Source organism: Sulfurimonas sp. HSL-1656 (genome assembly GCF_039645585.1).
GTDB classification, from domain to species: domain Bacteria; phylum Campylobacterota; class Campylobacteria; order Campylobacterales; family Sulfurimonadaceae; genus Thiomicrolovo; species Thiomicrolovo subterrani.
In genome coordinates this window covers 1,368,518-1,480,895 of the sequence record NZ_CP147915.1, presented here as the reverse complement: position 1 = coordinate 1,480,895, position 112,378 = coordinate 1,368,518, and the positions used below count along the sequence as shown (strand labels likewise).

The window sequence follows — 112,378 nt, the reverse complement described above, 5'->3', positions numbered from 1 at the left end:
CCTCTTCACACATGGCGAAATTTCCGATATGCTGCGACAGCAGATCGTTTACGCCTTTATCGCTCTGAGCATCTTTGAGTTTGCTGCAAAATGCAGAATCGACACTGTCAATGAACTGTACTTTTCCGTCGGAAAAGATAATCTTTGTGGTCAAGGAACACCTCGTTAGTAAAATAAACACGCAAAATATTACCACATAAAAAAGTAAATTGATCAAATAATATACAAACTAATTTCTGCAGATAAAAAAAAATATGTTATGGGGGATGCCGGCCCGAAAAACAGGGCAGGCCGGTCGGGTCAGTGGCGGATGGAGAGGTTGTTCTGCTTGATCGTTCCGATGAGGCGGTTGATCTGCTCCATGCGTTCTTCCTCTTTTTTGATGCAGTTGATCGCGTCGAGGTTGAACTTGTCGAGTTTCTCGTCGAGGTAAGAAGTCGTGAAACGCCCCTCGATGAAGTCCCGGTCGCGGACGATCGCCTTGTGCAGCGGGATGTTCGTCGGCAGCCCGTCGATGTAAAACTCGTCCAGGGCGCGGCGCGCTTTTCTTACGGCCCCCTCCCAGTCCAGCGACCAGATGATGAGCTTGCCGATCATGGAGTCGTAATCGGGCGGGATGACGTAGCCCGCGTAGAGGCTCGTGTCGAGGCGGACGCCGGGGCCGCCGGGCGCCATGTAGTTCGTGATCTTCCCGCAGGAGGGGAAGAACTGCTTCTGGGGGTCTTCGGCGTTGATCCGGAACTCGATGGCGTACCCGCGGAAGATGATCTCTTCTTGCAGGAAGCGGAGCTTGTCCCCCGCGGCGATCTCGATCATGCGCTGGATGATGTCGATGCCGGAGATGAGCTCCGTGACGGGGTGCTCCACCTGGACGCGGGTGTTCATCTCGATAAAGTAGACGGTATCCGCTTCGTCGACGAGAAACTCGATGGTCCCCACGCTCTCGTACCCCAGGCGGAACATCGCCTTGGTGGAGATGCGGAAGATCTCTTTGCGCACCGCGTCGTTGAGACGGGGGGAGGGGGCGATCTCGATCACTTTCTGGTGGCGGCGCTGGATGGAGCAGTCGCGCTCGCCGAGGTGCACGACGTTGCCGTACTTGTCGGCGATGATCTGCACCTCGATATGGCGCGGATTCTCGACGTATTTTTCAATGAAGACATCCCCCTTGCCGAAGAACTTCTTCGCTTCGTTCGTCGCGGAGTCGAAGAGTTCGTCGAACTCCTTCTCCTTGCGCACAATGCGCATCCCGCGACCGCCGCCGCCGAAGGCCGCCTTGATGATGACGGGGAAGCCGATTTCCGCCGCGACCTTCGCCCCCTCTTTTTTGTCGGTAATGGCCGTCTGGGTCCCCTCGATGACGGGGACGCCGATCGCTTTCATCGCCGCCTTGGAGGCCGTTTTGTCGCCGAAGAGCATGATGTGTTCCGCTTTCGGGCCGATAAAGATGATGCCGGCACGGCTGCAGGCGTCGGCGAACTCGGCGTTTTCACTGAGAAAACCGTAACCGGGATGGATGGCGTCGCAGCCCGCTTTTTTTGCCAGCGAGATGATGCGGTCATAATCCAGGTAGGCCTGCAGGGCGTTGCCGAGGATGGGGTAGGCCTCGTCGGCTTTGCGGACCCAGATCCCCTCGGCGTCGACTTCGGAAAACATGGCGACGCTGGTGATGCCGAGCTCTTTGCAGGCGCGGATGATGCGCAGGGCGATTTCGCCGCGGTTGGCGACCAGGATCTTGGTAATCGTTTGCATTCAGACTCCGTTTCGGATGCCTCCGGACATCCAGATTCAAAAGGATGGAGACATTTTAGAGGGTTCTCAAAAATATTTCTTTTGCTTTATTGCTTTTTACATGGGTTATATATGTGAGTTTTTTTTCTATATAGTGTGAGTAAAATTGTCTATTATTGCTATAATGAGGGCATGAGAAAAGAGACGCTTCAGAAACATACGAAGATCGCCAACGACATCCTCTACTATATCTATACCCATATCGAAACGCATATCGACCTCGAAGAGCTCAGCCGCGACCTCAAAATCAGCAAGTTCCATATGCACCGGATCTTCAAGGAGATGTTCGGCCAGAACATCTATGAAAGCATCAAGTCGATCCGCCTGCAGAAAGCCTCGAGCCTGCTCATCACCAACCGCTATTCGACGATCTCGGAAGTGGCCGCACAGTGCGGCTACAGCTCGCATTCATCGTTTATCAAAGCGTTCAGGATGCGGTTCGGAAAAAGCCCGAAACGGTGGCGGGAAGGGGGGTATAAAACCTATTCGGACCGGCTGCTACGCCGTGCGGGAATAGAAACGGCGAAGCTCTCCGAATTTGACGGTATGGAGCCCGTCATCGAGAAGCGGCCGGAGCTGGAGAGTTACTATATCCGTCACAAAGGGTATGACAGCATGATCAAGCCGACGTGGCAGAAACTGCAGACCTGGGTCCTGGACAACGGCCTGTCGGACTACCGGCAGATCGCGCTCTTTCACGACAACCCGACGGTGACGCCGCTGGAGGAGTGCCGCTATATCGCCTGTATCGAGACGGACGAGAAGGTGCGCAGCGACCGCCTTCCGAAGTTCAAGATCGCGTCGGGGATCTACGCCCGTTTCGATCTGCAGGGGCGCCATGAGGATTTCCTGCGTTTCATTCACTGGGTCTACCATGTCTGGCTGCCGCGCAGCGAATACGAAACGACGACGAAACCCTCCTACGCCGTCTACCGCAAGAACAACTTCCTCTGTGAAGACGGGACGTTCGATCTCAGCTTCTATATCTCGATTCGTTACTGATCACAGCCCGTAGACGAGGGCGGCGGGGGCGCTGTAAAACACCATGGTCGCGCCGCATCCGTTACAGGCGAGACCGGTGCGCAGCGCCTGAAGCTTCTGATGATAGTAGTGCATTGCCATTTATAACTCCTTGTTATAAGGAGATTGCAAACGGCGTTCCAGGGTTTTTAAGCGGTGAGGAACTACTGCTTGCGCCCGAGGAACCAGCTCTGCTTGTCATCGCGGCAGACCGGTGTGACGCCTTTGGCGCTTTTGCTGCAGCTCTCTTTTTTACGTCCGAGGAACCAGGTGTCGTACGTCGCACCTATTGCCGGTGAGACCTGTGTGTTTTCTGATGTTGCGTGTGCCATGATAAATCTCCTTGGTTGGGGTTAAGACACCTAGATGTCGATGTCGTACTTTTTGATCTTGTAACCGATCTGGCGCGGGGTCATGCCCAGCTGGGCCGCAGCCTTCGTCTGGATCCCGCGGTTCTCGATCAGCGCCTGGATGATGGACTCTTTCTCCAGCTCCTGCAGGGTCGCCTTGGTGACCGGGTGGGATTCCGCAGGGGCGGCATGCGCCTCTTCGACATGCGGCGGGGCGACCGGCGGCACGGACTGCACCGTAGGCTGCGCTGCCGGCTCGGGGGCGGCCGTGTTGTAGAGTTTCTGGTAATTGAACGGCAGGACATGGTTGAGCATCTCCGGCTGGACTTCGCCCTCGGGGCAGATGAGTACCAGGCGCTCCATCGTGTTCTGCAGTTCCCGGATATTGCCCGGCCACGGGTAATCGAGCAGCAGCTCCATCGCCGATTTGGAGAGGCTCATGTTCTTGTTGTGCTCTTTCATGAACTTTTTCATGTAGTGCTCGATCAGCAGTTTGACGTCCTCGTAGCGCTCGCGCAGCGGCGGGAGGTTCAGCGGGATGACGTTGAGGCGGTAGTAGAGGTCCTCGCGGAACTCCCCTTTTTTGACCATCTCTTCGAGGTTTCGGTTCGTCGCGGCGACGAGGCGGACATCGGTCTTGACCGTTTTGGTCCCGCCGACGCGTTCGAACTCCTGTTCCTGGAGGATACGCAGCAGTTTGACCTGGAGCGACGAGGTGATGTCACCGATCTCGTCGAGGAAGAGGGTACCGCCGTCGGCCAGTTCGAAACGCCCTTTGCGCATCTCTTTGGCATCGGTAAAGGCGCCCTTCTCGTGACCGAAAAGTTCGGATTCGAGCAGGGTTTCGCTGATGGCGGCACAGTTGAGCTTGATAAAGGGACCGTTTTTGCGGCGGCTGAGGTTGTGCACCGCCGTCGCGATGAGCTCTTTACCCGTACCCGTCTCCCCGCGAACGAGGATTGTCGCGTCGGTCGGGGCGACGGTTTCGAGCATGCTGAAGATCTGGCGCATTTTCGTGCTCCGCCCGATGATGTTCTCAAAGCGGTGCTCGCTGAGCATCTCCTCTTTATAGTACATTTTGAGCTGGTTGAGCTGCTCTTTTTCCTTGATGAAACGCTGCTGGATGGCAAGCGTTCCGCTGAAGAGCGATCCGACGATCGTGAGCATACGGACGATCTCGTCGAAGTTCAGCGGGGTGTCCGGCCCGAGGTTGGCGGAGATGACCCCGGTGACGGCGTCGTCCTGGATGACGGGAACGGCGACGTAGGAGACCGATTTGCTGTTGACGACGCCCATCTTGTTAAGGTAGTCGATACTGTTGTGGATATTTTCGATGACGACGGGTTCGCCGCCGGCAGCGGCAAGGCCCGTCGCGCCTTCCCCGAGCTTGTAGGTCGCCATCAGGCGCTGCTGTTCGGTGAGGTCGATCGAGGCGTAGAGCTCCAGAACATCCTCTTCGTTGAGCAGGAAGAGGGCGCAGCGTTCGAGATAGTTGTGACGTTTGAGCAGGCGCATGCCCTGTTCGATCGTCTCTTTGATATCTGTCGTGCTGGCCAGGACAACGGCAATCTCGTAAAGCAGTTCGATCTCTTTGTAGGCAAAGGTCAACGAACAGGTTTTACATTCCGGCCTGTCGGGGATCGCTGGGGTGTCATACATCATTACTGTTTTTCTTTCTTTTACGGGTTAGTAGCTTTTACACACTTGCGTGAATCAATATTCAGGTGTTATTATAGACCAACCTAGTACCACAATCCGACAAATATGTAGTATAAAAAATAGGCATACGTACATATTTAACAAGAACGTTTTTTGCATTTGATTGGCAAATCTCACAGAGGATATGTTATGGAAATCACGGTACACGGCACCCCGACACCCCTTATCGGAAAGCAGCCCAATGTGGGCGGAGAAGCCCCTGCAGCACGCATCACGAAGCTTGACGGATCACAGAACGTCATCGGCATGATCGCCCCCAATACCCAGTTGCTCATTGCCATTCCTTCGCTGAAAACGGAAGTCTGTTCCCTCGGCGCCAAAAAATTCAATGATCTGCTCAAAACCTACAAGAAACTCAATGCCATCATGATCACGACGGATGACCTGGATTTCGTCAAAGATTTTGCTGAAAAAGAGTCTATTGACGCTGCGGACCTCGTCGTCGACCCGGACCGCAACTTCGCCAAGAAGTACGGCCTGCTGATTAGCGAGGGCAAGCTCAAAGACCGTATGGCCCGCGCCGTCTACGTCATTGACCGCGACGGCGTCGTCGCCTACCGCGAGATCGTTCCCGAGATCGTCGACGAAGTCAATTACGATGCCTGTATCGAGGTCGTTGACAAACTGGTCAACGAGAAGAAGACGGGGCACGGCCATTCGCACGAAGAGTGGATGAGCGTCTGATCCGCTTTTGATAAAGGAGCCCGTCATGGCAGAGAACTATATTGCGTGGTTGCTGGCACGCGGATTTGACCCCAGTGACCTGGAATCCCGGGCCTTCAACGGCAACACGCCGCTGCTGCAGGCGGCGCTGGAAGGCAACGATATGATGGTCGAGCGCCTGCTGGAAGCGGGGGTGGACCTTTATGCCGTCAACAACGACTTTAACGGTGTTTTTTTCAACGCCTGTTATGCTGACAGTGCCGCGATCATCGCACGCCTTTTCGCTGCCGGCGCGGACATCGACGACATCAACGAGAACGGCGAAACCCCGCTGATGTATGCCGTTTCCGCTTCCCGTCTGAACAGCGTCAAAGCCCTTCTCTCTCTGGGCGCCGACAAGTCTATACAGAACATGGACGGCTACTGCGCCATCGATTTCGCCGTCAACCGGGACGTCCTCAATCAGCTGCGCTATGCGTGAGCTCTATGACGCGACGGCGCTGACGCCGCTGCGTGTCGCCCGTTCCGGCGGCTACATCGACTGGTCTTCACAGCCCTCCCTTTTCAAGCAGTACCCGGAGTTCCTCTACCGCGTCGGTTTCGATACGCACGAGGAGCTCGCGCCGCTGGGCCTGGCACGCTGTGTCACGTTTGAAGGGAGCGTCGGCGGTAAACCCTACCTGCGCCTCAATACCCCCTCTGCCGGCAATCTCCACCCCGTGGAGCTCTATGTGCAGGTGCGCGGGATCAAGGGGATCCTGAGCGGGATCTACCACCTCGATGCCCTGAAGGGGGAGCTGGTGCTGATCCGCGAATGCGGCGCGGAGGGACTGGAACACTTCGTCGGGATGGAAACACGCTTCGAGGGTTTCATTTTTGTCGTCAGCGTCGTCCCGTTCCGTTCCGAATGGAAGTACGGCCACCGCGCCTGGCGCTACTGCTACATGGATGCCGGCCACCAGATCGGCGCGCTTTGCGCGGCGATGGATGTACACGGGCTTGATACCGTGCTGCTGGACGATGTGGATTTTCCCGGCCTGAACCATATTATGGGCTTCAAGCAGCAGGAGTTCGTCTGTTCGGTCATGGCCGTCGGGAAGGCGGGCGAAAAACCCGCAAAGCTCCCGAAAGCGCCGCTGATGCAGGTGGCGCCGACCGATTACGACGAGAGCGACGGGGTCGTACCGGGCTGGATCGTGCAGCACCACCCCGTCGGCAGGACCCTGCCGCCCCGGATGCGCAGCACCGACGCGACCCTGCAGCGCGCCCGGCGCTCCGCCCGGGTCTTTGCCGGAAAGACGATGCGCGCGGAGGCGTTTGAACGCATTATGCATACGCTCACGCGAACGCCGGAGTGGATGAACGCCTACGCGATCGTGCTCCGGAATGACCGCGCCCCGGCCGGTCTCTACCGCGGCGGCGAACGGATCAAGGCTGGCGACTTCGCCGAGGTGGCGGCCTCGATGCTGGTCGACCAGCGTTTCGTCGCGAACGCCGAGATCGTGATGGTGCTCAGCAGCGCGCAGTACGATGCGGACCTGCAGATGGCCTCGGCCGCCTTTGCACACGGCCTCTCCTTGGACGCCGCCGCCCTGGGCGTCGGCTATACGGCCATAGGGGCTTTTTACGATAAGAAGCTGCAGACCTTTTTGGAGACGCCGGAACACATACTCTACGTCGGCGTCTTCGGTCTGGAACGGTAGGGTGGATGGAGGTACCCTTAATATGAATGTCAAAAAGATGAACAAAGCACACAATTCCGAAGCACAGAAGATACTGAACATCTACCGCTTTTACCAGAAAGACGGGAATCTGTACCTCACCGCGGACGACGAAACACTCGATGCCATTTTCGAGGCGGTCGTCGACGCCATCAACGACTGCGGCCCGCTCAAGGCGACGCTCCCCTACAACGAGTTCGTGCATCCCAGCAAGATGACGGCGGAGGGGGACCCAGGCTGGGTCGGCCATTTCGAGGAGCGGGACAACCGCCGCTTCTTCCTCAGCGACATTCATGATTATCTCTATCTGCTCTACGGCAGACAGTAGAACGGTATTTGCATGCTGATGAGTTATATACAAGGAGATTCCATGACTGCGATCATGCCGCCTGAACATGTCAAAATGTATGAAGACGTCAAGACACTCCTCTCCGCGTATGCGGTCAACTACTATGCCAAAACCGTCCTCGCCCCGCTGGTCGCGCAGAAGTCGCTGCTGATGGACCACCTGTACGAGGACATGGGCTTCCACAGTCGCACGGAGATGGGGGCGTTCATGAAAAAGAACTTCCCGGAACTGGCGGCGGAGAAACCCAAGGACAAGCTCTGGAAAAAATACATCTACGACCGGGTCAATGCCATCGCGCCGGCCTGCGCCACCTGCGACGATCAGCTCACCTGCTTCAAATGCATGGTCAAAGAGCTGACTGCCTGAACCCCCGGGCATCCGCACGCTAAATACTGAAAGGAACGCTAACCCTCAATGACGACACCATCCATTTCAACCACGGAACTTTACGACCATATCGATACGCTGATCAAAACGGATACGCCGCTTTTTATCCACGGCAGCCCCGGAATTGGGAAATCCTACATCGTCGCCGACGTGGCCGAGAAGAACAAACTTGAACTGGTGGATGTGCGCCTGTCGCAGATGGACCCGGTCGACCTGCGGGGCGTCCCGGCGATCCGCGACGAGCAGACGGTCTGGATGCCGCCGGTCTTTTTCCCGAAAGACCCCGACTCCGAGGGGATTCTCTTTCTCGACGAACTCAACTCCGCGCCGCCGTCGGTCCAGGCGGCCATCTACCAGCTGGTGCTCAACCGCCGCATGGGAGAGTACGACCTTCCCAAAGGGTGGCGGATCATCTGCGCGGGTAACCGCGTCAGCGACCGCGGGGTCGTCTTCCGCCTGCCCACCCCGCTGGCCAACCGGATGGTGCACCTGCATGTCCAGGCCCGCTTTGAGGACTTCAAGCTCTTCGCGCTGAAATCGAAACTGCACCACTTCGTCATCGGGTTCCTGGGCTTCCGCCCGGACCTACTCTCGACCGAACCGGTCGTCGAGGACGACGCCAACCCGGCCTTCGCGACGCCGCGCAGCTACCACATGCTCTCGGACATTCTGAAATCCAGCATGGAAATCGGCAAGATCGCCCCGGTCATCTACGGCACCATCGGCTACGCCGCCGGGATCGAGTTCGTCTCCTACGTCAAGGTCTACGAGGAGCTGCCGGACGTCGCGGCGATCTACGAGGGGCATTACCCGCAGATCGAGAACCAGCCGGCACTGCTCTACGCGCTCGTCTCGGCGCTCGTCGAGTACTACAACGGTTCCGACACCCACAAAGACCACCTCTTCGCCTACAGCGAAACCCTCCCGACGGAGTTCGGCGTCATGCTCGTCAAGGACGTCATTGTCAAGGACGAATCCATCGCGACCCACGGCGCCTTTGACGCCTGGCTTGCGAAGTACGGGGAGTACATCCTCTAAGACGCTTCCCCGCGTCACGATCTCCCCACGATTTTTTTCTATGCTTTTCCTATCAAACGAAAAAAGGATAGAAGATGCGATACTTACTGCTTGCACTCATCCCACTGCTTTTTACCGGCTGCGTCGTTCGTGCGCCGTACGCCCGTCATGTCGAACCCGTCATCTACTACGAGCCAAGTTACCCGGTTGTATACGGAGAGAGCCGAACCGTCTATAAAAAACAGAGTAACGGCCACGGCCACGCCTACGGACACCATAAAGAGTACCGCCACTAAAACCTCCCCCGGGACGTTCACCGGCGTCCCATCCTCCATTTTCTGTATTTAATAGTTTTGTTTTGTGTTAAGTTGACAGGTGGTATATTGATCCGCATCTATATACAAAATGTATGATTAACACGATTTTTCAATAGATAATTGAACATTTTGTACGTTGAATAAAGAGTTAAATGAAGCAGTAAATGAGCAGAAGAAAAAAAATCTTTTTATTCATGATTATTTCTCTAGCATCCATACTTTTCATCAATAGGTATGGTTCTACTATTGTTGGCAGAGCTTATCTCCTTTATGAAATATTCACTGGTGGTGGCACCCAGGAACATATATCCGATTATCCAAAAGTCGGCCAAAGAATCAGATTCAAACAACCTATTGGCTACACAGTAAGAAAATTCCGTTCAAATGTCCCAATAGTGAATGAAATAAAGAATGAATTGTTCATAGTTCATCCAAAAAGAGGAAGTGATGCCCTCAATGAATACATACTAAGTGATACTGATTTCACGATAACCGATGTATACACATATAAAGATATCGCCAATCCACAGACATATTTTTATGTGCTGACTGATCAAAATAATGTCCGCTATATCATTCAAGAAAAACACTTTGAATGGTTGCTTAAGCCAGTTTATGCCGATGCAAAAGCTCCAGTAAGTTTATTTGACGATCTCTATCGCAACAAAACCTCCGTCCATATGAAATTCACTGCCATGAAAGAAAAGAACCCACGATTGATCCCGGAATATTTTTCAAAATGTGAAGTGCAGGACTTTTCTATATTAAAATGGGAGCAAGAGGCGTTAGCAACTGTAGACTTTAATCAACTGGTTTGTTTATATCAATATTTCTGGAATGATTTTAATAGTAAGGCTTTTCCCATTTCATTTGAGGTTCTAGAAGAAAATGACACTTAACAAATCAGAGGAGACCAATCAAAAACCCACAAGCGGCTTTTTGATTGCTCATTTTAAACGTTAGAGTACATAAACATGAACAATAGGATTTTTAATGGATGAATTTGTAGACGCAGTAACTTCTCGATTTAAATCACCATATTTTGGTTATGCTTTACTGGCTTTTTTTGCATTGAATTGGCGCGGAATATTCTTATTGACCGTTACTGATGCAAGTCCACAGGATAGATTAGCAGCATTTGATAGTGTAACTGATATCTACACATTACTAATATTACCGCTACTTACTGGGGCAGCAGTCGCCGCTTCTTCTCACTGGGTGAGATTTGTTTTTGGATTGATTGCCAGAAAACCACTCGAACTTATTGATAATATGCATCTCGAAACTGAACATAAAAAGACTATACGTCAGACAGAACTAGAGCAGTCAAGAACAGAATTATTTGCTTTAAAAGAAAAAGAACTTATTGATAGAGCTAAGCGGGATGTAGAAGTTGCGGAAATCAGTGATAAATCCCTCAAACAAAAACTCAGTGCAGAAATTGAAAGTCTTAGACGTGAGCGCGATGAATTATCTAAGAAAACTCATGAAATCCAACTCTCAAAAGAAGCTCATGAACTTTTGAAGGCAGCAGCTTCAAATAAGAATGGCACAATAATGAAACCTCAAACTATTAACAAACGAAGTATTCAAGCTGGAGGCCTTATCTTTGGCAGCGAGAGTCAGCGTGATTTTGTTAAATATGAAGCTGCCCTAGATGAGCTAGTAAATCATGACTTAGTAAAAGATAGGGGTTATAAAGGTGAGATTTATGAACTGACCCACAGTGGTTGGCAATTTGCAAGTGCACTCTAACAAATCAGAGGAGCCAATCAAAAACCCTCAGGCGGCTTTTTGATTGCTCATTTTAAACGTTAACTTTTACAGGAGTTCCATTGGAATCGTTTAGCATCCTTTTATCATCTAGTGTACTTGCTGCCCTTATTGCAGCCATCGTATCTTTGCGAACTAATGAAAGAAACATACAAATTAAAAACGTTACACAAGAACGCGCAAAATGGCGTAACGACATGCGTAATCTTGCTGACTCGCTAATCAAGGCAACCCGGGCTGGAAATTTTCAGGATGTTGGATTTCATTGCTCCCAACTTGCGTTGAATGTAAACCCCTTTGACCCTGAAGATATAGCGATAATCCAAGTTGTTGAGCTGCTAGCTACAGCTGAAGACAAAGACATGCAAGTGAAAGAATTTACTGAACGTATGGCGCTGCTTCTTAAACACGACTGGGAACGCGCAAAGCGTGAGGCACGCCCTTGGTTCTTTCGAGGCAGCGAACCTCGACGTATCCCGTACGCCGAATTCAAAGGAGAATGTGTCACCGCGCATCCCTCCAAATCATCACGCAGAACGTCACTCGCACTATTTTTACCTTTTGTTACGTTGTCGTTTTCAGCTGGAATCATATTTTTTCTTGCTGTTGGCCTAACTGAACCGTTTCAGACTCTTGTCAAGATTTTTAATGATTCAAATACTAATAAGTCCATTGGTGCTTGGGTACAATTCATTTTTTGGTCTGTTGTTTGTGGCTCTCTGTGGTCAGCCGCTTATCTTTGGTTCAAAGGGAGCGAAAAAAGGTTTCTCGAAATTTGGTTTGAAATTAAGAGTTAACAAATTACAGGAGCCAATCAAAAACCCGCGGACGGCTTTTTGATTGATCATTTTAAACGTTAACAAGTACGCGGAATGAATGCAAAAAATATCAGCTCAACTCTCAGAAGCCTCGGTGACCCCGACATCGCCGAGCATTCGCAGCGTTTTTTCAAAACGGGTGAGGGGGAGTATGGAGCAGGGGACTTTTTCCTCGGCATCCGTGTTCCCGTACTTCGGAAGCACGTTGCACGGTTCCGGGCGACGCCGTTGGATGAGGTCGCGGAGCTGCTGCATTCCGCCTATCATGAAGAGCGCCTCTTCGCTCTGCTGCTGATGGTCGCGAAGTACGAGCGCGGCGACGCGGCGGAGAAAGAGGCGGTTTACAACTGCTACATGGCTAATACCGACTATATCAACAATTGGGACCTCGTCGACAGCTCCGCGCCTTACATTGTCGGTAAGTACCTGATAGCAAGGGACAAAGCGGTCCTCTATACGTTCGCACAATCCGAAAGCCTGTGGGAACGCCGCATTGCGATCATGGCGACCTTCTACCTTATCCGCAAAGGACAATTCGACACGGCGCTGGAGATTGCGGAACTGCTGTTTGCCGATACCCATGACCTTATCCACAAGGCCGTCGGCTGGATGCTGCGGGAAGTCGGCAACAGAGACCCTGCAAGAGAGCGGGCGTTTCTTGCCTCCCGTTACAAGACAATGCCTCGGACGATGCTGCGCTACGCCATCGAAAAGTTCCCGGAGGCAGAGCGCAAGGCTTACCTGAAGGGGGAGGTGTAGCCTCATATCCATAGAACGGCGATTGCATATTTTCCGGCATAAACCCAGGGTAGAGAGAGGGCCATGCCAGAAGAACAGAGCGATTTGCAGCGCCGGCTGGAGAAGATCCGCGTCCAGTTTCTATTTGACCACCCGTTCTTGAGCGTCCTGGCACTCTCCCTGCCCATGCGCTACCGCAAGAACCCCCACGAAGCCTTCGAGACCGATGGGACGGCCATCTATGTCGATACGACCATGGCCGAAACCATTCCCGAACAGCAGCTCAAGTACATCTATGCCCATACGCTGCTGCACATCATGCTCAAGCACCCCTTCCGTATGGGCGGGCGCGACCACAAGACGTGGAACCGCAGCAGCGACGTCGTCATCAACTTGCTGCTCGATGATTTCGAGCGGGTCGGCGAGCGGCCCGAACACGAAGTGATGATGGAGAAGTACCGCGACCAGAGCGTCGAGGAGGTCTACAACGCGCTTTACCAGGAGAACCCGGAGGGGGAGGGCACGCCCGACGACGAGAACCCGCAGGAACAGAAGCAGGACCTCATAGAGAGCGAGGGCGACAGCGAGGCGGCGATGGAAGAGATCGACGCGCTGATCGTGCAGGCCATGGGCGCGGCGCAGAAGCAGGGGAACATCCCGGCCTCCTTCCTGGAAGTGATCCGCGAAGTCACCCGCCCCAAGATCGACCTCGCGACGCTCCTGCACACCTATATGACGGAGAGCTTCTTCGACAAGCAGAGCGACTTCTCCCGGCCCAACCGCCGTTTCATCTACCAGGGGCTCTACCTGCCCGGGTACCGCCAGGAGCACAACCGCCTCAACCTCTACATCGCGCTGGACCGTTCCATGAGTATCAGCCGCGACACTTTCTCGAAGTTCCTCGGCATCATCGATTCGGTGCTGCGTCTCAGTACCGACTTCAAGGTAACGGTCATTCCCTTCGACGATGAGGTCGACAAGGAGAAGATCGTCACCTACGATGCCCAGGCGCTCAAACCGGAGGTCGCTTTCGAGAAGGGCAACGGCGGGACGCAGTTCGCACCGGTGCTGGAGTACCTCAATACGGCGGACGAGGCGGCGGCGACGCTGATGGTGCTCAGCGACGGCTTCTTCAAGATAGAAAAGGCCTCGCACCTGCCGACGCTCTTCCTGGTGAGCGAGAAACGCAATATGAAGCGTTTCGAGCCCTATGGCGACGTCTTCTACTTTGATCTGTAAGGAGGTTTGCGTTGTATAAAAGCATCAAGGATGCGCGGGCATCCCGCCGAGGGAGACACAGCGTCAGCGTAGGCAGCCGGACTTTGTTCGGATGCCGTGAGGAGTAGATATGTACGACCTGAGTTACAAGGAAGAGATCGAAGCCCTCAAGGATGAACCGGACTTCGAGACAAGGGGCGACGAGCTCTACCTCTACCACGAGGATGACGAAGCGCGGCTGGAGTGGGCCTTCTACCGCCCCTCCGGTTCGCACCCCGAGCAGGTGAGCGACAAAAACGTCATGGTCTCCATCATGGCCTTCAACCACTCGCGCCTGGGGGCGTATGAACGCTTTACGCGGCTGCATCCCGACGTCATCGCCAACGACCGCCTGCGGGTCAAGGTACGCAACCGGAGCCGGATGCTTTTCCGCGCCATGGTCGACAACGACTTTACCGAGCTGGTGCAGGTGCTGGAGTACGCGCCGGTCTTCATTGACATGGCCTGCGACCAGGTCATCAACGGCCGGATCTGGAACGAACACTATGCCGACCTGGGGGCCGCGACGAGCTTTTTGAGCATGGCCGAAGGTTTCCTGGACGACAAGTTGGTCGAAGGGATGAAGCGCCGCCTGCAGCCGGTGCGCAAGTTCACCTATGACGAGGCGAAGGCCTACCTGGAGACGCTGAGCAAACAGGCACAGAATTTGCATCCTCTACTCAAAGCGCACTATACCGAGGCGTATGAGACATGGGTGGAAAAGACACAGTTGCATCCGCTGCAGCGGATCGCACTGCAAAAACAGATAGCGGCTTTGAAGGAGTGAAAATGTCCGAAGAGAGTGTAGAGATGTCCGAAACTGGGATGGATATGTCCGAACCGATTGACAAGACGCGGATTCTCCGCAGCGTGATGAAGGCGATCTACAACCTCGCCGACGAGGAGAATTACAGCGTCTACGAGGCGGAGGATATCGCCTTTTACCTCGGGCTGGACCAGAAGCTCGTCGACGAGGCGATCGAAATCCTCTGGGATGCGGGGTGCCTCAACCACTGCATGACCGAGGACGATGACGGTACGACGACCTACTGCCTCACCGACAAAGCCATCGATATGGTCGAACTGGGATGACGCTGGTCCTCTTTTACGAAAAGCCGGGCTGCGCCACCAATGCGCGTCAGAAAAAGCTGCTCTATAAAGCGGGCTGTACGCTGATCGTACAGAACCTTCTGGCGCTCAACATGGGGCCCGACGAACTGCGGACCTACCTGGACGAGCGTCCGGTGGCCGAGTGGTTCAACCCCAATGCCCCCGCCGTCAAAGAGGGGAGGGTCGACCCTACGGCGTTCAACGCCGAAACGGCCCTCTCCATGCTCCTGCAAGATCCCATCCTGATCCGCCGGCCCCTTATCAGCGTCAACGGTCACCGCATGTGCGGCTTCGACCAGGCGAAAATCGAGGGGATCATCAACACGCCGCTGGGCACGCCGATTGACAACAGCTGCTCCTCCGAAAACGGCGAACCCTGTCCGGAACCATAATTGCAATAAGTGCGGTAATCAAGGCTCAAGGAGAAACGATGCACGCTTTGGACAACTACTTTCGCACGAAGTTCAGCTTCATGGCAATGGTCTATATCGGTCTGATCGCCGTTGCCGTCTACGCCAAACAGTTCTAACCGCTTCGGGACCGTCCACTGTCCCGCAAGCGCACCATTTCCTTCTCTCTGACACTATTTCTACTCTTGTACAGCATATCCCGAATTTCTTTCCGTTATTAGTTCCGCAGCAACAACCGATGTGACGGTCGAAACGTAACAATATTGTTTTTTAACGTGGCGAATCGGCGCTTTAGGAAGCATACCGTATCATGCAGAGAACGAAAAAAATATGAAAGATTGTGGTTTGACAGCATGAAACGACTTTTTTTGCCGTGGATATTGTTGCCCGTGTGCCTGTCGGCGGACATCTTCTCGGCGAGCGTCGGTCAGTTTGAAACGCCCATGGCGGCCCAGGAAGCACGGCAACATCTCCCGGACGATCTCGCGCTGTACTGCGTGACCTATGGGGAGCAGGGCAGTTACACTGTGCGCTGTTTTGTCGGCAGCAGCGAAACGGATGTCCGGGAAAGCGCGGCAAAGCTCGGGGTGGACGCTTTTGAAACGGTCAAAGACGATCCGGGCAAGATCCGTCAGCTTTTTGTCGACCGCCTGTATGAGGTGGCGCGGGTGCAGGGTGCGTCGGCTGCCTGCGACGCCTCGCGTATGCTGGCAGCAACGTTTCCCCGTGACGGGGACGTATTGAAACAGTACGCGACGCTGCTCTTCTGGTCCGGGCGTACGGTGGAAGCGCAGACGCAGTTTGAGCAGCTCGTGTCGCTTGACCCGGCCTACACAAACGACCGCGTTTACCTGCAGCTCCGGACGGCGCTTCTGCTTGAGAGGGGCGAAACGCGTCTGGAGGAGGCACCGGGTGAAGTCCCGGCACTGATCGATGCGGAACCGGAGGGGGTCAGAAACGCTTACGACGTTATGATGCTCCGCGTCCGCGCATTGATCCGGCTGGAGACGTTCCCGGAAGCGGAAGCCGCCGCCCGGGCACTTTTGGAGCGCTACCCCGCCAGTGCGGAAGCAGAGGCGATCCTGACAAACCTGCTGCGCTGGCAGGGCAAAAATGCCGAAGCCGCCGAACGCCTGCAGCAGCGGTATGCCCAGCAGGGAGACACCGAAGCGGGGAAACAACTGGCGGCGCTTCATATGGCCTCGGGAGAGAGGGGCAAAGCCGAAGCGCTGCTTGAAACGCTCGTCGCGGAGCAGCCCGGGGATCCGGAAACGACCCGGATGTATGCCACGGTGTTGCTGCAACAGCATGAAAAATCGAAGGCGGGGGATGCCGTGGCAACACTGGAAGGCGAGGCGCTGGAGGCGTTCCGCACGACCTACCCGGAGCTTTACTGCCGCACCCGGGTCCACGCCTTCGAGGCCGGGACGGAACTCGCCTCCTACAGCGACGGCCGTGACGACGACGGGCGGGTCTATGCCGGCATCGAAGTGCCGATTGCGCGCCGGGTGCTCGTCGCCGCGGCTGAAAGGGTCTGGCGCTACGGCCTCTACGACACGAATGTCCGGGGAGAGCTTTACGACGCTTTCGGCAGCGGGACATGGGGCTACCTCTCCTTCTCTGCCGCGCCGGATGCGGCGTTCCTTCCCCGCTACAGCCTCGGCGGCCACCTTTACAAGGGGATAAGAAATTTCGAGGTCGGCATGGGGTATGTCTACAGTCATTACAAAGAGACGGATACACACCTGCTGGTCCCGGAGTACTCCGTCTATTTCGGCGACCGCTATACCTGGAACCAGAAATTCTACTGGATACCCGTGAGCGGCAGTTACGCGCTGCTGAACCTGCTGAAATACGAAAGCACCTGCCGCTGGGACGCCATGCTATCCTATACACGGGCCTCGTCGTCGGAGAAGGTCGACATCGGCAATGTGTTCAGCCATACGGACGCCGACATGCTCCGGGGGGAGGGGAGCTACCGGCTGTCGCCGGAGTGGATGGCGGGGGCCGCGCTTTTTTATGACCACTACCGTTCGGACACCGCGACATTCGACCGCCGGGGCGCGAGCCTCTACCTCAAAAGGTACTGGTGATGCCTGAAAACATACTCCACTCCTGGCTGATGTTCCTAACCGACCAGCTGCCGCTGGTCTGGGACGTGACGGTCGCATTTTTTCTGAGCGCGGTCGTGCTGCTCATTGTCCTGTCGGTATCGCAGTACTCCATCGAGCGCAGGAGGTTCAGCGTGGTCCTGCGCAAAGAGCGCTATCTCCCGCAGATCAGCCGCTACCTTGAAACGGGGCAGAACGACATCACGGTGAACGGCCGGCTTGATTACTATGCGCTTGCCGACGCCCTGACCGAGACGAACAGTTTTCTTCCCATCGCGGAACGCAGCAAGACCCGGGAGCTCGCCATGGCGATGGATGTGGACACCTACCTGCTGCGCCGGCATGAGACGAGCTGGTCGGAGGTGAAAAAAAAGTTCTTTTTCACGAAGATGCTTTTCCTCTATTCGCCGCGGCTGAAATCGTTTTTCAAGAAGATGATTGCAAAACATACCGACTTCGAAATGATGGTCTACTCCGTGTACGGTTTTGCGAAGCTCGCCGAAACGGACGAGGACCTGGACCATATTACGGAGGTGCTGCAGGGGGCATACAGCAGGGGGATCAGCCTGAAGTTCAGCGAGTTCGTCTATATGCAGGCGTTTGTCGACATCGCGTACCGGGAATTGGAAGCTTTCCTGAACGGGGCGCCGTTCCGTGACGCGCCGATGGTCATGGTCAGAAGCGTCGTCGCCGCACTGGGGGATACGAAGAAACGCGAATACGCCCCGCTGCTAAAAAGCCTGTTCGAACGCTACCGGGAGGATGAACAGTTCGTCGTCACCTATATACGGAGTCTCCACAAGATCGGGGCGATGGAGTGCGACGTGATCAGGGCGTATTACGACAGTCCCAACACGGTCACCCGCATCGTCTGTGCCCGGACCGGGCTGGACCTGTGCGGCAGGTCCGCGCTGACATTCATGTATGGCTACTTCTTCGATGAAAACTACTATGTCAGGAGAAACATCTTCGAAATGTGTAAAAAACACGGTATCGGGCGCGTCGAGATCCTGGATATCGTCACGCGCAATGCGGCCGGCAAAATCGTCGACCCCTTTTTCCTTGACAGCCTGAACGCCTTCTACCCGCTAGGAGCAGAACGATGAGCGAATACCTGATCTATCTTTTCCTGCTGCTTCAGGTCCTTTACCTGATGTTCCTCGTGTTTACGAACATGACGACGACGGTGTTTATCCTGATCTCTCTCAAACAGGTCATGGCCTATTTCTTCTCCGCCAAGAATGTCATCGTCAGCCGCATTATCAATTCGAACAACTATAGGCCGATGTCGATCCTGGTACCGGCATTCAACGAAGAGCAGACGATCATCGCCTCGGTCCACTCTTTCCTGAAGCTCCACTTCCCCGAGTACGAGATCATCGTGATCAATGACGGTTCGACCGACAGTACGCTTTCGCGTCTCAAAGAGGAGTTCGGCCTGGAACCGAGCAACGTCCCCGTACGGCTGAACGTTTCGCACCAGCCGATCCGGCAGACGTACACGTCGCCGGATTATCCGAACCTCATTGTCGTCGATAAGGCCAACGGGGGGAAGGCGGACGCGCTCAACTGCGGCATCAACGTCTCGCGCTTCCCGCTGTTTTGCAGTGTGGACGCAGACTCGCTGCTGGAGTTTGACGCGATCCTACGGAGCATCGTACTCTTCTCGCTGGACAGGCGGCTCGTGGCCATCGGCGGAAGGGTCAACGTCATGAACGGCTGCGACGTCGTCGAGAAGCATGTCCTGCGCCGCGGGCTGCCGGAGACGCAGATCGAATCTTTCCAGGTGCTGGAGTACACCCGCGGGTTCCTCGCCGGGAGGATCGCCTGGGAACGTTTCGGCGCGCTGCTGATCATTTCCGGCGCGTTCGGCGTTTTCCGCAAGGACATGGTCCTCTCCATCGGCGGCTACCGGCATACTGTGGGCGAAGATTTCGACCTGCTGGTGCGTATCCATCGCCATTGTTACGATAACAATATCGACCACACCGTCCGCTTCCTGCCCGATACGATGTGCTGGACGCAGGTGCCGACCGACTACAAATCGCTGCTGCGCCAGCGCAACCGCTGGCACCGGGGGCTCATCGAGACCCTCTACCACAACAAGAAAATGATTTTCAATCCGAAATACGGCAGGGTGGGGATGCTCGCGCTCCCCTACTATCTGATGGTCGAGGGGATTGCACCGATGGTGACGTTCATGGGGCTCGTCTCCATCATCACGCTCTACGTTTTCGGCCTGCTGAACCGCGAAGCGCTCATCGTCTTTTTCCTGCTGGAGTTCGCCTGGGGGACCGTGCTCAATATCGGCGCCCTCTCTTTAGACATGTTCGTCAAGCGCCGCCTGACGAAACTGAAGGACATCTACAGGCTGCTGATGCTGAGTTTCCTTGAACCCTTCCTCTACCGGCCGATGCTCAAAGTGGAGGGATTCCTCGCGATGTTCAACGTCTTTAACCGCTCATGGGGACATATCAAAAGGAAGTCGATTTGAAATGGTTGGACAGCCTGCGCTTCTGGAGTGTGCGCATTCCGCTGCTGCTGACGTTTCTGAGCTACTACTTCCTGATGGTGCTGACCAATTTCGACAAGGTCGAGGCGTATGCCAACCCGCTGCAGCCCTTCAAGGGGAGCGTCTATTTTATCGACAATCATATCTATGCCGGCCCTTACCCGGACCCGGAAGCGTTGGCGCAGCTGCAGGAGAGTCATGGGGTCCGGCGCGTGGTTTCCGTCCTGAACCCCGAGGTGCCGTTCGTGCGGGAACTGGCTCAGAGCGAAGCGGAGGCGTGCCGGCGCCTGGGGATGGAATGTATCGTCCTTCCCGGGGCTGACGCCCGGGAGCTCGCCGGGGTATTGGCGTCGGCGAAGGTCAGGACCTATGTACACCGCTATTTTATGACGTCCGATTTCAAAAGTTTAGTGAAGGAAGCGGCTTCAAAATAGGAACGTAGATATCCGGAAGGAGAAGAGCTCGTTTTGGAAAAAAGGTTTGATTTTGATTTGAAGGTTTCGATTGGTTGCGGGAATAGGATTTGAACCGCTAAAGGCCGTCACGAGAACGTGAACTGCTTCACGTTCTCAGGCCGACGCGCACGGTCGATGTACGAAGTACCGAACGGGCCGATGACCTTCGGAATACATCAGATAAGAAAAAAGCTCGTTTTGGAAAAAAGGTTTGATTTTGATTTGAAGGTTTCGATTGGTTGCGGGAATAGGATTTGAACCTATGACCTTCGGGTTATGAGCCCGACGAGCTACCGAACTGCTCTATCCCGCGATCGTTATGAAAAGGTGGATGGGGTAGAGGGATTCGAACCCCCGAATGCTTGGACCAAAACCAAGTGCCTTACCGCTTGGCGATACCCCAGTCCGTTTCTACAACTGCTCTGTGTCAGTTGAGGCCGAAATTATAGGCAATCTACACCGGAATGTCAAGGGTTTCAGGGAGAAATTTGTGAAATTTTTTTATTGGCTATAATTGCAACTATTATATACGGATTTCATAAAACACGTCCAAATCCGACACAAGGTTCAGGGAGAGAAATGACACCGATCGAACGGGTAAAAAAAGCGATTGACGCGATCAAGCGCGGCGAGATGGTCATCATGATGGATGACGAGGACAGAGAGAACGAGGGGGACCTTGTTTACGCATCGGTCTTCTCAACGCCGGAGCACGTCAACTTTATGGCAACGCACGCCAAGGGGCTCATCTGCGTTGCCCTTTCCGACGCGACGGCCAAACGGCTGCAGCTCGCACCGATGGTGACGTCCAACACCTCGGCGCATGAAACGGCCTTTACCGTCTCCGTCGATGCGGCGGAAGCGACCACGGGGATCTCCGCGGGCGAGCGTGACCTCACCATCCGCATCCTTGCCGATCCGCTCAGCCGCCCGGAGCAGCTGGCACGCCCGGGGCACATCTTCCCGCTGATCGCCAAAGAGGGGGGTACCCTGGTGCGTACGGGGCATACGGAAGGCTCTGTCGACCTCTGCCGTCTTGCGGGGCTGAGCGAGTCGGCCGTCATCTGCGAAGTGATGAAAGAGGACGGCACCATGGCGCGCCGCGACGACCTCGATCTCTTCGCGGAGAAGCATGCGCTGCAGATCGTCTATATCTCCGATATCGTCGAGTACCGCATGGCCAACGAGACCCTGGTTCACAGCACGGGGGAGACGGAGATCGAGTTCTTCGGCGTCAAGGCCAAGCGCCACGACTTCGAAGACCACGACGGTAACCACCATACGGCGGTCGTCTTCTACAATGTCGGCGAAACGGCCAACGTCAAGGTGCACAACGTCATCCCGGACCTCGACCTGCTGCTGAACCAGTGCAAGTACAACCGGCTGATCGAGAGCATCGAGTACCTCAAGCTAAACAGCGGGGTGCTGGTCTTCATCAACAACCCCGACGCGACGGGCGGCAATATGAAAGAGTACGGCATCGGCGCGCAGATCCTCAAATCGCTCGGGGTGAGACATATGCGCCTCATTACCGACGCCAATGCTCCCTCCTTCGTCGGTCTGGGCGGTTTCGGCCTGGATGTCGCCGAAGTGATCCACCTGGATGCCGATGAATGACCACGGAAGAGAGGGCGCTGCTGCGGCGCACGCTTGAGGAAGCACGCGATAAAACTGCCGGCGAGATCGCGCAGCTGGAGCCCCAGCTCGAACCCATCGCCCCGGACTGCTGCCTGGGCGACGTGATACGCGAGGAGCTGATGGGGGAGCAGGAGGTCGCCGCTAAGGCGTATGAGGCCGCTGTGAGGCGCAGGAACCGTCTGGCCTACGCGCTGTCGCGCATCGATTCCGAGAACTTCGGGGTCTGCGAAGTGTGCGACGAACCCATTGCGCCGGCGCGGCTGGCGCTCATACCGGAAACGACACTCTGCGTGGCGTGTGCAAGAGAGAAGGGGGAATGATGGAAGACAAAGTGTTCAACAAACCGATCGAGAAGCAGTTTGAGTTTGACGAACAGATCGCGGCGGTCTTCGACGACATGCTCAAGCGCTCCGTCCCCTTCTACGAGGAGGCGATGGCGCTGACGAAGCGGTTCGCACTGGCGTACCTGCGCGAGGGCGGGCGGCTCTACGACCTGGGCTGCTCTACCGCCTCGACGCTGCTGAGCATCGAACGGGACCTGCATGTCGGTGCTGAACTCGTCGGCATCGATAACGCCGCCTCCATGCTCGAACAGGCGCATCGGAAACTCGCCGTATTCGGTTCGAAAATACGGCTCGAAGAGGCCGACATCATGACCTTCGCGTACGAGCCGGCCGACGTCTTTATCACGAACTACACCCTGCAGTTCGTCCGCCCCCCGGTGCGCGAGACGCTGGTACAGCGCATTTTCGACGCGCTCAACCCCGGCGGGGTCTTCATTTTCAGCGAAAAGGTCGTCAGCGAGGACAAGCGGCTCAACAAGCTGCTCATCGACGGCTATTACGACTTCAAAAAGACGCAGGGCTACAGCGAATACGAGATTATGCAGAAGCGCGAAGCCCTGGAGAACGTCCTGATCCCCTATACCGAAACGGAGAACCGGGAGATGGTGACGCGCTGCGGCTTTGCGCACTGCGAGACGATCTTCCGCTGGGGCAACTTCGCGACATTCATCGCGTTGAAGCGCTAAGCATTAAGCGTTAAGAGAATGCTGAAGATTTGGCTTAGCGCTTAACGCTACATGCTTAATGCTATTACGAGGAACGACCATGACCGTCATCGATCATTTCAAAAAGCTCTGTACCATCCCGCACTGTTCCGGCGACACGGCGCAGATGCTTGCCTACCTGAGCGAAAAAGCGCAGGCGTACGGCTATGCAACGCACACGGATAGCGCGGGGAACCTGCTCTGTACCCACCCGGACGCACAGGTGACGCTGCAGGCGCACTATGACATGGTCTGTATCGGCCGGGCCCCGGCGCTGGAGCTGTATGAAGAAACAGGCTGGCTGCATGCGAAAGAATCGACGCTCGGCGCGGACAACGGGATGGGGATGGCGATGATGCTGGCCCTGATGGAAACGGGAAGGGCGGTCGACTGCCTCTTCACTTCCGACGAGGAGACCGGGCTCGTCGGCGCGCGGGCCCTCGCCGTTCCGCTCAAGACCCCCGTGATGCTCAACCTCGACAGCGAGGAGTTCGGGGAGATCACCGTCGGCTGCGCGGGCGGCGTCGACCTGAACGTCACGCTGCCGCTGGCGCGCACGTCGCGGGAGCGCTACTGCTACGAAGCGGTGGCCGAAGGGTATCCCGGCGGGCATTCGGGCGTCGACATCGACAAGCACCTCCCCAACGCCATCAAGGAGCTCGCATCGAATCTTTACGACCTGGGGGCTTCCGTCGTCTCCATCGCGGGGGGCGAGCGCCGTAATGCCGTTCCCAAACGGGCCGTGGCGACGGTCGCGTTCGAGACGGAAGTAGATGATGCGATGCTCCGCCCCCTGGGAAAACAGCAGTGCGAGATCATTGAAAACCCGCTGCTGCCGATGCTGCACGCTTTTGCGCACGGGGTCCGCGATTTTGATGCCGGACTGGGCATCGTGCGTACGAGCATCAACCTCGCAGAGATCGCGACGTCCGAGACGGCACTCACGATCAAGCTCAGTGCGCGTTCGATGATCGAGGCGGACCTGCGCCGGATCGAATCGGAGACGACGGCCTATTTCGAGGCCTTCGGAGCCTCGGTGGAGAGCGAAGGGTTCTATGCCCCGTGGGAGCCGGAGCAGGAGGGGTTCGTCGAAGAGGTCAGGGCAGCCTACGAGGCGGCCAGCGGCGAAACGGTCTCCATCGGGGCCATCCACGCCGGGCTGGAGTGCGGCATCATCAAGAAGCATTTCCCGCAGATGCAGATGGCCTCCATCGGACCGACCATCACACACCCGCACTCGACCCGAGAACGCGTTGACCTCGAGAGCGTCGGACGAGTGTTCGAGGTTGTAATGAAAGTTTTGGACAAGAGCGCTAAGCGTTAAGCAATCGGCGCTAAGAAAAGAACAAGGATGACCTATCATCCTTCCCTTAACCCTTAACCCTTAACCCTTAACCCTTAACCCTTAACCCTTAACCCTTAACCCTTAACCCTTAACGCTTAACGCGCTTTAAACCCCTCGGTACTCTTACAGTACGCCTTCAAAAAACACTCCGTATCGCATTTGGGGTTCTTCGCCGTACAGATGTAGCGGCCGAAGAGGACCATCCCCTGGTGCAGGGCGTGCAGGTCCGTTTTGAACTTCTTGACGAGGGTCTCTTCGGTTTTCAGCGCCGTTTCGTCGTCGCTGAGCCCCAGACGATGGGCGACGCGGAAGACGTGGGTGTCGACGGCCATCAGGTTGGCGCCGGTGTATTCGATCATCACGACATGCGCCGTTTTCTGCCCGACGCCCGCGAGGGTGACAAGGTCTTTTTCGTTCATCGGAATCTCGCCCCCGTAGACTTCAATGACCCGCTGCGCCATCTTGATAATGTTGACGGCTTTGTTGTTGAAGAAGGAGCAGCTGTTGATGATCGCTTTGACGTCGTCGACGTCGGCCGCGGCCAGGGCTGCGGGGTCGGGGTAGTGCTCGAAAAGCGCGGGGGTGATCAGGTTGACCCGCTTGTCCGTGCACTGTGCCGAGAGGGCGACGGCGATGACGAGCTCGTAGGCGTTGCGGTAGTCGAGCTCCGTGACGGCCTCGCTGTAGCGCTCCATCAGGGCCGCTTTGATGGCTTCGATCTCTACTTTGGTGGCTTTTTTCACTTTTTTCATGGGTGCAATTGTAGCAAAGCGGACCGGATTAGGGGTTTGAAATTTTGATATAAGTGTAATAAATGTAAAAGCTTGGGATGGCTACACTATGAAACTTAACATTGTGAAAGATTGTGAAAGGAGCACCCGATGGGATTGATCAGCTGGCTTTTCGGGAAGCACACAGATGCGGGAGACCTTCCCGACGACTACATCAGCAAGTCGCTGTTGTTCAGTTATCTTGATGCGCAGAGCGCGACGGTAATGTTTTTCAGCCCGGCAAAGGGATGGGTGGGGGCCAACCTCGCGTTTTACAACACCTTCGGTTTTAAGAACATGGAGGAGTTCCGTGAGAAGTACGACCGGATCGCCGATTTCTTCAACGATCCGAACTACGAGATCTTTGCCGAGAGTGATGAACTCTGGCTCCGGCAGCTCGAGCGCGAGGCGGAAAAACCGCCGCAGGTACATGTGAAACTCCCCAACGGCGAGACGAAAGTGTTCGCCCTGCGCAGCCGGGTCTTCAAAAGCGGCTATAACGGCCTTTCGTTCCTGGAGATGACGGACGTCACCGAGCAGGAGCGGGCGCGTATGGAACGCGAACGCGCGGAGACGGCCAAGCAGCAGTTCCTGCACAACATCTCCCACGAGTTCCGTACGCCGATGAACGGTATCATGGGCTTCGTCGAACTGCTCAAATCCTCCCACCCCTCGGCAACCCAGCGCGACTACATCGAGATGATCGAGCGCTCTTCGCAGTACATGATGAACAACATCGAGTCCCTGCTGGACCTCGCGCAGATGCAGACCGGCCGCCTCAGCCTCGACGTCACCGAGTTCAAGCCGATGGGCGAACTCGAAGCGCTGCTCAGACACTACGAGTACGAAGCGCGCCAGCGCGGCATCGGGCTTTACGTCTTTATCGATCCGGCCCTGCCGACCTACATCGAGGCCGATCCGCGCAAATTCCGCCAGGTGATCTCCCTGCTGGTCGACAACGCCGTCAAGTTCACCGAGTCCGGGGGCAGGGTGCATGTAGACATCCGGGTCGCCAAGAAACATGCGAACGACCTCTATACCCTCCACGTCAGCGTCAAGGATACGGGTGTCGGGATCGCGCCGGAGCGCCTGGCAAGCATTACCAAGCTCTTCGAGACCGGCGGGCACTCCGACAACCGCCTGGGCGTCGGGTTGACGCTGACCGAGGGGCTGCTGCATATGATGGGCTCCTGGCTGGAAGTCACCTCCGAAGAGGGGCGCGGGTCGCACTTCTCCTTCAACCTCAATGTGACCGGTACGACCGTGACCAGCTTCGACCCTATCCGCGACCACAGCGCGAAAGTGCTGCTCTTCGACGATGACCGCCTCTTCGACGGCAACCTGCTGAGCCGCTACCTGCAGGCGTTCGGCCTCTCGGTGACGAAGGTGCACTACACGGAACACGTCGACTGCGGCGAGACGGATATCCTCTATATCGTCGCACCGAAAGAGAACTCGGGCTGGCTGATGCAGCTGGGGGCCTTCGAGTCGCACCCGTGCCGCTTCGTCATGCTGGTCGACGAGGAAGAAGTCCTGCCGGAGCGCGTGCGCCAGGTGGTTGATTACACCCTGAAAAAACCGCTGCTCCCTTCACGGATCTCCAAACACCTGACCCAGGTTCTGCAGCTGCCGGTCAGAAGCGTCGAAAAACCGCAGGGCACCGAGCGCAAGATCAAGGCCCTGGTCGTCGAGGACAACATCATCAACCAGCGCCTGACCAAACTGCTGCTCGAAGAGTACAACCTCTCCGTCACGGTGGCCGCCAACGGGCACGATGCCGTAGAGCTGTGCCGCAAATACCCCTTTGACGTGATCTTCATGGATATCGACATGCCGGTCAAGGACGGGATCGCCGCGACCCAGGAGATTCACAAGCTCCCGCTCTTCCGCGAACATCCGGCCCCTATCATCGCCGTGACGGCCCTGGTCATGGAGGGCGACCGCGAACGCATCCTCGGCGAGGGGCTGGACGACTACCTCGCCAAACCCCTGGGCCGTGAAAAGCTCGAGGGGATTCTCGAACGCTATCTGAGCAAACCTGCCCTCTCCTAAGGCGGCCCGCCCCGGCCGTTGGGTATCTGTTTAATATTCGTAAATACAATACTTTCACTTTAAACAAAGGTGAATGAATGAAGCTTATCATCAAATCATTGATGGCGGCAGCGCTGATCAGCGTGAGCGCCTCTGCGGCAGTCGTGGCCACGGTCAACGGGAAAACGATCACATCCGAAGAGGTGAATGCGGTCCTGATGGAGGGAACGCAGGGTCGTTTTACCTCTCTGCCGAAAGAGAAGCAGGACGAACTGCAGCAGCGCGTCGTTGAGGGCCTCGTCATGCAGGAGCTCGTCTACGAAGCCGCGAAGAAAGAGGGTGTCCTCGATTCCGCAAAATACAAAAAAGAGTATGACGATATCGTCGCGCGTATTGAGAAACAGCTGGCTGCGAAAGTCTGGCAGGAGAACCTGCTCGAAGGTATCAAGGTCACTGACAAAGAGGTCAAGTCCTACTACGACAGCCACGGCGACGAGTTCGAACAGAAAGAGAAAGTCCATGCACGCCACATCCTCGTGAAAACGGAAGATGAAGCGAAAAAGATCATCGCCGGCATGAAAGACCTCAAGGGCGACAAGCTCAAAGAGAAATTCATCGAAGAAGCCAAAGCGAAATCAACCGGTCCGAGCGGTCCGAAAGGCGGCGACCTCGGGTTCTTCCAGCAGGGGCAGATGGTACCGGAATTCAACGATGCCGTCTTCGGTATGAAAGTGGGCGCGATCACGCCGGCACCGGTCAAAACCCAGTTCGGTTACCACATTATCTATCTCGAAGAGAAGCAGGCGGGCAAAAAAGCGACGCTTGATGAAGCAAAACCGTTCATCGAACAGCGCCTGAAGCAGGAGAAATTCCAAAAAGAGATGGAAGCGAAAACCAAAGCGCTCAAAGACGCAGCCAAAATCACCTACAGCAAATAATTTGCACCTCTTTCCCGCACCGTTCGAGCCCTTCCGGTTTGAAGGGCGGGAGCTTTACCTCAAACGCGACGACCTGATAAACCCCCTTTTCAGCGGCAACAAATACCGTAAGCTCTACGCACTGCTGCAGACCCCCTCCGACGCCATCGATACGCTGGTCTCCTACGGCGGCATCCAGTCCAACGCGATGCTCTCTATCGCCGCGCTCAGCCGTCTGAAAGGGTGGCGTTTCGAGTACACCGCGAAAACGGCGCCGCACCACCTCAAAACCGACCCGCAGGGGAACTACCGCCAAGCTCTGGCGCTGGGGATGCAGCTTCACGAGGTGCATCCGACGGCGTACGATGCAGCCATAAATGCACTGAAAGGGCGTGCCGAAGCGGATGAACGCGTACGGTTGATCCCCCAGGGCGGTGCCGACCCGGCCGCGGAGGCGGGGGTATCGGTACTGGCCGAAGCGATCCGCCAGTGGCAGGCGGCACAGGGCATCAAGTGTCTCAATGTCGTGACGCCCTCGGGGACGGGGACGACGGCGGCCTACCTGGCCAGAGCCCTGCCGGAGTGCCGCATTGTCACGGTCGCGGCCGTCGGGGACCCGGCTTACCTCCGGCGGCAGATCGAAGCGCTGATGCCGATGCCGCCTAACCTGACGATCCTCTCTACGCCCTACCGTTTCGGCAGCCTGCACGACGCGCTGCTGCAGACATACGAAAAACTCAAAGCGGCAGGCGTGGCATTCGACCTGATCTATGCACCGGTGATGTGGCTGGCGTTAATGGAAGCGTGGGATGAGCTGGAAGGGGAGGTGTTGTACGTGCATTCGGGCGGCGTCAGCGGCAACGAGACGATGCTCGCGCGCTACGCACGGCGCCCTTAGTTGCGGTTCATGGCGTTGAGGTCGGCAAAGGCCTGCTCGACGCGCGCTACCAGGCTCTCCTGGCCGGCACGGAGCCATTTGCGCGGGTCGTAGTATTTCTTGTTCGGCTTGTCTTCGCCTTCGGGGTTGCCGATCTGTCCCTGCAGGTAGTCGTGGTACTTCGCGACATAGTCTCTGACGCCGTCCCAGGTCGCCCACTGCGTATCGGTATCGATGTTCATCTTGATGACGCCGTAGCCGAGCGCCTCGGTGATCTCTTCGGGGGCGGAGCCGGAGCCGCCGTGGAAGACGAAGTTGACCGGTTTCTCAGCGGTGCCGAACTTCTCGGCGATGTACTGCTGCGAGTTGTCAAGGATCTTCGGCGTCAGGACGACGTTGCCCGGCTTGTAAACCCCGTGGACGTTCCCGAAGGAGGCCGCGACGGTGAAGCGCGGACTGACCTTGCTGAGGATCTCGTAGGCATAAGCGACGTCCTCAGGCTGGGTATAGAGCAGGGCGTTGTCGATGTTGGTATTGTCGACACCGTCCTCTTCGCCGCCGGTGACGCCCAGTTCGATCTCGATGGTCATTCCGATCTTGTCCATGCGCGCCAGGTACTCGGCACAGGTGGCGACGTTCTCTTCAAGGCTCTCTTCGGAGAGGTCGAGCATGTGGGAGCTGAACAGCGGTTTGCCCGTACGGTCGAAGTGCGCTTCGCCCGCGTCGAGCAGGGCGTCGATCCACGGCAGGAGCTTGCGCGCGGCGTGGTCGGTGTGCAGGATGACGGGGACGCCGTAGAGTTCGGCCATCATATGGACATGGTGCGCCCCGCTGATCGTCCCGGCAATGGCGGCTTTTTCGCCGTCGTTGGAGACCCCTTTACCCGCATAGAACTGGCCGCCGCCGTTGGAGAACTGGATAATGACGGGGGAGTTGACCTTCGCCGCCGCTTCCAGGACGCCGTTGATGGATTCAACGTTGACGACGTTGACCGCCGGGAGGGCGAACTTGCCCGCTTTCGCCGCTGCGAACACCTTCTGGACGTCGTCTCCGAAGAGGACGCCGGGTTTGACCAGATCGAGAATACCTTGTGCCATAAAAAGATCCTTGGGACAGAAAATTTCTAATGCGGATTATAGCGCTTTTCGCTATGATAACCGTTAAATACGTGCGTATTTATTACGCGAAGGTTGCACGTCATGGCATTTGATCTCTCTTCGGTCCTGGTGATCGGCATCTCCTCCCGGGCGCTCTTCGACCTGGAAACTTCCAACCGTGTTTTCGAGGAGGAGGGGCTTGAGGCGTACCGCGCCTACCAGCTCGAACACGAGAAGGTACCGCTGGAAAAAGGGACGGCCTTTCCGCTGGTGGAGGCCCTGCTGGGCCTTAACGTCAAGGCGGGGAAACCGGTCGTCGAAGTGATCGTTATGTCGCGCAACTCCCCCGATACGGGGCTCCGGGTCTTCAACTCCGTCGCCCACTACGGCCTGCCGATCACGCGGGCGGCGTTCAGCGGCGGCACGTCGCTCTCTCCCTACCTGGAATCCTTCAAAGTCGATCTCTTCCTCTCGAAGTCCGAAGAGGACGTGCAGCAGGCGGTGGACGGCGGGGTGGCCGCCGCCGTGCTCTACGCGCCGCCGCAGACGGCCGGGCGCCACGATGACCAGATCCGGATCGCCTTCGACGCCGATGCAGTGCTCTTTTCCGAGGCGAGCGAGCTGATCTACAAGCGTGACGGCATCGAGGCGTTCTGGGCACACGAGAAAGCCCATGCCGACGAACCCCTCGAGGCGGGACCGTTCGCGAAGCTGCTGATCACCCTCTCTTATTTGCAGCGCCACTTCGCCCCGGCACCGTCGCCGGTGCGCATCGCCATCGTCACGGCGCGCAACTCGCCGGCGCACGAACGGGTCATCCAGACCCTGCGGCGCTGGGGCGTGCATGTCGACGAGGCCTTTTTCCTCGGCGGGCTGGGCAAGGAGGAGGTCCTCGAAGCGTACGGGGCCCATATCTTCTTTGATGACCAGGACGTTCACCTCGACGGGGCGTCGCGGGTCGTGCCGTCGGGCAAGGTGCCCTATAAGAGCGATTCGCCGATCCGTGCACTGATGCCCGAGGAGAAGTAGCCGTGGCCAAAGAGCAGAAGATCGAGCAGCGCTATGTCAAAGATATCAAGTCGTCCGACGTCTGGTCGGTCTTCAAGATCATCGCCGATTTTGTCAAGGGGTTCGACGAACTGGGCGACCTCGGACCGGCGGTGACGATTTTCGGGAGCGCCCGGGTCGGCGAGGATCACCCCTGGTATGCCAAGACCGTTGAACTCTCAGGGAAGCTGGCGGCTTCGGGTTTCAACGTCATCAGCGGCGGAGGTCCCGGCATCATGGAAGCGGCCAACCGCGGGGCCTACGACTACCGGGAAGAGGGGATCGAATCGGTCGGGCTCAACATCGAACTCCCGACGGAACAGCACCCCAACCCCTATACGACGAAGGAGGAGGATTTCGACTACTTCTTCTCCCGCAAGGTGATGCTGGTCAAATACTCCACGGCCTACGTCATCATGCCCGGGGGGTTCGGGACCCTGGACGAGCTTTTTGAGGCACTGACCCTGATCCAGACGAAGAAAGTCGACGGCGTGTGCGTTTTCCTGATGGGGGAGGCTTTCTACGCGCCGCTGCTGGAATTTATACGAAACTCTTTGCTCGCCGAAGGGATGATCAGCGAGGAGGACCTGGCCATGCTGACGCTGACCGACGATGTCGACCTGGTCGTACGGGAGGTCCGTGAATCGCTGCGGATGCAGCTGCAGTCACTCCGGGCGAGCGGCCTCTCCGATACCCCCTATTACCAGAAACTGCAGCGCTTTTTCGAGGAGCGCTGCACGGGGGACGGCGCCGGGGCCGCGGAGCGTTAATGAAGCGTTTTTGATGCAGGGGTATGCTGGATGTCGATGAAAGGATGGCCCGTGGACGCGACCCGCTTGCTTTTGATCGAAGATGATGTCCAAATGGCGGAACTGCTGGGGCGTTTTCTGCGCCAGGAGGGGGTGTCGGTCGAACATGTGACGCGTCCCTCCCGCGCGATGAAGGCGCTGGAAGAAGCACCGTTCGACCTCGTGGTCCTTGACCTCTCCCTGCCGGAGATGGACGGGCTGATGCTCTGCCGCAAGATCCGTGAGCACTCCGATGTGCCCATCATCATCTCCAGTGCGCGCACCGACCTCGACGACAAGCTGACGGGGCTGGAGAACGGGGCGGACGACTACCTCCCAAAACCCTACGACCCGCGCGAACTGATGGCGCGGATCAAGACCGTGCTGCGGCGCCGGGGGTGGAGCGAGACGGAGCCGGAGGAGACCCAGAGCCGTTTCCGCATCGACGAAGAGGCGACGCTCATCTACTTTGACGGCGAGCCGCTGAAACTGACCCTGGCGGAGTACGAGATCCTGAAACTGATGCTGAAGCACCCCAACCGCACCATCTCCCGTGCCGATATCGCCAACAGTATCGAGTCGCACCGTTTCGACAGCGGGGTCGAGAGCATCAATATCCTTGTCGGGCGCATCCGTAAAAAGCTCGACCCGGGGCATTTTGACACCTTTATCCAGACCGTGCGCGGTATAGGCTACCGGTTTGACGAACATTAACCCCCGTTCGATCATCTTTGCCGCGCGCCTGGTCGGTGCCATTACGGCCCTGCTGCTGATCGCGGCCACCCTGATGGCGCTCTACCTCTCCATCCAGCTCGACAAACGCAACGAGATCCAGCGCGCCGTCATGCTCTACGACCTGCTTTTTATGACCAAGCCGACGCCCGAAGCTTTCGCGCGCTACCTTAAAGAGCACCAGCTCACCCCCGTCGGCGGGGAGGTGATGAAGCGGATCCGCGAAGAGGGTAAACCCTTCATCGAGGACCCGCTGCTGCGCCGTACTTTCCAGTCGGGCAACATCGAAATCTTCGTCTACGACATGCACTGCTACTACGCCTACAAGATGCACGACATGTATTACTACCGCAGCGACAAGGAGATGAAGCCCTATATGCTCTACATCCTCGTTGCGGCCGCCATCGTCCTGATCACGGTCATTCTGCTCTACCGCTATATGTCGGGCTCCATCGAACCGCTGCAGCACCTGCACCGGCAGATCCTCCGCTTTGCCGACGGGGAGAAGGGGATCGACACGAAGGTCGAGGGGAGCGACGAGGTGGCGCAGGTGGCCAACGCCTTCCACGACAGCGTCCAGAAGATCGAGGCCCTGCAGCGCAGCCGTTCGCTCTTCCTGCGCAACGTCATGCACGAACTCAAAACCCCGATCAGCAAAGGGAAGCTGCTGGCACACCTCCTGGAGATCGCGCCCAAGGACAAAGCGATCCTCGAGGAGCTTTTCGAACAGATGCAGGGACACCTGAGCGACCTGGCCCGGGTGGAGTCGCTGACGGCCCGCCACCTGCAGCTCGACATCCGCTCCTACGCCTGCGTCGATGTCCTGGACCAGGCGATCGACCTTCTGGGGGTGCCGCGATCGGAGCTGGAGATCGCCGTCGGCAGCGAAAAGATTATGGTCGATTTCGACCTCTTTGCCTATGCCCTGAAAAACCTGATCGACAACGCGGTGAAGTACGCGTCGCAGCGGCCGGTCACCATCGACTTTGAAGGGGGCTGTCTGCGGATCGCCAATGCCGGTGAGCCGTTCAAGGAGGAGTATACCCACTACCTAAAAGCGTACCAGCGCGACCTCTCCCAGCACTCCCTGGAGGGGATGGGGCTGGGGCTCTACATCGTTAACGAGATCGTGACGCGTCACGGCTATGCGCTGCGCTACCTCTACGAAGAGGGGCAGCACATCTTCAAGATTTGTTTTGATAATGACCCCGGTACGGAGCGGTTGCCTGAAACCTAGCGTTTGGGAAGAAAATATTAGGTTTAATTATCACATTGCTGTTACAATTGCGAAAAAATGCTGGAAGGGCAATGGAAAAGAAAAAAGTGCTTATCGGGATGAGCGGCGGGGTGGATTCGACAGTGACGACCATGCTGCTCAAGGAACAGGGATACGAGGTCGAAGGGGTGTACATGAAGCTGCACTCCAAACCGGGCTACCATGAGATCCACCAGGCACGCGCCCAGAAAGCGGCCGATTTCGCCGGGGTGAAACTGCATGTCCTCGACCTGCAGGAGCAGTTCAACCAGAACGTCTTTACCCCCTTTGTCGAGACCTACAAAGCGGGCCGTACGCCCAACCCCTGTGCCCTGTGCAACCGGACGATGAAATTCGGTGCCCTGGCGGATTTCGCCGACGAGGTCGGCGCGGACTACCTGGCGACGGGCCACTATATCAAGACCGACGGCCGCTTCCTCTACCAGGCCGAAGACGACACCAAAGACCAGAGCTACTTCCTTTTCTACGTCGACAAGAAGATCCTGCCGCGCCTCATTTTCCCGCTGGGCGAGCGCAAAAAGACGGATATCAAGGCCTATGCCGCCGCCGTCGAAGGGTTGGAGTCTTTCGCGTCACAGGCGGAGTCCAGCGAGATCTGTTTTGTTGAGACGACCTATGCCGACGTGCTCAAGGATTACGTGAACATCGATCAGCCGGGCGAGGTACTTGACAGCGAGGGTAACGTCGTCGGGGAGCATAAAGGGTATATGCACTACACCATCGGAAAACGTAAAGGCTTTACCGTTCACGGTGCGCATGAACCGCACTTCGTGCTCGAGATCAAGCCCGAGACGAACCAGATCGTCGTCGGCAAAAAAGAGGATCTGGAGATATGGGACGTCACCATCGGCAATATCAACCTCTTCGACGAGCGCAGCGAATTCGATACGACGGTCAAACTGCGTTACCGCACGAAAGCCGTCCCGTGCCACGTCACGATCGAAGGGGAGAAGGCACGGATCAAGCTGCAGGAGCCTGTCCTGGGCGTCGCAGCCGGACAGGCCGCCGTCTTCTACGACGGTGACAAACTGATCGGCGGAGGCTGGATCGAGTAGCAGCGATGGTCAAGGTTTTTGCCCTCATCCTTGTGCTGCTGGTGACCGCACTCTATCTCTTGAAATCAGATACAAAGATGACCCCCCTGCAATCCGGCGAAAAGATGCTCGCTTTCGGCGACAGTATCACCTACGGATACGGCGCAAAACCCGGTGAAAGCTACCCCGCGGTCCTGCAGACGCTGACCGGTATCCCGGTGATCAATGCCGGGGTGAACGGCGAGACGACAGAGGAGGGCGCGGTACGCTTCCCTGCAGCGCTGGAAGAGGAGAACATCCGGTTGGTGCTGCTCTGCCTGGGCGGGAACGATATTCTGCAGCAGCGCTCCAAAACACGTCTCAAAGCCAATCTCAAACGTATCGTGCAGATGGCAAAAACGAAGGGAATCGACGTCGTATTGATCGGTGTTCCGACGTTCGGGGTATTCGGCATGACGTCGCTGCCGCTCTATCAGGAGATTGCCGAAGAGGAGAAGATCGCCTATCTGCCTTCACTGCTGCCGGACGTACTGGCGGACAGGGGGCTCAGAGGAGACTATGTCCACCCCAATGCGGCGGGGTACCGTGTCATCGCAGAAAGGGTCGCGGAACGCCTGCACTCCCTGGGGTATGTCGAATAGGCCTCTTACCCGACTTCGTTCATGATCTTGATGACGAGTTCGCGCTCGTCTTCAAGGATCCGCACGGGAATGCCGTAGCGGCGTGAGAGCCGCTCTTTCTGTCCTTCGGACGTCGCCCCCAGGGGAATGCGGTAGGTCGTGTAGTTCTCGCTGTGGGAGACCTGCATATTGAAAGAATAGACTTCATCCTGCGACGGGGCGTTGTGGACAAACTTGGTCATGCGTTTACTCCGTAGAGCGCTGCGCGCCGCAGAATCATCTGCGCCCAGGGCAGCTGCGTCGGTTTCTCCACCATCATACCACGAAAGTTTGAAACATTGCATGACGCGGAAACGATGCGTTCCGCCTGTTCCAGTTGCACGGCATCGACCCGGTAGGCCCGTTCCACGGCCTCGATCTGTGAAGGGTGGATGATCGTCTTTCCGAAGAGCCCCTGTTTCAGATCCGCTTCGAGCTCTTTTGCAAACCCATCCGCATCCCGGAAACATTTGTAGACGCCGCCGCAGAGGTTAAAACCGCGTGGTTTGAAGACAGTAATCAGCGTGGCGATCACCTGTGCCGGGGCAACGAGTTCGTAAAGCGGCGTTTCGCAGTCACGCTGCATCCCCAACTGGCGCAGCATATCCTCCAGCCCGAAACGCAGCGTCGGGATACGATCAGAATAGGGCTGGAGTCGTTCGGCGAGGGCATGTAGCCTTGCCTGCGAAAAGAGATCATCGCCTTCGATGGAGGGCATGAATGCGAATGCGTTATCGTCCAGAAGCGTCAGCCATGCCTCCGCATTTTCGGTGCCGAATTTCGGCAGGACGAAGCCGTCGATCCGTTCGACTCCTTCCAGCCGCAACAGCTCGGCGAGCATCTGCGGCGAGGAGGGGCGGAGAAAACGGAACAGGGCGGTATCCGCAAGCTGCGGCAGGAGGGTGCGGAGTTGCCGGAGTGCCCCGGGGCGGTCGGCGGCGTCTATACCGTCTTCAAGATCGATGACGCAACTGCGCAGCTGCGGATATTTCTCACCGCTGAGCACGGCGGCGAGACCGGGATGGGTCGCCGGGACGAAGAGGGTGCCACCCAATTCGGCAGGATGGAAGGGCTCACTCCGCATGGGGCCGACAGGGGACGGGGTAGCGCGTTTTGCCGTCATCAAGCTGCGGGAACTTCACGGTGCCCATTTCCATTACGATCTCCTTTGTATTGTGACTATGCTACCGCAAACTACCGTATTAAGAGATGAAAATCAGAGCCCCGCCTGTTTCAATTTGTTGTAGTATTTACAGCCGAGCGTCGAGCCGCCGTCGCAAGCCTTGCCGTATAGCAGCGCCGCTGCCGCATCATTGCGCTTCGTGCCTTCGCCGAGCGTGTACATGCTTCCAAGGTTGTAACACCCGCTGGCGCTGCCGCCGTCGCAGGCTATTTTGAAGTACCTGAATGCTGCAGCCGCATCGCGCTTGACGCCCTTGCCGGAACTGTAGAGGTTGCCGGTGTTCGTACACGCATGGGCATTCCCGGCGTCACAGGAGGCTTCGAAGGATTTGGCGGCCTGTGCATAGTCCTGCTTCGCGCCCCGGCCGTCGCTGAGCATATTGCCGAGGTTGAAGCATCCCGCTGTTTCGTGATCATCGCACGCTTTGCGGAAGAGCGTGACGGCACGGGATTCATTCTTGGCAATGCCGCGGCCGTGCTCGTACATGCGGCCGAGGTCTGTACACCCCAGCGCACTCCCTGCGTCGCATGCTTTCTTGTAGAAGCCGGCGGCTTTGGCATAATCCTGGCCGATACCCTGGCCGTTGTAGTACATGATCCCGAGATTGTAGCAGGCGGTTTCCTCGCCGAGGTTGCAGGCTTTGTCCCACTGGATGGCGGCCTTGCGGTAATTACCCTTGTCGTAGGCGAACTGACCTTCGTTGAAAGCGTCGCCGAACATCGGCACGGTTGCCAGCAGCAATAGGATGGTTTTTTTCATAATTTGGATCCTTTGGATAGTGATAAAAGAATGTTGATAGAGGCAATGAGCCGCCGCATGGTAGCGAAGCAGGCTTTATCCGCTCTTTGCTCCTGTTTTAGGGGGTTTTTATGACCTGAATTATCAGTTTGGAGCGCTCAATCTGTATCAAAATTCACAGGAAACTTCAGTGTTTACTGCCCGATCACGGACGATCCCGGCGGCAAAGCAAGCGGGTTAAATTTGATGAACGGCTGCTTGATCCGTTGCATCATGCAGCCGTAGTGTCCGCGAGGAATGAAGAGGGGTTTATGGCTGTGTAGTCGGTGGTTTTAAAAAGGGGGGAATCGGGACGGGTGGCTGCGGATGATTGACAGGTATGGGATAACCTGCCACGTCACAAAGGCTCAGATCGCTTTGAGCCAGTAGGGGACGTTGCGCTGTTCGGCTTTGATCGTCGTCGCTCCGCCGTGGCCGGGGTAGACTTTCTTGTCGTAATCGAGCCGGAGGAACTTCTGGAGGCTCTTTTTCATATCTGCGGGCGAAGAGTACGGGAAGTCGACGCGGCCGATGGAGTTCTGGAAAATGAAATCCCCGCTGAAGACAGCATCGCCGATCTCGATCATGGAGCAGCCGGGGCAGTGGCCGGGGAAGTGGCGGAAGGTCACTTCGATGCCGCCGATCTCGAAGGTCTGGTCCCCTTCGACCTCGATGTCGGGGTAGGAGGGCGGCAGGTCGGGCATCCAGCCGCTTTTCTGCAGCAGCATCACGTCGCCTTTGGGGGTGTACAGGGGGATGTTAAAGTACTCTTTGAGCTCCTGGTTGCTCCAGACATGGTCGAAATGGCCGTGGGTGTTGAGGATGGCGACGGGGTTCGTTACGTTGGCCTTGACCCACTCCACGGCGCCCACGCCGGGATCGATAATGATGTCGCTGCCGTTCTCCGTCACGATGTAACAGTTGGTCTGGTAGGGCCCCATGGGTTTTTTCTTGATCTGCATACGCTTTCCTTTGGTAGAATTATACATGCTATTTCACACCACCCTACAATCGATCATCCAGACCGCGGAACCGGCGGCGAAACTGGCGGCGTTCCGTGCCTTCTATGCCGCATACAAGACGGGGGAAACTGTTTTCGAAACGGCATTCACTCCGGAGCTGTTCGGCGAACCCTCCTTCGCCTCCGTCTGCGAGATCGTCCCGCCGCAGGATGTCCCCAAGCGCAAAAGCCCCGTCACCGACGAGGGGAAGGTCCTGCTGCTGCACGCCATTACCCATATCGAATACAGTGCGATCGACCTGGCCCTGGACCACGCCTACCGTTTCACGGGAATGCCGAAAGCGTTCTACGACGACTGGCTCGAGGTCGCCGACGACGAGTGCCGCCATTTCGAGATGCTGCATACGCTGCTTGAAGCGCTGGAGAGCCGTTACGGTGCCCTGCCGGTGCATGCGGGGCTCTTCGAGGCCGGACAGAAAACGGTGACCCTGCTTGAACGCATGGCGGTGGTCCCGCGCTATTTCGAGGCGAACGGTCTGGATGCGACGCCGCAGATCCTCGAGAAACTGACACCGATCAAAAAGGATCCCATGATCGGCCGGATCGTCGAAGCACTGAAAGTGATCCTGGAAGAGGAGGTGGACCATGTCCGAAAGGGGGACCGCTGGTTCGATTACGCCTGCGAAGCGGCCGGGGTGGAGAAGTCGGTCTATTTCGAGATCGTCGAGCGGTGCTGCCCGGGCAGTTACCCGCGGCAGAAGTACCTCAATGTCGACGCCCGTAAAGCAGCGGGTTTCAGCTGCAGCGAACTCAACCGTATGAGTACGGAAAAACTCTGTTGACGAAAGAAAGTCAATTTGTTACAATAGGGTTACATAAAGGTAACAAAAGGGGAATAAATGGATTACGCTTTCTTCGCGCAGACCCAGACCGTCGTCGCATTGGCGGCACTGGTCATTTTCGGCGCCTCGGTGCTGATTCGCTCCGGGGGCGTAAAAGAGCGCTGATCAGCGCTCTTTTTCAAACGAACTCTCTTCGACAATGACCGGGTAGAAGTAACCGTACCCGAAATCCTTATCCGTCTCGACTTTTCCCGTCGCTATCACGATATCGCCTTCGTTAATGTTCGCAACACTTTCGGCCGTGAAGACCAGATCGTCCGTCATGGTGTCTCCGCTGCCGTCTTCGAGGTGGACCCAGTTGCGTTTCATGATCTGTCTGGAGATCTTGGTGACCTTGCCGCGCACCTTGACGCTTTTGCCTTTGAGTGCCTGGCGTTTGGTAAAGACTTCCGCAACGGTGTAACCGCCGGCGGCTTTTTCCAGACGCACTTTGGGAGCGTTTTGGGGCTGGACGCGTTCGACGGGCGCGGCGGCACCCGGCGCCATGGAGGCGAACAGGATCTTGTCGAAGGTACGGCCGAGGGCGCGGCTTTTGAAGTTGGGCATCCACATCTGTTCCGTGAAAGAGACGTTGTCACCGACACCGACTTTCGTCGCCGTTACCGCGACCCAGTAGGGGGCACTGCCTTCGGAAACCTTCATGTAGGTATAGCCGCCGGCATCCATCGTTTCGACGACCCGCGCCGTATGCTGCACGGGCGTATTCGGCCCGGCCGCCCAGAGGCCGTACACTGTCATTATAAGAATGAATAATGTCTTCATTCGGATTCTCCTCGCTGTTTTGGTCTTTGCATCATATCAGATGCTTATACAACGATCGGGAAAACGGGAGAAAAAAGTTCTGGATTGTAATGATTATCGTTTGCGAAGGAAAATTTGATATAATTTTAATTGTTAAGGCTTCTCTAAATAAAATCCTTTATAGCGGGATACGCAAGGGAAGCAGAAAAAAGATGACAAGGAGCCGCGGATGGGCAAATACGCAATGATCAGCGACTTTTTGACGAAGTTCCTTGTTGACGAAGTCGAGAAGACCGGTCTGAACCGGGTCGTCGTGGGGCTCAGCGGCGGGATCGACTCCGCCGTGGTCGCCGTCCTGGCGCAGCGTGCCTTCGGTGAGCGCCTGCTCTGCGTGAAAATGCCGTCGCACTATTCGTCGCAGAGCAGCCTCGATGACGCCGACGAGCTCTGTGAACGTTTCGGCATCCGTGCGGAGACCCACAGCATCGCGCCGATGCTCAAAGCGTACGAGCACGAGGCGATGGACAACCTCCGCGTCGGGAATTTTTCGGCGCGGATGCGGATGGCGACGCTCTTTGACATCTCGGCGCGGGAGAGCGCGCTGGTGCTCGGCACCAGCAACAAGAGCGAACTGATGCTGGGGTACGGGACGCTGTTCGGGGACCTGGCCAGCGCCATCAACCCCATCGGCGACCTCTACAAAACGGAGGTCTTCGAACTGGCGCGCCACCTGGAAGTCCCGGAGAGTATTGTCAGCAAACCCCCTTCGGCGGACCTCTGGGCGGGCCAGAGCGACGAAGCGGAGCTGGGCTACAGCTACGCGCAGATCGACGCGGTGCTGCGGCGCTACGTCGAAGAGCGTGCCAGCAAGGCTGAGCTGATCGACGAGGGGTGCGACGCGGCACTGGTGGAGCTGATCCTGACACGGATCTACCGCAACCAGTTCAAGCGCAAAATGCCCGTCATCGCGAAACTGACGTCGCGGACGATCAACCATGATTTTAACTATCCACGCGATATCACTTTATAGGAGAAGAGGATGAAAGTACCGTTTTACCGGCCGGAGATCGGACCCAAGGAACGTAACAAGGTCGAGCAGGTACTGCAGGGCGATGCCGAATTCGCCGTGGAGGATCTCGAAGCGAATTTTGAGAACTATATCGGCTGCGGCTATGCGCTGGCGACATCGCACGGCACGGCGGCCCTGCACCTGGCGATGCTGGCCATCGACCTCAAACGCGGGGACAAGGTACTCTGTTCCGTCAACGCCTTCCCGGCCGTGCCGGAAGTCGTACGCCACTTTGACGCCGAACCGATCTTTATCGACGTCAACGAGTGGACGATGAATATGGACATCGACAAGCTCGAGCGCTACCTCGAGGCCAACAGCGCCAAGAAGCTCAAGGCCGTCATCGTCTCGCACATCGCGGGACAGCCGATGGACCTTGACCGGCTCTATAACATCGCCAAAATCTACAACGTCAAGATCGTCGAAGACGCTTCGGACGCGCTCGGCGCGACCTACAAGGGGAAAAAGATCGGCTCGACGGGCGCGGACATCACCTGTTTCAGCTTCAGTCCGCATATGAAGCAGACCATCAGCAACGGCGGGATGCTCGTGACCGACGACGCCGATATGATGGAGCGCGCGACCCTGCTGCGCAACCACGCCATGGTGCGCGACGAAGAGGGCTTGAGCTACATCTACGACGTCGTCGACATCGGGAGCAAATACACGATGAGCCCGATCGAGGCGGCCTTCAACGACGCCTTTATCTCCCACCAGGACAAGGTGATCGCCCGCCAGAAAGAGGTGGCGGCGCGTTACAGCGAACGGCTCAAGGGGGTCTATCACATCACCCCGCCGGAGATCCACGGGGACCACGCCTTCAGCAACTACATCATCAAGATCGACAAGAACCGCGACGGCTTCGCCCGCGATCTTCTGGCCAAAGGGATCGAGACGGGGCTGCACTACATCCCGCTGCACCTGATGGCGTACTACAAGAACAAATACAACCTGCGCATCAACGACTTCCCGGTCGCGCTGCGCAACTACCAGCAGGTCCTCTCCCTGCCGATCTTCGGCTCCATCACGGACAAAGAGGTCGATTTCGTCTGCGACGCGGTCATCGACCTGGCGAAAAACCGCGTGTGAATCCCCGCCTCGCCGCCTGGGGGGAGCGCTTTTTCTACGCCCCCTCGCTCTTTCAGCGTCTGCTCGCCTACGCCCTCTGGCCCCTCGGTGCCCTATACTGTTTCATCATGTTCCGCCGTTTTCAAAACAGTGTCCCGAGAAAGCAGGGACTCCCCGTCATCAGCATCGGGAACCTGACCGTCGGCGGCAGCGGCAAAACCCCTTTAACCGTGGCACTGGCGCAGCGCCATAAGCACCCCGCCGTCGTCCTGCGCGGCTACGGGCGCCAAAGCAGCGGCCTGCAGGTCGTCGCCGACGGAACAAGCGTTCTGTGCGACGTGGCGTGCAGCGGCGACGAGGCGATGCTCTATGCCCTGCAGCTGCCCCATGCCGTCGTCATCGTCAGCGAAGACCGTGAAGCGGGCATTGCGAAAGCAAAAGCGATGGGGTGCGAAAGTGTCTTTCTCGACGACGGCTACGGCAAACACTTTATCGCGAAGTATGACATCGTCATCGAGGTTACGCCCGCCAACGGTTTCTGCCTCCCCGCCGGCCCCTTCCGCGAGCGGCTCTGGCCGGGGAAAAAGGCACGGCTTGTCCGCGAGGGGGAGGATTTCACGCGCCGCGTCACGATCAGGGACGCCGCAGCGAAGATGGTACTGGTGACGGCCATCGCGCGGCCCGAGCGGCTTGAGCCGTTTCTGCCCGACGTGGTCGCCAGGGAAACCTTTCCCGACCACTATTTTTTCACCCGCGATGAACTGGCCGCCATTCTCGAAAAGTACGGTGCGGACGCCTTGCTCGTTACTTATAAAGATTACGTTAAAATTCGCCACTTTGACCTGCCGCTCGCGCTGATGGAACTCCGTCTGGAGCTGGACGACGCGCTGGTGGCGGGAGTGGAACACTACATCAGGACATACGATGAAAACAAAGATTGATACCGTCAAGACCCTCCTGGAGGCGCTGCCGTTCATCAAGGAGTTCAGAAACCAGATCGTCGTCATCAAGTACGGCGGGGCGGCACAGACTTCCGAAACGCTCAAGGCGAAATTCGCCAAAGACGTGCTGCTGATGTACCTTGTCGGGATCCGTCCTGTTATCGTTCACGGCGGGGGACCGCGCATTAACGAGATGCTCTCCAAACTGGACATCCCCACCGAGTTTATCGACGGGCAGCGCGTCACGACCCCGGAAGTGATGCGCATTGTCGAGATGGTACTGTGCGGCGAGGTTAACAACGAGATCGTCGCGCTGCTCAACTCCCACGGTGCCAGCGCGTTCGGCGTAAACGGCAAAGACGCGCAGTTCCTGCGTGCTCAGCCCAAAGATGCCGGAAAATGGGGGCTTACCGGGGTGATCGAGCATGTCAAGGCCGACGTCATTCACCGCCTGATCGACGAGAAGTTCATCCCCGTCATCGCGCCGATCGCTTCCGACGGCGAAACCGGCCACCCGGGTTACAACATCAACGCCGACCTGGCGGCCTCCAAGATCGCCGGGGCCATCGGGGCGAAGAAGGTCGTCTTTATGACAGACACCCCGGGCGTGCTTGACGCCGAGGGCAAGCTGCTCTCCTCATTGACCGAGGAGAAGGTCGAGGCGCTCAAAGCCGACAAAACGATCCACGGCGGCATGGTGCCGAAGGTTGACGCCTGTATCGAGGCGATCGAACGCGGCGTTCAGAAAGCCCACATCATCGACGGACGGATCGAACACGCGATCCTGCTCGAACTCTTTACCGAAGAGGGTATCGGTACGCAGATTACCCTCTAGGCATCAGGGGCGATACGATGCTCAACGGCATGGCTCTCCTGCTTTTCTGCCAGCTTTGCGGCGAGGCGCTGGTGCGGCTCTCGGGCTGGCCGCTGCCCGGCCCCGTGCTCGGGATGCTGCTGCTCTTTCTCTGGCTCCGTTACCGGGGCCGCTCCTCCCACGATCTTGATCTGACCGCCGACGGGCTGCTCAAATACCTTGCCCTCCTGTTTGTGCCCGCCGGGGTCGGGGTGATGGTGTACTTCGATGCCCTGGGCGGTATCTGGCTGAAACTGGGGGTGACGCTGCTCGCCAGTGCCGTGATCACGCTGGTGGTGACGGGGTGGACGATGCAGTGGCTGCTGCGGCGTCAGAAAACGGAGCATTCGGATGGCGTTTGACAGCTTCTGGGTCTACCTTTCCGCCTCGCCGCTGTGGTGGCTGACGCTGACCATTCTCATCTACCTGGGCGCGCAGAGACTCTTTCTCAAAAGCGGCAGCGCGGCCCTGCTGAACCCCGTGGCCGTCTCCATCGTCGCGTTGATCGTCCTGCTGGAGCTGAGCCATACCTCCTATGACGCCTACTTTGCCGGGGCGCAGTTCCTGCATTTCCTGCTGGGGCCCGCGACGGTGGCCCTTGCCGTCCCGCTTTACCGGCAGATGGCCCGGCTGCGCGCCATCTGGTTCCCCGTGACGGTGTCACTGGCCGTCGGCGTCCTGACCGGGGCCTTCAGCGCCGTGGCGATAGGTTATGTCCTTGGGCTTGACCGCACAACGCTGCTCTCCCTGGCGCCGAAATCGGTGACGACCCCGGTGGCCATGGGTATCAGCGAAGTGCTCGGCGGCATTCCGGCGATGACGGCGGCCTTCGTTGTCTTTACGGGGATTACGGGGGCGGTTATCGGACTGCGCGTGCTCAAAGCGGCAGGCGTCACGGATGAGAGCGCGGTGGGAACGGCGATGGGGGTGACGGCCCACGGTGTCGGAACGGCGCGGGCCTTCGAGGTCCACCCCGTCAGCGGCGCCTTTGCAGGGCTGGCGATGGCGCTGGCCGCTTTCCTGACGGCCCTGATGCTGCCGCCCCTGTTTGAATGGATGGGGTGGCGCTGATCAGGCGCGTTTTTTCCAAAAAGGCAGCAGCATAGGCACCTCTTCGCGGTAGCGCCGGTAGGCCTCTCCCAGCGTTTTGACGAGGTCTTTCTCCTCGAAGACCAGTCCGATAAGAATATAGAGTGTCATCCCCGAAGCAAAGAGCAGATGCCCCGTGCTCATCACCGGCGTGGCCCAGAGCCCGATTACGGTGCCGGTCTGGATGGGATGGCGCACGTACTTATAAAATCCCTTTTTCTGAAAACGCACTTCGGGTTCCGGAATCCCCCGCAGTGCCCGGTACCCCTGGTGAAGCCCGAAGAGCTCGAAGTGGTCGATCTGGAAAGTCGCGACGAAGGCCATGCTCCATCCCAGGACGTAGAGCAGCGTCGCCGTCCAGAAGAGCGGCCCGGTTTCGAACGCGTACAGGCTGCCCGTCATCGGTTGCCACAAGAAAATGATCAGCAGCAGGCAGAGCGCCGAGAGGACGGTATAGGTCGAGGTGCGGAAGGCAACGGGCAGGGAACCGAAAAGTGCCTTTTTTACGGCGGGACGGGCCATGACGGAGTGCTGCAGGCCGAAAAGGCCGATTAGTGCCAGGTTGATGACCAACGCGAAACTGCCGCCGCTGCCGCTGTCGATGGTGAGCGGCATAAACGACCAGGGGTAGACCCAGAGGATCAGCAGCGAGACGGAGACCATCGCCGACAGGTAGGCGAAGAGGGCGTAGATAAAGAGAAGAATCTGTTGCATAATGTATTATATTTTATGATAGCTGTTCTTTTTCTGCGCAGGCCGTCTTTGCGATAAACGCTATAATGAAATCATGAAAACCGAATCGATCATCGTTTACTGTACGTGCCCCGACGAACTCAGCGCCAAAGACATTGCCGAAGCCGTGGTAAAGGAGCAGCTCTGCGCCTGCGTCAACCGCCTCCCTGCCGTGATGTCGCACTACATTTTCAAAGGCGAATACTGCGAGGACGAAGAGATGCTACTTATCATCAAGACGACCGCAGCCGCCTTCGAGAGTCTCAAAACGCGTATCGAGGCGCTGCACCCGTACGACGTCCCCGAGATCATCGCTGCCCCCATCGTCGCGGGGAACGACAGTTACCTGGCGTGGCTTCAGGCGAGTGTGAAGTGAAACGGCTCCCCGTTTCGGCACCGGCACACTAGGAGCATGCCGTGGCAACACTGAATTCCCCCGGGATCTACGTGGAAGCGATGGCGACGGGGGCAAGCCCTATCGCAGGGGTGTCGACCGCTACGGCAGGGTTTGTCGGCGTTGCAGCGCTGCCGAACAGACGCGGCGCTGCCGTGCTGATAACCTCCTGGCGGGAGTTTACGGATACGTACGGCCGCTACAGCGACGACACCCCCTGGCTTGCACCGGCATTGCAGAGTTTTTTTGCCAACGGCGGGCAGCGCTGCTATGTTGTCAATGTCGAAGATCATAACAGCCTGTGTTCTGGACTGACGGCACTGGAACAGGTTGATGAAGTGGGCATTGTCTGCATCCCCGGTGCGAGCACCTACGAGGTGCAGTCGGCAGTGATCGCCCACTGCGAAGCGGCGGGGGATCGCTTCTGTATTTTAGACAGCATTGCGGGGGCGGACGTCGCGACGGTAAGGGCCCAGAAAAGCCGTCTCGGGTCAGAGAAGGGGATCGGTGCACTCTACTACCCGTGGATTGTCATGGGGGTTGAAACGGTTGACAGTGACGGGAACCCGGTCACGGAGACAAAACCGGTGCCGCCCAGCGGTGCCGTCGCAGGGATCTACGCCAGGATTGATGGGAAACGCGGCGTCTTCAAGGCACCGGCGAATGCGCTTGTTAACGGGGCCGCAGCTCTGGAGCGGGGCATTACCCAGAATGAGCAGGCCCTGCTGAACCCGGAAGGGATCAATTGCATCCTCAGTTTCCCCGGACGGGGTATCCTGGTGTGGGGTGCACGGACCATCGCCCCGCCGGGTTCGGAGTGGAAGTATGTCAATGTCCGCCGCTTCCTCTTCTACCTGGAGGAGTCCATTGATAAAGGCACCCGGTGGGCCGTGTTCGAACCCAACGGCGAACCGCTCTGGTCGCAGGTAGAAGGGGCCGTCTCAAACTTTCTTTACGCAGAGTGGCGCAAAGGAGCGTTGAGAGGTGTCAAGCCGGAGGAGGCTTTTTTTGTCCGGTGCGACCGGACGACGATGACACAGGATGATGTCGATAACGGGCGGCTGGTTGTCGAAATCGGTGCCGCAGCGGTGCGGCCGGCCGAGTTCGTCGTGTTCCGGATCGGGCAGTGGACGGCCGGAAGGAACGACACGCAGACTGTGAGAGGTACAAGCGAGCCCCGAATGCAGGGCACCCCATTCCAGCAGTCGGTCTGGGAGGCGCTGAAGCGCATCCCGAAAGGGAAGGTGACGACCTACGGGGACCTGGCGGCTTATCTGGGCACAAATGCGGTCCGCGCCGTCGGTACGGCCGTGGGCTGCAATCCGTATGCTCCGGAGGTTCCGTGCCACCGTGTGGTCCGCAGTGATGGCCGTGTCGGCAGCTATTCGGGCGAGGGCGGTGTCCGGGGCAAGATCGCACTGCTGGCTTCGGAAGGGGTTCAGGTACGCAGGGGCAGGGTCGTCGATTTTGCCGAAAAACGCTACCGTTTCGTTTAGGGCGCCTCTAACTCCCGCTTCGCTATAATTGCGAAAAATTTTTTCAAAGCGAAGATGATGCAGTTTATCGAGACACGTGGAAATGACGGAACCCATCCTTTAAAAGTAACCTTCTCCCAGGCGATTTTGAGCCCGATCGCCTCTTTCGGCGGGCTGTACGTCCCCGAAGCGCTTCCGGAGCTGGGCGAGACCTTCTTGCAAAAGCACCTGGGCAGCAGTTACAAGACGATGGCAAAGGATATGCTCACGCGTTTCGGGATCGACATCGACGAAGCGGTCATCGACGAGGCGCTTGCGCTCTACGACGCTTTTGACGACCCTTCCAACCCCGTCCCGGTCGTCAAGGTCAAAGAGGACCTCTATGTCAGCGAACTCTACCACGGCCCGACCCGCGCCTTCAAAGACATGGCGCTGCAGCCCTTCGGCGTCGTGCTCTCTTCCATTGCGCAGGCCAGAAACGAGAACTACCTGATTCTTGCAGCGACGAGCGGCGATACGGGACCGGCGGCGCTGGAAACGTTCAAAAACCGCGCCAACGTCAAGGTCGCGTGTATGTACCCCGACGGCGGTACCAGTGACGTTCAGCGCCTGCAGATGGTGACCGAGGATGCTGAAAACCTCAAAGTGATCGGCATCAGGGGGAGCTTCGACGATGCCCAGGGTGCCCTCAAGCGCCTGCTCGGCTCCGACACCTTCAAAGCGGCACTGAAGGAGAAAAACACCTCCCTCTCCGCGGCGAACTCCGTCAACTTCGGCCGGATCATCTTCCAGATCATCTACCACATTCACAGCTACCTCGAGCTGGTGCGCCAGGGTGCCATCACGATGGGCGAGAAGGTCTACCTGGATGTGCCGAGCGGCAACTTCGGTAACGCCCTGGGCGGCTACTACGCCATGAAGATGGGGCTGCCGGTCGAGAAGATCATCATCGCTTCCAACGAGAACAACGTCCTGACACGCCTCATTACGACGGGCAAATACGACCTGCGCGACGCCCACGTCGTCGCCACGACGTCGCCGGCGATGGATATCCTCAAATCCTCCAACGTCGAGCGCATCCTGTACGATCTCTTCGGCGAAACGCGCACGAAGGCGCTGATGGAGCAGCTTGACAACGAGCACTACTACGAGCTTTGCACGATGGAGCTCTCCAAGCTGCAGGAGTTCTTCGCGGCGGACTTTGCGACGGGCGACGAGGGCAAGCAGTTCATCAAGATCGCGCTGGAAAACGGCTATCTCATGGATCCGCATACAGCGACCTGTTTCAAAGCCTACGAGAGCTGCGCGACGAAAGAACTCAAAACCATCGCCTACTCCACGGCCGAGTGGACGAAGTTCTCCCCGACGATCGCCAACGCGCTCACCGGCGAGATCGATACGCACGACATCGACGCCCTGAACGCGATTGCCGCCGAAGCGAATATTGGTATTCCCGACATGATCAAGGCCCTCTTCGACAAGCCGGTCGTCCAGGATACCATCATCGAAAAAGAGCAGATCGAAGCGGAGATCCTGAACTTTATCTAATCCCCTTTGTCAGCCTTTTCGGGCTGTAGGGCGACGCTGCTGTCGAACGCGGCGATCATCCTATCTGCAGAATAGAGCGTTTCACCGTCCGTCTTCAACTTTTTCTTCTCCACCCTGTCATGATAATCGAGCTGTTTCAGAATGTATTTGATGCAGTTGAGCCGCGCTTTTTTCTTCTTGTCCGCATGAATGACCGTCCAGGGGGCGTGTTCGGTGTGCGAGGCCATAAACATGGAGTATTCGGCGATGGTGTATTTGTCCCACAGCTCCTGCGAACGCAGGTCGATGGGGGAGAGCTTGTAGTGCTTTAGTGGGTTGCGTTCGCGCTCCTTGAAGCGCTTCGCCTGCTCTTTTTTCGAGACGGAGAAGTAGAACTTGATAACGATGATGCCCGCATTGACGAGCATCTTCTCGAACTGGGGGACTTCGTGCAGGAACTCCTGGTGCTCGTCCTGGGTACAGAACCCCATGACGGGTTCGACCCCGGCGCGGTTGTACCAGCTGCGGTCGAACAGGACGATCTCGCCCGCACTGGGGAGGTGCTCGACGTAGCGCTGGAAATACCACTGCGTCTTCTCAACGTCCGAGGGTTTGTTGAGCGCCACGACGCGCGCGCCGCGGGGGTTGAGGTGTTCGGTGATGCGCTTGATCGTCCCGCCCTTGCCGGCGGCGTCGCGCCCTTCGAAGATAAGCAGCAGTTTCAGTCCCTGCTCCTTGACATGTTTCTGCAGTTTCAGTAGTTCGATCTGCAGCTGCTTGAGCTCATCCTCGTAGTCGATCACGCTCTTGCGGATCCAGACGGCGACCCGCTTCTTGCCGTTCTTGTTGTGCTCACGCCGTTCCCGCTCGAACGCCTCGGCGCTTTCGATCCTGCGGTCGTCATGGACGATCTCCTTGAGGATCTCGCCCGTTTCCAGTTCCGTGCCCAGCATATCGTGCTTTGTGCCCATACATGCTCCTTTGGCTGATTATAGCACGGATATGGCGGCGGTAGGATGTCCGGGTGCACCTCAAAAATGCAGAGATCGCCGCTTTTGTGATTTCCCATTTCGATGCACTGACAATGGAATGATTCCGACGGGTATCTACCAAGAGGAGCAGATAGAATTAACAAAACTTTAATATCAATATGTTAAAACATTAAAACACTATTAATATCAATGGATTCTCATGACGAAGCCAATATTTATTTTTATGCTTCTGTTTCTTATATCCGGCTGTTGGAACTCTGATACAAAGGGCACATCAACAGGTGAAGTTGAAATCATCAACGGACATACGCTTCCGCCCGATCCGGGGGAAGCCGGGAAGGTGACGCTTCTGGGGATCGACTGTAACGATGACGGAGTCAGGGATGATGTGGAGCGCTATATATACCACCGCTTTTCCAAAGAAGAGTATCCGAAAACGAAGATCGCGATTGCATTGCAGTATGGCAGAGCCGTTCAGAATATACTTGTTGATCCTGAACATGGTTATGAGAATGGGACATCTCACTATCTGGAAAAAGCTCATGACTGTCAATGGTATTTTTATAGGATGAGAACAAAAGGAAAGAGCTTTTCCGATTTTCTCAATTTTAGAAAACAAAATCCTTTATTTGATGAAGAATTTGAAGATCATGTGTTTAATACAGAACAACGTTTAAAAGCTTATTTTACTTTTAACTCGTCATTGAGTGGACACACTTTCCCAGGAAGGAAAAAAAGTGTGGATAAGTGCGATATTGATATTGAGAAACTTGATGAGTAATGCAAAAAAAGGTATGTCAATGCAAAAGGCACTGCCAATCATAATTTTCTTACTGTCGTTATCCGGCTGTTGGAACTACGATACAAAAGATACTTCGACAGGTGAAGTTGAGATCATAGACGGGCATACGCTTCCGCCCGATCCGGGGGAAGCCGGGAAAGAGACGCTTCTGGGGATCGACAGCAACAACGACGGAGTGCGAGACGATCTTGAGCGATACATTTACCATCGTTTCAACGGCTATGAACATGCTGCAAAAGAGCGTGCCATAGCGTTGCAGTATGGGCGGGCCGTGCAGGAAATTTTGGTAGACCCTGAGCATGCATGGGAGAATAAAACATTTGAAAGCATGCATAAGTCAGGTAGTTGTAAGTTTTACTATACAAAAAAATATAAGCCAGAAAATATTGCATACAAAATTTATGATGCCGACTTTAAAGATAGAGCGTTTAATACAGATGTTAGAGTCGACGCTTATTTCAAATATCAGGAAAGCCTTGGTGGACACACATTTACAGCGGGTAGCTCAACTCTCGATAAATGCGATGTTGATATAGATCAACTTGATGAGTAATGTTAAAAAAGGTATGTCAATGCAAAAGGCACTGTCAATCATAATTCTCTTACTGTCGTTATCCGGCTGTTGGAATACTGATACAGAACATGTGTCGACAGCTGAGATTGAAATCATAGATGGGCATGCACTTCCACCCGATCCGGGAGAAGCCGGGAAAGAAACACTTCTGGGGATCGATAGCAACAATGACGGGGTGAGAGATGACGTGGAGCGGTGGATTTACAAGACATACAATCATCCGATTGAACGGGCGATCTTTATACAGAATGCGAGAGCATATCAAAAAGTCATTATGGAACCGAGTAGAGCTCATGAAACAACAAAATATTTAAATGATGCATTATCTTGCGAATTTTATTGGACATATAACGCTAAAGATCAAAATGAGACATTTGGTTTAGATGAATACCGAAGCTTGGAAGATGAAATCAATGGCATACAATTTAATACTGCTGAACGTGTTATGGCATATGAAAAATATAATGAAGAATTTGATGGTGATGTTTTTTCGGCGCCTACTGCAACAAAAGAAAAGTGTGATTTTGATGCTTCCGAATTGATGGGATACTTCAATGAATCAGATTGAAAAGCGATTTCAAAAATTACTGATATTCTTCATTCTTTTGCTGACACTACCCGGCTGTTGGGACTACGATACAAAAGATACTTCGACGGGAGGAGTTGAAATCATAGACGGGCATACACTTCCGCCCGATCCGGGAGAAGCTGGGAAAAATACACTGCTGGGGATCGACAGCAACAATGACGGCGTAAGGGATGACGTGGAACGGTGGATTTATAAGACATACAATCATCCTATTGAGCGTGCGATCTTTATACAGACAGCTCGTGCATATCAACTTACCAATGCCGATCCATCACGAGCAGAAGAAAATCTACCTATTATGCAGAGAGCAACTGCTTGCGTAGCGTATTGGAGACTGAATGCGAAAGCTGATGGGCGTTCTTATTGGCTCGAAAGATACAGAAATCTATACAAAGAAATTAGGCCAATCCAGTTTAATACCGATAAACGTTTTCTTGCATATGAAAAATATAATAATCATCTTAGTGGCGAAAGCATCAGTTTACTAGGTACATCTATGGATAACTGTGACTTTAATGCTTCGGAATTGATGAGAAAGTACCAGTAGGGAACGGCCGAGTAAAGAAGTCCCGGGCGCATTTAAAACGCCGAGAACTTCTCCTTGATGGTCGGGGCGATCTCATCGGCGTTTTTGAGCTGTGCAAAACAGCTTTGGACGCCGCAGAGCATATAATTATTGTCGTCGGTTGCTTTGACGTGGACATAGGGGTAGGTGACTGCCGAGAGGTTACCTGCGGCCGATGCCAGCCGTTCGGCGTCGGCTTTGACGACGAGGTCCTCGAAGAGGTAGCGCAGCGCCTGGTTAAAGAGGTAGGGGAAGTAGATGGGCGTCTTCGCCAGGCGCGCCGAGTAGTACTCCAGGGTTTTGAAGGCAAAATGGCGGTACTTCTCCTCGACAAGGATGCCGAGGCTCAGCAGCAGGTCGACCATGACCCCGACGGAGCCGGGGTAGGAACTGTCAGTCGGGTCGGCGTCGGTGATGAACTCGCCCTTGCTGAAGTACCAGCGCCCGTTGTCGTAGAGGGTCTCCAGGGCGCGGTTGGCCATCTGCTGCGCCTGCATGAGGTAGGTCTCGTCGTAGGTCGCTTCATAGGCCTTGACGAAAGCGGTCCCCAGGTAGGCGTAATCCTCCAGGAAAGCGCCTATTTTCGGCGTGCTGTGAATGAGCGCGGTGTGGTAAAGCATCCCGTCCGGCATCAGGAACGCTTGCAGGGCCTTGAGGGCTGAAACCGCCTTTTCGTTGTAGGCTGGGTCGATCTTGCCGAGTTCGAAAAGGCCGCGGATCATCATCGCGTTCCAGGAGGTCTGGACCTTGCGGTCGATAAAGGGGTATTTGCGTTCCTTGCGCAGGCGGAGGAAGACGTCGCGGACAGCGGCGAACCACCCGGGGCGTTCGACGGGCTCGGAGAGCCAGAGGATATTTTTGCCCTCGAAGTTGCCGCCCGGTGTGACATGGAGGGTCTCCAGGGTCGCATCGGCGTCATCCCCGGCGAAGCCGTCCTCGATCAGCGCTGCCCTGGCGACATCGTACGCCACGATAAAATAGGTGCCTTCCTCGCCCTCGCTGTCGGCGTCGCTGGCGGAGTAGAAGAGACCGTCTTCCTGCATCTTCGTTGCCATGAAGTCGGCGATCTCCGCGGCCGTGCGGGTATAGGACGCATCGTCCAGCATCCGCCCGGCCCGGGCATAGAGCTCGCAGAGCAGCCCGTTGTCGTAGGCCATCTTCTCGAAGTGCGGCACCAGCCACTCCGGGTCGACACTGTAGCGGCAGAATCCGCCGTCGACGAGGTCGTACATCCCCCCGCGGTGCATTGTCGAAAGCGTCTGAGTCACCATCTTCTTTGCATCGGTATCGTTTTGGAGCAGCACGATGTCGAGCAGGGCGTTCAGCGTCGAGGTGTGCGGGAATTTCGGCTCATGGGAGAAGCCGCCGTTCACGCTCTCGAAGTTGTGCAGTGCCTGCTTGACGAAACCGGTGGCCAGGGAGGGCTTCAGGACCGTCGCCTCCTTCGGCCGCGCTTCGGGTTTCAGGTAGTTCTGGATCTCGTCGGCGTTCTGGAAGAGCTTTTCGTCCCCCTCGGCCACCTTGGTGGCGATGATCTCTGTGAGTTCCGTAAAGCCCAGCATGCGCTCCCGGGTGGTCGGCGGGATGTAGGTGCCGGCGTAGAAGGGTTTGTTGTCAGGGGTGCAGAAGATGGAGGCGGGCCAGCCGCCCGCACGGCGGTTGAGCAGCTGGTGCACCTCCTGGTAGTACTTGTCGAGGTCAGGGCGCTCTTCACGGTCGACCTTGATACTGATGAAGTGTTCGTTCAGATACGCGGCAATGCTCTCGTCTTCGAACACCTCGTGCTCCATCACGTGGCACCAGTGGCAGCTGCTGTAGCCGATGGAGATGAAAATGGGACGGTTCTCCTCGCGGGCGCGCGCAAAAGCTTCGTCGCACCAGGGGTACCAGTCGACGGGGTTGTTCTTGTGCTGCTGCAGGTAGGGGGAGTCTTCGTTGGCAAGTCTATTGGGCATAGTCGGTCCCTCTTGGTTGGGATAGTGGGGCATTATATACAAACTGTTATTTAATCCTGAAGGTTCGCAGATAAAAATTATTACATTATGTTCTTATAAGGCTGAAACGGGCTATAATCCCTATAAGGACAGTTTAAAAACTGGCAAATCAAGTGCAAAGGATTGACAATGAAACGTAAAGGAATATTGGGGATTCTACCTTTCTTATTGGCGACGTCCGGTTACGGACTCACTGTAGAGGAAGCCTATCGTACGGTCATTGATACCAACCCGGAAGTCCGGCAGCGTATCGAGGATTACCGCGCGGTGGAAGAGGACAAAACGATTGCGTTCGCCGACTATCTTCCGGTTGTTGATATCCAGGGCAGTGTCGGTTATAAACATGATGAAGGTTCCGTCGGATCGCTTGACCCGAACAACGATCAGGATGATTACCTGCATACGGAGGCCTTCGTCCGGGCGCGTGAAAACCTCTTCCGCGGCTTTTCGACAATGTACGACGTCGCCCAGCAGGATGCGCGGCTGCTCGCAGCGGAGCACTCTCTGATGGAAAAGGTGAGCCAGCTCGGCCTCTCCATGATCGAAAGTTACCTGGGGGTTCTGAAACAGAAACAGCTTCTCGCCCTGACCGTTGAGAACCGCAATACGCACCAGCGCTACTACGACATGATCAAAGAGCGCGTGGAAGCCGGTGCCGGAACACAGTCGGATATGGAACAGATCTCCGGACGTCTGGCGCTGGCCGAATCGAACGTCAAGGTCGCCATGAACAACTATGAAGATGCGCAGACCAGTTTCAAGCGAATCTACGGCGAGGCGGTCAACCCCGACGATATGATGGAAGCGGACATCAACGCTTCGCTGTTGCCGGCGGATATCGCGGCGGCGGAACAAACGGCGCTTCTGCGTTACCCGACCCTGATGGCCAACCGCAAAAACATCGAAGCGGCGCAGGCGGCCTACCGCCAGGCGGCGTCGAACTACTACCCGACCGTCGACCTGGAGGTTAAAGAGACCCATGTCAACAATGACCGGACGGGCGATTACGCTTGGCGTACGAACTCCGGGGACGAGAACGAATTCACGGTTCAGCTGATCGCATCGTGGAACCTCTATAACGGCGGTTCGGATGTCGCCGGGCGCAAAAAAGCGCTGGCGTCCGCGTTCAACGCTTCGGAAAAAATGATGGAGAACCAGCGCCTCGTGTTCGAACGCCTCAACTACTCCTGGGCGGCAAAAACACGGATCGCGGAGCAGATTGAATACCTCAAAGATCACCGCGACTTCACGCAGAAGACCCTGCAGGCCTATCTCGAGGAGTTCCGTCTCGGACGCCGTACCCTGCTGGACGTCCTTGACGTCGAGAACGAGTACTATACCTCCCGCAAGGCCTATGTCTCTGCGCTGTACGATCAGCAGCTGTCCGAGTACCGGGTCATTGAGAACGTCGGGAACCTCCCGCTGGTCGCGGAAGTGAAACCCGATGAGATTCTGGCGCTGAAACGCGACGCCATGGCAGAAACGAAGGTCCCGGCGTCCGAGTAGGCGTCCGGCGACAAGACAACAAGGTGGTGCTTGGTTTGCCCAGGTTTCTTGCACTTTTTCTGGTTCTGTTCGTCTGGGCGGGAGAAGGTGCGCCGTTGTTGGCGGTGGAGCCTGCCCTGGCCGCTTCCAAGGCAAAAAAAGAGGACTATTTTGCCAAGAAACGTTTTGAGGCTATGGACAAAATGCTCCGGGACCTTCGGAACAAAAGTGAAATGGAAAAGCTTGAGGGGGTCAACGACTTCTTCAATCGTGTCCGTTTCGTTTCCGACCTGGAGAATTGGGGCGTCGAGGATTACTGGGCACGCCCGAGCGAATTTCTGACCCGTGACCGGGGGGATTGCGAAGACTACGTCATCGCAAAGTATTTTGCGCTTAAACGCCTGGGCGTTCCCGAGCAGAAACTCTATTTTACCTACGTCAAAGCAATCAGGTTCAATCAGGCCCATATGGTGCTAACCTATTATGAAAACCCGAGAGCCGTTCCGCTGGTCCTTGATAATCTCAATTACCGTATTTTTCCGGCGACGAAACGCAAAGACCTGGTCTATGTCTACAGTTTCAATGCGGAATCGCTTTTCCTGAATACCCAGAAGGGAAGAGGCCGGACCCTGGCGGGCGGGTCGACACGAAACAAAGAGTGGGCTGTATTTCTGCAGCGCATTGAAAAGGAGGGATTGTGACACTCTTCAAAGAGATCACGCTGGCGATGTCGGTACTTGTTGTCGCCCTGCTGGCGATGACAATGTTCAGCAACTACCGGACGAACGTCCGCTTTATCGAGGACCAGCTCTATACCAGCGCGCGCAATACGGCGTCGTCACTGGGACTGGCGATCAGCAAGGCGAGCGACGGCGAGGATGTCGCGATGGCGGAGACCATGATCAATGCGGTCTTCGACAGCGGGCTTTACGAGGGGATCGTTTACCGGAATGTGGACGGCAAAATCCTGTACGATCGTCACACGCCGCTGACCCTGGACACCGTACCGGAATGGTTCGCCAACAGCATCGCACTGCCGCCGGCGGTAGCCTCCGTTCCCGTCGGCAAAGAGTGGATGCTGGTCGGCCGGCTCCAGATCGAAGGACACCGCGGGCAGGCCTATACCCAGATGTGGGAGGCCTTCAAAGAGGTGATCGCCAGTTTCGTCATTCTGAGCGTGATAGCCATGGCCGGGATCTTCTTCATGCTGAAGGTCGTACTGCGTTCGCTCGAAGCGGTCCGGGAACAGGCGGAAGCGGTGTCGGGCAACCGGTTTATCATCCAGGATTCGCTGCCGAGGACCAAGGAGATCCGTGACGTCGTCCAGGCTATCAATACCCTGGTGTACAAGGTCAAAGAGGTCTACAAGCAGGAAGCCGACGCCGTCGCCCGTTACAATACGCTGCTGTATGAGGACCGGCAGACCCACCTCAAAAACCGGGACTTCTTCATGATGAAACTCGGCAGTCTCGTCTCGGGCGAAGACCGTTTCTCCTCGGGTTATGTCGCTGCATTCCAGCTGTGCGACCCCGACAAGGTGAAGCATGAAGAGGGCGGCTACGTCCTGCAAAAAGTGCTCTCTTTTATCAGTGACATCGCCCGCGGGATCGTCAACGGCGTCGAGGAGGGGGTCGCCTGCCGCGTCCGCGAGTTCGATGTGATGCTGATTATCCCGTCGCTGGAGGAGTCCGAAGTGACAGGCCTGCTCACTTCGGCGGCGGAAAGCTGCCGCGGTGCCGGCTACTGTGTGACGATCGCGGCGACGCCCTACCGTGCCGGCGAAGCGGCATCGGAACTGCTGAGCCACCTTGACTACGCGTTGATGCAGGCGGAAGCCGAACGGGGGACGGCGCCTTTTATCTACCGTGCCAAGCATGACAATGTCCCTTCATGGGGGCACGACGCGTGGCGCAAACATCTGCGCAACGCCATGAAACTGGACCACTTTGTTGCCTTTTACCAGCCGGTCGTCTCCCGCAACGGGCTGACGGTCCAGCAGGAGCTGCTGCTGCGTCTGGAGCTCGAGGGCAGCCTGCTCAATGCCGGGGCATTCATCCCGGTCGTCGGACACCTTGAACTGCAGGAGGAACTTGACCGCTACGTGCTGGACAAGGTCGGCGAGACCCTGCATGCCAGCGAGATCGCGGTGAACGTTTCTGGGGATTTCATTGCCCACAGTGCGACCATGGGGTGGCTCGCAGAGCGGAAAAGTGCCTGGGAGACCAAGAAACTGGAGCTCTCCTTCGAGGTTTCCAACAGTACGGTGATGGCCGAGCCGGAGACGGCGGCGACCTTCTCCGCCTTCGTGCAGAAACAGGGGTGGCGGTTCGGTATCGACCACTTTACGGTCGAGTCGGAAAAAGAGCTGACTTTCCTGCAACGGATCAAGCCCTCCTACCTGAAGATCGATGCGGTCTACCTGCTTTCGCTGGTCGGCTCCGAGGGCAAGCGCGAAGCGGCGCTCTTCACCATCGCCCGTCTGATCGATATCGAACTGATCGCAACGGGTGTCGACAGCGAGGAGACGGCAGACCGTCTGCACAAGCTCGGGATCGATTTGCTGCAGGGCTTCTGGATCGGCGAACCGGCCAAGGGGGCGGTATAAATGGGCGAACGCAATAGTTCCGGGCTGCTTGACGCTCTGCTGGCCGTCGCGAAACTCTATCACCAGGAGGTGACGGAGGAGATCGTGCTGGCCGGCCTGCCGGTCGACCCGAGGGATCCGAAGCTTTTCGAACCCGATCCGCAGCGCTCCCGCTCCCTGTTCAGCCGGGCGGCGGAAAAAGCGGGTTTCTCCAGTACGCTCCAGAAAAAACCGCTGCGCAAGATCGCGCAACATCTGCTGCCGTGCATCCTTGTCCTCAAAGAGGAGCGGGCCTGCGTCCTGCTCGAGTTTGACAAAGATATGGAGTATGCAAACGTGCTGATCCCCGGGGTTCCCGAGCAGGAAGGGTGGATCGCCATCGAGCACCTCGAAGAGGAGTACCTGGGGTACTGCTTCCTGATGAAGAAGAACTTCGGGTACCGGGTGGATGAGCAGGAGGACAAAGCCGAAGAGGACGGCCGGCACTGGTTCTGGAGTACGCTCAAGCGTACGAAAGCGATTTACGCCGATATCCTGATCGGGTCGTTCCTGGTCAACCTCTTCATCCTGATCCTGCCGCTGTATATGCGCAACGTCTTCGACCGGGTGATCCCGAACTCGGCCCTCGATACGCTCTGGGTCCTGACCTACGGCGTCGTCGCCATTTTTGTGCTCGAAGCCCTCCTGAAGTTCCTGCGCAGCTACTTTATGGAGATCGCGGCAAAGAAGAGCGACGTCATCATGTCCTCGAAGATCTTCGAGCATGTGATGGATATGAAGCTCTCCGAACAGGTCGGTTCCGTCGGGGCGTTTTCAAGTGACCTGAAACAGTATGAGAGTATCCGGAATTTTCTGACCTCTACGGTCGTGACGACCGTGATCGACCTCCCTTTCTCCATCCTCTTCCTGCTGGTGGTCTACTGGGTGGCGGGAGACATCGTCTATATCCCCCTGTTTACGATCGTGCTGATCGTGCTTTATGCGTTCCTGATCAAGGGGCCGATCCGGACGAGCATCCGTAACTCGAACCAGGCCGCGTCGATGAAAAACAGCATTCTGCTCGAAAGCCTTAACGCCATTGAGACGATCAAGGCCTTTAACTACAACAGCGTGATGCAGTGGAAACTGGAGGAGGCGACCGGCAAAATTGCCCAGCGGGGGCTCAAGTCGCGTGTGCTCAACGGCTCCATCGCGACGGTCACGGCCTTCCTGATCCGGGTGCAGACGGTCGCCGTCATCGTGGCGAGCGTCTATATGATCCATCAGGGACTGCTGACGACGGGGGGACTGCTGGTCGCCTATATCCTCGCCTCGCGGGCGGTCAACCCGGTCGGGAAACTGGTGATGCTGATCTTGCAGTTCAACAAGGCCAGGTCAGGCTTCCGGGCGATCGAAAAGGTGATGGACAGTGCGATCGAACACCCGACCGAACGGGATTTCATCAGTGCACGCCATCTCAAAGGGAACATCGAGTTCGTCAATGTCGATTTCGCCTACCCCGATGCGGCGCGGAATGCCCTGAACAACGTTTCGTTTACAATCAAACCCGGCGAGCACGTGGCGATCATGGGAGAGATGGGGTCGGGCAAGACGACCATCATCAACCTGCTGATGGGCTTTTATGCGCCCAAAGATGGGATGATCCTCGTCGACGATGTCGAGATGGACCAGTATGCCCCGGCGGAGCTGCGCAAGGAGATCGCCTACGTACCGCAGGAGATCATCCTGCTGCAGGGGACGATCAAGGAGAACATTGCCCTCAAACATCCCGGCATCGACTCGCACGAGATCGTCGAGGCGGCCCGCCTGAGCGGGGCCCTGCGCTACATCAACCAGAACCCCGACGGTTTCAACATGAAGATCAAGGAAAAGGGACGCAACGTCTCCGGCGGGCAGCGGCAGTCCATCGGGATCGCACGGGCATTGATCGACAGTTTCACGTTTGTCCTTTTCGATGAACCGACCTCGCACCTGGACGAAGAGAGCGAACGCATCGCCATTCTCGGGATCTCCCAGAAGATCAAGGGGAAAACGGCCATCTTCGTCACCCACAAAGATGCCGTACTCGAGCTGGTCGACCGTATCATCCTGCTCGAGCGCGGGGAGATCATCAAGGACGGGACGAAGCAAGAAGTCCTTGCTTACCTGAACAAGTCGGAGGTGCATCATGCTTGACGGATCCATGCTCTCCAACAAGCCGCCGAAGCGCCCGGAGCATAAGAACGACCTTCGACCTAAAGCCGTGACGGAAAAGGAGCTCGCGTATCTCAACAGCCGTACGGCCGCGGTCCTTGAGCGCACGGCGCTGCATTCACGGCTGTTCCTCTGGATTATGATGCTGACGGTGGCGATCTTCATCGTCTGGGCGGACCACGCCATGATCGACGAGGTCGTCAAAGGCGACGGGAAAATTGTCCCCAGCAGCCAGATCAAACCGATCCAGAACCTCGAAGGGGGGATCGTCAAGGAGATCCTGATCAAGGAGGGCGACCTGGTGCAAAAAGGCGAACCTCTCCTGAAGATGCAGGATATCTACTTCAGTTCGACCGTCGAACGCAACCGCCTCGAGTATGACGAGCTCTATGCCCGGGCGGTCCGTCTGCGGGCAGAAGCCTACGGCACGGCATTTATCGAACCCGAGATAACCGATCCGGCGCAAAAAGCGCTGATCGAGAAGGAACGCAGCCTCTACCAGAGCAACAAGCAGCAGCTCCAAAAAAGCATCGGCGCGCTCAAAGCGCAGATAGCACAGCGGACCAGTGAGCTTAAAGAGGCACGCGAGCGCTACACCCAGCTTGAAGCGGAAATGACCCTGGTGCAGAAAGAGATCGATATCAACCGGCCGCTGGTGGAAAAGCGCATCGTACCCGAAGTCGATTTCATCAAACTGCAGCGTGATGCCAACAACGTGCAGCAGTCGTTGACGGCTACACGCCACCAGATCACGTCGACACGGGCGATGATCGAAGAGGCCAAGAGCAAACGCGACGAAGCGGCGCTGGCGTTCCAGAACCGGGCCAAGGAGGACCTCAACGGCATTGAGGCGCAGATGCAGCGGATCAAAGAGTCGCAGACGGCGCTGGAGGACCAGGTGAGCCGGACCCTCGTGCGCTCGCCGGTCGACGGGATCGTCAAACGTCTCTATGTTACGACAATCGGCGGGGTCGTCACCCCGGGCATGAAGATGATGGATATCCTTCCGACGGGCGACTCCCTGCTGGTGGAAGTCAAAGTCCACCCGCGTGATATCGCCTTTTTGTACCCCGACCAGCGTGCCGTCATCAAGATTACGGCCTACGACTTCTCCATCTACGGCGGGCTCAGCGGACGGGTCGTGCGGATCAGCCCCGACTCCATCAACGAAGCGGACGGCAAAACCTATTACCAGGTCTGGATCGAAACGGACAAGACGTTCCTCGGTACGGTCGAAAACCCGTTGAAGCTGATCCCGGGGATGGTCGTCAACGCGGAGATCGTCACGGGCAAGAAGAGTATCCTCGACTATATCCTTCGCCCGCTCCTGCGGACGAAGGACAACGCCTTCAAGGAGCGATAAGATGAAACGACTCTACCTCTACTCGAAGCGCGATTCGGTACTGAAGCATTGGAAAAGCGGTATGTCGCGGCTGTATAAACTGCAGGGGTTTCAGGAGCTGGGATCGCTCTATGCGGCCCTGGAAGAGGTCCGTCCCGCCGCCGTGCTGTTTGACTATGACGGGCATATCGGCGAGATCGAGGAGCTGCTGCAGTATCTCAGCTCCTCCAATACCGCAGTGATGGCGATGAACAGCAGTCCTGTCTATTCGGACGGGATCGTGCTGCTCAAAGGGGGCGCGCGTGCCCTGCTGAACGCCTACGCTTCCGCCAACAATATCAACCAGGCCGTCAAGGCCGTCGTCGGCGGCAATATCTGGCTCTATCCGGAGTTCATTCAGATGATGATCCGGCAAAACAGCATGATCGCGGCCGGAAGGCAGGAGACGCTTGAACCGCTCTCCGCACGGGAGCGGGAACTCGCCGAGATGGTGGCGCTCGGGATGAGCAACAAAGAGATCGCCCAGACGGCAGACATCACCGAACAGACCGTCAAGACGCATCTGAAAACGGTGTACGAAAAGCTCGGCGTCGCCAGCCGCCTCGAACTGGCGATCATGGTGAATAGTGGCAAATAATAACAAATTCATACGAAAGTAGTATTGAGTTCTCAGAAGCTTTGTGTCTATAATACAGCTAAGAAACATTCAAAGGAGATGAGATGGCAACTGCAATCGGAATGGTAACGGCAGTAGAAGGCGTAGTAAAGGTGATTGGACCGAACGGCATTGAAAAGATTGCCGTCTCTGGCGATATCATCCATGAGAATGACACGGTTATTACAGGTGAAGGCGGGATTGCGCTGAGCCTTAATAACGGGCATACCGTCGAGATCGGCTCGAACGAGCATGTGGTGCTTGACAGCAGTGTCACGGTCGATACGGCCGCAAACGATGCCCTGATCGGTGATGTAACGGCACTGGAAACCGCCCTGATGGGTGAGATGGGTGCAACGGCAGCCGGCCAGGGCGGTGCGCAGGGCAGCGGCCTGAGTAACGGTGCGCTCTATGAACAGCGTGATGACGCTCGGGGTGACGTCGGTGCAGAACAGGCCGGTGCCGCAGGTGCCGAACACGGCTTTACCGGTGAAGAGATCGGTAACCCGGCGGATGCGCAGCCGGCGGCTGATACAGACACTGATACCGATACTGATACAGACACTGACACGGATACGGATACCGATACAGACACCGACACGGATACAGACACTGACACCGATACGGATACTGATACAGACACCGACACGGATACCGACAACGACGACGATGACGATACCGATAATGATGACGACAACGACGACGATGACGATGACGATGACGACGGCAACAACGGTCACGGCAACGACGATGACCATGATGACGACAGCAACCCGGGTCAGGGCGGCGGCGGTCACGGTGCCGATACGGACGATGACTCCGACGATGATGACGACGGCAACAACGGTCACGGCAACGACGATGACCACGACGACGACAGCAACCCGGGGCAGGGCGGCGGCGGCCACGGTGCCGACACGGACGATGACTCCGATACAGACACGGACACTGACACAGATACCGACACGGACTCTGATACCGATACTGACACGGACACTGACACCGATACCGACACGGATGACGACGGCAACAACGGTCACGGCAACGATGAAGACCACGATGACGACAGCAACCCGGGACAGGGCGGCGGCGGTCACGGTGCCGACACGGACGATGACTCCGATACAGACACGGACACTGATACCGATACTGACACGGATACCGATACAGATACCGACGCGGACTCTGATGCGGACAGCGACGATGACCATGACAACGGTCACGGCAATGATGAAGACCATGACGACGACAGCAACCCGGGACAGGGCGGCGGCAACCATGGTACGATGGATGCAGACGACTTCGACCTCTTCGACGACAGCGATCTGGCCGATCTGGATGTTGATCCGGATCCTGACAGCATCGTTTAAACGGAGCGGGCTAAGGCCCGCTTCTTTGTGCGTTTACCAAAGCGTGCCTGCGGGCACTTTTTTGTAAGGGCCTGAAGAGATCGGACCGTTCCGATCACAGGCAGATAAAGGAGACGCAATGACGGTACCGCATGCGGTCTCCGGAACGGACGAAACGCATTTCATCGCGGATGTCCGCAAACTTCTGGGAGGCGGGGAGGTTTCCCTGCAGATCCCGAAGCGGTTTGGACATGCATTCGATCCGGCGTGCTCGCAATGGTACGTCACCCTTTTCCAACCCGGGGAAAAGCCGCTGCGATGGGGGTCGCGCCGCCGTACGGCAGAAGCGAGCGTTTTGGGGGCAGTCGCCGGACTGAGAAAACGCAAAGCGTTCGGGGCTTTTGACATCGCTGACCCTTCTGCGTGCCGGATCATGGTCGAGATGGTGACCGAAGCCGTCCCCTGCGAGCTAAAGGCGTTGACCTGGATGGCGATCTCCCCGACGCGTTACGAACCCGGTGTCTCGGGGCTTCGGTGTGAATGGAACGGTCAGGTGCGTTACGTTATGCCGACGGATGCGGTCACCCACAGTCTCATGAGTGTGACGCAGCTGCTGGATTTTCTCGCCCGGCGGTTCGGACTGGCGGAGCGGGGCGAGGAGGAAGAGGCGCGTGCCGAACGCATGCTGTCGCTCCCGCTGCAGTGCTCCCTGCTCAAAAGCGTCGCGGTGATCTCTTACGAATCGGAGGCGTTGCCGCTGTACCGCGCTATTCCCGCACCTTTCAGCCTCTCGGCTGCAGGGGTGGAGCGTGTCGTGCGGGAGAGCATAGGGTGGCTGGCGGACAATATGCGCGAAGATGGCCGGTTCCTCTACTACTATGACCCCATCAGGGACAGCGAAGCCGATTTTCAACATCCGAAAAATCCGGGTTACTACAATATATTGCGCCACAGCGGCGCGACGATCACCCTGATTGAAGGGTACGAACACTTCAAAGAGGAACGGCTGCTTGCGGCCGCACGGCACTCCATCGACTTTTTTGTGACGACACTGTGCGAAGAGGAGGGCAGAGATGGCTACGCCTGTTACCCTTTTTATAACAAGAAGTCCAAACTCGGCGGGGCGGGAATAGGGCTGGCCGCCCTGATGCGCTACGAGCATGCCAGCGGCGACACCCGCTACCGGCACTATGCCGAGGGGATGGTGCGGCACCTGCTCGGCCGTATTGCGGATGACGGCGAGATGATCGGCTATTACCGCCACCCGCGTCATCAAAACGGTGCACCGCTCGTCGACATCGATGCGGAAACGAAACGTGCGCTCTTCTCTTTTTACTACCCCGGCGAGGCGCTGCTGGGGCTGGCCCTCTTTTATGCGCACGCGGACGCGGCGCCGGAACTCAAAACGGCCATCCTCACACAGAGCCGACGTGCGCTTGATTTCCTCGTACATATCCGTCCCGAGCGGTATGCCGACCTTTTCGAACCGCTGCCGGCGGACAGCTGGCTGATGCAGGCGATTGAAGCCTGGGACGGCATCGCGGAGATCGTGACGGATGCCCACCGTGCCTTCGTCTACGGTGATGCGGCGCAGATGATCCGGCACATGTACATGCCCGACGACGCGCTCTATCCCGATTACCCCGGCGGTTTCTACTACCGCTTCGGTGACCACGTCTATCATGACGGCTCCCGCTGCGAAGGACTGATGGCGGCCTACCGTTTGGCCCGTCAGCGCGGCGACCGGGCAGAGATGACGCGGGTACTCGGCCCCATGCTGCTGGCGGCGCGGGGACTGCTCGCCACTTTCAATACACCGGAATCGACGTACGCCCACCGCGACCCGGCGCGTACCGTCGGCAGTTTCCGCTTCAAACTGACACGGCAGTGGGTCCGTGTCGATGCGGTACAGCATGCCGCCTGTTTTTATGCCCGGCTGCTCCCGTTTCTGAAGTAAGGTCCTGCACCGGCCGCTACAGGGCCATGTTACCGATTCGTTTTTGCTTCTTGCGCTAAAATGTGGCGCAACTTCGTCACAAAGGTTTTCTGTGAAACGGTTTATCGCGTTTTTTACCCTGCTTTCGGCGACACTCCTCTTCGCCTTTCAAAGCAGTTTCCTGATGCCCGAAGAGGCGTTCAAGCCCAAGGCATCCCTGCTGGACAACCAGCATATTGCCATCGATATCGAACTGGGAGAGGGGATCTACGTCTATGCGGACAAACTTGATGCTTCCATCAAGGCACCTTCAACGGTCTCCATCTCCGAAATCAAAGTCAACAGCGTCGCCGAGGAGCACGACGGCGAGATGGTCCACCTGCACAAGGTCCCCGTCGAGATCATCCTGACCTCTTCACAGAAAACGGGCACGGTCCCCGTCACCGTCACGTTGGCGTTCCAGGGCTGTTCGGAGCGCGGGCTCTGCTACGAGCCGCAGAACAAAGAGTATACCTTCGACATCGATCTCTCCAGGCTGACACCCGTCGCCGCAGCGGTTCCGGTGCAGGAAGCAGCGGATACGGCCGGGCAGGAGAGCGAAACGGACCTGATCGTCGATACGCTCAAAGGCGGCAGCCTCTGGGCGATTCTGGCGCTTTTCTTCGGCTTCGGTCTGGCGCTGTCGCTCACCCCGTGTATCTTCCCGATGATCCCGATCCTCTCTTCCATCATTGTGTCACAGGGGGAGCATATCACGGCCAGACGCGGCTTCACGCTCTCGCTGGTCTACGTCCTGGCGATGGCGTTCGCCTACACGATCGCCGGGATCATGGCAGGACTTTTCGGCGAGAACCTGCAGGTGATCCTGCAGAACCCGTGGGCGATCGGCGCTTTTGCACTGATTTTTGTCGCGCTGGCATTTTCCATGTTCGGGTTTTACGAGATCGGGCTTCCGGCGACACTGCAGACGCGCCTGTCGCGCTTCTCCGACAAGGCAGGTGAAAAGGGCGGGTTTACCGGCGTCGCGGTGATGGGCTTTCTGAGCGCACTCATCGTCGGCCCCTGCGTGGCTCCCGGCCTGGCGGCGGCACTGATCTACATCGGCCAGACGGGCAATGCGGCGCTCGGCGGCGTGGCCCTCTTCGTCATGAGCCTCGGAATGGGGGTTCCCCTTCTGCTCATCGGTCTGGGTGCGGGCAGGTTCATGCCGAAACCGGGCGGCTGGATGAACATCGTCACGGAGGTGTTCGGCGCCGTGATGATGGGTATTGCCATCTGGATGGTGTCGCGGGTTATCCCGGACTGGATCACAATGATGCTCTGGGCGATCTACTTCATCGTCGCCGCCGTCTACCTCGGCGCTTTCGAACCGGTCCACGGCGGTGTGCGCCGCTCAATGCACTCGTTTATCAAAGCGATCGGTATCGTTTTCATGCTTTACGGGACGATCCTGCTCGTCGGCGCGCTTTCGGGCGGCACGTCGTTGACGCAGCCGCTCAAAGGGTTTGAAGTGAAAATGTGCACGGACGGTACCCCGGCTGCGGCATCGACGAAGGAGGTGGCCTTTCAGGTGATCCACTCCGAGGCGGAACTGGAGCAGATCCTGGCGGCGAACAGGGGAAAAAAGGTGATGCTGGACTTCTCGGCCGCATGGTGCACGGCCTGCGCGGAGTATGCGGAGATCACCTTCGCCGACCCTCGGGTCGTATCGGCGCTGGACGATTTCGTCCTGGTGCAGGCGGACGTGACGGATAACAGCGACCCCGAAAAGGCGCTTACAAAGCAGTTCGGACTCTTCGGACCTCCGGGCATCCTCTTCTTTGACGAAAGCGGAAAACTGATCGGGAACAAGACGCTCATCGGCTATAAGCCGCCCGAGGCGTTCCTCGAACACCTGCGTTCACTCTAGCCGTAATGCGGTCTAGAACTGCTCCCACAGCCATTCGGCGACGGCTTCTTTCTCTGCGTTCGTCAACCCTTTGACGGGCGTCATCACCCCGAACTTTTCTACCATCTCCGGCAGGCATAGGACATAATCCTCGTCCGGGTCGTCAATGTACTCCTTGATAAAGGCCTTGACGACTTTGCGCTGGATATCCTCATCTTCGTTATGGATATGGATCATCATCTTCAGGCGCATCGAGACCATGCGCATCGTCGGCGCTTTCATCTTCGCCTTCTGAATGCCGCGTTCGGGTTCGTTCAGCGGAAGCATGACCATATGGCAGGAGGCGCAGTGCTGTTCATAGATCTTATAACCGTCCGCGGCAAATAGCGATGCGCAGAGAAGAAGAGGTAGGATTATCGGTTTCATCGGCACTCCTTTATACGGGTGTTATTTTTGATTATGCCACCGTATTGTTAAGGGAGTGTGCGGCGTGTAAAATTAAAAAATATTATTCAGTATGCCAGCCGAATCGTGCCATGAGTGCTTCGAAAACCTCCCCGGGGGAGGCGTTGATACAGAGCGGTTCACCGGTGACGGGGTGGGGGAGTTCCAGCTTCGTCGAGGCCAGCAGCAGGCGGTGGCAGCCGAAATGTTCCCGAAAGAGGTTGTTGTGTTCGGTCCGACCGTATTTGGTATCGCCGACGATGGGGTGCAGCAGGTGCTTCATATGGCGGCGGAGCTGGTGTTTGCGCCCCGTTTCGGGCCGAAGCCGCACCAGAGAGTAGCGGGCGGTCCGGTAGCGCCCGACCGGGAGGGGAAGCTCGACGGTTGAGAGGCGCTCAAAAGCCGTGACCGCCTCCTGTGCTTCCTTGTCCGTGCGAGCCTTCGCATCGGTCATCTTGTCGAGCAGCTCTTTGAGCGGGTAGTCGATGCGGCCCGCTTCGTCAATGTAGCCGCGGACAACGGCGAGGTACTCCTTGCGGACGCTCCCCGCCTCGAAGATCGCGCCGACTTTTCGGGCCGTATCTGGGTCGAGGGCGAAGAGCAGCACGCCGGAAGTAGGTTTGTCGAGGCGGTGGACCGGGTAGACATACTGCCCGATCTGGTCCCGCACAAGCTGCAGCGCGAAGCGTGTCTCGTCCTTGTCGATCCAGGAACGGTGTACGAGCAGCCCGCTGGGCTTGTTTACGGCTACAAGCCACTCGTCGCGGTAGAGGATCTCGAGGGGTTCGTCCATGCTGCATCGCCTTTTTTGGATGCGATTATAGCGTCAAATGAGGCGCGGACCTCCCTGACGGCTTCGACCATGTTGGCCAGGCTCGGTTTGACCTCCTCCCATTTGCGGGTTTTAAGGCCGCAGTCGGGGTTGATCCAGAGCTGCTCCTGCGGCAGTACCTCCAGCAGGGCGTTGATCTGCTCGACCATCTCCGCCACCGGCGGGATGCGGGGGGAGTGGATGTCGTAGACGCCGGGACCCACCTCCTGCTTGTAGCCGACCTCTTTAAAGATGCGCAGCAGCGCGTTGCCGCTGCGGGCGGTCTCGATGGAGATGACGTCCGCGTCCATCGCCTCGATGGTGTGGATGATGTCGTTGAACTGGCTGTAGCACATGTGCGTATGGATCTGCGTCTCGCTGTGTGCGCAGGCAACGCTGCGGCGGAAGGCGTCGACGGCCCACGTCTCGTAGTCAACGATGTTTTCGCGGCGCAGCGGGTACCCCTCTTTGAAGGCGGCTTCATCCACCTGGATGATGCGGATACCGGCGTCCTGGAGATCGTCGACCTCGTCACCGATGGCCAGGGCGATCTGCGCGGCGACGTCGGCGCGGGGCAGGTCGTCGCGGACGAAGGACCAGTTGAGGATCGTGACGGGGCCGGTGAGCATGCCCTTGACGATCTTTGCCGTTTTGCTCTGCGCATAGGCCGTCCAGCCCACCGTCATCGGAAGCGGGCGGCTGACGTCGCCGTAGAGCAGCGGCGGCTTGACGCAGCGGCTGCCGTAGCTCTGGACCCAGCCGTTGGCGCTGAACGCAAACCCGGCAAGCTGTTCGCCGAAATATTCGACCATGTCGTTGCGTTCCGGTTCACCGTGTACGAGCACGTCCAGACCGATCGACTCCTGGAAGGCGATGCAGTCGTCGATATAGGCTTTGATGCCCGCTTCGTACGCCTTGGCATCGATGCCGCCGCGTTTGAAGTCGCGGCGCAGGGCGCGCAGCTCCGGCGTCTGGGGGAAGGAACCTATCGTTGTCGTTGGCAGCAGGGGGTAGGCCAGTGCTTCGCGCTGGGCCTTGATCCGCTCCGCATAGGGTTGCGCACGCTCCGTCGACGTCTGTGATGCGACGCGCTGCTGCACGGCGGCGTCGTGGATGCGCGGGGAGCATTGGCGTGTGTGGACGGCCTCCCGGCTGAGCTGCATCAGGCGCAGCTCCGCCTCGTCCAGTGCCTCACCGGCAAAGCGTTTGGCGACGACATTCAGTTCGGCCAGCTTCTCCTTCGCAAAGGCGAGCCACTGCTTTATTTCCGCATCGAGCTTCGTTTCCGCATCAAGAGTGTAGGGGACGTGCAGCAGCGAACAGGAAGTGGCGGGTACGATGAGGGTACGGGGAACCGTCTGCGCGATCGTCTCGAGCCTGTTGCCGACGGCATCGAGGTCGCTGCGCCAGACGTTCCGCCCGTCGATGACCCCGGCAATGAGCGTTTTACCGCTTTTTGCGATGGTGCAGAGCGCTTCCATGTTGCGCGGCCCGTGGACGAAGTCCAGGGCGATCCCGCTGATCGGCGTATGGGCCAGGACTTCGACGGCCTCGCAGGCGTGCTCGAAATAGGTCGCTACGATCAGTTCGATATGCGGCACGGTCTTGCCGATACGGTCGTAGGCACGTTTGAGCAGGCTCAGGGTTTTGGCATCCGGCCCCGTCACCAGGATCGGCTCGTCGATCTGGACGGTGATGTGCTCATCAAGGGTACTGACCGCCGTCAACACCGCTTCGTAGCATTCGACGACGGCATCGAAATGGGCGTAGCGGTCAAAATTTTTGTCGACGCTTTTGCCGAGCCCCAGGAAGGTGAGGGGGCCGATCAGGTTGATCTTCGGGGTGATCCCCGCGGCCTTCGCTTCGCGGTATTCGGAGATGATCTTCGCGGCGTTCGGCGCGAAGGTGTCTGCGGCAGCGAACTCGGGGACGATGTAGTGGTAGTTGGTGTTGAACCACTTGGTCATCTGCATTGCGGTGCGACGGCTGTCGCCTCTGGCCATCGTGAAGTAGCGGAGCGTCTCGTCTTTGATGTTGCGGAAACGGGCCGGGACCGCACCGAGCAGGATACAGGTATCGAGCATCGCGTCGTAATAGCTGAAATCGTTGCAGCTGATCGCGCCGATGCCGGCGTTATGCTGCTCCTGCCAGTGGCGGCGGCGCAGTTCCGTCGCGCACGTTTCCAGGGCGGCGAGGTCGCTGTCGCCGCTCCAGTAGCGCTCCAGGGCGAATTTCAGTTCGCGTTTCTCTCCGATGCGCGGGTAGCCGATAATGTAGTTTTTTGACATGGGTCTGTCCTTTGATATTTTTCTTTTTGGTCGGAATGATAGGATGGAAAAAATCAGAGGTGCGGCGGGTGAACCCCGGTACGGCGGAAGCTGTAGAAGCGGCAGTTGCAGTTACAGGCGGATTTTTTGCGGCAGGCGCGCAGGGTCAGGGAGGTTCGGCGTCGAAAGTAACAGTCGCAGTGGCAGGGTTTGTCGGTGGCGAAGCAGGCAAGGGCTTCGAGGGGCTCTTCCGGCGGGTCCTCGTCACTTTCGCGGTCGCGCTGCAGGGCGGTGGCATAGGTCTCAAGGCAGAGGTGCAGGGCATTCTGCGCGGGTGCTACGCTGTGCGCCTGGATAGAAGCGAGGGTAAAGTAGCGCTTGCCGAAACCTCTGGGTGCTCTCACAGACCTGTCCTGTTCTCAAATTGTTGCCGCATTATACAGCGATCAATCTTTGCGTACCGCGATGGCCTGCTTTTTCATACAGTATTTCTCGTGCGGTTCGTTCCAGAACTCTTTGTACTCGAGCACCGTGAAGCCCTCGCCGAAGAGCGATTTGAGCTCCTCTTTTTGGAGCAGGAAGTCCGGGTTCGAGTCGGGTTTCTCGTTGCCTTCGTCGGCCATGTAGGTCTCCACGACCATGATGCCGCCCGGTTTCAGTGCCGCTTGTGCACGCCCGATCAGGCCGCGGTCGAGAAAGTTCGTCTTCACGATCATGTCGTAAGTTCCGGCGTCGGGGACGAAGGTGTCGAGGTCCGCCTCGATCAGGTTGATGTGTTCGAGATCCGCTTTTTCACGCAGTGCCGCGAGGGCGACGGTCGAGATGTCCACGGCATCGACCGTAAAACCCCTGTCGGCCAGATAGAGGCTGTGGCGCCCGCCGCCGCAGGCGAGGTCGAGGGCCTTTATTCCCGGGGCTTCGGCGGCGTGTGCGCTGACCAGTTCGCTCGGCGGCCTGCGTTCGAGCAGCCCCTCCATTTCGGTGTACTTCTTATCCCATTTCTCTTTGTCTTTTTGCGCCACGGTTTCTCCTTGTCGTATGTCTCTGTTCCCCCGGTTATGCAGAAACGATGCGACCGATTATAGTCCCAAACGGCTGATGAAACGATGTCGGGCGTTTGTACGGAAACGCGGGAGCGGCAGCTTAATCAGCCCCTCAAGCCGCTTTGTCTATACTGGGTACCACTAAAGGAGCAGTATGGAACGGGTGAGAATCGGGGAGAATCATAAAACGAAGACGGTCTGGAAAACGATCCCGGGAACGGTACTGATCTACCTGCCGATCCTTGTTGCCATCCCCTTTGCCGCCTTGGCGGTGGTGCTGGTGCGCTGGCACCTCCGCATCATGGGGGCGGAGAACCTGAAGTCCTACCGGGATTTCGTCCCGGAGTGGGCCAGCCACCGCTATACGCGGCGGGACCAGATCATCTTTACCACCGATACGGCGTGGTGGCAGCTTGCCCGCTACCGGCTGTTCTGGCTCTTCAACTGCAAAGTCTACTGCCCTTTGAGCGTGGCACTGTTCAGCTACCTGGCCTACCTCGTCAAGGTGGTGGAGAACTGGTGGTGCCCCTTCGGACACGATAAAAAGCCCTTTTATAAAGACGCGGCCATCGACAGCTCCTTCTGGCATATCTATCCCGAGGAGAGAGCGAAACTCCACCCTGACGACCGGGAAAACCCCATCTGGAACGAAACGTCCCAGGAGCGTCAGTAACGTTTCCAGAAACTCCGTGTAAATAGCAGTACGACCGTATAGAACTCCAGCCTGCCGATGATCATGGCGGCCGAGAGCAGGAGTTTGTCACCGTCGGAATAGAAGTGGAAATTCTGCGACGGCCCGATAAGGGCGAATCCCGGCCCGATGTTGCTGACGCAGGCGACTGCGGTGCTGATGGAGGTCATGGGGTCGTAGCCGCGGACAAAGAGGTAGAAAGTGACCAGGACATTGGTCGCGATAAAGAGCAGGAGGAAACCGCTGACCCTGCCGACGACCTCGCTGCCGACGCGTTCGCGGTCGATGAAAATACCGACGACGGCGTTGGGCTGGAGGATCTGTTTTAGCTGGGTCCTGAGGTTTTTGAAGAGGACGACAAAGCGGATGGTCTTCATCCCCCCGGCCGTCGAACCGGCATTGCCGCCGAGCAGCATGGCGACCATCAGCAGCGCCACGGGCGCCGCACCCCAGAGTTCATAATCGAGGGTCGTGAACCCGGTAGTGGTCAGCAGCGAGGCGACGGTAAAGAAGGCGTGGGTCGCACTGTAGGCAAACCCGTCGCTGCCGTTAAGCAGATGCAGTGCGGTCAGTACTGCGGAGAAAAGCAGAAAGATTCCAAGGTACCACCGCACCTCTTCGCTGCGCCATCCGCTGAAATCGCCCCGCAGCGCTTTGAGGTGTACGAGGAAGTTGACCCCCGAGATGAGCATAAAAAGGGTAGTGGTCCAGAGGATGAAAGGCGCATCGTTCCAGTACCCCATCGAGAGGTTCCGGGTCGAAAAGCCGCCCGTGGCGATCGTGGAGAAGGCGTGGTTGAGTGCATCGAAAAAGCCCATGCCGCCTACCAGGAGCAGCAGGGTGTTCGCGGCCGTAAACAGGAAGTAGATCCCCCAGAGCCACAGGGCGGTGTCTTTGATCTTCGGCGTCGCTTTTTCCAGCTGTATCCCGGTGGACTCCGCCCGGAACATCGTGAGCGATCCCGTGGGGTTGATCAGCGAGAAAAGCCCCACGCCCAGCACGATGATCCCCATCCCGCCGAGCCAGTGCATCAGGCTGCGCAGCATCAGGATGCTTTTGGGAAGCTCCTCTATCTGCGTGTAGATCGTCGCCCCCGTCGTCGTGAAGCCGCTGATGGCTTCGAAAAAGGCGCCGCTCGGGGAGACATCCGTGTAGAGATAGAGCGGAATGGCGCCGCCGATGCCCAGCAGCAGCCAGATGAGATTGACCGAGAAGATGGCCCCCTTGACCGTCATCTGCATCCGGCGGCGGGCCAGGGCAGAGAAGAGGACGGCATTGAAGAGTAAAAAGAACAGGTCGAAGAGGATAAACGGCTTCATATCCTCGCCGTACCAGAGCCCCGTTGCGATCGGGATCAGGAAAAAGAGCGCAAGCCCGGTGCCGACAGTGCTGATGAATTTGGCACTGTTGATCAGAGTGTGTATATCCACCGCTTCATCGCCTCCTCATTTTCGGCATCAAGAAAGACGAACAGAACGTCATCCTCGTGCAGTTGCAATTTTGCGACCCACGGCAGGAGAAGGTTGTCCCTGAGCAGAAAACTTCTGCTGCGTTTCGTGTCCGGCGGGGGGAGCATATTCTCCAGCAGCGGCGAGTCGGAGAAGATCTTGCGCGAGTAGATGATCCCCCTGCCGCCGCAGTAGTGGCGCTCGGAGATGATGGAACTCGACCCGATCGCCTCGAGGATGGCGTAGTAGGCGCTGGATTTCGGGCCGCGCATCGGGATGATGCCGAGCGAGTGCATCAGGCCGTAGCGCTCAATGTCGTTGTTGATGGCGACCGTACGCGGGATGCCGTGCTCTTTGGCCTCGAGGCAGCGGATGATGTTCTCCTCGTCCTCTTCGCTCGTAAAGATGGCCATATCGGCGCGGCCGGCGTGTTCATTGTCAAAAAGGGTGTGTTCGATGTAGTGGCTGTTGATCACCACTGCGTTCTCCTGCAGCAGTTCGGAAGCGCGTTCGCATTTCTCGAGATGCTTGTCGATGATCTTGAGCTTGACCCCCCGCGGGATCAGCGCTTTGGCGATCTCCAGCCCCAGCAGTCCCGCATCGAAGATGGCCACACGGCTGATGCGGTCGGGGACGGCGGGGTTGAGCCGGGCGCAGTAGCTACGGATGGTGTCAGGGTCCCCGAAGAAGTAGACGAGGTCGCCCCGGTAGAGCACACTCTCCCCGTCAGGCAGGGTGAAGCGCTTGGCGCGTTCCAGGCCGACGACGACGCAGGTCTCATGGACGAACTCCGCGACGGGAATGCCAGCCTCCGGTGCGCTTTCGACGTAGACGGAGACCATCTGGAAGGGCGAATAGATAAAGGATTTGACGTTATTCGCCTGCGGGTAGTCGAGCAGGGCGCTGATGGAGCGCGCCGCGGAGGAGAAGGGGAAGACGGCACTGCTGATCCCGAGTTTACCGGCAATGGTACTGTCGGCGAAGTAGGGGTTTTTGAGGCGGATGATCTTTGTGTCGGCGTCGATGAAATCCCCGGCAATGAGGGTGGAGAGAATATTGGCCTCGTCGCTGTCGGTCACCGCGATAAAAATGTCGAACCGGCGCTGTTTCAGCGGCAGGTAGGTGTCGGGGTTCTCGATATTGCCCGCGATGGTGAAGACGTCGATGCTCTCCTGGAGCTGCTGCAGTGCTGCGGCCCGCTGGTCGATAATGGTGACGTTGTGGCGGTGCGAAAGGGTGCTGGCGAGGCGGTACCCGACCCGTCCGGCACCGGCGATGATGATGTTCACGGTCTGTCCTTGGGGTGTTTTTTGTTCAGATAGGCCGCGTAAACAAGCAAAAGAAGTGCGGCGGCTGAAAGCACGGCAAAGCCGGGAAGGATGATCGTTTCAAAGAGGGCGGCGGCATCGGGGTTCTGCATCGATTGGGCCTAATCGTCGCCGCGCTGTTTTTCCAGGTACCAGGCGAAGGCGACAAGGCAGATGATAACCCCGGCCCAGACCATAAAGCCCGGAAGGGCGGCGGTGTTGAGATGGCCGGCACTGTCCGGCGGAAGGTTTGCAGGTCCCACGGTTGACTCCTCAGGGCTTCTCTTCAGACCATTATAGCCGGATACTAGCGGTGGTTCTCTACGGTCGGCGGGACGACAACGCTGTCGGCCTGCATGGAGAGGGCTTCCGGGTGGGCCCTGTAATGGGTGCGTACCGCTGCGGCAAGGCGCGCTTTGACCGGTTCGTCGACCATGACGATCTCCTCGTCGGGAAGGGCGTCGATGAGCCCCTGAAGGAGTTTGTCCTGCGGGGCGGTCATCTTCGGCAGCCAGCTCTGCAGCAGGGTCCTGTCGACGAACTCGGGGATGGAGCCCATGATGCCGACGTCGTTCTGGTCATGGATCAGCAGGCCCGAGGTCGTGCCGCGGTCGAGGGTGAGAACCTGGAAGAAGTAGAGCGTGTGGTAGGCGAGCTGTTCGGCGACATCCTCTTCGCTCACCTCAGTCCGCTTGGCAAGGGCGTCGGCGATGATGGAAACGTAGACGTCGATCACCTGCTCGGCAAAATACTTTGCAAAGCCGTAGTCGGTGCCGAAATCGCCGCTGTTGTAGTGCTCCAGGTAGAAGTGCGCGACGCCGCGGTGACGCTCCAGGGCGGGGATACGGAAGTAGCGGTCTCCCTGCTCCGCGCCTTTATCGAAAAGGTCGGGAGTGATGAAATTGAGATGCTCGATAAAGCGGTGCTGATCTTCTTCGTAGAAGATGGAGGGGTTCAGGTCCGCCATGATGCGCCAGTAGCCCGTCCCGTCTTTCATGCGGGTATAGCTGATGTGCATATGGATGGAAGGCACATGGGGGTTGCGCGGGTGGATGATGGTCGAGATGGCGCTGGCGGCGTCGAGCTTCTTCTCGGACATATCTTCGTAGTGCACCTGGGAGACGTTGACGGAGGCGCGGTTGAAGAGGCGTTCGTCGCGCCCTTCGTACCGCATGCCGCCGCCGTGGCGGCCCTCGTCGCGGAACCACTCTACGGCTTCAAAGGGAACGTTCGCACCGAAGATCTGGCTGAGGCCGTTAAGACGGTTGACAAAGTAGAGCTGTAGGTTCTCCATCAGGGCGATCGCCGCCTCCGACTCCGCCGTTTTCGAGTAGATACGTTCCATGACTTATGCCTCCTTGAGCGCTTTTTTGATCAGTCCCGTCGAGGCGAAGAAAAGAAGCTCGAAGAGGGGATTGATGCGTGCCGTCTTCGCGTCGGGGGCGTCGACGGCCTTGAAAGTGAAAGCCTCTCCTTCTTTGGGCGTGATAGTGAAGGTAACGGGGAAGAGGGTCCGGATGGCGTTCTGCTCTTTTTTCGAGCCCTTTTCCAGGATGTTTTCCATTGTGTCGTGCTTCTTGATCATCTGCGCGACGGTGACGATCTTGTCGGCGAAGAGGACCTTGTCCCAGCTGACCTTGCCCTGCTCGAAGTGAAACGATGCCGTCTTGTTCTGCAGCGGCGACGGTTTCATTCCGAGGATCGTCTCGGCCAGGCCGAGCAGGCGCCCGGTACCTCCCAGGGCTTCGGCGCAGGCGTTCAGGTTTTCGCGGATCGCGGAAAGGGTTTCGGTGTCGTAGGTGTTGAATTGCAGCATGTTTTTCTCCTCAGGCGCAGCGGTGTGCGGCGATAAAACCGGTAAAACGTTTGGCCTGCGGGTTGTCGACGGCTTCGGTCATTTCGGCGGCAGCGAGGGGATCGAACTGCTTGTGCAGCTGCCGGAAGCAGCGGCGCACGCTTTCGATATCTTCGCGGTCCTCAAAGCGGCGCCGCATCCCGATCAGGTTCAGGCCGCGGACGGTAGCGGGGTTGCCCTCTACGAGGCAGAAGGGCGGGACGTCGTACCGGAGGTTCGACGCACCCCCGACCATGACGCCCGTGCCGATGGTACAGCCCGCCGATACGGTGCTGAGCCCGCCGACGATGACGCGCTCCTCGCAGCGGCTCTTCTCCTGCATCGTCACGGCGTTGGTCAGGATACAGTTGGCCCCGAGGGAGACCCCGGGGAAGAGCTGGACGTAGGCCATGATGAAGTTCTCTTCACCGATGATGACAGCGTCGGCCGTGTCGTTCTGTGTCGCGATCTGGCAGAATTCACGGACAAAGGTACCGCGCCCCAGCGTCACGGGGGCGAGGCCGTTGCCGAGCTTGACAAAGGAGAAGAGGCGTACGCCCTCGTTGAGGGTGACGGGCCCTTCAAGTACGACGTGCGCTTCGAGCCGCACGCCCGCACCGATGACGCATTCGTCGCCGATATGGCAGAAAGGCCCGATCTGGGCGTCCGGGGCGATCTGGGCACCCGGAGCAATGACGGCGGTAGGATGGATCATGCTTCGGTCGCCACCTGCAGGGTAATGATGCTGTCCTCGATCGTGGCCAGCGATCCGCGCTCGCCCGTTTCAAGGTAGGTCACGAAGGCCTCGACCTCTTTAAGGAGCGGTTCGTCTTTTTTGATGTGGCAGCCGCGCACGACGTAGGAGTTGTTGACGTGGAAGTTCGAATACTCGGTGAGGTTCTGCGTGATCAGGTCCGCTTCGAAATAGGCGTCCTTGCAGGCGACCTCGATGGTGCGTTTTTTGAACGGCGTGAGCCAGTTGGTGAGGATCTCGGCGACAATGGCGTCTTCGAGCTCGAAGCTCAGTACCGCGTTGTCCTCGTGGTGGTTGTGAATCTTGCGGGACTTGAAAATGTTCTTCTCGAGAATGTTGCGGTGGGTGATGAAGCGCATCAGGTCGATGTCGTGCACCGAAAGGTCGGTGAGGACACCGACGTCGGCGATGCGCGGCGGGAAGGGGCCGACGCGGGTGATGGACATCGTATAGATCTCCTTGCCCTCGAGCTCCTCTTTGAGCGCCTGGACGACGGGGTTGAAACGTTCGACGTGGCCGACACAGCTTTTCAGCCCCGCCTCCTGGACCGCTTTGGCGATCAGTTTCGCATCCTCGATGGTCGATGCCGCCGGTTTCTCGATAAAGACATGTACACCACGCTCGATACACTTGAGGGCGACTTCCTTGTGCAGGAAGGTCGGCACGACGATGATGGCGGCGTCGGGCTTGGCAGTGTCGAGCATCTCGTCGACGTCGGTGAAGAAGGGTTCGGCGAAGTCGCCGTTTTTCACGACGTCGCAGAGGGCCACGATCTCGACTTTCTCTCCCAGGGCGTGGAGGATGCGGTAGTGGTTGCGGCCCATGGAACCCAGGCCGATCAGGGCGATCTTGATCATGCGTTTTCCTCCAGGGCCTTCACGATGAAGTCCTGCTGCGCTTCGGTGAGGTAGGGGCTCATCGGCAGGGACATGATCTCTTCGCTGACGCGCTCGGAGACGGGGAAGTCACCGGCGTTGTGGCCCAGGGAGGCGAAGGCTTCCTGCAGGTGCAGCGGCATCGGGTAGTGGACCGCCGTCGGGATACCTTGGGCATTCAGAGCCGCGGCGACGGCTTCGCGGTTCTTGACGCGCACGGAGTACTGCGCGTAGACGCTGGTACGGTCTGCCATGACAGCAGGGGTGACGACGTTCGCATTGGCCAGTTTTTCGCTGTAGGCCGCACCGATGCGCATCCGCGCTTCGACTTCGCCGTCGAAGTGGCCGAGCTTGACGTTGAGTACCGCCGCCTGGACGGCGTCGAGACGGCCGTTGATGCCGATGTACTTGTGCTTGTAACGCTCGTTCTGGCCGTGGTTGAGCAGCATGCGGATCTTCTCAGCCAGGGCATCGTCGTTTGTGAAGACGGCGCCGCCGTCCCCGTAGGCGCCCAGCGGTTTGGACGGGAAGAAGGAGGTACAGCCGATCGTGGAGAGGTTGCAGGACTTTTTGCCCTTGTACTCGGCCCCGAAGCTCTGGCAGGCGTCCTCGATAACGGGGAGGCCGTGTTTGGCGGCGATGGCGTTAACGGCGTCCATGTCGGCGCACTGGCCGTAGAGCGAAACGGGGATGATCGCCTTGGTGCGTTCGGTGATGGCGTCTTCGATCAGGGCGGCGTCGATGTTGTAGGTCGTTTCGTCGATGTCGACGAAGACGGCTTTGGCGCCGAGGAAGGCGATGACTTCGGCCGTGGCAATGAAGGTGAACGGGGTGGTGATGACCTCGTCCCCGGCCTTGATGTCAAGGGCCATCAGCGCCAGCAGCAGGGCGTCCGTGCCGCTGCTGCAGCCGATGGCGTGCGCCGCGCCGGTGTAGGCGGCCAGGTCGCTCTCAAGCTTCTGCAGTTTCGGGCCGCCGATGAACTGGGCCGATGCCATGACCTCGCCGACTTCGCGGTCGATCTCCTCTTTGTATGCCTGATACTGCGCCTGCAGATCGATAAAATTGATTTTCATTCCTGTTCACCTTCGATAAGATGTGCCACACGTGCGCTGCTGCCGTGCTCAAGGTACGCCCGGAGCGCTTTGGAGTCTTCGAGGAACGCCTGCCGGTCAAGGGCCTGCATCGCGTCCAAAAGCGCCTCCGCCGTCACGTCGTTCTGGATCAGTTCCGGGTGCAGCGGCCGCCCCTTGAAGCGGGAGAACATGATGTTCGCCAGGCCGATGTAGTCGAGTTTGACCAAACTTTTTGCGATCAGGTAGTCCAGCGGTTTCGCCACGTAGGCGAGGACGAACGGGGTACCGATCAGTGAAGCCTCCAGGGTCGCGGTGCCGCTGCAGATAAAGGCGAAATCGCTCTCGTAGAGGGCCGCATGCGCATCGTGTGCCACAATAAACGGTGATAGGTTACCGTAAAGATCATTCAGCTCTTCTTTCGCAAAATGCTTCGGCACGACGAGCACCGCTTCGGCATCGAGACGGGAGCGCAGTTCCCGGAAAAGCGGCATCAGGCGCCGGATCTCGCTTTTGCGGCTGCCGGGCATGAACACGACCCGTTTGACCGTCGGCGCGCTGCCGGTTTTGAAGTGTGCGATCTCGTCGAGCAGCGGGTGGCCGACGTACTCGATGGGGGCGCCGGGGCTGTAGTAATCCTTCTCGAACGGCAGGATGGAGGCGAGCCGGTCGATCGTGCGTTCCAGTACGGGAATGCGTTTGCGCTTCCACGCCCAGGCCTGGGGGAGGATATAGTAGATGATCTCCTTCTCCGGGTAGCGCTTCTTGATCTTCTTGGCCAGGGGGAGGTTGAAGCCGGAGGAGTCCATCAGCAGTACCTTGTCGGCCCCGGCGGCGAGCTCGACCATCTCGTCGGCGAGCTTGAAGAAATAGCGCAGCTTCTTGAGCGCATCGACGAAACCCATGATGGCCAGGGAACGGAGGTCGACGACGGGCTCGCCCAGGGAACTGTCGAAGATGCCGATCAGCTCGACGTCGTCGCTCAGTTCGGCTTTGAGGGCTTTCAGGTGGACATTGGCCGAGTGTTCGAGGGCGGAAACGAGCAGCTTCATGATCCGCCGTCCCCCCACTGCTGGAAGGCCGGGTCGTAGCGATCCGTCTGGGCGTCGTGGAAGTCGTGCAGGAAGGTGGTGATGGCATCGATGTCCGCGTCGCTGAGCGCCGACGCAAAGCCGATCATCATCTCCTGCATCGGGGTGTCGGCAATCCCTTTGCGGAAGGTCTGGAGCTTATAGGCGAGGAACCCCTTCGCCCGGTTGGCGAGGGAGGGGTAGTTGCCGGTTCCCTCCGCGCGGGAGCCGTGGCAGTTGTTGCAGCCGTTCTGAAAGTAGAGGGTTTTCCCCCGTTCATAGCTCTCATCGCTCTTGTTCGCCGCGAATGCAGCGGCCGCGAGAAGAATCAAAAGAAAAAAACGCACTCTAACCCCTGCCTTATTGGTTTTGCAATACAATGTCGACATTATAGCATCCGGGCCTTCCTGCGCGCTTGCGGGGCCCGGGAGTGAGGACGGGCATGATTTTTGAAAACGTGACGATTTGCGACTGCAGCGGGGAACGGGTCGCTTGCGTACGCATCGAGGAGGGGCGTATCGCCGAGATCGCCGAACAGATTGCCGGGGACGAGCGTGTCGACGCTTCCGGAAAGATCCTGCTGCCGGCGCTCGTCGATACGAACGTCCGTCTCAAGGACGGCCGCCTGACGGGCCGGCACCTGCTCGAGCTGGCCAAGGCGGCGCGCAAAGGCGGGGTCGGGACGGTCGTGCTCTCCCCCGACTCGACCCCCGCGGTCGACGATGCGATCTCCCTGGAGTTCGTCCAGAACCAGCGCGACGGATGCGAAGGGGCGCGGATCGAAACGGCCATCGCCGCGACGATTGACGACGAGCGTTTCAGCAACATCGCCATCCTGCTGGGGCGCGGCGCGGTCGCACCCTATATGACGACCTCCATCTCCAACCACCTGGCCGTTCGGGTCGCCGAGTACGTCAAGATGTTCGGCGGGACGCTCTTCTGTCGCGCCTTCGACCGCAACCTCTCCGCCAACGGGGTGATGAACGAGGGGGCCGTGGCGCAGCGCCTGGGCCTGGTCGGCATCCCCGCGCTCGGCGAACCGGTCCACGTCGCGCGGATGATCGAGATCGCCCGGGAGTTCGGGATCGCCATCGTCTTCAAAAGTATCGCCTCCCCGCGCTCCATCGAGATGATCTCCGCGGCCAAACGCGAAGGGGTGGATGTGCGCTGTGAAGTGAGCCTGCACCACCTCCTCAAAAGCGACGAGGCGTGCGAGGGGTTCAATACCGTCGCCAAGCTCGACCCGCCGCTGCAGTCCGAAAGCGATGTGCTGAAGCTCCGCGAGGCATTCGAGGCGGGGGCGGTGGATATGCTGACCCTGCTGCACCAGCCCAACTCGCCGGTCAACAAAGAGGTCGCCTTCGCCGACGCGGCCTACGGCTGTGAGAGCATTTCCGATGCGCTGCCGCTGCTCTATACGAAACTGGTCGCCTCGGGCTGGATCAGCTGGGAGCGGCTGGTGGCGCTCTGTGTCCGCGAACCGGCCCGTTCCATCGGGCGCGATGCCGGTATGATCGGCGTGGGCACGACCGATGTGGTCCTTTTCGACCCGCAGCCCGTCCGCATGCTCGAAGACCGCCAGTCGCTCTATGACGGCGAAACCCTTCATGGAACGGTCGTCGAACGCTTCCATAACGCCTGAAAAGCCCCTAAAACAGGGCCTTTCAGACGGTAACTATTCTAGGCTATAATAGCAGGATACAGTAATATTACTAAGGAGCCTGCAATGAAACGTTTCTATGCAAGTATCGCCGCAGCAGCACTGCTGACGGCCGGGATCGCCGGATGCGGCGGGAGCTCTTCGGACAGCGGCGTGCTCAACGTCGGCCTGACGGATGCCCCGGGTGAGTTTGAAGCCGTTTATGTGACAATAGACAAAGTGATGGTGCACCGTTCGGACGAGTCCAACGAGTCCAACTCCACCTGGCTGACCGTGGCGGATGTCAACGGTACCTATGACCTGCTGAAACTGCGCGACGGCAATGTTTCAATGATCGGCGTCGCGAACATCCCGGCAACCAAATATACGCAGATGCGCCTGGTTCTGCAGTATGACAGCAACGACTCGACGGTTCACCCGTACGGCAACTACGTCGTCATCGGCGGTACGCCCAGCGAACTGACGGTACCAAGTATGGAAATCAAAGAGAGCCACAACTTCATTATGGCGCCGGACGGCAACATGACGATGACCATCGACTTCGATGCGAACAAGTCGATCCACTCCACCGGCAGTGACAAGTGGATGCTTAAACCGGTACTTCACATCGATACGAAGTAACCGCTTCAACCTTTCGCACGGGTAAACGCGGGGGCGTTGTCTCCCCGCTTTACGTTTCCCACACCCTCTGTAGTCTATAATCCCCCATGCAAGAAATGACATGGCGCACCCTGCTGCGCGACACCAAACCTTTTCGTAGACGGATCGCCTTGGGGCAGATGGTTGCCGTGCTCGCCGTCGCGATCTCCCTGCCGGTCCCGCTGCTCTTCCCGCTTCTCGTCGACCAGGTTCTGCTCGAAAAGCCGGCCCAGCTGACGGGCCTCATCGACACGCTGTTCGCCCCGGGTGAGCCGTGGGGCTACATCGTCGTCGTGCTGCTGACGACGCTGTTCCTGCGCATGCTCTTTGTCGTCGCCAACGTGTTCCAGTCCCGCCTCTTCACGATCATCTCCAAGCACCTTGTCTTTACGATCCGGCGCCGCATCCTGGAGCATCTGCGCCACGTCTCCGTCTCAGAGTACGAAGCCCTCGGCGGGGGCGGCGTCAGTGCGCGGCTCGTGACGGATATCGACACCGTCGACGCCTTCATCGGGGTAAGCATCGGGCGCTTTTTCGTCTCGGCGCTCTCCCTGCTCGGTGTGGCGCTGGTCCTGCTCTATATCAACTGGCAGCTCGCACTGATCATCCTCATGCTCAATCCCGCCGTCGTCGCGCTGACGACCTGGCTCGGCAAGAAGGTGCGTCGGCTCAAAAAGACGGAGAACCAGAAGATCGAGCGGTTCCAGAACCGCCTCTCCGAAACCCTGGACCTCTTCGTGCAGATCCGCACCTACAACCAGGAGCGGCGCTATATCGACAGCATGATCGAGGATGCGAAGGGGATCAAGAACGCCTCGACGCAGTTCGGGTGGAAGAGCGAGGCGGCGGGGCAGCTCTCTTCGCTGCTCTTTCTGAGCGGGTTCGAGTTTTTCCGTGCGGCGTCGATGCTGATGGTCCTCTTCTCGTCGCTCTCCATCGGGGAGATGTTCGCCGTGCTGGGCTACCTCTGGTTCATGGTCACCCCGCTGCAGGACATGCTGCAGATCATCTTCTCCTACCAGAACGCCACAGCGGCGCTGGAGCGTCTCAACGCGCTGCTGCGGCTGGAAAAGGAGCCCAAGTACCCCCACGAGCACAACCCCTTCGAAGGGAAGGCGACGAACAGCATCTCCGTGGAGCACCTCAGTTTCGGCTACGGCGAGAAAAAAGTGCTGAACGATATCACCATGACGGTCGAAGCGGGCAGGACCGTCGCACTCCTGGGGCACAGCGGCAGCGGCAAAACGACCCTGGCGCAGCTGGTCCTTGGGCTCTACGCCCCACAGGAGGGGAGCATCTGTATCGACGGCGTCCCGACCGAGCAGATCGGGCTCGACGTCATCCGCGACCATGTCGCCCTCGTGCTGCAGACGCCGAAGATGTTCAACGACACGCTGCGCCAGAACCTGACGCTTGGACGGGAGATGCCCGATGACAAGCTCTTTGACGCCCTGCATGTCGCCCAGCTCGACGACGTCGTGGCGAAGCTCACAGAAGGGCTCGAGACGATGATCGGCAAGGACGGCATAAGGCTCTCCGGCGGCGAACGCCAGCGCCTCGCCATTGCGCGGATGCTGCTGCACGACCCAAGCGTCGTCATCCTCGACGAATCGACCTCGGCCCTGGACGTGCAGACGGAGAGCCACCTCTTCACCTCCCTGCGCGACTACCTCAAGGGCAAAACGACCCTGATCATCGCCCACCGCCTCAGTACCGTCGAGCACGCGGATTATGTCTATTTCCTCGACCGCGGCCGCATCGTGGAGGCGGGGACGCCGGAGGAGCTGCTGCAGCGCGAGGGGTTCTACCAGCGCTTCGTGCAGAAACAGCTGGCGCACTGAGGTTTGGTGACCTAGGTTACTGACGGCGGTCACCCAATTTGTATATACTCTATTCCATCCAAGTTTTATACTCAAGGAGAATATGATGTGTGTCAATATGGGAACCGTCGATAAGATGATAAGGATCGTTCTGGGCATCGCCTTGATCGCCTACGGGCTTATGGCGCCGAACTACATCGTTGCCGTGATCGGGCTGGTGCCGCTGCTGACGGGCGTACTGGGTGTCTGCCCGCTTTATATCCCGCTGAAACTCAATACGGGCTGCAAGCGCGAAGAGAAGAAAGAAGAAGAGGAGTGATCAGCGCGCTTTATAGGCGCTGAACAAAAACACCGGGTAGTCCCTGTCTGGTTTCTCAATCGTCAGTGCGGTCGTGAAGGCTGCATCGACGAACCCGCATTTTGTTGCCATCTCCGTCAATTTGTCTCTGTCGAAACCGAAATGAAAGACCCCGTCGTTGCCGTGGGAGTGGAAGCTGCCGTCCTCTTTGTCGAGGTCCGCGACGGCGATGAAGCCGCCGGGATTGAGGTGGTCATAGAGGGTCTTGAGGAACCCTTCGGTGTCTTCGACGTGGTGCATCGCCATGGAGCTGATAATGCCGTCGAAGGTCTCGCTCAGCGGCATCTGCGTGATATCGCAGCAGGCGGTTTTGATCTGGTGTTCCGGGGTGCTTTTGCTCTTCAACACTTCGAGCATCTTTTCGGAGGTGTCGACGGCGGTGACAGCGTGGACATGGGGCGCGACACGGTAGGTCAGCAGTCCCGTCCCCGCGCCGAAGTCGAGCACGGACATAGTGTCGTTCAGGGCAATGGTATTGATGACGGCGTCGGCGGTATGCGCGGCGATCTGCTGGCGCAGGTCGCCCTTGTCCCAGTCGGCGGCAGCGGCGTCGAAGCGGGACATCTACAGGTCTTTCGCGTTGCGCAGTTCGGCGATCTCCGTCTCGACCATCTCGTTGATCATCAGCGTGTAGAGTTCGGCGACGAGGTTGGGGGAGAGGTCGAGGTCGAGGGCCTTGCGCCGCAGGCGCTGGATCACGGCGTCGATGCGGTCGGGGGCTTTGACCTCGTCGATGGTGTTCTTGAAGCGGGCAGCCTGCTTGATGTAGTTATTGCGCTTGGCGATGAGCTCGACGATCATATCGTCGAGCTTGTCGATCTCCTGACGGACTTCTGCGAGGGAGTTGCACTCTTTCATAAGGCGCTCCTGTAGGGATTATAGAGGTATTTTACCGCCCCTTATTTAAACCACCCTTTGACCTTCTCAAAGGCCGATTCGAAGACGCTTTCGTGGGGTTTCGATTCGATGCCGAAGCTCTCCTGGAGCTGTTCGAGCAGGTCCTTCTGCTCGTCGTTCAGTTTTTTCGGGTAGACGAGCTTGACCTGGGCGATCAGGCTGCCTTTGCCGTGGCCGTGGACGTCCTCGATCCCCTCGCTGCGGAAGCGGTACTGCTGCTTGTCGCGGGTCCCCTGGTCGAGTTCAAGCTCGATCTCGCCGGTCAGCGACGGGATGGTGATGGTCTCGCCGAGGATCGCCTGGGTGAAGAAGACGGGGACTTCGACGTAGACGTCGTTGCCGTGGCGCTGGAAGGTCTCGTCGTGCTCGACCTGGAAGGTGACGTAGAGGTCGCCGCGGTTGCCGCGCTTGCCGACGTTGCCCTTGCCGGAGACGCGCAGGCGGTTGTCGCTGTCGACGCCTGCGGGGACTTTGATGGTCACGGTCTCTTCGACCTCCTCGAAGCCCGCGCCGTGGCACTCGGAGCAGGGCTCGCCCGGCATCGTGCCCGCGCCGTGGCAGACCGGGCAGGTCTGGGAGAAGGTCATGAAGCCCTGGCGCATATAGACCTGGCCCTTGCCGCCGCACTGTTTACACGGCGCGAGCTTGCCGTCCTTGGCGCCGGTGCCGTCGCACATCGCGCACGCCTTTTTGTAGCTGAAGCTCACTTCCTTGTCGCAACCGAACACGGCCTCTTTGAAGCTGAGAACGATCTCCACGCCGAGGTCGAGGGGGTATTTGTCCATATCCGCAGGGTTCTGGCGCGAACGGCGCCCGCCGCCGAACATCTCTTCGAAGATCTCGCCCAGGTCCTCAAACCCGCCGAAACCGCCGCGTCCGCCGCCGGCGCCCATGCCCTCGAGTCCCTGTTTGCCGTAGCGGTCGTAGATGCCCCGTTTTTCGTCGTCGCTGAGGACCTGGTAGGCCTCGTTACAGAGCTTGAATTTGTGTTCCGCTTCCGGGTCGTCCGGGTTGGCGTCGGGATGGTACTTCTTTGCCATTTTGCGATAGGCTTTCTTGATCTCGGTCTTTTCAGCGCTCTGGCTGATCTCCAAAATTTCGTAATAGCTCATCTCTTCCATACAAATCCCCTGTTATACTGTTTTTTTTGATCGGCACAATGAAGTGCCCCGAAAAAATTTTCGGAATTATACCATCTTGAGTGAAGTGATATAAAGTTGTACATTTTTCATTCCCTTTTTACCCTTGTTTTTCTGACCTTTTTGACCGGCTGTGCCGAGAAAGCAACACACCTGAACCTGAACGGCGAGGCGGACAGCAGCGGCGTCTTCGTATCCTTTGACAAGTTGCCGCAGTGGAACGAACAAAGAGCAGCGGCAGGGCTGGCCGTTTTCAAAAAACAGTGCGGCTTGAACAAGGTGCCAGCATTGCAGACGCTCTGCGAAGAGGCGGAAAAGAGCAATGACCCCAAAGCCTTTTTTGAAGCGAACTTCCGCCCCTTTATGCTGTCGGAGCAGGGGGAGAGTGAGGGGCTGATGACGGGCTACTACGAACCGCTCCTGCACGGCTCTGCGAATCAGAGCGCCGCTTACCCCTTTCCTCTGTACGCACCGCCGAAGGACCTGCTGCGCGTCGAGCTGGCCTTGCTCTACCCGGAGCTTGCGCACCAATACCTGCGCGGCAGGCTGCAGGGCAACCGCGTGGTACCGTACCCCTCCCGGGCGCAGATCAACGCCGGGGACGTCGACGCGCAGCCGCTCTGTTATGTCAGCAGCGACATCGACCGCTTTTTCCTCCATGTCCAGGGCTCCGGGCGGGTACTGCTCGATGACAACACGACCCTCTACATCGGCCACACCGACCGCAACGGCCACCCCTACAGCTCCATCGGGAAGCTGATGGTCGAGGAGGGGCTCATTCCCAAAGCCGAGATCTCCCTGCAGACCATCCGCGCCTACCTTCGCAGCCACCCGGCAGAGAAGAAGCGCATTTTGGAGTCTAATCCCAGCTATATCTTCTTTGGCCTGCGCACCCAGGGGGCGACGGGCACGCTCGGCGCGGAGCTGACGCCGATGCACTCCGTCGCCGTCGACCGAACGCGCATCCCGCTGGGCTACCCCGTCTACGTCGACGCCGTCGAACCCCTCGGAGGAGAACCGCTGCAGCTCCTGGCCATGGCACAGGATACGGGCAGCGCCATCAAGGGGCAGGTGCGCGCCGACCTCTTCTGGGGCTACGGCGAGCACGCGGAGGCGGAAGCCGGGCGGATGAAATCGCCGCTCCGCCTCTGGCTCCTTGTGCCGAAAGCGGAGTAGGGAGAAGATGCTGACGTTTACGACCGAACCGATGACGGAGATTTTGTCTCTGCTCGAAACAAAGGTGGCGCAGCTCGGAGCTGGGGAGAATGTCGAGTTTTCCGTCCTCGACCCCGACCTGGGGGCGGGCAGCTACGCCGGAGCGATTATTACCGTTGAAGGTGTGGAGTACTTCTACCGCGGATACAAGGCTTGGACCGACCTTGCGGAGCTGCTGCTGTGCCGCATGATGACCCCCGAACGGCTCGAAAATGGTACCGTCCGCCTATGCTTTATGAAACTGGATACGGCTTCGTCTTTCCACCGCGAAGAGGTGGAGGAAAGGACGGAGAAGTACGGCGTGGCTTCCCCCTTTGCAGCCATCAACAAGAACGAGGAACCGGCCTTCCTCTGGGCCTATCGTCATTCACTGGAACGGGTCAAAATAGTACAGCGGAAGCGGGTGCTCAACCTCGGCATCAACAGCGGGGAGGAGTTCGAGCTGATCCGCCGGATGCTCAGCGACTCTTTTCGAGAGATAGAACTCGTCGGAATCGACCACTCATCGACGGCCATCGCCGAGGCGCAGGCAAAGTTCCCCGAGCCTAATGTGACTTTCCACGTTCATGACATCAACGACCTTGGCAGTCTCGACCTGGGACGTTTCGACCTCATTATGAGCATTGGAACACTGCAGAGCCCCGGCGTGGAGTTCAAGCCGCTTTTTATGTCGCTCATACAAAACTATCTCGCCCCCGGCGGCAGCGTCATCCTTGGCTTCCCCAACAGCCGCTGGACGGATGGGGAACTCATCTACGGTGCCAAAGCACCCAACTACGCCTTCTCGGAGCAGTCACTGCTTTACAAGGACGTTTATTTCTGCAAGAAGTATTTGCAACAGAAGAAGTTTCGGGTAACGCTGACCGGGAAACCCTATCTCTTTTTGAGCGCAACGCCGTACAGGTTATAGAACGTATTCCACAAAACTTATTTGTTAAATGAGAGTTGCTTCGCTTTTTTTGTTGCTTCATCGTATTCCCAAAATTCGACATCAACAGGGATAAGGTGCCTATATTTTTTTAGGTAGTACTCAGCTAGTGTTTCGTCCCGTTTTTCATTGTAATCGCGAAGGACAAACATGATTTTTCGATACCCATCAGGGGCGGCTAAAAAATAATACATAGCTTCATTCCAAATGGTTAGCTTCGCACTGGGAACATTGCCTCCACGAGTCCATTTATGGGATTTACACTCAACGAGAGTTCGTTCTTCTATACTTCCAAGGTCAAAAGCGTGTTCTTTTTTAGTTGTCCTAATGCCAATGGGAACTTTTACATTTTGGTATAACGGAATCCCTTTTTCTTCGAAAAATACTTGAGCCGCAATTTCGAAGTCTTTTCCAGCATGTGTATTAGATTTTGCTTCAATTCTTCGATATGGTTTCTTCAAAATTTTTCCTATATATTCAGTGTATAAAGTTGAGTACTCAAGTGCTGGCCATGACAAAATCTAGATGCCACTTAAGTCGCTCAAATGAGAAATTATCAAGAGCACGTTGACCAGTCAGCATTGAGGTATAGAATATAGGCACAGCTTTTCCATTAATAGGGAGGATATGACATCCCTTTTCATTGTCAATTTGTGTATCAAATTCTGTTTGGATGATTTGACTGGCCAGTGCATTCGCTACCACAATTACTCGTGGATTAATTTCTAAGAGAATACGATGAAAAATGTCGATTTGTTTTTTTGCAAACTCACTTAGCGTTTCACCTTTTCTATAGATAATCTTTTTTAGTTTTGCTTGATTTGTTTCTCGAATAAGGAATAAGTCTATGTGTTCATAGTCTTCATCGATTACATGAAACTTCTTGAAATAGGAGTATTTTTTTCTAGCTTCTTTTTCAATTTCTATGGATTCATTAATATCAAAATTACTATTTGGATGTTTATAAAAAGTTTCTGCATTCAACCTGGAAAAATCATTACTGTCTTTTAAATATGATTCAAAGCCTCGTGAACTAAAAGATGGATTGATACCAATGAAAAGAACACAATTCTTTTTTAACTCGTGATAATACAAAGGCTGTCGTCCAAGTGTTTCTGACAACGCTGCTTGATTCCATAGGTTATTTATTTCATTATTTAATTTGTTTATGAATGTCATTTCCAGATTCATATTTCTTTTTTATGTTTTCGTATATTCTGTGCTTGAGTGATTACCCCATTCTCCAAAAATGCAAAAGGCCGACAGTATTGAATAGCTTCAGGAACATATACAATCCAAGGGTTCAAAGGACCAGAAGGCCCTCTTGCACCCCAGACTATTCTATGCTCATGCTGCCAACTATAATCATCCTTTACTTTAGTGAATGCTGGGTGGAGATTAGCCTCAGGTGTTTGGTAATCTATTTGCTTCTCTGTATATGTTACATTCGAACATGCAAAGAAGGTTGCACTGTCTTTTATTGCTTTATTTATTGCTGATATAAATCCGATTTGGTTTATAATTTCATAGCATGCATCCAAATCATTTTCTTTATTCCATTTTCTAAATAATTGTTCATTGTAAATAGAGCTAGTACAGAAAATGAAACCATCTTGGCATCGTCTCGGAACAACAACACTCAAGTTACAAAGGGAGATTTTTCCTTCGCCCTCTACTCTGAAAATCTCTGATATTATAGGTTCGTATTTATCTTTACTGATACTTACAGTTCCATCTATTCCACGTATAAGATGATGTTCACCTTCAGCTTCATCACCTCGACTTACACCATGTTCTACGATATCTTTAAAATCATATATTGTGCCAAGTCGAAGAGACCCTGTCCTAAAGAAAGCCTCTAGAAATTCCCTTTCAATAAATTTGTAAAGTGGCAAGGATTTCCTTTATAAAGCAATTAATTAGTAAATATAGCAGTGTACTATAGAACTTATTTTCTAATATCAAGTTGCTGTATTTTTTGTGATTTAACATTGAAAATATGAGTGATAAATTTTATTTTGTCAAACTGTAGATGTAGAGGGAAGGAGGCTAATTAGTACTACCTGTGAGCTAAAGTGGTTTACGGTAGGTGGCGAAGAAGTGCGGCACGGGCGGTGTCTGGTCGTCGTCGTAGGCGACGAAGCTTTCCTCGTTTAGACCCGCACGGACGAAGCCGCCGATCTCGTCTTTGTCGAGGGGGAGGGGGATGGCGTCAGTTTGTTCTCCGGCCAGGCGGCTGCGGCAGGAGACGAGGATGGTGCCGCCAGGGGTGAGGAGCGAGACCATGGCGTCGCGGGCCATGATGCGGTACTTGCCCGGCAGTACCTGGATGGTGTTGCATTCGTAGACGACGTCGTAGTTTGCTCGCCATGCTTCAGGGTAGTCGAACAGGTCGGCGATGAGGTACTCCACTTTGCTGTCGGGATAGCGGTTCTTGCACAGTGCGATGGCACTGGGGGCGATGTCAAAGGCGGTGACGTCGTAGCCGTAGGCGGAGAGCTCCTCGGCATCGTCGCCGACGCCGCAGCCGACGGCAATGGCCTTTTTCTTCTCCCCTGGGGCGAGGGGGTGCGCCTTTAGCCAGTCGGTCAGGTAGGGGTTGGGGGCGAGGTCGGCCCAGAAGACGGCGGTGTGGTCGCCGTTGGCGCTGCTGTAGATGCTGTCGAACCACCCCAGCGGGTCGTCGCGCTCCTGGTAGGAGCGTACCATCTGCCTGTACGCTTCGGGGTCAAACTCTGCCATGACGCTGCTCCTTCTAGTGCCGTAATCTTTTATTCTAGGCCGGAACAGGTAAAGGTTTTCTATCGTCGCCGTTCCCGCAGGAATTGCTGAAAAATCTTTCAGGCGGCAGCGCCTCAGCGGGGCGGCTTTACGCTAAAATAGCGCTATGAAACACAGCCTTGAGAAGTTTACGCGCCTTGTCGATGCCCTGCAGGAGCTCCCGACCGTCGGGCAGAAGTCGGCGACCCGCCTGGCCTACCACATGCTGATGCACGACAGCTTCGGGGCGATGAAGATTGCCCACGCCATCGAGGATGCCGTCGGCAGCATCAAAAAGTGCCGCTCCTGCGGGGGGATGAGCGAAGACGAGCTCTGCGGCGTCTGCTCCGACGAGGGGCGCGACGTGTCGCTGCTGTGCATCGTCGAGAACGCGAAGGACATTCTCACCATCGAGGAGAACGGCCTTTTCAGTGGCCGCTACTACGTCCTCGACGCCCTCGACCGCCTCGACATCGACCACCTGCGCGCCACGGCGGGCAGCGGCGTCGAGGAGATCATCTTTGCGCTGACGCCCTCCATCGCCACTGACGCCGTCATCCTTTACATCGAGGACAAGCTGCAGGGGATGGATGTGCGGTTCACCCGGATCGCCCAGGGGGTCCCGACGGGCGTGAGCCTGGAGAACATCGACATGCTCTCCCTCGCGCGGGCCCTCGAAGACCGCGTCAAGGTCTAGACAAAATGACAGAGCGCGACCACGACCGGCTGGTGCGCAACCTGCTTCGGCTGCTGGGGCAGCCCGAATCCTCTCTTATCCAGACCCACATCTCCAGCGTCATCATCGCCAAAGACGTCGTTTACAAGCTCAAAAAACCAGTCGACTTCGGCTTCCTGGACTACTCCACCCTTGAGCGGCGCAAGCGTTTCTGCCAGGAGGAGGTGCGCATCAACGGCCGTTACGCCCCGCTGCTCTACCTGGGGGTCGTCGCCGTCACGGGCAGCATTGAGGTGCCGGAGCTGGACGGGGAGGGCGCAGCCATCGAATATGCCGTCAAGATGCGCCGCTTCGACGCCGGGGCGCAGCTCGACAACATCGCTTCTGCGAGCGGACTCACCGACGAAGAGTGCGACGCCGTCGCCGACACGGCCGCCGCCATGCACGACGGGGCACCCGTTGTCGACAGTGAGAGCGACTACGGTACGCCCGCGAGGGTCATTATGCCGATGCAGGAGAACTTTGACCTCATGGCCTCCCTGCACCGCGACGGCGACCTGGCCGCGGATGTTGCGGCGCTCGCGCAGTGGACGCAGGCGGAGCACACGCGCCTCACCCCGCTGCTGCAGCAGCGGCGCGATGAGGGCTTCGTGCGCGAAGTCCATGGCGATATGCACCTGCACAATATGGCGCTCTTCGAGGGCAGGCCGATGCTCTTCGACGCCATCGAGTTCAACCCCTACCTCAACCACATCGACGTCATCAGCGACCTCGCCTTTTTGCTGATGGATCTGGAGTACAGGGGACTAGCCCGACAGAGCCGCCGCATCCTGAACCGCTACCTTGAGCATACGGGCGACTATGCCGCCGTGGAGCTTCTGCCTTTTTACAAGACCTACCGGGCCATGGTGCGGGCGAAAGTGCTTGCCCTTCATGCCGCTCAGGACATTGCGGAGGAGGCGCGCGAAAGGGTCGTCGACGAAGTGCGCGCCTATATCGCACTGGCAAAAAGCTACGGGGAGAAGGGAGAACCCTTCCTGATGATCATGCACGGGGTCTCCGCTTCGGGCAAGAGTACCCTGGCCCTGGAAGCCGTCGAGGCCTTCGGGGCGCTGCGCCTTCGCTCGGACATTGAGCGGATGCGCCTCTTCCGCAGCGAAGGGGAAGAGGTTGACATCTACACGGCAGAGGCGACGGCGGCGACCTACGGCAGGCTTGAAGCGCTGGCCGAAACGCTGTTGGAAGCAGGCTGCAGCGCCGTCGCCGACGCGACCTTCCTCTCTGCGCAGCAGCGCGAGCCCTTCGCCGAACTGGCCAAGCGCCTCGGCGTTCCCTATGCCATTCTGGATATCGAGTGCAGTGGAGAGGAACTTCTGCGCCGCATTCGGCTGCGCGGCGAGAAGGGCGACGACGTTTCAGAGGCGGACGAAAAGGTCCTTGCCATGCAGCAGCGCAGAGTCAAGCCGCTCTCACAGTCGGAGCAGGAGTACCGATTTGTCCTGCAGTGCGACGCGCCGCTGCCGGTGAAGGCGCTGGCGGCGTTTATAGGGGCGCAGAAAAGCTAGGGCTTGGGAATGCGGTAAGTGACCTGCCACGTTTTGGTCTCGCCCGCTTTCAGCGTCGGCGAGAAACGGATGGTGTAGCCGTCGCGGCGTTCGTAGGAGAGCGTGCTTTTGATGGTGGCCTTGCCGTCCGAGGAGACGCCGGGGACGAGGACGTCGACGCGTTTTGAGGCGTCGGAGCGGTTGGAGAGGCGGTAGTCGACCTTCACGTTCCAGTAGGAGCCCTCGTCCTCGCGCGTCACCATTGTGCTTTTGGCGACGAGGTCGAAGTTCGTCCCCAGGCGCAGGGTGACCGTCTCGTCTTTGGGGGTGTTGTCCAGCGCGCTTTCGCCCAGGAGGATGGTCGTCCCGTCCGTTTCGGCGTAAGTGCGTACCGTGCCCGCGGGCAGCGGGATATCGAACCCCTCGAGGTCGACGAACTGGCTGACGGGGCGTTTCAGTTCCGCGCCGCTCTGCAGGGGCGCAGGCATGGTCACCTCGTAGCGCCGCTTGAGCGCGTGCGACGGCCGGTCGATAAATCTTATCTGCGTTTTTTCATTGTCGGCGAGGGTGACCTCGAAGGGGACGCTGTAGAGGTGGTACCCCTCGACCGCCTGCTCCGCCACCGGCGCCATTGCGGCTTCCATCATCACCTTGCCGACATAGCGGCGCGGTTCCGCGGCCCTGTTGATCTCCCCGGCGAGCAGGTACAGCTTCGTGTTCTCGAAACGTTTGCCCGAGCGGTTGTCGACGGTGATCCATCCCGTCAGGTCCCCTTCGTCGCCGTCCAGGGTGAGGGTGTAGTCGCTCTTCCACTGGATGCTCCCTATGAGGTAGTCCAGCGCCATATCGCCATGGATGCGTTTGGAGGCCTCGACGTTCCAGACGAGGGAGGGCTTCATGATGAGCGTGTCGGGGATGGCGTCGAAGATGAAATCCTCGTTTTTGATCCCGCTCTCGATGCCGCGGTCGGTCTGCACGACGGCAGGCGATGCCGCCAGAAGCGTTCCGCCGCCGATTTCCGGTTTCTCCTTGCCGCCTGTTTTGAACCGGACGCGCTTCCCGATATTTGCCTCGATGATCTTGGCGAGGGTGATCTTGTCGAAGCGGTACTGCTGCGAATAGAGCGTCACGCCCTCCGGCAGCCTTATACTGACGGCATCGGTCTGTACCGTCGTCGCCACGCCAGGGTAGACGACGCTCTGTTTCCCCTTTTCGACGCTGAGCTGCCGCTTCTCATGCACCAGCCCGATGCCTGCGTTGTAGATGACGAGGGAGGTCTCCGTCGCCGTCGGCGAGAGGGTGGCGGCAAAGAGGAGGGGGGAGGCGAGCAGCGACAGAAGAAGCGGACGGATCGGGTGCATGGCGGCTCCTTGAAAAAGCGGAAGATTTTCTGCTGTCAGTGTAGCAGTTTTTTGTAACGCATTGTTGCAGGGCATGGAGCCGTACGCAAAATCGAGACGATTACGCGCTATTTGGTCCTAAAACGATATAAGAAGTGAGATCGTTTAGTGCGGCTTTAGTGATCCTTCTTTAAGATGCAGGTGAATAATGATTCATTACAGCCGGCACCGGCCGGTTTGGAGGGATGGATGTACCGACTTCTTCTCATGGCGATGACGGCGGCAACGCTTTCGGCCCACGACTACTGGATCGACGCTTCGGGCGCACTGCAGCGCGGTCACCTCGCCGCGGACGCGGGGGAGCATGCCCATAAGGACGAGGCGCCGCAGCGGTTTCCTTCCGAGCGCTACTGCCGCCGTAACGGCACGACCGACGAGGTGCAGGGGCCGTTCGGCGTTTCGGAACGTCTCGGCACGGCGTGCGACAGCGTGATGGTCGTGTTGCACCTGGGCAATTACGCCAAAACCCCCTACGGCATCGTCACGGCGGCGGAGGCAAACCCTACCATGGTGATCCGGAGCTGGGAGAGTATCGAAAGCGTCAAGCGCTTGAACCGGCCTGCGGACTTTACGCCGCTGGGAAAAGGGTTTGAACTGAGTTTCAGCCGGGACCCCTCAAACCTGGAAGCGGGGGACAAGATGCGGATTCTCGCAACCTTCGACGGGGCGCCGAAAGCCGGGGCGGTCGTCGCCTATGAGGGCCGGGTCGTCGGCATGACGGACGAGGCGGGACATATCAATGTCCGTATCCGCCACGCGGGGCTGCAGCTCATCCGCGCCACCCTGAGAGAACCGCTCCGGGGTGCCCCGGTCGCCGAGCGTCTCTACAACGCCACGCTGAACCTGGAGGTGAAGTGATGCGACTGCTTTTTGGCCTGATGATGCTGACGCCGCTGCTCTTCGCCCATGACCTCGTGCACCGGGTGTCGCATGCGGAATGCATCGCCGTCTCCTTCTCCTATGCCGATCAGAGCGATTTTTCCTACCAGTCCTATGAGCTCTACGCCCCCGGCGAGACCATTCCCTACCAGGTCGGACGGACGGATAAAATGTCGTCGCTCTGTTTCCTGCCGACGAAACAGGGGGTGTGGACACTGAAGGCCTTCGGCGAGGACGGCCACGGCGCGACGGTGGAGATCACCGTCGACGATCAACTGGCCCTGGGCGGGTATGACCGGCCGCTGTTCGAGAAGTTCCAGAAGGTCTTTGTCGGGCTGGCGCTGATCTTCGCGCTGTTCGGCGGGCTGTATTTTTATAAAAAAAGGAGAGGGGAATGAAAAAAGTATTGGGAATGGCGGCATTGGCCTGTGCCGCGGCATGGGGACACCACGGGGTACCTTCGATCAGCCTGACGGGCGTCGACGGTCCGGGGGCGCCGCTGGAAACGACCAGTTCAACGACGCTTCCGGAGGGATCGTTCCTGGGATACCTGAAGCTCGACCACGCGAAGTACAAAACCTACACGAGTGCCAAAGACGGCGAGATGGAGCGGACGGACTACTGGCTCTACGGCCTGGGCTACGGGGCGACCCCCTACCTGAGTGCGTATGTGTTCATGCCCTACTATACGAAGGCGCTGGACGACGCGACAATGGTGTCGGGCTTCCATGACGTCAACCTCCAGCTCGTGCTCGGGCTGGTCTATGACGAGGGGTTCAAACTGGCACGCAAAAACGAGAGCCTGGATGACATGGAGGATTGGCACTTTACGCTCTTCGTGAACGGCACCCTGCCCACGGGGGACTCCGAACGCAAGGACGGCAGCGGCGCGCTCATCGACCCGGGGATGCAGACGGGGTTCGGCGAACCCTCATTGATGGTCGGGGCCAGCATGACCAAGTGGTTCGGGAACGCCTTTACGTTCGTGGGCGACTGTTCGTACAATACCTTCTTTGAGCATACCTACGACGACGGCACCCGTCTGCGGTTCGGGGATGAGATCCGTGTCAACGGCGCACTCACTGCAAGGGTCTACGAGTTGCCAAAATCGCGGCTGCGGCTGGATGCTTCCCTCGAGGCAAACTACCTCTACCTCGGCCGTGACGAAGAGGACGGTGTCGGCGCCGAAGCGACGGGCGGTTCGATCCTCTATACGACGCCTGGCATGCGTCTGACCTACAAGACTGTTTCGGCCGCAATGGGCGTGAAACTGCCGACGGTGACGGACCTGAACGAAGCGGATCTCCAGCAGGGTTCCGAAGGCAAAGAGCGCTACCGCATTATCTTTACCTTCTCGACCCTCTTTTAAAGGCTAAGAGATGCATATCCCCGACGGTTTTCTCTCCCCGATCACCTACCTCCCGGCCACGGCCGTGGCGGCGGGACTCATTTTCCTGGCGCTGAAGCGTGCCGAGCTCGATGCCGACAAGATCGCCGGGGTCGCGGCGGTGAGCGCGTTCAGTTTCGTCGCGATGCTCTTCGCGGTCCCCATGCCCGGCGGCACCTCGGTCCACCTGGGCGGGGTGGGGCTGATGGCGGTACTGTTCGGCCCGTGGACGGCCTTCGGGGCGCTCTCCCTGGTACTGCTGGTGCAGGCGCTGCTCTTCGGGGAAGGCGGGATCACCGCGTACGGGGTGCACGTCATCGCGATCGCCTTTGCCGGGTCCGTCTCCGCCTATACCGTCTACCGCTTCGTGAAACGTTTTTCGGAGAGCGCGGCCCTTTTCGCGGCGGGCTGGTTCGGACTGGTCATCCCGGCGGTGATCGTCGCGTTCGTACTGGGCATCCAGCCGCTGATCGCCCACGACGCCGGGGGCAAGCCGCTCTTTTTCCCCTTCGGGCTGGAGGTGACGCTGCCGAGCATCATGATCCCGCATCTCATCGCGGGATTCGCCGAGGGGGCCGTGACGCTCATGATGGTACGTTTCCTGCAGCGCTATTTCAAAGGGGTGTTCGATGCGGTTTGAACGTCTGTGGCTCTTCGCCTATCTCGCCGGGATCGTGGCGCTGGGCTATATCCATGACATAAGGGTGATCGGCGCGCTGTTGCTGCTGCTCGTCGCGCTGGGCGGTCGCCGGCGCTGGCTGCTGCTGCGCCGTGCGGTCGCGGCGCTGCTGCTCTTTAACGTGACCGTGACGCTGGCCTACTTCCTGGCCCACCGCTTCTTCGGCTTTCCCGAAGCGGCCCTGCTGCTGATCAACCTGCGCGCCCTGGCGATGACGCTGATGACCTTCACCCTGGTGTCGCGCATCAATATGGCCCGGGCACTTGCATTTTCGCGGACGCTCTCGCTGCTCTATACCCTCTGTGTCTCGCAGATCATCGCTTTTATACGCTCCTACGCTGCATTTTCGGAGGGGCTGCGGAGCCGCAACGCCGGCCGTCAGCGCGGCACAAGGCTGCATGCGCTGCTGGCGCAGCTCTACTATTTTATGTACAAAACACTTTCGCTGTCGCAGGAGAATGCGATGGGGATGCGATCACGGGGGGTGATGGATGATTGAGTGCCGCAACGTCAGTTTCGACGCGACCGATTTCGAAGGGGAGAAACATCCGCTGCTGCGCGATATCTCCTTTACTATAGAAGAAGGGGAGAAGCTCGTGCTCTTCGGGATCAACGGCTCGGGCAAGTCGACCCTGCTCAAACTCCTCAATGGGCTGGAACAGCCCAAAAGCGGCGAGATCCTCTACGGCGGGGAAGCGATGGACAAACGCTACCTCAAAGCGAACAAGGGAACGTTCAGGCGCGAGAACGTGCTGCAGATGCAGGACCCCAACAGCATGCTTTTCAATACGAGCGTCTACGAGGAGATCGCCTTCGGGCCGCGGACCTTCGGATTTGACGACGTCGATGAGAGGGTAAAGCACTTCGCGGAGCTGTTCGGGGTGACGAAGCTGCTCGAACGCGCCCCCTACAGGCTCAGCGGCGGCGAGAAACAGCGGGTGCTGCTGGCCTCGCTGCTGGCCGTCGAGCCGAAGTTCCTGATGATGGACGAACCGACGGCGCACCTGGACCCGCCGACGACGGGGTGGCTGGTGGAGCTGCTGCAGGAGATGAATATCACGACGCTGCTCTGTACGCACAACCTCAGCCTCGGCCGCGAGCTTGGGACACGCGCGCTCGTGCTCGGTCCCGACCACACCCTGCACTACGACGGCCCGGTCGATGCGCTGTTTGACGACCTGCGTATCCTGGACGAGGCCAGACTGCTGCACCGCCACCGCCATACCCACGGCGGCAGCGAACACACCCACGCCCACCTGCACGACTGGGCGTAAGGCTTCTACCTTCGCGCGAATACCGTTTTATTTATTCAGTAGCAGATGGGCGTCGTAGGCGAGGCGCAACACGCCCACGGCGTAGTTGCTGGAGTTGTTGTAGCGCATGATCTTCTTGACGTAGACCGAGAGGTGATCCAGTTCCGGTTTGCCGCAGGCAAAGCAGTTGTAGGTGCGGCCGTTGCGCCCCTTGTCGAAGGCGAAGGAGGCGTTGTCGGTCGCGAAGTCGTAGTCGTACCACGCCTCTTCAACCTCGGGCATCACCGGGAACTTCTTCCAGTCGATCAGCGCCGTAAAAGAGGCATTGTCATGCAGGTAGCGCGCGGTCGAGAGAATGGCGTCCTCCATCTTCTGCAGGTCGCCCGCTCCTTCGCCGTAGCTCTCGACGAGGTAGAAGTTCTGCGGCATGAACTGGGAGATGCCGACCGCCCCGGCATAGGAACTTTTGAAACGGCAGTCGCTTGGGGTAATGGCGTTGGCGTAGCAGAAGTCCATCAGGGAGACGATGTTGCGCTCGGCCATGGCAAGGAGCCCCCTGTTGCGTTCGCTGTCGGCGGGAAGCTCCCGTACGAGCGTGTTGAAGACGGTGAAGGCGTCGTGGGTACATCCCACACGTCCCAGACGTGTCTCCTTGGCGAGAATGGCCGCGATGACCTCGCGGTTGACGCCGAAGCGCCGTTCCGCCTCGTCATAGGCGCCGCGGTACTGCCGAAGGTTTTCGACCATGGCCGGTACGAAGGTGACGAGGGCGTTGTTGGCACGCTTCTCGTTGGCATGGTGGACCGTGATCATCTTCGGGCTGAAGAGGCGCAGGCTCTGGGCGTCGCGCAGGGTGCTCTGGGCATCGAGCAGGTAGCGGTTGGCGTAGTCGACGCTGACGCCGGCTTTGACCGCCTTGTTGCAGATGGATTCGTAGGCGTCGATTTTGAAGCTGCAGTCGCTGTAGGCGAAGAGGGCAGTGCTGAGCAGCGGCAGAAGCAGGGCCGCGGCTGCGCGGTTAAAAGGTAAAACTTTCACGCATCACCTCTTCGATGGTATCGGCTTCGTAGCGCTCCCGGGTGAAGAAACGGTTGGCCAGGACCCCCTGGCCCAGCAGCATCTCGGCGCCGTCGATGGCTTTGAGGCCGTTCTCGGCACAGAGCGCGAGAAAAGGCGTCACCTTGCCGTAGATGGCATCGGCCCCGTAGCGGCTCTGCCGCAGCAGCGGGAGCAGCAGGGCTTCGGGGGCAGGGAGGCTGTCGTCTTCGAGCCCGGCCGAAGTCGTATTGACGACGAGGTCGTAAGCTTTCGGTTCAAAAGCGTCCCACGTCATCGTTGTGAAACCGTCGGCGGCGAAGGGGGCGAGACGGCCGGCGGAGCGGTTGAGGACGTGGACGCTCTTGCCATCCTGCTTCAGCCTCGTTGCCAGCGCCCGTGCCGTGCCGCCCGCGCCGAGGATCAGGACGTCGTTGACATTGTCAAAGTTGCGGATGGCGAAGAGAAAACCGTCGGCATCGGTGTTATAGCCGATCAGTTTACCGTTTTCGTTGACGATCGTATTGACGACGCCGACCTCTTTGGCGAAGCCGCGGATCTCGTCGCAGGCGTTGTAGGCGGCCTCTTTGTGCGGCACGGTGATGTTCGCGCCCTGCAGCCCCAGGTCGAAAAAGGTTTTGCGAAGTTTGGTGCCGTCGGTCAGATGCACCCGCGTGTAGCAGCCGGGATACCCCAGGCGTTTGAAGACGTGGTTGTGCATCAGCGGCGAGCGGGAGTGGTGGACGGGATCGCCGAAGATGGCGAAGAGGGCGGGGGTCAAAACTTCAGGTCCTCCAGGGAGCTCATCAGCGCGCCCAGTTTATTCTGGACTTCGAGGTACTCCAGTTCGGGCTGGGAGTCCGCGACGATGCCCGCGCCCGCCTGCAGGATCACCTCACCCGGTTTGACGAGGGAGGTCCGGATCGTGATGGCGCTGTCCATATTGCCGTCAAAGCCGAAGTAGCCGATGGCCCCGCTGTAGAAGCCGCGCTTGAGCCCTTCGAATTCGGCAATAAGCTCCATGGCGCGGATCTTCGGCGCCCCGGTCATCGTGCCGGCGGTGAAGGTCGCCATAAAGAGGTCGAACATGTCTTTGTCCTCGCGTAGTTCCGCGGTGACGTCGCTGACGATGTGCATGACGTGGGAGTAGCGCTCGATGTGCATCATGTCCTCGACCTTGACCGTGCCCGTCTTGGCGACGCGGCCGATGTCGTTGCGGCCCAGGTCGATGAGCATGAGGTGCTCGGAGAGCTCTTTGGGGTCTGCCAGCAGCTCCTCTTCGAGTTCACGGTCGCGCTCTTTGGTGTCGCCGCGCTTGCGGGTGCCCGCGATGGGGCGCAGCAGCAGTTCGTTCTCCTGCAGGCGCACCATGACCTCCGGGGAGCTGCCGACGATGGCGAAATCCTCGTACTCCATCAGGAACATGTAGGGCGAAGGGTTCTTCGTGCGGAGAATGCGGTAGAAGCTGAACGGGTCGACATTCGCTTTGCGGGTGTAGCGGTTCGTCATCAGGATCTGGAAGACGTCGCCGCTCTTGATCATCTCTTTGGAGTCCGCCACCATCTCGAAGAAGCGCTCCTTCGTAAAGGCGAAACTGCCCCCTTCGTCGTTATGCATCGGCACGAGCGGCGTGTAGTCGTATTCGCCCTTGATCTCGGCTTCGAGGGTGCCGAAGCGCTCCGCCATCGCGTCCAGGGTCGTCAGCAGGGTGACCTTGTGGTTCTGGTGGGAGTAGACGACGACGAGCTTGGGCAGGATCAGGTCGAGGTCGGGCACCTGCATCGGGTCGTCGAGTTTCTCCATGTAGCTCTTCAGTACCGGCTCGAACACCTTGACCATGTCGTAGCCGATGTAGCCGATAAAGCCGTCGGCATAGCCGATATCGAGGCTTTTGCAGACCGCCTTGTACGGGGCGGTGTCTATAGCGGCGTAGTAGGATTTGAGAAAATCAAAAGGGGAGACCGCCGACACGTCGGTTTCACCCGCACCGTTCGTATAGCGCGTTTCGCCCTCGCGGTACTGCAGGCGTTCCCGCGCGCCGATCAGGATGATACTGTTCTTGCCGCCGCTGCTGCCGGCACTCTCGAACAGGAAGGTGATCTCGTCCGCAAAGGCATTTTTGAGTTTCTGGTAGAGCGCGATCGGCGCGAACTGATCGAGCATAAACTGGGTATGGTGGAACATAACTCTCGCTTCTTACGGTTTGATGGTGTAGATGAAGGCGCCGGATTCGATCTTGCGGCGGACATCCTGCAGGCGCGCTTTGGCGTCGCTGCGGCTTTTGAACGGTCCGACGAGGACCTTGTTGATCGTCGCGCCGTTGATGACGACGCGGTGGAAGGTGTACTCGTAGCCGCTGCGCTTGATGTTGTCCAGGAAGGTGCGGTTGGGCTTGTAGCGGCTGAACGAGCCGACCTGGATATAGACATCACCCGGTGCCGGATGGCCCGCGACTGCCGGTGCAGGCGTCGGGACCGGTGCGGGTTTCGGTTTTACGACCGGTGCAGGTACCGGTTTCGGCTCCGGTACTACTTCGGGTTCCGTCTCGTCGATGACGATGATGTCGCTCTGCTCGATCGGGACCGGCTGGGCCATCTCGGGGACTGCGGGCGCTTCGGCTGCCGGCTCCGCTTCCGGTTCGGGGGCAGGGGTCGTCGCATTGACGGATTCCGCCGGGGTGACCGGTGAGGGGATCGGTTTGGCAACGACTTCCGGGTGGGCGACCTGTACCGGTGCGGAACCGCTCATGCGTCCCATGATAATGACGATGACGATGGCGACGATCACCAGCGTACCGACTCCGATAAGCATCTTTTTCCGGGTGCCGTCCCGTGAATTCCGGTTGAGGATGATATCGTTGAGTTCGTTGTGGTGTTCGTCAGGCATACTGGGCTCCTTTGTTGCCCCCCGCTGTAAACAGGGCATAGGGAAGATTAATGATGTTGTAGGCATCGGGCAGCGCGTCGGTGGGGAAGACCCGCCACTGCCGGTTCATTTTCTCTTCCAGTTTTTGGGAAATGATTTTACCCATTTCGACGGCGTGTTGTAAAGCGGCGTCGCATGGCACGTAGAGATGCAGGTGGTTCGGGCTTGCCGAGTGGAAGGTGACAAGGTCTTCATACCCCAGTGCCGAGAGGATCTTGCCCGCATGGTGGTAGAAGTGCTTTGGCGCATCGCCGTTGTAGTCGATCACGATAAAAGGGACGTTACCGTCAGCGTCGACAAGGGGGTGGGCCAGGGTAAGCTGCCGGGCGCGGTGCGCGTTGATCAGGGTATCGCTCAGCGGCGCATCGACACGCTTGTATTTCGAAAAGAAGGTGCGGTTCCCGAACGGGATCTGTTCGGCGACTTCCGGCATCTTCTGCCAGTAGTACGACCGGACGATCCGTTCGAAAAAACGGGCCTCTCTGTCCATCAATACGTCGGCTGGGAGTAGATGACGAACTGCTGGGCGAGCGCTTTGAGTTCTGATTTGATTTCGGCCTGCTTGGCTTCGTTCTCGATATCGTCGAGGACGTCGCAGATGCGGTTGGCGATGATCTCGAACTGCTCCTCTTTCATCCCGCGGGACGTCAGTGCCGGGGAACCGATGCGGATACCGGAGGTGACAAAGGGCGAACGGAATTCGCCCGGAACGGTGTTCTTGTTGACGGTGATGCCCGCACGGCCCAGCGCCGCATCGGCATCTTTACCGCTGAAGTCGCGGTCGAGGAAGGAGACGAGCACCAGGTGGTTGTCCGTACCGTCGCTGACGACCTTGTAGCCGCGTTTCATGATGACGTCGGCGAGGACGCTCGCGTTGGACTTGACCTGCTTCGCGTACGCTTTCCACTCCTCGGAGAGGTTGTATTTGAAGCCAACGGCCTTGGCGGCGATGACGTGGACCAGCGGCCCGCCCTGCAGACCCGGGAAGATCGCAGAGTTGATTTTCTTCGCGATATCCTCGTCGTTGGTCATGATGAGACCGCCGCGCGGGCCGGCAAGGGTCTTGTGCGTCGTTGTGGTGACGACGTCTGCGTACGGGAACGGGCTCGGGTGCTCACCTGCGGCAACGAGGCCGGCGATGTGGGCGATGTCCGCAAAGAGGATCGCACCGACTTCGTCCGCGATCTCGCGGAATTTCTTGAAGTCGATCTCTCTGGCATAGGCGGAAGCGCCGCAGACGATGATCTTCGGCTGGACGATGCGGGCGATGTCCATGACACGCTCGTAGTTGATGCGGCCGTCGAGCTCGACACCGTAGGTGAAGCTCTGGTAGTTCTTGCCCGAGAAGCTGGGCTTCGCACCGTGGGTCAGGTGACCGCCGTGGCTCAGGTCCATCCCGAGGATCTTGTCGCCCGCCTGGATCAGCGCGGCGTAGACGGCGCCGTTCGCCTGGGAGCCGGCGTGCGGCTGGACGTTGGCGAATTTACAGCCGAAGAGCTCGCAGGCGCGGTCGATGGCGAGCTGCTCGACGGCATCGGCAAATTCACATCCGCCGTAGTAACGTTTCTGCGGGTAGCCTTCGGCGTATTTGTTCGTGAATACGGAACCCATCGCCTCCATGACGGCGGGCAGGGTAAAGTTCTCGGAAGCGATCATCTCAAGGTGGTCGGTCTGGCGCTCCAGCTCTTTTTCACACAGGGCATAAACTTCGTTGTCAAACTCTTGCAGAAAGCTCATTTTTTTCCTCTTTTGTTTTAAATTAAATACGGCATCGGAACAAAGTCCCGCTGCCTACGTTAACACTGGGTTCACCTCGGCGGCGAGCCCGCGTGCAGATAAACCGCACTTACTCTTACTCTTACTCTTCCTCGTCTCCGTCTTCGGATGGATTCGTTTCATGTTTCAGCGGCTTCATCGCCGGGAACAGGAGCACGTCGCGGATGGAGTGCTCGTTGGTCAGCAGCATGACGAGACGGTCGATGCCGATCCCCTGGCCGGCGGTCGGGGCCATCCCGTAGCTGAGCGCGCGGACGAAGTCCTCGTCCATCTCGTGCGCCTCTTCGTCACCGCCGGCTTTGGCTTCGAGCTGCCCCTCGAAACGGCCGAGCTGGTCGATGGGGTCGTTGAGCTCGCTGAAGGCGTTGGCGATCTCGCGCCCGGCGATAAAGAGCTCGAAGCGGTCGGTGAGCGCCGGGTTGGCGTCGTTGCGGCGTGCCAGCGGGGAGATCTCGACCGGGTACATCGTGATAAAGGTCGGGTTGATGAGCTTGTCCTCGACGAAGGCGTCGAACATTTCGCCCTGGAGCTGGCCGACATTGAGAGTGTCGCTGACGTCAAATCCGTTTTCACGCAGGTAGACGAGCATCTTCGCTTTGTCGTGTACAATGATCTCCGGCACGCCGCCGATCGCGCTGAGCGACTCGATGAGCGGGATCTCCGTGAATTTGGAGAAGTCGACTTCCATCTCGCCGTAGGGCAGCAGCGTCGGGAGCTTCAGGTGGTCGAAGAGGTACTCGAAGTACTCCTTGGTGAGCGCAATGAGGTCCTTGTAGGTCTTGAAGGCCCAGTAGAACTCGATGGAGGTGAACTCCGGGTTGTGCGTCGCGTCCATCCCCTCGTTTCTGAAGTTGCGGTTGATCTCGAAGACGGCTTCGAAGCCACCGACGATGAGGCGCTTGAGGTAGAGTTCCGGGGCGATGCGCAGGTAGCGGTCGACGCCCAGGGCGTTATGGTGCGTCACGAACGGCTTGGCGTTGGCGCCCCCCGCGATGGGGTGCATCATCGGCGTTTCGACCTCGAGGAAGCCTTTGTCCTCGAAGAAGCGGCGCGTGAGCGAAATGATCTGGCTGCGGATCTTGAAGGTCTTGCGCACTTCGCTGTTCATGATCAGGTCGAGGTAGCGCTGGCGGTAGCGCATCTCTTTGTCGGTGAGGCCGTGGAACTTCTCCGGCAGCGGCGCGATCGCCTTGGTCAGGAGCTTGAAGCCGTCGACGTGCAGGGAGAGCTCGCCCTGGTTGGTGACGAAGGGGAAGCCTTCGACCTCGATGATGTCACCGACCTCGATCTGTTTTTTGAAGACGTTGTTGTAAAAGCCCTCCGGCAGGTTGTCGCGGGTGACGTAGACCTGCAGCATGGCGCTTTCGTCTTCGATCTTCAGGAAGCTCGCCTTCCCCATGACGCGGAAGAACTTGATGCGCCCCGCGACGCAGTAGCGGCGGTTCTCGTCGCGTTTCGTCTCGGTATGCGCCAGGTCGGAGTTGACGTTCAGGAATTTGTCGATGGTCGTATTGCGTGCCGAGTCGTTGGCGTAGGGGTTGATCCCCTCGGCCTTGAGCGCATCGGCTTTTTCGATACGTTGCTGGATGTATTTGTTGTCAAAAAAAGACAATAGCGATCTCCTCTTTTAGGTGTGTGATTTTTTCTGGCATTCGGCGCAGACCCCGTAGATCTGCATCGAGTGGTCTTTCATCTGGAAGCCGAGTTTTTCGGCGATGGCGTGCTGGCGTTTTTCGATCTCTTCGTCGACGAACTCGGTGATGGAGCCGCATTCGGTACAGATCATATGGTCGTGGTGCTCTTTGGCACCCAGCTCGTACTTCTTGCCCTGGGCGCCGAAGGAGAGCGAGGTGACGATCTCTTCATTCTCCAGCAGCCCCAGCGTGCGGTAGATTGTCGCGATCCCCGTTTTGAGGTCCGGGTAGTTCTCCTGGATCTTCTTGTGAAGCGCTTCGGGGGTCAGGTGCTCGTCGGAGTTATAAAGCGTCTCCAGGATCACCTCGCGCTGGATCGTGAACTTCAGCCCGTTCTTTTTCAGCAGTTTTTTGAAATCTTCGAGGAGCTGTTCGTATTCGATGGTTTTGGCGTTGAAGTCATTCGAATGGCTCATTGCGTCTGCTCCTTCAGCTGTGATTTGACCGTCTCGATGATCTCGCCGGCACGTTCGATCGAGATGGCGGAGTCGTTCGTTTCGGGCTTGGGTGCGCTCTCCTTGGGCTGCAGCGATTCGGTGTCGAGGTGCATGATGTAGCTGCCGGTCTCGACGAGAATAGGGAAAAGGATGCTTCCCTCAAGCGGTTCGCGGATGTTTTCGCGGATGGTGACGACGTTGTTGAGGGCATAGGCGATGACGGCGGCGATGAAGAAGAACTTCCCGCTGCCGAACACGAACCCGGCAAGACGGTCAAGCGCGCCCAGGCCGCTGGCGGCACCGAGGCGTTTGAAGAGATGGCCGATTCCGACCATGGCGAGCCAGAAGAGCGCCAAGGTGAGGAGGAAGCCCGAAAAAGAGATGAGAGAGGGGCTCTCGAAATGGAAAATATTGTCGTTGAGGAAGGCTCCGACCTCGCCGCTGACGCGCGATGCGACGAAGATACCGCCGATGATCCCGATCAACCCGAAAAGCTCTTTGAAAAAGCCGTTGAGGATGCCTTTGAGGCCAAGCAGCAGGATGATGACGGAGATGACAAGGTCGAAGTAGTTGAAATCCATTCAGAACGCCCGTTTTGAAATTGAGAAGAATTATAGACAACTCTCACTAAAAAAAGCTTGACAGCGTGCCAGCAGCGCGTTATTAACCCCCTGTTAAAGCTTCGTGCTGTATCATTGCCGCTCAAAATTGATTATAAGGTATTGAGAGCCATGAGTAACTGGTCACCATCGAGCTGGAGAAGTTTTCCGATCAAGCAGCAACCGACCTACCCCGATCAGGACCACCTGAAACGGGTCGAAGCAGAGCTGCGGCGTTATCCGCCGCTGGTGTTTGCGGGCGAAGCACGGAACCTCAAAACGCAGCTGGCCCAGGTCTCTGAAGGGAAGGCGTTCCTGCTCCAGGGCGGCGACTGCGCCGAGAGTTTCTCCGAGTTCCATGCCGACAACATCCGCGATACGTTCAAAGTGATGCTGCAGATGGCCGTCGTCATGAGCTTCGCCAGCGGCCTGCCGGTCGTCAAAGTCGGGCGCATGGGCGGACAGTTCGCCAAGCCGCGCTCCTCTGACATGGAAACTATCGGTGACGTGACGCTGCCGAGCTACCGCGGCGATATCATCAACAGCATCGAATTTACCGAGGACGCACGTATCCCGGATCCGGAACGCATGATCCACGCCTACCACCAGGCGGCACCGACGCTGAACCTGCTGCGCGCCTTCGCGTCTGGGGGTATGGCGGATCTGCACCAGGTCCACAAGTGGAACCTCGATTTCGTCAAGCAGACGGAGATGTCGGAGAAGTACGAAGCCTTCGCCGCACAGATCGAGCAGTCCCTGCGCTTTATGGAAGCCTGCGGCGTGACGTCGCAGAGCTACCGCACCCTGCGTGAAACGGATTACTTCACCTCGCACGAAGCGCTACTGCTCAACTACGAAGAGGCCTTCACCCGCCAGGACTCCCTGACGGGCGACTGGTACGACGTCTCCTCGCACATGCTCTGGATCGGCGACCGTACCCGCCAGGTCGACGGCGCGCACGTCGAGTTCCTGCGCGGCGTCAAAAACCCGCTGGCCTTCAAAGCCGGTCCGTCCATGACGACCGAAGACCTGCTCAAGCTCTGCGATACCCTGAACCCGGAGAACGAAGCGGGACGCATCAACGTCATCGTACGCATGGGTGCGGGCAAGGTCGGCGACCACCTGCCGGAACTGATCCGCGCCGTCGAACGCGAAGGCAAACAAGTACTCTGGAGCTGCGACCCGATGCACGGCAACATCATCAAGTCCGGCAACGGTTACAAGACCCGCCGCGTCGATGATATCCTCACCGAGATGAAAGAGTTCTTCCAGGTCCACAAGTCCGAGGGGACCTACGGCGGCGGCGTTCACCTGGAGATGACGGGCAAGAACGTCACCGAGTGCCTCGGCGGTGCCTTCCATATTACGGAAGAGGACCTCAACAGCCGCTACCACACCCACTGCGATCCGCGCCTCAATGCGGACCAGTCCCTCGAACTGGCGTTCCTCATCGCCGATACCCTCAAAGCAGCCCGTAGCTAATTTTTAATTACGGCATCCGGGCCTCGGCCTCCTTCGGCAGTGCTCCGGCACAATGCCTCCGGTTCCGAAGCTACAGATGCAAAGCAGTTTGCATCCGCTGACGCTTCTCACCTTAACACTGGGTTTTGTCCTCACTTTGTTGCGGAATTCCGCAAGCTTCATCCTCGGCAGGAAGCCCATACTCCGAGAGCACTTCTTTCAGGGCGCACCCCAAGGGTACTTATTGCAGGGCGCGTGCAGGCGACCGAAGGAAGTACCTTTAGGTATAAACCGCACTTAAGCATTACACAAATCCACACTGCGGCAATTTTCAGATTCTAGACAATTCCAAGAAAGTATTACGTGATTTTTCCCCGAACGGGGAAGGGCGGAGCAGTGCGCTTAGAGCGCGGCGGCGTCGAGCGCCTTGATAAGTTCGTCGGGACGGTTGGACCACTGGATGGCGTCCTGCTTGGAGACGATCCGCTTGCGGACCAGGTCGAAGAGCTCCTGGGTCTGGGTGACCATCCCCGTCTCCTGCTGGTTGAGCTGCATCTGGGAATAGAGCTGGTGGACTTTGTCTTCGCGGATCAGGTTGGCGACTGCCGGAATGTTGATCATCAGCTCCTGGGCCGCGACCCGTCCGCCGCCCAGACGCGGGAGCAGCGCCTGGGAGATAACGGCGATGATGGAGGTGGAGAGCTGCGCACGGATCTGCGGCTGCTCGTCCCCGCTGAAGACGTCGATAATACGGTTGATCGTCTGCGGCGCGGAGTTGGTGTGCAGGGTTCCGAAGACGAGGTGACCCGTTTCGGCCGCGGTCAGTGCGGCGGCAATGGTCTCCTTGTCACGCATCTCCCCGACCAGGATGACATCGGGGTCTTCACGCATCGCGTATTTGAGCGCGTTGGCGAAGTTGGCCGTATCGGTCCCGACGTTCCGGTGGGAGAAGAGACACTTTTTGTTCTGGTGAACGAATTCGACCGGGTCCTCGACGCTGATGATGTGGCGGTTTTCCGTTTCGTTGATCTCGTTGAGCATGGCCGCCAGGGTGGTGGACTTACCGCTACCGGTCGGGCCGGTGACGAGGATAAGCCCCTTCTCGCGTTTGATGATTTTTTTGAAGATCGATTTGGCGTTGAGATCGTCAAGGCTCGGGATCT

120 protein-coding genes and 2 tRNA genes (2 of these 122 cut by a window edge) are annotated in these 112,378 nt (G+C 57.8%); 72 read left to right on the top strand and 50 right to left on the bottom strand.

Features of this window, described 5'->3' with window-relative positions:
• Both WCX49_RS07630 and WCX49_RS07625 read right to left on the bottom strand, forming a co-directional pair.
• Positions 1-154, bottom strand: the 5' portion of a protein-coding gene (locus WCX49_RS07630) for a hypothetical protein (RefSeq protein WP_345984502.1). It extends 92 nt beyond the left edge of the window; 154 of the gene's 246 nt are visible here — the first part of the coding sequence; it begins with the start codon at positions 152-154; its stop codon lies beyond the left edge, outside the window.
• Between the two features lie 146 nt (positions 155-300).
• Entirely contained in the window at positions 301-1,752 is a 1,452-nt protein-coding gene (locus tag WCX49_RS07625; protein ID WP_345984501.1) for an acetyl-CoA carboxylase biotin carboxylase subunit, read from the bottom strand.
• A 171-nt stretch (positions 1,753-1,923) separates the two neighbouring features.
• Here WCX49_RS07625 and WCX49_RS07620 point away from each other — a divergent pair, with 171 nt between their 5' ends.
• Complete coding sequence (locus WCX49_RS07620) at positions 1,924-2,793, top strand: GyrI-like domain-containing protein (RefSeq protein ID WP_345984500.1); 870 nt, start codon at positions 1,924-1,926, stop codon at positions 2,791-2,793.
• 182 nt (positions 2,794-2,975) lie between these two features.
• Here the strand turns inward: WCX49_RS07620 and WCX49_RS07615 are convergent, their stop codons facing one another.
• Positions 2,976-3,143 (bottom strand): hypothetical protein, encoded by a 168-nt coding sequence (locus WCX49_RS07615; RefSeq protein ID WP_345984499.1) that lies wholly within the window; start codon positions 3,141-3,143, stop codon positions 2,976-2,978.
• Positions 3,144-3,173: 30 nt separating this feature from the next.
• Positions 3,174-4,769 (bottom strand): nif-specific transcriptional activator NifA, encoded by a 1,596-nt coding sequence (gene nifA / locus WCX49_RS07610; protein ID WP_345984498.1) that lies wholly within the window; start codon positions 4,767-4,769, stop codon positions 3,174-3,176.
• A 240-nt stretch (positions 4,770-5,009) separates the two neighbouring features.
• Here nifA and WCX49_RS07605 point away from each other — a divergent pair, with 240 nt between their 5' ends.
• The 19 genes from WCX49_RS07605 (at position 5,010) to WCX49_RS07515 (ending at position 20,497) form a co-directional block, all read left to right on the top strand.
• Positions 5,010-5,564 (top strand): redoxin family protein, encoded by a 555-nt coding sequence (locus WCX49_RS07605; RefSeq protein WP_345984497.1) that lies wholly within the window; start codon positions 5,010-5,012, stop codon positions 5,562-5,564.
• Positions 5,565-5,589: 25 nt separating this feature from the next.
• Positions 5,590-6,024, top strand: a complete 435-nt coding sequence (locus tag WCX49_RS07600) for an ankyrin repeat domain-containing protein (protein WP_345984496.1) — start codon at positions 5,590-5,592, stop codon at positions 6,022-6,024.
• Positions 6,017-7,246 carry a nitroreductase family protein gene (locus WCX49_RS07595; protein WP_345984495.1) on the top strand — a complete coding sequence of 410 codons (1,230 nt, stop codon included), beginning with the start codon at positions 6,017-6,019 and terminating at the stop codon, positions 7,244-7,246. Before WCX49_RS07600 ends, WCX49_RS07595 begins: the two co-directional genes overlap by 8 nt.
• Positions 7,247-7,283: 37 nt before the next feature.
• Entirely contained in the window at positions 7,284-7,592 is a 309-nt protein-coding gene (locus WCX49_RS07590) for a hypothetical protein (protein WP_345984494.1), read from the top strand.
• Positions 7,593-7,634: 42 nt separating this feature from the next.
• Positions 7,635-7,979 (top strand): nitrogen fixation protein NifQ, encoded by a 345-nt coding sequence (locus WCX49_RS07585; RefSeq protein ID WP_345984493.1) that lies wholly within the window; start codon positions 7,635-7,637, stop codon positions 7,977-7,979.
• A 48-nt stretch (positions 7,980-8,027) separates the two neighbouring features.
• Entirely contained in the window at positions 8,028-9,038 is a 1,011-nt protein-coding gene (locus tag WCX49_RS07580) for a MoxR family ATPase (protein WP_345984492.1), read from the top strand.
• A gap of 74 nt (positions 9,039-9,112) precedes the next feature.
• The gene (locus WCX49_RS07575; protein WP_345984491.1) at positions 9,113-9,313 is read left to right on the top strand and encodes a hypothetical protein; all 201 of its coding nucleotides are present in this window, start codon (positions 9,113-9,115) and stop codon (positions 9,311-9,313) included.
• Positions 9,314-9,498: 185 nt separating this feature from the next.
• Positions 9,499-10,233 carry a hypothetical protein gene (locus WCX49_RS07570; RefSeq protein ID WP_345984490.1) on the top strand — a complete coding sequence of 245 codons (735 nt, stop codon included), beginning with the start codon at positions 9,499-9,501 and terminating at the stop codon, positions 10,231-10,233.
• 94 nt (positions 10,234-10,327) lie between these two features.
• Entirely contained in the window at positions 10,328-11,089 is a 762-nt protein-coding gene (locus WCX49_RS07565; protein WP_345984489.1) for a hypothetical protein, read from the top strand.
• A gap of 80 nt (positions 11,090-11,169) precedes the next feature.
• Positions 11,170-11,904 (top strand): hypothetical protein, encoded by a 735-nt coding sequence (locus WCX49_RS07560; RefSeq protein ID WP_345984488.1) that lies wholly within the window; start codon positions 11,170-11,172, stop codon positions 11,902-11,904.
• Positions 11,905-11,979: 75 nt separating this feature from the next.
• Positions 11,980-12,684, top strand: coding sequence for a DNA alkylation repair protein (locus WCX49_RS07555; protein WP_345984487.1), 705 nt, complete (start codon positions 11,980-11,982; stop codon positions 12,682-12,684).
• A 63-nt stretch (positions 12,685-12,747) separates the two neighbouring features.
• Complete coding sequence (locus WCX49_RS07550) at positions 12,748-13,902, top strand: VWA-like domain-containing protein (protein ID WP_345984486.1); 1,155 nt, start codon at positions 12,748-12,750, stop codon at positions 13,900-13,902.
• Positions 13,903-14,011: 109 nt separating this feature from the next.
• Complete coding sequence (locus tag WCX49_RS07545; RefSeq protein WP_345984485.1) at positions 14,012-14,707, top strand: hypothetical protein; 696 nt, start codon at positions 14,012-14,014, stop codon at positions 14,705-14,707.
• A gap of 2 nt (positions 14,708-14,709) precedes the next feature.
• Entirely contained in the window at positions 14,710-15,012 is a 303-nt protein-coding gene (locus WCX49_RS07540) for a hypothetical protein (RefSeq protein WP_345984484.1), read from the top strand.
• Positions 15,009-15,422: an ArsC/Spx/MgsR family protein gene (locus tag WCX49_RS07535; RefSeq protein WP_345984483.1), complete on the top strand. Its 414-nt coding sequence runs from the start codon at positions 15,009-15,011 to the stop codon at positions 15,420-15,422. The genes WCX49_RS07540 and WCX49_RS07535 overlap by 4 nt, the downstream gene beginning before the upstream one ends.
• A 407-nt stretch (positions 15,423-15,829) precedes the next feature.
• Entirely contained in the window at positions 15,830-17,533 is a 1,704-nt protein-coding gene (locus tag WCX49_RS07530) for a YaiO family outer membrane beta-barrel protein (RefSeq protein WP_345986797.1), read from the top strand.
• The gene (locus WCX49_RS07525) at positions 17,533-18,657 is read left to right on the top strand and encodes a hypothetical protein (RefSeq protein WP_345984482.1); all 1,125 of its coding nucleotides are present in this window, start codon (positions 17,533-17,535) and stop codon (positions 18,655-18,657) included. The genes WCX49_RS07530 and WCX49_RS07525 overlap by 1 nt, the downstream gene beginning before the upstream one ends.
• On the top strand, positions 18,654-20,045 hold the full coding sequence (locus WCX49_RS07520; RefSeq protein WP_345984481.1) for a glycosyltransferase: 1,392 nt from the start codon (positions 18,654-18,656) through the stop codon (positions 20,043-20,045). The genes WCX49_RS07525 and WCX49_RS07520 overlap by 4 nt, the downstream gene beginning before the upstream one ends.
• The gene (locus tag WCX49_RS07515; protein WP_345984480.1) at positions 20,042-20,497 is read left to right on the top strand and encodes a hypothetical protein; all 456 of its coding nucleotides are present in this window, start codon (positions 20,042-20,044) and stop codon (positions 20,495-20,497) included. The genes WCX49_RS07520 and WCX49_RS07515 overlap by 4 nt, the downstream gene beginning before the upstream one ends.
• Before the next feature lie 257 nt (positions 20,498-20,754).
• Here the strand turns inward: WCX49_RS07515 and WCX49_RS07510 are convergent.
• Together WCX49_RS07510 and WCX49_RS07505 are read right to left on the bottom strand one after the other, a co-directional pair.
• Positions 20,755-20,831 (bottom strand) — tRNA-Met (locus WCX49_RS07510).
• Between the two features lie 15 nt (positions 20,832-20,846).
• A tRNA-Gln gene (locus tag WCX49_RS07505) sits at positions 20,847-20,921 on the bottom strand.
• Between the two features lie 176 nt (positions 20,922-21,097).
• On the opposite strand from WCX49_RS07505, the gene WCX49_RS07500 reads away from it, so the two are divergent.
• The 4 genes from WCX49_RS07500 (at position 21,098) to WCX49_RS07485 (ending at position 24,528) form a co-directional block, all read left to right on the top strand.
• Positions 21,098-22,135, top strand: a complete 1,038-nt coding sequence (locus WCX49_RS07500; RefSeq protein WP_345984479.1) for a bifunctional 3,4-dihydroxy-2-butanone 4-phosphate synthase/GTP cyclohydrolase II — start codon at positions 21,098-21,100, stop codon at positions 22,133-22,135.
• The gene (locus WCX49_RS07495; RefSeq protein WP_345984478.1) at positions 22,132-22,476 is read left to right on the top strand and encodes a TraR/DksA C4-type zinc finger protein; all 345 of its coding nucleotides are present in this window, start codon (positions 22,132-22,134) and stop codon (positions 22,474-22,476) included. Before WCX49_RS07500 ends, WCX49_RS07495 begins: the two co-directional genes overlap by 4 nt.
• Positions 22,476-23,186, top strand: a complete 711-nt coding sequence (cmoA, locus tag WCX49_RS07490; RefSeq protein WP_345984477.1) for a carboxy-S-adenosyl-L-methionine synthase CmoA — start codon at positions 22,476-22,478, stop codon at positions 23,184-23,186. Before WCX49_RS07495 ends, cmoA begins: the two co-directional genes overlap by 1 nt.
• A gap of 79 nt (positions 23,187-23,265) precedes the next feature.
• A complete protein-coding gene (locus WCX49_RS07485; protein ID WP_345984476.1) occupies positions 23,266-24,528 on the top strand; it encodes a M20/M25/M40 family metallo-hydrolase in 1,263 nt (420 codons plus the stop codon).
• 116 nt (positions 24,529-24,644) lie between these two features.
• On the opposite strand, the gene nth is transcribed toward WCX49_RS07485, so the two are convergent.
• On the bottom strand, positions 24,645-25,301 hold the full coding sequence (gene nth, locus WCX49_RS07480; RefSeq protein ID WP_345984475.1) for an endonuclease III: 657 nt from the start codon (positions 25,299-25,301) through the stop codon (positions 24,645-24,647).
• A 129-nt stretch (positions 25,302-25,430) separates the two neighbouring features.
• Here nth and WCX49_RS07475 point away from each other — a divergent pair, with 129 nt between their 5' ends.
• The 3 genes from WCX49_RS07475 to WCX49_RS07465 all read left to right on the top strand — a co-directional run bounded on the left by WCX49_RS07475 (position 25,431) and on the right by WCX49_RS07465 (position 29,165).
• A complete protein-coding gene (locus WCX49_RS07475) occupies positions 25,431-27,371 on the top strand; it encodes a response regulator (RefSeq protein WP_345984474.1) in 1,941 nt (646 codons plus the stop codon).
• Positions 27,372-27,448: 77 nt separating this feature from the next.
• Positions 27,449-28,288 carry a peptidyl-prolyl cis-trans isomerase gene (locus tag WCX49_RS07470; RefSeq protein WP_345984473.1) on the top strand — a complete coding sequence of 280 codons (840 nt, stop codon included), beginning with the start codon at positions 27,449-27,451 and terminating at the stop codon, positions 28,286-28,288.
• Between the two features lies 1 nt (position 28,289).
• Entirely contained in the window at positions 28,290-29,165 is an 876-nt protein-coding gene (locus WCX49_RS07465) for a pyridoxal-phosphate dependent enzyme (protein WP_345984472.1), read from the top strand.
• On the opposite strand, the gene fbaA is transcribed toward WCX49_RS07465, so the two are convergent.
• Entirely contained in the window at positions 29,162-30,241 is a 1,080-nt protein-coding gene (fbaA, locus tag WCX49_RS07460) for a class II fructose-bisphosphate aldolase (protein WP_345984471.1), read from the bottom strand. The genes WCX49_RS07465 and fbaA overlap by 4 nt on opposite strands.
• Positions 30,242-30,343: 102 nt before the next feature.
• On the opposite strand from fbaA, the gene WCX49_RS07455 reads away from it, so the two are divergent.
• From WCX49_RS07455 to WCX49_RS07430, 6 genes are all read left to right on the top strand, one after another.
• Positions 30,344-31,270, top strand: a complete 927-nt coding sequence (locus WCX49_RS07455; protein ID WP_345984470.1) for a 5'-nucleotidase — start codon at positions 30,344-30,346, stop codon at positions 31,268-31,270.
• 2 nt (positions 31,271-31,272) lie between these two features.
• Positions 31,273-32,058, top strand: coding sequence for a TIGR00730 family Rossman fold protein (locus WCX49_RS07450; RefSeq protein WP_345984469.1), 786 nt, complete (start codon positions 31,273-31,275; stop codon positions 32,056-32,058).
• Between the two features lie 51 nt (positions 32,059-32,109).
• Positions 32,110-32,790 carry a response regulator transcription factor gene (locus WCX49_RS07445; RefSeq protein ID WP_345984468.1) on the top strand — a complete coding sequence of 227 codons (681 nt, stop codon included), beginning with the start codon at positions 32,110-32,112 and terminating at the stop codon, positions 32,788-32,790.
• On the top strand, positions 32,777-34,045 hold the full coding sequence (locus WCX49_RS07440) for an ArsS family sensor histidine kinase (protein WP_345984467.1): 1,269 nt from the start codon (positions 32,777-32,779) through the stop codon (positions 34,043-34,045). Before WCX49_RS07445 ends, WCX49_RS07440 begins: the two co-directional genes overlap by 14 nt.
• Before the next feature lie 71 nt (positions 34,046-34,116).
• A complete protein-coding gene (gene mnmA, locus WCX49_RS07435; protein ID WP_345984466.1) occupies positions 34,117-35,139 on the top strand; it encodes a tRNA 2-thiouridine(34) synthase MnmA in 1,023 nt (340 codons plus the stop codon).
• 5 nt (positions 35,140-35,144) lie between these two features.
• Complete coding sequence (locus tag WCX49_RS07430) at positions 35,145-35,759, top strand: arylesterase (RefSeq protein WP_345984465.1); 615 nt, start codon at positions 35,145-35,147, stop codon at positions 35,757-35,759.
• 5 nt (positions 35,760-35,764) lie between these two features.
• Here WCX49_RS07430 and WCX49_RS07425 read toward each other — a convergent pair whose 3' ends face one another.
• The 4 genes from WCX49_RS07425 to WCX49_RS07410 form a co-directional block, all read right to left on the bottom strand.
• Positions 35,765-35,980, bottom strand: coding sequence for a hypothetical protein (locus tag WCX49_RS07425; RefSeq protein ID WP_345984464.1), 216 nt, complete (start codon positions 35,978-35,980; stop codon positions 35,765-35,767).
• Complete coding sequence (locus tag WCX49_RS07420) at positions 35,977-36,900, bottom strand: HpcH/HpaI aldolase/citrate lyase family protein (RefSeq protein WP_345984463.1); 924 nt, start codon at positions 36,898-36,900, stop codon at positions 35,977-35,979. The genes WCX49_RS07425 and WCX49_RS07420 overlap by 4 nt, the downstream gene beginning before the upstream one ends.
• A 93-nt stretch (positions 36,901-36,993) precedes the next feature.
• Positions 36,994-37,719, bottom strand: a complete 726-nt coding sequence (locus WCX49_RS07415; RefSeq protein WP_345984462.1) for a tetratricopeptide repeat protein — start codon at positions 37,717-37,719, stop codon at positions 36,994-36,996.
• A gap of 386 nt (positions 37,720-38,105) precedes the next feature.
• The gene (locus WCX49_RS07410; protein ID WP_345984461.1) at positions 38,106-38,699 is read right to left on the bottom strand and encodes an MBL fold metallo-hydrolase; all 594 of its coding nucleotides are present in this window, start codon (positions 38,697-38,699) and stop codon (positions 38,106-38,108) included.
• Positions 38,700-38,724: 25 nt separating this feature from the next.
• Between WCX49_RS07410 and WCX49_RS07405 the strand changes: the two genes are divergently transcribed.
• Complete coding sequence (locus WCX49_RS07405) at positions 38,725-39,540, top strand: ferritin-like domain-containing protein (protein ID WP_345984460.1); 816 nt, start codon at positions 38,725-38,727, stop codon at positions 39,538-39,540.
• A gap of 165 nt (positions 39,541-39,705) precedes the next feature.
• Here the strand turns inward: WCX49_RS07405 and WCX49_RS07400 are convergent, their stop codons facing one another.
• The gene (locus WCX49_RS07400; RefSeq protein WP_345984459.1) at positions 39,706-40,362 is read right to left on the bottom strand and encodes an OB-fold nucleic acid binding domain-containing protein; all 657 of its coding nucleotides are present in this window, start codon (positions 40,360-40,362) and stop codon (positions 39,706-39,708) included.
• Between the two features lie 208 nt (positions 40,363-40,570).
• Between WCX49_RS07400 and WCX49_RS07395 the strand changes: the two genes are divergently transcribed.
• From WCX49_RS07395 to WCX49_RS07370, 6 genes are read left to right on the top strand one after another with little or no spacing between them, the layout of a single operon-like run.
• Positions 40,571-41,371: an NAD+ synthase gene (locus tag WCX49_RS07395; protein ID WP_345984458.1), complete on the top strand. Its 801-nt coding sequence runs from the start codon at positions 40,571-40,573 to the stop codon at positions 41,369-41,371.
• 9 nt (positions 41,372-41,380) lie between these two features.
• Positions 41,381-42,499 carry a DegT/DnrJ/EryC1/StrS family aminotransferase gene (locus WCX49_RS07390; RefSeq protein WP_345984457.1) on the top strand — a complete coding sequence of 373 codons (1,119 nt, stop codon included), beginning with the start codon at positions 41,381-41,383 and terminating at the stop codon, positions 42,497-42,499.
• A complete protein-coding gene (locus WCX49_RS07385) occupies positions 42,496-43,419 on the top strand; it encodes a tetraacyldisaccharide 4'-kinase (protein ID WP_345984456.1) in 924 nt (307 codons plus the stop codon). The genes WCX49_RS07390 and WCX49_RS07385 overlap by 4 nt, the downstream gene beginning before the upstream one ends.
• Positions 43,403-44,254, top strand: a complete 852-nt coding sequence (argB, locus tag WCX49_RS07380) for an acetylglutamate kinase (RefSeq protein WP_345984455.1) — start codon at positions 43,403-43,405, stop codon at positions 44,252-44,254. Before WCX49_RS07385 ends, argB begins: the two co-directional genes overlap by 17 nt.
• 29 nt (positions 44,255-44,283) lie before the next feature.
• Positions 44,284-44,634 (top strand): CidA/LrgA family protein, encoded by a 351-nt coding sequence (locus tag WCX49_RS07375; RefSeq protein ID WP_345984454.1) that lies wholly within the window; start codon positions 44,284-44,286, stop codon positions 44,632-44,634.
• Positions 44,624-45,343: an LrgB family protein gene (locus WCX49_RS07370; RefSeq protein ID WP_345984453.1), complete on the top strand. Its 720-nt coding sequence runs from the start codon at positions 44,624-44,626 to the stop codon at positions 45,341-45,343. The genes WCX49_RS07375 and WCX49_RS07370 overlap by 11 nt, the downstream gene beginning before the upstream one ends.
• Here the strand turns inward: WCX49_RS07370 and WCX49_RS07365 are convergent, their stop codons facing one another.
• Positions 45,344-46,075: an NnrU family protein gene (locus tag WCX49_RS07365; RefSeq protein WP_345984452.1), complete on the bottom strand. Its 732-nt coding sequence runs from the start codon at positions 46,073-46,075 to the stop codon at positions 45,344-45,346.
• 73 nt (positions 46,076-46,148) lie between these two features.
• Here WCX49_RS07365 and cutA point away from each other — a divergent pair, with 73 nt between their 5' ends.
• Genes cutA through thrC form a run of 3 tightly spaced genes read left to right on the top strand, consistent with a single transcriptional unit; the run spans position 46,149 to position 49,510 of the window.
• Positions 46,149-46,469 carry a divalent-cation tolerance protein CutA gene (gene cutA, locus WCX49_RS07360; protein WP_345984451.1) on the top strand — a complete coding sequence of 107 codons (321 nt, stop codon included), beginning with the start codon at positions 46,149-46,151 and terminating at the stop codon, positions 46,467-46,469.
• A 41-nt stretch (positions 46,470-46,510) separates the two neighbouring features.
• Positions 46,511-47,983: a methylated-DNA--[protein]-cysteine S-methyltransferase gene (locus tag WCX49_RS07355; RefSeq protein WP_345984450.1), complete on the top strand. Its 1,473-nt coding sequence runs from the start codon at positions 46,511-46,513 to the stop codon at positions 47,981-47,983.
• A gap of 57 nt (positions 47,984-48,040) precedes the next feature.
• Positions 48,041-49,510, top strand: coding sequence for a threonine synthase (thrC, locus tag WCX49_RS07350; RefSeq protein ID WP_345986796.1), 1,470 nt, complete (start codon positions 48,041-48,043; stop codon positions 49,508-49,510).
• Here thrC and ppk2 read toward each other — a convergent pair.
• Positions 49,507-50,460 (bottom strand): polyphosphate kinase 2, encoded by a 954-nt coding sequence (ppk2, locus tag WCX49_RS07345; RefSeq protein ID WP_345984449.1) that lies wholly within the window; start codon positions 50,458-50,460, stop codon positions 49,507-49,509. The two genes, thrC and ppk2, sit on opposite strands and share 4 nt — an antisense overlap.
• Positions 50,461-50,680: 220 nt before the next feature.
• Here ppk2 and WCX49_RS07340 point away from each other — a divergent pair, with 220 nt between their 5' ends.
• Genes WCX49_RS07340 through WCX49_RS07325 form a run of 4 tightly spaced genes read left to right on the top strand, consistent with a single transcriptional unit; the run spans position 50,681 to position 52,993 of the window.
• Positions 50,681-51,262, top strand: a complete 582-nt coding sequence (locus tag WCX49_RS07340) for a hypothetical protein (RefSeq protein ID WP_345984448.1) — start codon at positions 50,681-50,683, stop codon at positions 51,260-51,262.
• A 19-nt stretch (positions 51,263-51,281) separates the two neighbouring features.
• Complete coding sequence (locus WCX49_RS07335; RefSeq protein ID WP_345984447.1) at positions 51,282-51,836, top strand: hypothetical protein; 555 nt, start codon at positions 51,282-51,284, stop codon at positions 51,834-51,836.
• Positions 51,837-51,855: 19 nt separating this feature from the next.
• Complete coding sequence (locus WCX49_RS07330) at positions 51,856-52,425, top strand: hypothetical protein (protein WP_345984446.1); 570 nt, start codon at positions 51,856-51,858, stop codon at positions 52,423-52,425.
• Positions 52,412-52,993, top strand: coding sequence for a hypothetical protein (locus WCX49_RS07325; protein ID WP_345984445.1), 582 nt, complete (start codon positions 52,412-52,414; stop codon positions 52,991-52,993). Before WCX49_RS07330 ends, WCX49_RS07325 begins: the two co-directional genes overlap by 14 nt.
• 32 nt (positions 52,994-53,025) lie before the next feature.
• Here the strand turns inward: WCX49_RS07325 and WCX49_RS07320 are convergent, their stop codons facing one another.
• On the bottom strand, positions 53,026-54,966 hold the full coding sequence (locus WCX49_RS07320; protein WP_345984444.1) for a thioredoxin domain-containing protein: 1,941 nt from the start codon (positions 54,964-54,966) through the stop codon (positions 53,026-53,028).
• A gap of 168 nt (positions 54,967-55,134) precedes the next feature.
• Here WCX49_RS07320 and WCX49_RS07315 point away from each other — a divergent pair, with 168 nt between their 5' ends.
• From WCX49_RS07315 to dsbD, 9 genes are all read left to right on the top strand, one after another.
• The gene (locus WCX49_RS07315; protein WP_345984443.1) at positions 55,135-56,511 is read left to right on the top strand and encodes a TolC family outer membrane protein; all 1,377 of its coding nucleotides are present in this window, start codon (positions 55,135-55,137) and stop codon (positions 56,509-56,511) included.
• Positions 56,512-56,546: 35 nt separating this feature from the next.
• Entirely contained in the window at positions 56,547-57,191 is a 645-nt protein-coding gene (locus WCX49_RS07310; RefSeq protein WP_345984442.1) for a transglutaminase-like cysteine peptidase, read from the top strand.
• Positions 57,188-59,095 carry an EAL domain-containing protein gene (locus tag WCX49_RS07305; protein ID WP_345984441.1) on the top strand — a complete coding sequence of 636 codons (1,908 nt, stop codon included), beginning with the start codon at positions 57,188-57,190 and terminating at the stop codon, positions 59,093-59,095. The genes WCX49_RS07310 and WCX49_RS07305 overlap by 4 nt, the downstream gene beginning before the upstream one ends.
• Positions 59,096-61,249 (top strand): type I secretion system permease/ATPase, encoded by a 2,154-nt coding sequence (locus WCX49_RS07300; RefSeq protein WP_345984440.1) that lies wholly within the window; start codon positions 59,096-59,098, stop codon positions 61,247-61,249.
• Positions 61,242-62,630 (top strand): HlyD family type I secretion periplasmic adaptor subunit, encoded by a 1,389-nt coding sequence (locus tag WCX49_RS07295; RefSeq protein WP_345984439.1) that lies wholly within the window; start codon positions 61,242-61,244, stop codon positions 62,628-62,630. The genes WCX49_RS07300 and WCX49_RS07295 overlap by 8 nt, the downstream gene beginning before the upstream one ends.
• 1 nt (position 62,631) lies before the next feature.
• Positions 62,632-63,246, top strand: coding sequence for a response regulator transcription factor (locus tag WCX49_RS07290; protein WP_345984438.1), 615 nt, complete (start codon positions 62,632-62,634; stop codon positions 63,244-63,246).
• A gap of 83 nt (positions 63,247-63,329) precedes the next feature.
• Positions 63,330-64,634: a hypothetical protein gene (locus tag WCX49_RS07285; RefSeq protein ID WP_345984437.1), complete on the top strand. Its 1,305-nt coding sequence runs from the start codon at positions 63,330-63,332 to the stop codon at positions 64,632-64,634.
• Between the two features lie 118 nt (positions 64,635-64,752).
• On the top strand, positions 64,753-66,570 hold the full coding sequence (locus WCX49_RS07280; RefSeq protein ID WP_345984436.1) for a protein containing Six-hairpin glycosidase-like domain protein: 1,818 nt from the start codon (positions 64,753-64,755) through the stop codon (positions 66,568-66,570).
• A gap of 91 nt (positions 66,571-66,661) precedes the next feature.
• The gene (dsbD, locus tag WCX49_RS07275; RefSeq protein ID WP_345984435.1) at positions 66,662-68,458 is read left to right on the top strand and encodes a protein-disulfide reductase DsbD; all 1,797 of its coding nucleotides are present in this window, start codon (positions 66,662-66,664) and stop codon (positions 68,456-68,458) included.
• A gap of 12 nt (positions 68,459-68,470) precedes the next feature.
• Here the strand turns inward: dsbD and WCX49_RS07270 are convergent, their stop codons facing one another.
• The 5 genes from WCX49_RS07270 to WCX49_RS07250 form a co-directional block, all read right to left on the bottom strand.
• Entirely contained in the window at positions 68,471-68,863 is a 393-nt protein-coding gene (locus WCX49_RS07270) for a hypothetical protein (protein WP_345984434.1), read from the bottom strand.
• 82 nt (positions 68,864-68,945) lie between these two features.
• Positions 68,946-69,674 (bottom strand): tRNA pseudouridine(65) synthase TruC, encoded by a 729-nt coding sequence (gene truC, locus WCX49_RS07265; protein WP_345984433.1) that lies wholly within the window; start codon positions 69,672-69,674, stop codon positions 68,946-68,948.
• Entirely contained in the window at positions 69,629-71,980 is a 2,352-nt protein-coding gene (gene metE, locus WCX49_RS07260) for a 5-methyltetrahydropteroyltriglutamate--homocysteine S-methyltransferase (RefSeq protein ID WP_345984432.1), read from the bottom strand. Before metE ends, truC begins: the two co-directional genes overlap by 46 nt.
• 53 nt (positions 71,981-72,033) lie before the next feature.
• Entirely contained in the window at positions 72,034-72,363 is a 330-nt protein-coding gene (locus WCX49_RS07255) for a hypothetical protein (protein ID WP_345984431.1), read from the bottom strand.
• Between the two features lie 42 nt (positions 72,364-72,405).
• Positions 72,406-72,981 carry a methyltransferase domain-containing protein gene (locus tag WCX49_RS07250; RefSeq protein ID WP_345984430.1) on the bottom strand — a complete coding sequence of 192 codons (576 nt, stop codon included), beginning with the start codon at positions 72,979-72,981 and terminating at the stop codon, positions 72,406-72,408.
• 175 nt (positions 72,982-73,156) lie between these two features.
• On the opposite strand from WCX49_RS07250, the gene WCX49_RS07245 reads away from it, so the two are divergent.
• On the top strand, positions 73,157-73,675 hold the full coding sequence (locus WCX49_RS07245) for a hypothetical protein (protein WP_345984429.1): 519 nt from the start codon (positions 73,157-73,159) through the stop codon (positions 73,673-73,675).
• On the opposite strand, the gene WCX49_RS07240 is transcribed toward WCX49_RS07245, so the two are convergent.
• From WCX49_RS07240 to WCX49_RS07190, 11 genes are read right to left on the bottom strand one after another with little or no spacing between them, the layout of a single operon-like run.
• The gene (locus WCX49_RS07240; RefSeq protein ID WP_345984428.1) at positions 73,669-75,123 is read right to left on the bottom strand and encodes a TrkH family potassium uptake protein; all 1,455 of its coding nucleotides are present in this window, start codon (positions 75,121-75,123) and stop codon (positions 73,669-73,671) included. The genes WCX49_RS07245 and WCX49_RS07240 overlap by 7 nt on opposite strands.
• Positions 75,105-76,430, bottom strand: coding sequence for an NAD-binding protein (locus WCX49_RS07235; protein ID WP_345984427.1), 1,326 nt, complete (start codon positions 76,428-76,430; stop codon positions 75,105-75,107). The genes WCX49_RS07240 and WCX49_RS07235 overlap by 19 nt, the downstream gene beginning before the upstream one ends.
• Positions 76,427-76,561, bottom strand: a complete 135-nt coding sequence (locus WCX49_RS07230) for a hypothetical protein (RefSeq protein WP_345984426.1) — start codon at positions 76,559-76,561, stop codon at positions 76,427-76,429. The genes WCX49_RS07235 and WCX49_RS07230 overlap by 4 nt, the downstream gene beginning before the upstream one ends.
• A 9-nt stretch (positions 76,562-76,570) precedes the next feature.
• Entirely contained in the window at positions 76,571-76,711 is a 141-nt protein-coding gene (locus tag WCX49_RS07225; RefSeq protein ID WP_345984425.1) for a hypothetical protein, read from the bottom strand.
• A gap of 44 nt (positions 76,712-76,755) precedes the next feature.
• The gene (locus tag WCX49_RS07220) at positions 76,756-77,793 is read right to left on the bottom strand and encodes a coproporphyrinogen III oxidase (protein WP_345984424.1); all 1,038 of its coding nucleotides are present in this window, start codon (positions 77,791-77,793) and stop codon (positions 76,756-76,758) included.
• A 3-nt stretch (positions 77,794-77,796) separates the two neighbouring features.
• Complete coding sequence (locus WCX49_RS07215) at positions 77,797-78,264, bottom strand: hypothetical protein (RefSeq protein WP_345984423.1); 468 nt, start codon at positions 78,262-78,264, stop codon at positions 77,797-77,799.
• Between the two features lie 10 nt (positions 78,265-78,274).
• Positions 78,275-78,997 (bottom strand): acyl-ACP--UDP-N- acetylglucosamine O-acyltransferase, encoded by a 723-nt coding sequence (locus tag WCX49_RS07210; protein ID WP_345984422.1) that lies wholly within the window; start codon positions 78,995-78,997, stop codon positions 78,275-78,277.
• A complete protein-coding gene (locus WCX49_RS07205) occupies positions 78,994-79,893 on the bottom strand; it encodes a Gfo/Idh/MocA family oxidoreductase (protein WP_345984421.1) in 900 nt (299 codons plus the stop codon). Before WCX49_RS07205 ends, WCX49_RS07210 begins: the two co-directional genes overlap by 4 nt.
• Entirely contained in the window at positions 79,890-80,987 is a 1,098-nt protein-coding gene (locus WCX49_RS07200; protein ID WP_345984420.1) for a DegT/DnrJ/EryC1/StrS family aminotransferase, read from the bottom strand. The genes WCX49_RS07205 and WCX49_RS07200 overlap by 4 nt, the downstream gene beginning before the upstream one ends.
• Positions 80,984-82,036, bottom strand: coding sequence for a lipid-A-disaccharide synthase (gene lpxB / locus WCX49_RS07195; RefSeq protein WP_345984419.1), 1,053 nt, complete (start codon positions 82,034-82,036; stop codon positions 80,984-80,986). The genes WCX49_RS07200 and lpxB overlap by 4 nt, the downstream gene beginning before the upstream one ends.
• Positions 82,033-82,401, bottom strand: coding sequence for a cytochrome c (locus WCX49_RS07190; RefSeq protein WP_345984418.1), 369 nt, complete (start codon positions 82,399-82,401; stop codon positions 82,033-82,035). Before WCX49_RS07190 ends, lpxB begins: the two co-directional genes overlap by 4 nt.
• A 95-nt stretch (positions 82,402-82,496) precedes the next feature.
• Here WCX49_RS07190 and WCX49_RS07185 point away from each other — a divergent pair, with 95 nt between their 5' ends.
• From WCX49_RS07185 to WCX49_RS07170, 4 genes are all read left to right on the top strand, one after another.
• Positions 82,497-83,696: a dihydroorotase gene (locus WCX49_RS07185; protein ID WP_345984417.1), complete on the top strand. Its 1,200-nt coding sequence runs from the start codon at positions 82,497-82,499 to the stop codon at positions 83,694-83,696.
• 84 nt (positions 83,697-83,780) lie between these two features.
• Entirely contained in the window at positions 83,781-84,335 is a 555-nt protein-coding gene (locus WCX49_RS07180; protein WP_345984416.1) for a DUF4382 domain-containing protein, read from the top strand.
• A gap of 86 nt (positions 84,336-84,421) precedes the next feature.
• Complete coding sequence (locus WCX49_RS07175) at positions 84,422-86,194, top strand: ABC transporter ATP-binding protein (protein ID WP_345984415.1); 1,773 nt, start codon at positions 84,422-84,424, stop codon at positions 86,192-86,194.
• Between the two features lie 85 nt (positions 86,195-86,279).
• Complete coding sequence (locus tag WCX49_RS07170) at positions 86,280-86,492, top strand: DUF2892 domain-containing protein (protein WP_345984414.1); 213 nt, start codon at positions 86,280-86,282, stop codon at positions 86,490-86,492.
• Here WCX49_RS07170 and WCX49_RS07165 read toward each other — a convergent pair whose 3' ends face one another.
• Genes WCX49_RS07165 through dnaJ form a run of 3 tightly spaced genes read right to left on the bottom strand, consistent with a single transcriptional unit; the run spans position 86,493 to position 88,549 of the window.
• A complete protein-coding gene (locus WCX49_RS07165; RefSeq protein ID WP_345984413.1) occupies positions 86,493-87,095 on the bottom strand; it encodes a class I SAM-dependent methyltransferase in 603 nt (200 codons plus the stop codon).
• On the bottom strand, positions 87,096-87,389 hold the full coding sequence (locus tag WCX49_RS07160; RefSeq protein ID WP_345984412.1) for a chorismate mutase: 294 nt from the start codon (positions 87,387-87,389) through the stop codon (positions 87,096-87,098).
• 41 nt (positions 87,390-87,430) lie between these two features.
• The gene (gene dnaJ, locus WCX49_RS07155) at positions 87,431-88,549 is read right to left on the bottom strand and encodes a molecular chaperone DnaJ (RefSeq protein ID WP_345984411.1); all 1,119 of its coding nucleotides are present in this window, start codon (positions 88,547-88,549) and stop codon (positions 87,431-87,433) included.
• Positions 88,550-88,645: 96 nt separating this feature from the next.
• Between dnaJ and WCX49_RS07150 the strand changes: the two genes are divergently transcribed.
• Complete coding sequence (locus tag WCX49_RS07150; RefSeq protein WP_345984410.1) at positions 88,646-89,743, top strand: MltA domain-containing protein; 1,098 nt, start codon at positions 88,646-88,648, stop codon at positions 89,741-89,743.
• Between the two features lie 7 nt (positions 89,744-89,750).
• Positions 89,751-90,692, top strand: a complete 942-nt coding sequence (locus WCX49_RS07145) for a class I SAM-dependent methyltransferase (protein ID WP_345984409.1) — start codon at positions 89,751-89,753, stop codon at positions 90,690-90,692.
• Positions 90,693-90,709: 17 nt separating this feature from the next.
• Here WCX49_RS07145 and WCX49_RS07140 read toward each other — a convergent pair whose 3' ends face one another.
• From WCX49_RS07140 to WCX49_RS07125, 4 genes are all read right to left on the bottom strand, one after another.
• On the bottom strand, positions 90,710-91,171 hold the full coding sequence (locus WCX49_RS07140) for a hypothetical protein (protein ID WP_345984408.1): 462 nt from the start codon (positions 91,169-91,171) through the stop codon (positions 90,710-90,712).
• 37 nt (positions 91,172-91,208) lie between these two features.
• Complete coding sequence (locus WCX49_RS07135) at positions 91,209-91,901, bottom strand: hypothetical protein (RefSeq protein WP_345984407.1); 693 nt, start codon at positions 91,899-91,901, stop codon at positions 91,209-91,211.
• Positions 91,898-92,605, bottom strand: coding sequence for a hypothetical protein (locus tag WCX49_RS07130; protein WP_345984406.1), 708 nt, complete (start codon positions 92,603-92,605; stop codon positions 91,898-91,900). The genes WCX49_RS07135 and WCX49_RS07130 overlap by 4 nt, the downstream gene beginning before the upstream one ends.
• A 175-nt stretch (positions 92,606-92,780) precedes the next feature.
• Entirely contained in the window at positions 92,781-93,452 is a 672-nt protein-coding gene (locus WCX49_RS07125; protein ID WP_345984405.1) for a class I SAM-dependent methyltransferase, read from the bottom strand.
• Positions 93,453-93,597: 145 nt separating this feature from the next.
• On the opposite strand from WCX49_RS07125, the gene recR reads away from it, so the two are divergent.
• Complete coding sequence (gene recR, locus WCX49_RS07120; protein ID WP_345984404.1) at positions 93,598-94,167, top strand: recombination mediator RecR; 570 nt, start codon at positions 93,598-93,600, stop codon at positions 94,165-94,167.
• A 5-nt stretch (positions 94,168-94,172) separates the two neighbouring features.
• Positions 94,173-95,711, top strand: coding sequence for an AAA family ATPase (locus WCX49_RS07115; RefSeq protein ID WP_345984403.1), 1,539 nt, complete (start codon positions 94,173-94,175; stop codon positions 95,709-95,711).
• On the opposite strand, the gene WCX49_RS07110 is transcribed toward WCX49_RS07115, so the two are convergent.
• On the bottom strand, positions 95,708-97,051 hold the full coding sequence (locus tag WCX49_RS07110; protein WP_345984402.1) for a hypothetical protein: 1,344 nt from the start codon (positions 97,049-97,051) through the stop codon (positions 95,708-95,710). The two genes, WCX49_RS07115 and WCX49_RS07110, sit on opposite strands and share 4 nt — an antisense overlap.
• 228 nt (positions 97,052-97,279) lie before the next feature.
• Between WCX49_RS07110 and WCX49_RS07105 the strand changes: the two genes are divergently transcribed.
• The 6 genes from WCX49_RS07105 to WCX49_RS07080 are packed head-to-tail and all read left to right on the top strand — an operon-like array spanning position 97,280 to position 101,309.
• Positions 97,280-97,948, top strand: coding sequence for a DUF4198 domain-containing protein (locus WCX49_RS07105; RefSeq protein WP_345984401.1), 669 nt, complete (start codon positions 97,280-97,282; stop codon positions 97,946-97,948).
• The gene (locus WCX49_RS07100) at positions 97,948-98,367 is read left to right on the top strand and encodes a hypothetical protein (protein WP_345984400.1); all 420 of its coding nucleotides are present in this window, start codon (positions 97,948-97,950) and stop codon (positions 98,365-98,367) included. Before WCX49_RS07105 ends, WCX49_RS07100 begins: the two co-directional genes overlap by 1 nt.
• Positions 98,364-99,338 carry a transporter gene (locus WCX49_RS07095; protein WP_345984399.1) on the top strand — a complete coding sequence of 325 codons (975 nt, stop codon included), beginning with the start codon at positions 98,364-98,366 and terminating at the stop codon, positions 99,336-99,338. Before WCX49_RS07100 ends, WCX49_RS07095 begins: the two co-directional genes overlap by 4 nt.
• A gap of 10 nt (positions 99,339-99,348) precedes the next feature.
• Positions 99,349-99,996 carry an energy-coupling factor ABC transporter permease gene (locus tag WCX49_RS07090; protein ID WP_345984398.1) on the top strand — a complete coding sequence of 216 codons (648 nt, stop codon included), beginning with the start codon at positions 99,349-99,351 and terminating at the stop codon, positions 99,994-99,996.
• Positions 99,986-100,534 carry a hypothetical protein gene (locus WCX49_RS07085; protein WP_345984397.1) on the top strand — a complete coding sequence of 183 codons (549 nt, stop codon included), beginning with the start codon at positions 99,986-99,988 and terminating at the stop codon, positions 100,532-100,534. Before WCX49_RS07090 ends, WCX49_RS07085 begins: the two co-directional genes overlap by 11 nt.
• Positions 100,527-101,309 (top strand): ABC transporter ATP-binding protein, encoded by a 783-nt coding sequence (locus tag WCX49_RS07080; RefSeq protein WP_345984396.1) that lies wholly within the window; start codon positions 100,527-100,529, stop codon positions 101,307-101,309. The genes WCX49_RS07085 and WCX49_RS07080 overlap by 8 nt, the downstream gene beginning before the upstream one ends.
• Before the next feature lie 27 nt (positions 101,310-101,336).
• On the opposite strand, the gene WCX49_RS07075 is transcribed toward WCX49_RS07080, so the two are convergent.
• The 9 genes from WCX49_RS07075 to WCX49_RS07035 form a co-directional block, all read right to left on the bottom strand.
• On the bottom strand, positions 101,337-102,326 hold the full coding sequence (locus tag WCX49_RS07075; RefSeq protein WP_345984395.1) for a lytic murein transglycosylase: 990 nt from the start codon (positions 102,324-102,326) through the stop codon (positions 101,337-101,339).
• Positions 102,307-103,104 carry a shikimate dehydrogenase gene (locus WCX49_RS07070; protein ID WP_345984394.1) on the bottom strand — a complete coding sequence of 266 codons (798 nt, stop codon included), beginning with the start codon at positions 103,102-103,104 and terminating at the stop codon, positions 102,307-102,309. Before WCX49_RS07070 ends, WCX49_RS07075 begins: the two co-directional genes overlap by 20 nt.
• The gene (locus WCX49_RS07065) at positions 103,101-104,507 is read right to left on the bottom strand and encodes an anthranilate synthase component I family protein (RefSeq protein WP_345984393.1); all 1,407 of its coding nucleotides are present in this window, start codon (positions 104,505-104,507) and stop codon (positions 103,101-103,103) included. Before WCX49_RS07065 ends, WCX49_RS07070 begins: the two co-directional genes overlap by 4 nt.
• Before the next feature lie 12 nt (positions 104,508-104,519).
• Positions 104,520-105,209 carry an SPOR domain-containing protein gene (locus WCX49_RS07060; RefSeq protein WP_345984392.1) on the bottom strand — a complete coding sequence of 230 codons (690 nt, stop codon included), beginning with the start codon at positions 105,207-105,209 and terminating at the stop codon, positions 104,520-104,522.
• Positions 105,202-105,738 (bottom strand): DUF1882 domain-containing protein, encoded by a 537-nt coding sequence (locus tag WCX49_RS07055; protein WP_345984391.1) that lies wholly within the window; start codon positions 105,736-105,738, stop codon positions 105,202-105,204. The genes WCX49_RS07060 and WCX49_RS07055 overlap by 8 nt, the downstream gene beginning before the upstream one ends.
• Positions 105,738-106,985, bottom strand: coding sequence for a serine hydroxymethyltransferase (locus WCX49_RS07050; protein WP_345984390.1), 1,248 nt, complete (start codon positions 106,983-106,985; stop codon positions 105,738-105,740). The genes WCX49_RS07055 and WCX49_RS07050 overlap by 1 nt, the downstream gene beginning before the upstream one ends.
• Before the next feature lie 121 nt (positions 106,986-107,106).
• Positions 107,107-108,636 carry a lysine--tRNA ligase gene (lysS, locus tag WCX49_RS07045; protein WP_345984389.1) on the bottom strand — a complete coding sequence of 510 codons (1,530 nt, stop codon included), beginning with the start codon at positions 108,634-108,636 and terminating at the stop codon, positions 107,107-107,109.
• Positions 108,637-108,651: 15 nt separating this feature from the next.
• A complete protein-coding gene (locus tag WCX49_RS07040; protein WP_345984388.1) occupies positions 108,652-109,134 on the bottom strand; it encodes a transcriptional repressor in 483 nt (160 codons plus the stop codon).
• Complete coding sequence (locus WCX49_RS07035) at positions 109,131-109,736, bottom strand: CvpA family protein (RefSeq protein WP_345984387.1); 606 nt, start codon at positions 109,734-109,736, stop codon at positions 109,131-109,133. Before WCX49_RS07035 ends, WCX49_RS07040 begins: the two co-directional genes overlap by 4 nt.
• A gap of 150 nt (positions 109,737-109,886) precedes the next feature.
• Between WCX49_RS07035 and WCX49_RS07030 the strand changes: the two genes are divergently transcribed.
• Positions 109,887-111,236 (top strand): 3-deoxy-7-phosphoheptulonate synthase class II, encoded by a 1,350-nt coding sequence (locus WCX49_RS07030; RefSeq protein ID WP_345984386.1) that lies wholly within the window; start codon positions 109,887-109,889, stop codon positions 111,234-111,236.
• 381 nt (positions 111,237-111,617) lie between these two features.
• Here WCX49_RS07030 and WCX49_RS07025 read toward each other — a convergent pair whose 3' ends face one another.
• Positions 111,618-112,378, bottom strand: partial view of a type IV pilus twitching motility protein PilT gene (locus tag WCX49_RS07025; RefSeq protein WP_345984385.1) — the 3' portion only. The gene runs 316 nt beyond the window's last position; 761 of the gene's 1,077 nt are visible here — the last part of the coding sequence; the start codon falls outside the window, past its right edge; it ends in the stop codon at positions 111,618-111,620.

Bases quoted from the DNA above. Each gene is read 5' to 3' on its own strand.
- WCX49_RS07625 (WP_345984501.1), bottom strand. From the start codon at position 1,752: ATGCAAACGATTACCAAGATCCTGGTCGCCAACCGCGGCGAAATCGCC.
- WCX49_RS07620 (WP_345984500.1), top strand. From the start codon at position 1,924: ATGAGAAAAGAGACGCTTCAGAAACATACGAAGATCGCCAACGACATC.
- WCX49_RS07615 (WP_345984499.1), bottom strand. From the start codon at position 3,143: ATGGCACACGCAACATCAGAAAACACACAGGTCTCACCGGCAATAGGT.
- WCX49_RS07605 (WP_345984497.1), top strand. From the start codon at position 5,010: ATGGAAATCACGGTACACGGCACCCCGACACCCCTTATCGGAAAGCAG.
- WCX49_RS07600 (WP_345984496.1), top strand. From the start codon at position 5,590: ATGGCAGAGAACTATATTGCGTGGTTGCTGGCACGCGGATTTGACCCC.
- WCX49_RS07595 (WP_345984495.1), top strand. From the start codon at position 6,017: ATGCGTGAGCTCTATGACGCGACGGCGCTGACGCCGCTGCGTGTCGCC.
- WCX49_RS07590 (WP_345984494.1), top strand. From the start codon at position 7,284: ATGAACAAAGCACACAATTCCGAAGCACAGAAGATACTGAACATCTAC.
- WCX49_RS07585 (WP_345984493.1), top strand. From the start codon at position 7,635: ATGACTGCGATCATGCCGCCTGAACATGTCAAAATGTATGAAGACGTC.
- WCX49_RS07580 (WP_345984492.1), top strand. From the start codon at position 8,028: ATGACGACACCATCCATTTCAACCACGGAACTTTACGACCATATCGAT.
- WCX49_RS07575 (WP_345984491.1), top strand. From the start codon at position 9,113: ATGCGATACTTACTGCTTGCACTCATCCCACTGCTTTTTACCGGCTGC.
- WCX49_RS07570 (WP_345984490.1), top strand. From the start codon at position 9,499: ATGAGCAGAAGAAAAAAAATCTTTTTATTCATGATTATTTCTCTAGCA.
- WCX49_RS07565 (WP_345984489.1), top strand. From the start codon at position 10,328: ATGGATGAATTTGTAGACGCAGTAACTTCTCGATTTAAATCACCATAT.
- WCX49_RS07555 (WP_345984487.1), top strand. From the start codon at position 11,980: ATGAATGCAAAAAATATCAGCTCAACTCTCAGAAGCCTCGGTGACCCC.
- WCX49_RS07550 (WP_345984486.1), top strand. From the start codon at position 12,748: ATGCCAGAAGAACAGAGCGATTTGCAGCGCCGGCTGGAGAAGATCCGC.
- WCX49_RS07545 (WP_345984485.1), top strand. From the start codon at position 14,012: ATGTACGACCTGAGTTACAAGGAAGAGATCGAAGCCCTCAAGGATGAA.
- WCX49_RS07540 (WP_345984484.1), top strand. From the start codon at position 14,710: ATGTCCGAAGAGAGTGTAGAGATGTCCGAAACTGGGATGGATATGTCC.
- WCX49_RS07535 (WP_345984483.1), top strand. From the start codon at position 15,009: ATGACGCTGGTCCTCTTTTACGAAAAGCCGGGCTGCGCCACCAATGCG.
- WCX49_RS07525 (WP_345984482.1), top strand. From the start codon at position 17,533: ATGCCTGAAAACATACTCCACTCCTGGCTGATGTTCCTAACCGACCAG.
- WCX49_RS07520 (WP_345984481.1), top strand. From the start codon at position 18,654: ATGAGCGAATACCTGATCTATCTTTTCCTGCTGCTTCAGGTCCTTTAC.
- WCX49_RS07500 (WP_345984479.1), top strand. From the start codon at position 21,098: ATGACACCGATCGAACGGGTAAAAAAAGCGATTGACGCGATCAAGCGC.
- WCX49_RS07495 (WP_345984478.1), top strand. From the start codon at position 22,132: ATGACCACGGAAGAGAGGGCGCTGCTGCGGCGCACGCTTGAGGAAGCA.
- cmoA (WP_345984477.1), top strand. From the start codon at position 22,476: ATGGAAGACAAAGTGTTCAACAAACCGATCGAGAAGCAGTTTGAGTTT.
- WCX49_RS07485 (WP_345984476.1), top strand. From the start codon at position 23,266: ATGACCGTCATCGATCATTTCAAAAAGCTCTGTACCATCCCGCACTGT.
- nth (WP_345984475.1), bottom strand. From the start codon at position 25,301: ATGAAAAAAGTGAAAAAAGCCACCAAAGTAGAGATCGAAGCCATCAAA.
- WCX49_RS07475 (WP_345984474.1), top strand. From the start codon at position 25,431: ATGGGATTGATCAGCTGGCTTTTCGGGAAGCACACAGATGCGGGAGAC.
- WCX49_RS07470 (WP_345984473.1), top strand. From the start codon at position 27,449: ATGAAGCTTATCATCAAATCATTGATGGCGGCAGCGCTGATCAGCGTG.
- fbaA (WP_345984471.1), bottom strand. From the start codon at position 30,241: ATGGCACAAGGTATTCTCGATCTGGTCAAACCCGGCGTCCTCTTCGGA.
- WCX49_RS07455 (WP_345984470.1), top strand. From the start codon at position 30,344: ATGGCATTTGATCTCTCTTCGGTCCTGGTGATCGGCATCTCCTCCCGG.
- mnmA (WP_345984466.1), top strand. From the start codon at position 34,117: ATGGAAAAGAAAAAAGTGCTTATCGGGATGAGCGGCGGGGTGGATTCG.
- WCX49_RS07430 (WP_345984465.1), top strand. From the start codon at position 35,145: ATGGTCAAGGTTTTTGCCCTCATCCTTGTGCTGCTGGTGACCGCACTC.
- WCX49_RS07425 (WP_345984464.1), bottom strand. From the start codon at position 35,980: ATGACCAAGTTTGTCCACAACGCCCCGTCGCAGGATGAAGTCTATTCT.
- WCX49_RS07420 (WP_345984463.1), bottom strand. From the start codon at position 36,900: ATGACGGCAAAACGCGCTACCCCGTCCCCTGTCGGCCCCATGCGGAGT.
- WCX49_RS07415 (WP_345984462.1), bottom strand. From the start codon at position 37,719: ATGAAAAAAACCATCCTATTGCTGCTGGCAACCGTGCCGATGTTCGGC.
- WCX49_RS07410 (WP_345984461.1), bottom strand. From the start codon at position 38,699: ATGCAGATCAAGAAAAAACCCATGGGGCCCTACCAGACCAACTGTTAC.
- WCX49_RS07405 (WP_345984460.1), top strand. From the start codon at position 38,725: ATGCTATTTCACACCACCCTACAATCGATCATCCAGACCGCGGAACCG.
- WCX49_RS07400 (WP_345984459.1), bottom strand. From the start codon at position 40,362: ATGAAGACATTATTCATTCTTATAATGACAGTGTACGGCCTCTGGGCG.
- WCX49_RS07395 (WP_345984458.1), top strand. From the start codon at position 40,571: ATGGGCAAATACGCAATGATCAGCGACTTTTTGACGAAGTTCCTTGTT.
- WCX49_RS07390 (WP_345984457.1), top strand. From the start codon at position 41,381: ATGAAAGTACCGTTTTACCGGCCGGAGATCGGACCCAAGGAACGTAAC.
- argB (WP_345984455.1), top strand. From the start codon at position 43,403: ATGAAAACAAAGATTGATACCGTCAAGACCCTCCTGGAGGCGCTGCCG.
- WCX49_RS07375 (WP_345984454.1), top strand. From the start codon at position 44,284: ATGGCTCTCCTGCTTTTCTGCCAGCTTTGCGGCGAGGCGCTGGTGCGG.
- WCX49_RS07370 (WP_345984453.1), top strand. From the start codon at position 44,624: ATGGCGTTTGACAGCTTCTGGGTCTACCTTTCCGCCTCGCCGCTGTGG.
- WCX49_RS07365 (WP_345984452.1), bottom strand. From the start codon at position 46,075: ATGCAACAGATTCTTCTCTTTATCTACGCCCTCTTCGCCTACCTGTCG.
- cutA (WP_345984451.1), top strand. From the start codon at position 46,149: ATGAAAACCGAATCGATCATCGTTTACTGTACGTGCCCCGACGAACTC.
- thrC (WP_345986796.1), top strand. From the start codon at position 48,041: ATGCAGTTTATCGAGACACGTGGAAATGACGGAACCCATCCTTTAAAA.
- ppk2 (WP_345984449.1), bottom strand. From the start codon at position 50,460: ATGGGCACAAAGCACGATATGCTGGGCACGGAACTGGAAACGGGCGAG.
- WCX49_RS07340 (WP_345984448.1), top strand. From the start codon at position 50,681: ATGACGAAGCCAATATTTATTTTTATGCTTCTGTTTCTTATATCCGGC.
- WCX49_RS07335 (WP_345984447.1), top strand. From the start codon at position 51,282: ATGCAAAAGGCACTGCCAATCATAATTTTCTTACTGTCGTTATCCGGC.
- WCX49_RS07330 (WP_345984446.1), top strand. From the start codon at position 51,856: ATGCAAAAGGCACTGTCAATCATAATTCTCTTACTGTCGTTATCCGGC.
- WCX49_RS07325 (WP_345984445.1), top strand. From the start codon at position 52,412: ATGAATCAGATTGAAAAGCGATTTCAAAAATTACTGATATTCTTCATT.
- WCX49_RS07320 (WP_345984444.1), bottom strand. From the start codon at position 54,966: ATGCCCAATAGACTTGCCAACGAAGACTCCCCCTACCTGCAGCAGCAC.
- WCX49_RS07315 (WP_345984443.1), top strand. From the start codon at position 55,135: ATGAAACGTAAAGGAATATTGGGGATTCTACCTTTCTTATTGGCGACG.
- WCX49_RS07300 (WP_345984440.1), top strand. From the start codon at position 59,096: ATGGGCGAACGCAATAGTTCCGGGCTGCTTGACGCTCTGCTGGCCGTC.
- WCX49_RS07295 (WP_345984439.1), top strand. From the start codon at position 61,242: ATGCTTGACGGATCCATGCTCTCCAACAAGCCGCCGAAGCGCCCGGAG.
- WCX49_RS07290 (WP_345984438.1), top strand. From the start codon at position 62,632: ATGAAACGACTCTACCTCTACTCGAAGCGCGATTCGGTACTGAAGCAT.
- WCX49_RS07285 (WP_345984437.1), top strand. From the start codon at position 63,330: ATGGCAACTGCAATCGGAATGGTAACGGCAGTAGAAGGCGTAGTAAAG.
- WCX49_RS07280 (WP_345984436.1), top strand. From the start codon at position 64,753: ATGACGGTACCGCATGCGGTCTCCGGAACGGACGAAACGCATTTCATC.
- WCX49_RS07270 (WP_345984434.1), bottom strand. From the start codon at position 68,863: ATGAAACCGATAATCCTACCTCTTCTTCTCTGCGCATCGCTATTTGCC.
- truC (WP_345984433.1), bottom strand. From the start codon at position 69,674: ATGGACGAACCCCTCGAGATCCTCTACCGCGACGAGTGGCTTGTAGCC.
- metE (WP_345984432.1), bottom strand. From the start codon at position 71,980: ATGTCAAAAAACTACATTATCGGCTACCCGCGCATCGGAGAGAAACGC.
- WCX49_RS07245 (WP_345984429.1), top strand. From the start codon at position 73,157: ATGGAACGGGTGAGAATCGGGGAGAATCATAAAACGAAGACGGTCTGG.
- WCX49_RS07230 (WP_345984426.1), bottom strand. From the start codon at position 76,561: ATGCAGAACCCCGATGCCGCCGCCCTCTTTGAAACGATCATCCTTCCC.
- WCX49_RS07220 (WP_345984424.1), bottom strand. From the start codon at position 77,793: ATGGAACGTATCTACTCGAAAACGGCGGAGTCGGAGGCGGCGATCGCC.
- WCX49_RS07215 (WP_345984423.1), bottom strand. From the start codon at position 78,264: ATGCTGCAATTCAACACCTACGACACCGAAACCCTTTCCGCGATCCGC.
- WCX49_RS07210 (WP_345984422.1), bottom strand. From the start codon at position 78,997: ATGATCCATCCTACCGCCGTCATTGCTCCGGGTGCCCAGATCGCCCCG.
- WCX49_RS07205 (WP_345984421.1), bottom strand. From the start codon at position 79,893: ATGATCAAGATCGCCCTGATCGGCCTGGGTTCCATGGGCCGCAACCAC.
- WCX49_RS07200 (WP_345984420.1), bottom strand. From the start codon at position 80,987: ATGAAAATCAATTTTATCGATCTGCAGGCGCAGTATCAGGCATACAAA.
- lpxB (WP_345984419.1), bottom strand. From the start codon at position 82,036: ATGAAGCTGCTCGTTTCCGCCCTCGAACACTCGGCCAATGTCCACCTG.
- WCX49_RS07185 (WP_345984417.1), top strand. From the start codon at position 82,497: ATGATTTTTGAAAACGTGACGATTTGCGACTGCAGCGGGGAACGGGTC.
- WCX49_RS07180 (WP_345984416.1), top strand. From the start codon at position 83,781: ATGAAACGTTTCTATGCAAGTATCGCCGCAGCAGCACTGCTGACGGCC.
- WCX49_RS07175 (WP_345984415.1), top strand. From the start codon at position 84,422: ATGCAAGAAATGACATGGCGCACCCTGCTGCGCGACACCAAACCTTTT.
- WCX49_RS07170 (WP_345984414.1), top strand. From the start codon at position 86,280: ATGTGTGTCAATATGGGAACCGTCGATAAGATGATAAGGATCGTTCTG.
- WCX49_RS07165 (WP_345984413.1), bottom strand. From the start codon at position 87,095: ATGTCCCGCTTCGACGCCGCTGCCGCCGACTGGGACAAGGGCGACCTG.
- WCX49_RS07160 (WP_345984412.1), bottom strand. From the start codon at position 87,389: ATGAAAGAGTGCAACTCCCTCGCAGAAGTCCGTCAGGAGATCGACAAG.
- dnaJ (WP_345984411.1), bottom strand. From the start codon at position 88,549: ATGGAAGAGATGAGCTATTACGAAATTTTGGAGATCAGCCAGAGCGCT.
- WCX49_RS07145 (WP_345984409.1), top strand. From the start codon at position 89,751: ATGCTGACGTTTACGACCGAACCGATGACGGAGATTTTGTCTCTGCTC.
- WCX49_RS07135 (WP_345984407.1), bottom strand. From the start codon at position 91,901: ATGAATCTGGAAATGACATTCATAAACAAATTAAATAATGAAATAAAT.
- WCX49_RS07125 (WP_345984405.1), bottom strand. From the start codon at position 93,452: ATGGCAGAGTTTGACCCCGAAGCGTACAGGCAGATGGTACGCTCCTAC.
- recR (WP_345984404.1), top strand. From the start codon at position 93,598: ATGAAACACAGCCTTGAGAAGTTTACGCGCCTTGTCGATGCCCTGCAG.
- WCX49_RS07115 (WP_345984403.1), top strand. From the start codon at position 94,173: ATGACAGAGCGCGACCACGACCGGCTGGTGCGCAACCTGCTTCGGCTG.
- WCX49_RS07110 (WP_345984402.1), bottom strand. From the start codon at position 97,051: ATGCACCCGATCCGTCCGCTTCTTCTGTCGCTGCTCGCCTCCCCCCTC.
- WCX49_RS07105 (WP_345984401.1), top strand. From the start codon at position 97,280: ATGTACCGACTTCTTCTCATGGCGATGACGGCGGCAACGCTTTCGGCC.
- WCX49_RS07100 (WP_345984400.1), top strand. From the start codon at position 97,948: ATGCGACTGCTTTTTGGCCTGATGATGCTGACGCCGCTGCTCTTCGCC.
- WCX49_RS07095 (WP_345984399.1), top strand. From the start codon at position 98,364: ATGAAAAAAGTATTGGGAATGGCGGCATTGGCCTGTGCCGCGGCATGG.
- WCX49_RS07090 (WP_345984398.1), top strand. From the start codon at position 99,349: ATGCATATCCCCGACGGTTTTCTCTCCCCGATCACCTACCTCCCGGCC.
- WCX49_RS07085 (WP_345984397.1), top strand. From the start codon at position 99,986: ATGCGGTTTGAACGTCTGTGGCTCTTCGCCTATCTCGCCGGGATCGTG.
- WCX49_RS07080 (WP_345984396.1), top strand. From the start codon at position 100,527: ATGATTGAGTGCCGCAACGTCAGTTTCGACGCGACCGATTTCGAAGGG.
- WCX49_RS07065 (WP_345984393.1), bottom strand. From the start codon at position 104,507: ATGTTCCACCATACCCAGTTTATGCTCGATCAGTTCGCGCCGATCGCG.
- WCX49_RS07060 (WP_345984392.1), bottom strand. From the start codon at position 105,209: ATGCCTGACGAACACCACAACGAACTCAACGATATCATCCTCAACCGG.
- WCX49_RS07055 (WP_345984391.1), bottom strand. From the start codon at position 105,738: ATGGACAGAGAGGCCCGTTTTTTCGAACGGATCGTCCGGTCGTACTAC.
- WCX49_RS07050 (WP_345984390.1), bottom strand. From the start codon at position 106,985: ATGAGCTTTCTGCAAGAGTTTGACAACGAAGTTTATGCCCTGTGTGAA.
- WCX49_RS07040 (WP_345984388.1), bottom strand. From the start codon at position 109,134: ATGAGCCATTCGAATGACTTCAACGCCAAAACCATCGAATACGAACAG.
- WCX49_RS07035 (WP_345984387.1), bottom strand. From the start codon at position 109,736: ATGGATTTCAACTACTTCGACCTTGTCATCTCCGTCATCATCCTGCTG.
- WCX49_RS07030 (WP_345984386.1), top strand. From the start codon at position 109,887: ATGAGTAACTGGTCACCATCGAGCTGGAGAAGTTTTCCGATCAAGCAG.